98 protein-coding genes and 3 pseudogenes (1 of these 101 running past the window's edge) are annotated in these 115,343 nt (G+C 56.2%); 53 read left to right on the forward strand and 48 right to left on the reverse strand.

Features of this window, described 5'->3' with window-relative positions; all coding sequences use genetic code 11:
* Nucleotides 1-1,064: 1,064 nt before the first annotated feature.
* The 4 genes from IG617_RS10280 (at nt 1,065) to IG617_RS10295 (ending at nt 5,835) form a co-directional block, all read left to right on the forward strand.
* A complete protein-coding gene (locus IG617_RS10280; RefSeq protein ID WP_192109161.1) occupies nt 1,065-2,102 on the forward strand; it encodes a substrate-binding domain-containing protein in 1,038 nt (345 codons plus the stop codon).
* Nucleotides 2,103-2,189: 87 nt separating this feature from the next.
* Entirely contained in the window at nt 2,190-3,566 is a 1,377-nt protein-coding gene (gene pstC / locus IG617_RS10285; RefSeq protein WP_192109162.1) for a phosphate ABC transporter permease subunit PstC, read from the forward strand.
* 8 nt (nt 3,567-3,574) lie between these two features.
* Nucleotides 3,575-4,873, forward strand: coding sequence for a phosphate ABC transporter permease PstA (gene pstA, locus IG617_RS10290; RefSeq protein WP_192109163.1), 1,299 nt, complete (start codon nt 3,575-3,577; stop codon nt 4,871-4,873).
* A gap of 110 nt (nt 4,874-4,983) precedes the next feature.
* On the forward strand, nt 4,984-5,835 hold the full coding sequence (locus IG617_RS10295) for an arsenate reductase/protein-tyrosine-phosphatase family protein (RefSeq protein ID WP_192109164.1): 852 nt from the start codon (nt 4,984-4,986) through the stop codon (nt 5,833-5,835).
* A 101-nt stretch (nt 5,836-5,936) separates the two neighbouring features.
* On the opposite strand, the gene phnE (IG617_RS10300) is transcribed toward IG617_RS10295, so the two are convergent.
* From phnE (IG617_RS10300) to IG617_RS10370, 15 genes are all read right to left on the reverse strand, one after another.
* A complete protein-coding gene (gene phnE / locus IG617_RS10300; RefSeq protein ID WP_192109165.1) occupies nt 5,937-6,746 on the reverse strand; it encodes a phosphonate ABC transporter, permease protein PhnE in 810 nt (269 codons plus the stop codon).
* Entirely contained in the window at nt 6,743-7,543 is an 801-nt protein-coding gene (gene phnE, locus IG617_RS10305; protein ID WP_192109166.1) for a phosphonate ABC transporter, permease protein PhnE, read from the reverse strand. Before phnE (IG617_RS10305) ends, phnE (IG617_RS10300) begins: the two co-directional genes overlap by 4 nt.
* Nucleotides 7,540-8,361 (reverse strand): phosphonate ABC transporter ATP-binding protein, encoded by an 822-nt coding sequence (gene phnC / locus IG617_RS10310; protein ID WP_192109167.1) that lies wholly within the window; start codon nt 8,359-8,361, stop codon nt 7,540-7,542. Before phnC ends, phnE (IG617_RS10305) begins: the two co-directional genes overlap by 4 nt.
* Before the next feature lie 66 nt (nt 8,362-8,427).
* On the reverse strand, nt 8,428-9,375 hold the full coding sequence (phnD, locus tag IG617_RS10315) for a phosphate/phosphite/phosphonate ABC transporter substrate-binding protein (RefSeq protein WP_192109168.1): 948 nt from the start codon (nt 9,373-9,375) through the stop codon (nt 8,428-8,430).
* Between the two features lie 363 nt (nt 9,376-9,738).
* A complete protein-coding gene (locus IG617_RS10320; protein ID WP_192109169.1) occupies nt 9,739-12,207 on the reverse strand; it encodes an arsenate reductase (azurin) large subunit in 2,469 nt (822 codons plus the stop codon).
* 11 nt (nt 12,208-12,218) lie between these two features.
* Nucleotides 12,219-12,740, reverse strand: coding sequence for an arsenate reductase (azurin) small subunit (locus tag IG617_RS10325; protein WP_192109170.1), 522 nt, complete (start codon nt 12,738-12,740; stop codon nt 12,219-12,221).
* Nucleotides 12,741-12,892: 152 nt separating this feature from the next.
* Nucleotides 12,893-14,233: a sigma-54-dependent transcriptional regulator gene (locus IG617_RS10330; RefSeq protein ID WP_192109171.1), complete on the reverse strand. Its 1,341-nt coding sequence runs from the start codon at nt 14,231-14,233 to the stop codon at nt 12,893-12,895.
* Complete coding sequence (locus IG617_RS10335; RefSeq protein ID WP_192109172.1) at nt 14,223-15,674, reverse strand: ATP-binding protein; 1,452 nt, start codon at nt 15,672-15,674, stop codon at nt 14,223-14,225. Before IG617_RS10335 ends, IG617_RS10330 begins: the two co-directional genes overlap by 11 nt.
* Nucleotides 15,671-16,561: a substrate-binding domain-containing protein gene (locus IG617_RS10340; RefSeq protein WP_192109173.1), complete on the reverse strand. Its 891-nt coding sequence runs from the start codon at nt 16,559-16,561 to the stop codon at nt 15,671-15,673. Before IG617_RS10340 ends, IG617_RS10335 begins: the two co-directional genes overlap by 4 nt.
* 587 nt (nt 16,562-17,148) lie before the next feature.
* Complete coding sequence (locus tag IG617_RS10345) at nt 17,149-17,466, reverse strand: hypothetical protein (RefSeq protein WP_192109174.1); 318 nt, start codon at nt 17,464-17,466, stop codon at nt 17,149-17,151.
* A 174-nt stretch (nt 17,467-17,640) separates the two neighbouring features.
* Nucleotides 17,641-17,979, reverse strand: coding sequence for a slr1659 superfamily regulator (locus IG617_RS10350; RefSeq protein ID WP_192109175.1), 339 nt, complete (start codon nt 17,977-17,979; stop codon nt 17,641-17,643).
* A gap of 33 nt (nt 17,980-18,012) precedes the next feature.
* A complete protein-coding gene (locus IG617_RS10355; protein WP_192109176.1) occupies nt 18,013-18,552 on the reverse strand; it encodes a DUF6272 family protein in 540 nt (179 codons plus the stop codon).
* 9 nt (nt 18,553-18,561) lie between these two features.
* Nucleotides 18,562-20,955: a SpoIIE family protein phosphatase gene (locus IG617_RS10360; protein ID WP_192109177.1), complete on the reverse strand. Its 2,394-nt coding sequence runs from the start codon at nt 20,953-20,955 to the stop codon at nt 18,562-18,564.
* Nucleotides 20,952-22,130 (reverse strand): class I SAM-dependent methyltransferase, encoded by a 1,179-nt coding sequence (locus tag IG617_RS10365; protein WP_192109178.1) that lies wholly within the window; start codon nt 22,128-22,130, stop codon nt 20,952-20,954. Before IG617_RS10365 ends, IG617_RS10360 begins: the two co-directional genes overlap by 4 nt.
* Nucleotides 22,127-22,648, reverse strand: a complete 522-nt coding sequence (locus IG617_RS10370) for a ubiquinone biosynthesis methyltransferase UbiE (protein ID WP_192109179.1) — start codon at nt 22,646-22,648, stop codon at nt 22,127-22,129. Before IG617_RS10370 ends, IG617_RS10365 begins: the two co-directional genes overlap by 4 nt.
* A gap of 288 nt (nt 22,649-22,936) precedes the next feature.
* Here IG617_RS10370 and IG617_RS10375 point away from each other — a divergent pair, with 288 nt between their 5' ends.
* Nucleotides 22,937-23,875 carry a PP2C family protein-serine/threonine phosphatase gene (locus IG617_RS10375; RefSeq protein WP_192109180.1) on the forward strand — a complete coding sequence of 313 codons (939 nt, stop codon included), beginning with the start codon at nt 22,937-22,939 and terminating at the stop codon, nt 23,873-23,875.
* A 25-nt stretch (nt 23,876-23,900) separates the two neighbouring features.
* On the opposite strand, the gene IG617_RS10380 is transcribed toward IG617_RS10375, so the two are convergent.
* Both IG617_RS10380 and IG617_RS10385 read right to left on the reverse strand, forming a co-directional pair.
* On the reverse strand, nt 23,901-24,335 hold the full coding sequence (locus tag IG617_RS10380) for an ATP-binding protein (protein WP_192109181.1): 435 nt from the start codon (nt 24,333-24,335) through the stop codon (nt 23,901-23,903).
* 50 nt (nt 24,336-24,385) lie between these two features.
* Nucleotides 24,386-24,751 carry an STAS domain-containing protein gene (locus IG617_RS10385; protein WP_192109182.1) on the reverse strand — a complete coding sequence of 122 codons (366 nt, stop codon included), beginning with the start codon at nt 24,749-24,751 and terminating at the stop codon, nt 24,386-24,388.
* Nucleotides 24,752-25,012: 261 nt separating this feature from the next.
* On the opposite strand from IG617_RS10385, the gene tssA reads away from it, so the two are divergent.
* The 15 genes and pseudogenes from tssA to IG617_RS10455 all read left to right on the forward strand — a co-directional run bounded on the left by tssA (nt 25,013) and on the right by IG617_RS10455 (nt 43,366).
* Nucleotides 25,013-26,692, forward strand: a complete 1,680-nt coding sequence (gene tssA / locus IG617_RS10390; protein WP_192109183.1) for a type VI secretion system protein TssA — start codon at nt 25,013-25,015, stop codon at nt 26,690-26,692.
* A 167-nt stretch (nt 26,693-26,859) separates the two neighbouring features.
* Nucleotides 26,860-27,381: a type VI secretion system contractile sheath small subunit gene (gene tssB / locus IG617_RS10395; RefSeq protein ID WP_192109184.1), complete on the forward strand. Its 522-nt coding sequence runs from the start codon at nt 26,860-26,862 to the stop codon at nt 27,379-27,381.
* A 104-nt stretch (nt 27,382-27,485) separates the two neighbouring features.
* A complete protein-coding gene (tssC, locus tag IG617_RS10400; protein ID WP_192109185.1) occupies nt 27,486-28,970 on the forward strand; it encodes a type VI secretion system contractile sheath large subunit in 1,485 nt (494 codons plus the stop codon).
* Between the two features lie 80 nt (nt 28,971-29,050).
* Nucleotides 29,051-29,467 carry a type VI secretion system baseplate subunit TssE gene (gene tssE, locus IG617_RS10405; RefSeq protein WP_213217939.1) on the forward strand — a complete coding sequence of 139 codons (417 nt, stop codon included), beginning with the start codon at nt 29,051-29,053 and terminating at the stop codon, nt 29,465-29,467.
* A gap of 20 nt (nt 29,468-29,487) precedes the next feature.
* Entirely contained in the window at nt 29,488-31,239 is a 1,752-nt protein-coding gene (gene tssF / locus IG617_RS10410; protein ID WP_192109187.1) for a type VI secretion system baseplate subunit TssF, read from the forward strand.
* Nucleotides 31,203-32,306 carry a type VI secretion system baseplate subunit TssG gene (gene tssG, locus IG617_RS10415; RefSeq protein WP_192109188.1) on the forward strand — a complete coding sequence of 368 codons (1,104 nt, stop codon included), beginning with the start codon at nt 31,203-31,205 and terminating at the stop codon, nt 32,304-32,306. Before tssF ends, tssG begins: the two co-directional genes overlap by 37 nt.
* 86 nt (nt 32,307-32,392) lie before the next feature.
* A pseudogene (locus IG617_RS21940) lies at nt 32,393-32,650 on the forward strand (FHA domain-containing protein); the annotation flags it as partial.
* 447 nt (nt 32,651-33,097) lie between these two features.
* Nucleotides 33,098-34,336 carry a type VI secretion system-associated FHA domain protein TagH gene (gene tagH / locus IG617_RS21640; protein ID WP_254170514.1) on the forward strand — a complete coding sequence of 413 codons (1,239 nt, stop codon included), beginning with the start codon at nt 33,098-33,100 and terminating at the stop codon, nt 34,334-34,336.
* On the forward strand, nt 34,336-34,827 hold the full coding sequence (gene tssJ / locus IG617_RS10425) for a type VI secretion system lipoprotein TssJ (protein WP_192109190.1): 492 nt from the start codon (nt 34,336-34,338) through the stop codon (nt 34,825-34,827). Before tagH ends, tssJ begins: the two co-directional genes overlap by 1 nt.
* A 135-nt stretch (nt 34,828-34,962) precedes the next feature.
* The gene (gene tssK, locus IG617_RS10430) at nt 34,963-36,294 is read left to right on the forward strand and encodes a type VI secretion system baseplate subunit TssK (protein ID WP_209008408.1); all 1,332 of its coding nucleotides are present in this window, start codon (nt 34,963-34,965) and stop codon (nt 36,292-36,294) included.
* Nucleotides 36,295-36,309: 15 nt separating this feature from the next.
* Entirely contained in the window at nt 36,310-37,224 is a 915-nt protein-coding gene (gene icmH, locus IG617_RS10435) for a type IVB secretion system protein IcmH/DotU (protein ID WP_192109192.1), read from the forward strand.
* Between the two features lie 15 nt (nt 37,225-37,239).
* On the forward strand, nt 37,240-40,809 hold the full coding sequence (tssM, locus tag IG617_RS10440) for a type VI secretion system membrane subunit TssM (RefSeq protein ID WP_192109193.1): 3,570 nt from the start codon (nt 37,240-37,242) through the stop codon (nt 40,807-40,809).
* Between the two features lie 127 nt (nt 40,810-40,936).
* Nucleotides 40,937-41,701 carry a type VI secretion system-associated protein TagF gene (gene tagF / locus IG617_RS10445; RefSeq protein WP_192109194.1) on the forward strand — a complete coding sequence of 255 codons (765 nt, stop codon included), beginning with the start codon at nt 40,937-40,939 and terminating at the stop codon, nt 41,699-41,701.
* A complete protein-coding gene (locus IG617_RS10450) occupies nt 41,701-42,417 on the forward strand; it encodes a PP2C family protein-serine/threonine phosphatase (protein ID WP_192109195.1) in 717 nt (238 codons plus the stop codon). The genes tagF and IG617_RS10450 overlap by 1 nt, the downstream gene beginning before the upstream one ends.
* A complete protein-coding gene (locus tag IG617_RS10455) occupies nt 42,407-43,366 on the forward strand; it encodes a serine/threonine-protein kinase (RefSeq protein ID WP_192109196.1) in 960 nt (319 codons plus the stop codon). The genes IG617_RS10450 and IG617_RS10455 overlap by 11 nt, the downstream gene beginning before the upstream one ends.
* Nucleotides 43,367-43,395: 29 nt before the next feature.
* Here IG617_RS10455 and IG617_RS10460 read toward each other — a convergent pair whose 3' ends face one another.
* The 9 genes from IG617_RS10460 to IG617_RS10500 all read right to left on the reverse strand — a co-directional run bounded on the left by IG617_RS10460 (nt 43,396) and on the right by IG617_RS10500 (nt 55,632).
* Nucleotides 43,396-45,105: a hypothetical protein gene (locus tag IG617_RS10460; RefSeq protein ID WP_192109197.1), complete on the reverse strand. Its 1,710-nt coding sequence runs from the start codon at nt 45,103-45,105 to the stop codon at nt 43,396-43,398.
* 6 nt (nt 45,106-45,111) lie between these two features.
* A complete protein-coding gene (locus IG617_RS10465; RefSeq protein WP_192109198.1) occupies nt 45,112-45,465 on the reverse strand; it encodes a hypothetical protein in 354 nt (117 codons plus the stop codon).
* 12 nt (nt 45,466-45,477) lie between these two features.
* A complete protein-coding gene (locus IG617_RS10470; RefSeq protein WP_192109199.1) occupies nt 45,478-47,394 on the reverse strand; it encodes a tetratricopeptide repeat protein in 1,917 nt (638 codons plus the stop codon).
* 76 nt (nt 47,395-47,470) lie between these two features.
* Nucleotides 47,471-48,124 carry a DUF3540 domain-containing protein gene (locus IG617_RS10475; protein WP_192109200.1) on the reverse strand — a complete coding sequence of 218 codons (654 nt, stop codon included), beginning with the start codon at nt 48,122-48,124 and terminating at the stop codon, nt 47,471-47,473.
* A gap of 51 nt (nt 48,125-48,175) precedes the next feature.
* Nucleotides 48,176-49,285: a hypothetical protein gene (locus IG617_RS10480; protein ID WP_192109201.1), complete on the reverse strand. Its 1,110-nt coding sequence runs from the start codon at nt 49,283-49,285 to the stop codon at nt 48,176-48,178.
* Nucleotides 49,286-49,320: 35 nt separating this feature from the next.
* Nucleotides 49,321-50,850, reverse strand: a complete 1,530-nt coding sequence (locus tag IG617_RS10485; protein ID WP_192109202.1) for a type VI secretion system Vgr family protein — start codon at nt 50,848-50,850, stop codon at nt 49,321-49,323.
* Nucleotides 50,851-50,880: 30 nt separating this feature from the next.
* Nucleotides 50,881-51,285: a PAAR-like domain-containing protein gene (locus IG617_RS21945; protein WP_420826147.1), complete on the reverse strand. Its 405-nt coding sequence runs from the start codon at nt 51,283-51,285 to the stop codon at nt 50,881-50,883.
* Nucleotides 51,285-52,406, reverse strand: a complete 1,122-nt coding sequence (locus IG617_RS10495; RefSeq protein ID WP_192109204.1) for a pentapeptide repeat-containing protein — start codon at nt 52,404-52,406, stop codon at nt 51,285-51,287. Before IG617_RS10495 ends, IG617_RS21945 begins: the two co-directional genes overlap by 1 nt.
* Entirely contained in the window at nt 52,399-55,632 is a 3,234-nt protein-coding gene (locus IG617_RS10500) for a DUF2169 domain-containing protein (protein ID WP_192109205.1), read from the reverse strand. Before IG617_RS10500 ends, IG617_RS10495 begins: the two co-directional genes overlap by 8 nt.
* A gap of 516 nt (nt 55,633-56,148) precedes the next feature.
* On the opposite strand from IG617_RS10500, the gene IG617_RS10505 reads away from it, so the two are divergent.
* From IG617_RS10505 to IG617_RS10520, 4 genes are all read left to right on the forward strand, one after another.
* Nucleotides 56,149-56,661: an Hcp family type VI secretion system effector gene (locus IG617_RS10505; protein ID WP_153770237.1), complete on the forward strand. Its 513-nt coding sequence runs from the start codon at nt 56,149-56,151 to the stop codon at nt 56,659-56,661.
* Nucleotides 56,662-56,906: 245 nt separating this feature from the next.
* On the forward strand, nt 56,907-59,609 hold the full coding sequence (gene tssH, locus IG617_RS10510; protein WP_338109963.1) for a type VI secretion system ATPase TssH: 2,703 nt from the start codon (nt 56,907-56,909) through the stop codon (nt 59,607-59,609).
* Between the two features lie 96 nt (nt 59,610-59,705).
* On the forward strand, nt 59,706-61,361 hold the full coding sequence (locus IG617_RS10515; RefSeq protein ID WP_192109207.1) for a sigma-54-dependent Fis family transcriptional regulator: 1,656 nt from the start codon (nt 59,706-59,708) through the stop codon (nt 61,359-61,361).
* Nucleotides 61,362-61,396: 35 nt separating this feature from the next.
* The gene (locus tag IG617_RS10520) at nt 61,397-63,043 is read left to right on the forward strand and encodes a serine/threonine-protein kinase (protein ID WP_192109208.1); all 1,647 of its coding nucleotides are present in this window, start codon (nt 61,397-61,399) and stop codon (nt 63,041-63,043) included.
* A 19-nt stretch (nt 63,044-63,062) separates the two neighbouring features.
* Here IG617_RS10520 and IG617_RS10525 read toward each other — a convergent pair whose 3' ends face one another.
* Together IG617_RS10525 and IG617_RS10530 are read right to left on the reverse strand one after the other, a co-directional pair.
* Nucleotides 63,063-63,836 carry a MinD/ParA family ATP-binding protein gene (locus IG617_RS10525; protein ID WP_192109209.1) on the reverse strand — a complete coding sequence of 258 codons (774 nt, stop codon included), beginning with the start codon at nt 63,834-63,836 and terminating at the stop codon, nt 63,063-63,065.
* A gap of 24 nt (nt 63,837-63,860) precedes the next feature.
* On the reverse strand, nt 63,861-64,286 hold the full coding sequence (locus IG617_RS10530; protein WP_192109210.1) for a hypothetical protein: 426 nt from the start codon (nt 64,284-64,286) through the stop codon (nt 63,861-63,863).
* Nucleotides 64,287-64,544: 258 nt separating this feature from the next.
* Here IG617_RS10530 and IG617_RS10535 point away from each other — a divergent pair, with 258 nt between their 5' ends.
* The 3 genes and pseudogenes from IG617_RS10535 to IG617_RS21655 form a co-directional block, all read left to right on the forward strand.
* Nucleotides 64,545-65,588 (forward strand): hypothetical protein, encoded by a 1,044-nt coding sequence (locus IG617_RS10535; protein WP_192109211.1) that lies wholly within the window; start codon nt 64,545-64,547, stop codon nt 65,586-65,588.
* Between the two features lie 214 nt (nt 65,589-65,802).
* Nucleotides 65,803-66,390, forward strand: a pseudogene (locus IG617_RS21650) (Tll0287-like domain-containing protein); the annotation flags it as partial.
* A gap of 75 nt (nt 66,391-66,465) precedes the next feature.
* Nucleotides 66,466-67,341: pseudogene (locus IG617_RS21655) on the forward strand (PP2C family protein-serine/threonine phosphatase); the annotation flags it as partial.
* 386 nt (nt 67,342-67,727) lie between these two features.
* On the opposite strand, the gene IG617_RS10545 reads toward IG617_RS21655, so the two are convergent.
* From IG617_RS10545 to IG617_RS10560, 4 genes are read right to left on the reverse strand one after another with little or no spacing between them, the layout of a single operon-like run.
* Nucleotides 67,728-69,002: a TRAP transporter large permease gene (locus tag IG617_RS10545; protein ID WP_192109213.1), complete on the reverse strand. Its 1,275-nt coding sequence runs from the start codon at nt 69,000-69,002 to the stop codon at nt 67,728-67,730.
* A 9-nt stretch (nt 69,003-69,011) separates the two neighbouring features.
* On the reverse strand, nt 69,012-69,521 hold the full coding sequence (locus IG617_RS10550; RefSeq protein WP_192109214.1) for a TRAP transporter small permease: 510 nt from the start codon (nt 69,519-69,521) through the stop codon (nt 69,012-69,014).
* Between the two features lie 22 nt (nt 69,522-69,543).
* Nucleotides 69,544-70,536 (reverse strand): TRAP transporter substrate-binding protein, encoded by a 993-nt coding sequence (locus IG617_RS10555; RefSeq protein WP_209008409.1) that lies wholly within the window; start codon nt 70,534-70,536, stop codon nt 69,544-69,546.
* A 34-nt stretch (nt 70,537-70,570) separates the two neighbouring features.
* The gene (locus IG617_RS10560; protein WP_209008410.1) at nt 70,571-71,944 is read right to left on the reverse strand and encodes an amidase; all 1,374 of its coding nucleotides are present in this window, start codon (nt 71,942-71,944) and stop codon (nt 70,571-70,573) included.
* A 283-nt stretch (nt 71,945-72,227) separates the two neighbouring features.
* Here IG617_RS10560 and IG617_RS10565 point away from each other — a divergent pair, with 283 nt between their 5' ends.
* The gene (locus IG617_RS10565; protein WP_254170517.1) at nt 72,228-72,713 is read left to right on the forward strand and encodes a RidA family protein; all 486 of its coding nucleotides are present in this window, start codon (nt 72,228-72,230) and stop codon (nt 72,711-72,713) included.
* On the opposite strand, the gene IG617_RS10570 is transcribed toward IG617_RS10565, so the two are convergent.
* From IG617_RS10570 to IG617_RS10590, 5 genes are all read right to left on the reverse strand, one after another.
* Nucleotides 72,704-73,648 carry a LysR family transcriptional regulator gene (locus IG617_RS10570; RefSeq protein ID WP_192109216.1) on the reverse strand — a complete coding sequence of 315 codons (945 nt, stop codon included), beginning with the start codon at nt 73,646-73,648 and terminating at the stop codon, nt 72,704-72,706. The two genes, IG617_RS10565 and IG617_RS10570, sit on opposite strands and share 10 nt — an antisense overlap.
* Nucleotides 73,649-73,849: 201 nt before the next feature.
* On the reverse strand, nt 73,850-74,734 hold the full coding sequence (gene purU, locus IG617_RS10575; protein ID WP_192109217.1) for a formyltetrahydrofolate deformylase: 885 nt from the start codon (nt 74,732-74,734) through the stop codon (nt 73,850-73,852).
* 53 nt (nt 74,735-74,787) lie between these two features.
* Entirely contained in the window at nt 74,788-77,232 is a 2,445-nt protein-coding gene (locus tag IG617_RS10580) for a GcvT family protein (protein ID WP_192109218.1), read from the reverse strand.
* Nucleotides 77,233-77,255: 23 nt separating this feature from the next.
* Nucleotides 77,256-79,697: a GcvT family protein gene (locus IG617_RS10585; RefSeq protein ID WP_192109219.1), complete on the reverse strand. Its 2,442-nt coding sequence runs from the start codon at nt 79,695-79,697 to the stop codon at nt 77,256-77,258.
* A 9-nt stretch (nt 79,698-79,706) separates the two neighbouring features.
* Nucleotides 79,707-80,264, reverse strand: a complete 558-nt coding sequence (locus IG617_RS10590) for a helix-turn-helix domain-containing protein (RefSeq protein WP_192109220.1) — start codon at nt 80,262-80,264, stop codon at nt 79,707-79,709.
* A 249-nt stretch (nt 80,265-80,513) separates the two neighbouring features.
* Between IG617_RS10590 and IG617_RS10595 the strand changes: the two genes are divergently transcribed.
* The 3 genes from IG617_RS10595 (at nt 80,514) to IG617_RS10605 (ending at nt 83,402) form a co-directional block, all read left to right on the forward strand.
* Nucleotides 80,514-80,933 (forward strand): universal stress protein, encoded by a 420-nt coding sequence (locus IG617_RS10595; RefSeq protein ID WP_192109221.1) that lies wholly within the window; start codon nt 80,514-80,516, stop codon nt 80,931-80,933.
* 43 nt (nt 80,934-80,976) lie between these two features.
* Entirely contained in the window at nt 80,977-82,611 is a 1,635-nt protein-coding gene (locus IG617_RS10600; protein WP_216859570.1) for a BCCT family transporter, read from the forward strand.
* Nucleotides 82,612-82,709: 98 nt separating this feature from the next.
* Nucleotides 82,710-83,402: an SDR family NAD(P)-dependent oxidoreductase gene (locus IG617_RS10605; protein ID WP_209008411.1), complete on the forward strand. Its 693-nt coding sequence runs from the start codon at nt 82,710-82,712 to the stop codon at nt 83,400-83,402.
* 35 nt (nt 83,403-83,437) lie between these two features.
* On the opposite strand, the gene IG617_RS10610 is transcribed toward IG617_RS10605, so the two are convergent.
* Nucleotides 83,438-84,244 (reverse strand): creatininase family protein, encoded by an 807-nt coding sequence (locus IG617_RS10610; RefSeq protein ID WP_192109222.1) that lies wholly within the window; start codon nt 84,242-84,244, stop codon nt 83,438-83,440.
* A 512-nt stretch (nt 84,245-84,756) separates the two neighbouring features.
* On the opposite strand from IG617_RS10610, the gene IG617_RS10615 reads away from it, so the two are divergent.
* Together IG617_RS10615 and IG617_RS10620 are read left to right on the forward strand one after the other, a co-directional pair.
* A complete protein-coding gene (locus tag IG617_RS10615; RefSeq protein WP_209008412.1) occupies nt 84,757-85,560 on the forward strand; it encodes a putative metalloprotease CJM1_0395 family protein in 804 nt (267 codons plus the stop codon).
* A 113-nt stretch (nt 85,561-85,673) separates the two neighbouring features.
* Complete coding sequence (locus tag IG617_RS10620) at nt 85,674-86,813, forward strand: MFS transporter (protein WP_192109224.1); 1,140 nt, start codon at nt 85,674-85,676, stop codon at nt 86,811-86,813.
* Between the two features lie 45 nt (nt 86,814-86,858).
* Here the strand turns inward: IG617_RS10620 and IG617_RS10625 are convergent, their stop codons facing one another.
* Both IG617_RS10625 and IG617_RS10630 read right to left on the reverse strand, forming a co-directional pair.
* A complete protein-coding gene (locus IG617_RS10625; RefSeq protein ID WP_192109225.1) occupies nt 86,859-88,202 on the reverse strand; it encodes an 8-oxoguanine deaminase in 1,344 nt (447 codons plus the stop codon).
* A 239-nt stretch (nt 88,203-88,441) separates the two neighbouring features.
* Nucleotides 88,442-88,828 carry a RidA family protein gene (locus IG617_RS10630; RefSeq protein WP_192109621.1) on the reverse strand — a complete coding sequence of 129 codons (387 nt, stop codon included), beginning with the start codon at nt 88,826-88,828 and terminating at the stop codon, nt 88,442-88,444.
* Between the two features lie 368 nt (nt 88,829-89,196).
* Here IG617_RS10630 and IG617_RS10635 point away from each other — a divergent pair, with 368 nt between their 5' ends.
* From IG617_RS10635 to IG617_RS10670, 8 genes are all read left to right on the forward strand, one after another.
* Nucleotides 89,197-90,207, forward strand: coding sequence for an ABC transporter substrate-binding protein (locus tag IG617_RS10635; protein WP_192109226.1), 1,011 nt, complete (start codon nt 89,197-89,199; stop codon nt 90,205-90,207).
* A 59-nt stretch (nt 90,208-90,266) separates the two neighbouring features.
* A complete protein-coding gene (locus tag IG617_RS10640; RefSeq protein ID WP_192109227.1) occupies nt 90,267-91,082 on the forward strand; it encodes an ABC transporter ATP-binding protein in 816 nt (271 codons plus the stop codon).
* Nucleotides 91,083-91,118: 36 nt separating this feature from the next.
* Nucleotides 91,119-92,000 (forward strand): ABC transporter permease, encoded by an 882-nt coding sequence (locus IG617_RS10645; protein ID WP_192109228.1) that lies wholly within the window; start codon nt 91,119-91,121, stop codon nt 91,998-92,000.
* A 1-nt stretch (nt 92,001) separates the two neighbouring features.
* Nucleotides 92,002-93,330 carry a cytosine deaminase gene (locus IG617_RS10650; protein WP_192109229.1) on the forward strand — a complete coding sequence of 443 codons (1,329 nt, stop codon included), beginning with the start codon at nt 92,002-92,004 and terminating at the stop codon, nt 93,328-93,330.
* Nucleotides 93,330-94,736 carry an FAD-binding oxidoreductase gene (locus tag IG617_RS10655; RefSeq protein WP_192109622.1) on the forward strand — a complete coding sequence of 469 codons (1,407 nt, stop codon included), beginning with the start codon at nt 93,330-93,332 and terminating at the stop codon, nt 94,734-94,736. Before IG617_RS10650 ends, IG617_RS10655 begins: the two co-directional genes overlap by 1 nt.
* Nucleotides 94,737-94,835: 99 nt before the next feature.
* Nucleotides 94,836-95,417, forward strand: a complete 582-nt coding sequence (locus IG617_RS10660) for an NAD(P)H-dependent oxidoreductase (protein ID WP_192109230.1) — start codon at nt 94,836-94,838, stop codon at nt 95,415-95,417.
* The gene (locus IG617_RS10665) at nt 95,417-96,004 is read left to right on the forward strand and encodes an NAD(P)H-dependent oxidoreductase (protein ID WP_192109231.1); all 588 of its coding nucleotides are present in this window, start codon (nt 95,417-95,419) and stop codon (nt 96,002-96,004) included. Before IG617_RS10660 ends, IG617_RS10665 begins: the two co-directional genes overlap by 1 nt.
* A 117-nt stretch (nt 96,005-96,121) precedes the next feature.
* Nucleotides 96,122-96,637, forward strand: a complete 516-nt coding sequence (locus IG617_RS10670; protein WP_192109232.1) for a MarR family winged helix-turn-helix transcriptional regulator — start codon at nt 96,122-96,124, stop codon at nt 96,635-96,637.
* A 68-nt stretch (nt 96,638-96,705) separates the two neighbouring features.
* Here IG617_RS10670 and IG617_RS10675 read toward each other — a convergent pair whose 3' ends face one another.
* On the reverse strand, nt 96,706-97,158 hold the full coding sequence (locus IG617_RS10675) for a methylated-DNA--[protein]-cysteine S-methyltransferase (protein ID WP_192109233.1): 453 nt from the start codon (nt 97,156-97,158) through the stop codon (nt 96,706-96,708).
* Between the two features lie 157 nt (nt 97,159-97,315).
* Here IG617_RS10675 and IG617_RS10680 point away from each other — a divergent pair, with 157 nt between their 5' ends.
* The 4 genes from IG617_RS10680 (at nt 97,316) to IG617_RS10695 (ending at nt 100,847) form a co-directional block, all read left to right on the forward strand.
* Nucleotides 97,316-98,251, forward strand: a complete 936-nt coding sequence (locus IG617_RS10680; protein WP_192109234.1) for a DMT family transporter — start codon at nt 97,316-97,318, stop codon at nt 98,249-98,251.
* A gap of 121 nt (nt 98,252-98,372) precedes the next feature.
* Nucleotides 98,373-99,017: a L,D-transpeptidase family protein gene (locus tag IG617_RS10685; RefSeq protein WP_192109235.1), complete on the forward strand. Its 645-nt coding sequence runs from the start codon at nt 98,373-98,375 to the stop codon at nt 99,015-99,017.
* Between the two features lie 236 nt (nt 99,018-99,253).
* Nucleotides 99,254-99,619, forward strand: a complete 366-nt coding sequence (locus tag IG617_RS10690; RefSeq protein ID WP_254170518.1) for an OmpA family protein — start codon at nt 99,254-99,256, stop codon at nt 99,617-99,619.
* A gap of 82 nt (nt 99,620-99,701) precedes the next feature.
* Nucleotides 99,702-100,847: a LacI family DNA-binding transcriptional regulator gene (locus IG617_RS10695; protein ID WP_192109236.1), complete on the forward strand. Its 1,146-nt coding sequence runs from the start codon at nt 99,702-99,704 to the stop codon at nt 100,845-100,847.
* Between the two features lie 18 nt (nt 100,848-100,865).
* Here the strand turns inward: IG617_RS10695 and IG617_RS10700 are convergent, their stop codons facing one another.
* The 5 genes from IG617_RS10700 to IG617_RS10720 form a co-directional block, all read right to left on the reverse strand.
* A complete protein-coding gene (locus tag IG617_RS10700; protein WP_209008413.1) occupies nt 100,866-103,073 on the reverse strand; it encodes a diguanylate cyclase in 2,208 nt (735 codons plus the stop codon).
* A 135-nt stretch (nt 103,074-103,208) separates the two neighbouring features.
* Nucleotides 103,209-104,075, reverse strand: a complete 867-nt coding sequence (locus IG617_RS10705; RefSeq protein WP_192109237.1) for an isocitrate lyase/PEP mutase family protein — start codon at nt 104,073-104,075, stop codon at nt 103,209-103,211.
* A gap of 9 nt (nt 104,076-104,084) precedes the next feature.
* Entirely contained in the window at nt 104,085-105,359 is a 1,275-nt protein-coding gene (locus IG617_RS10710; protein WP_192109238.1) for a TRAP transporter large permease, read from the reverse strand.
* Nucleotides 105,356-105,916: a TRAP transporter small permease gene (locus IG617_RS10715; protein WP_209008414.1), complete on the reverse strand. Its 561-nt coding sequence runs from the start codon at nt 105,914-105,916 to the stop codon at nt 105,356-105,358. Before IG617_RS10715 ends, IG617_RS10710 begins: the two co-directional genes overlap by 4 nt.
* An 11-nt stretch (nt 105,917-105,927) precedes the next feature.
* Nucleotides 105,928-106,932: a TRAP transporter substrate-binding protein gene (locus IG617_RS10720; protein WP_192109239.1), complete on the reverse strand. Its 1,005-nt coding sequence runs from the start codon at nt 106,930-106,932 to the stop codon at nt 105,928-105,930.
* A 265-nt stretch (nt 106,933-107,197) separates the two neighbouring features.
* Between IG617_RS10720 and IG617_RS10725 the strand changes: the two genes are divergently transcribed.
* The 3 genes from IG617_RS10725 (at nt 107,198) to IG617_RS10735 (ending at nt 109,222) form a co-directional block, all read left to right on the forward strand.
* Entirely contained in the window at nt 107,198-108,160 is a 963-nt protein-coding gene (locus IG617_RS10725; protein ID WP_192109240.1) for a 2-hydroxyacid dehydrogenase, read from the forward strand.
* Between the two features lie 132 nt (nt 108,161-108,292).
* On the forward strand, nt 108,293-108,604 hold the full coding sequence (locus IG617_RS10730) for a hypothetical protein (RefSeq protein ID WP_192109241.1): 312 nt from the start codon (nt 108,293-108,295) through the stop codon (nt 108,602-108,604).
* 51 nt (nt 108,605-108,655) lie between these two features.
* The gene (locus IG617_RS10735) at nt 108,656-109,222 is read left to right on the forward strand and encodes a hypothetical protein (protein WP_192109242.1); all 567 of its coding nucleotides are present in this window, start codon (nt 108,656-108,658) and stop codon (nt 109,220-109,222) included.
* A gap of 28 nt (nt 109,223-109,250) precedes the next feature.
* On the opposite strand, the gene IG617_RS10740 is transcribed toward IG617_RS10735, so the two are convergent.
* Both IG617_RS10740 and IG617_RS10745 read right to left on the reverse strand, forming a co-directional pair.
* Entirely contained in the window at nt 109,251-110,432 is a 1,182-nt protein-coding gene (locus IG617_RS10740) for a pyridoxal phosphate-dependent aminotransferase (protein WP_192109243.1), read from the reverse strand.
* 123 nt (nt 110,433-110,555) lie between these two features.
* Nucleotides 110,556-111,260: a polyamine aminopropyltransferase gene (locus IG617_RS10745; protein ID WP_209008442.1), complete on the reverse strand. Its 705-nt coding sequence runs from the start codon at nt 111,258-111,260 to the stop codon at nt 110,556-110,558.
* A gap of 235 nt (nt 111,261-111,495) precedes the next feature.
* On the opposite strand from IG617_RS10745, the gene IG617_RS10750 reads away from it, so the two are divergent.
* The 5 genes from IG617_RS10750 to IG617_RS10770 form a co-directional block, all read left to right on the forward strand.
* The gene (locus tag IG617_RS10750) at nt 111,496-112,497 is read left to right on the forward strand and encodes a fatty acid desaturase (protein ID WP_192109245.1); all 1,002 of its coding nucleotides are present in this window, start codon (nt 111,496-111,498) and stop codon (nt 112,495-112,497) included.
* Nucleotides 112,498-112,647: 150 nt separating this feature from the next.
* The gene (locus IG617_RS10755) at nt 112,648-113,745 is read left to right on the forward strand and encodes a CobW family GTP-binding protein (RefSeq protein ID WP_192109246.1); all 1,098 of its coding nucleotides are present in this window, start codon (nt 112,648-112,650) and stop codon (nt 113,743-113,745) included.
* Between the two features lie 9 nt (nt 113,746-113,754).
* Nucleotides 113,755-114,729, forward strand: coding sequence for a WD40 repeat domain-containing protein (locus IG617_RS10760; protein ID WP_192109247.1), 975 nt, complete (start codon nt 113,755-113,757; stop codon nt 114,727-114,729).
* A 42-nt stretch (nt 114,730-114,771) separates the two neighbouring features.
* Complete coding sequence (locus IG617_RS10765) at nt 114,772-115,254, forward strand: DUF2937 family protein (protein WP_209008415.1); 483 nt, start codon at nt 114,772-114,774, stop codon at nt 115,252-115,254.
* 29 nt (nt 115,255-115,283) lie between these two features.
* Nucleotides 115,284-115,343: the 5' end (the start) of a gamma-glutamyltransferase family protein gene (locus tag IG617_RS10770; RefSeq protein WP_192109249.1), read on the forward strand. Its footprint extends 1,533 nt past the window's final position; only the first 60 of its 1,593 coding nucleotides appear in the window; it begins with the start codon at nt 115,284-115,286; its stop codon lies off the right edge, out of view.

The following is a 115,343-nucleotide window of genomic DNA, read 5'->3' on the forward strand; positions in this document are numbered from 1 at the left end:
CGTGCCCGGTCGCGGATTTTGACATGACCGGGCCCCATCAAGGAGGGCAAATCCTGACCACGCAACCAAATCAGCAAAAAACCCCCGATCGGAAATCCGACGGGGGTTTTCTTGCGTTGGGGAGAGGGGAGAGAAGGGGAGGGGGGCTTTGACGCTGGCAGAAGCAGCGTGGCTCGAACCTTAACAAGAGCTCTTCTATCGACTGAACTCTCAAAAACGTCCGCTAGATGAAGCATGAAGAGCTGTGATCAGACAGATTTTGGATTCGCTCGGAGCCTGCAGGATCCTTTCGATCAGTGATCCAGCCTCTTCGGCCGCTTCAGAATTCGCATGTCCCAAGCTCAGAGCCTCGATGAAGGGGAAACGAATAGCCAAGTCTCCTCTCGTTGTTTGGAGAGTTGATCAGTCTGTCTGTTGTATACGAAGCGTCCGGCGGCCGAAGCTTTAGCTTTCTGTCGTCCTTCTCGATGGGGCTGGTTGCGTACCTATGGCTATTGAACCCGATTAAACAGTTCTGGCGGATCGTCCTGTGTCTCCAATCTTCGAAGAAGAAGGCGAGCAGGCCGTGCATTCGGTTTATGTTTGAATAGTGCCGGGGTTACGTCCGTCGCGTGGGCTCTGCACGAGCGCGGCCTGATGAAGGATCGTCAGGTCCTCAGACTGGGTGTCTTGCCGCGCATCCCGTCGGCAGCGCTTCGGGGCCAACGCGGCATGGGTTTGAAACGCGCTTTTATTCCAATACTTCATCATCAGATACATCATCGGTTTGACCAACAAATGGTGACCGGAAATCTGTCTAACCCCAATTAGTGGTTTATGAATTTTTGATGAAACTATGCCCAGGCGAGTGTTCTGCCGTTGCAAAAATCAAATATTTAAATATCCATGAATTCTCGTTTTAATAGTTCAATCGTTGAAAACGGCAGCAGTTAATGCCGCTCAGGTTGAAGCTGGACGAAGCGGAAAACCGCTTTCCGCCTCGTGTCATCCTTCAAGACTGACGACCGTGTCTTGCCGAGCGATCAGGTTCGTGCGGCAGATCTAGAAATCATCCAGGAGCTCTCATGGTTTATGGAAAACTTGCCATTACCGCGCTGATGATCGCCACGGCGACATCCGCTTTGGCGCAATCTCGTGACCAGATCCGAATTGTCGGATCGTCGACCGTATTCCCCTACACGCAGGCTGTCGCCGAGCAGTTCGCCAACGCGACAGGAGCCCCGTCCCCGATCGTCGAATCCACGGGCACCGGCGGCGGCATGCAGATCTTTTGCGCCGGCATCGGCGAGCAGCACCCAGATCTCACCGGTGCTTCCCGCGCAATGAAGCCTTCGGAATATGAGCTCTGCAAGGACAATGGGGTCGACGACGTTTCTGAAGCTCTCATTGGCTACGACGGTCTTTCTCTCGCGATTTCGCGGGCAAACGACAACGACTGGGACCTGACGTCGGCGGAAGTCTACCTGGCGCTGGCCGCCGCAGTGCCCGTAGACGGCGAGTGGTCCGCAAACCCCTACACAAAGTGGAACCAGATCAACTCCGATCTTCCGGCTGTCGACATCCTCGCCTATGGCCCGCCACCGACCTCCGGAACCCGCGATGCCTTCGTTGAACTGGCGATGCATGCCGGCTGCGAGGAGCTGGACTTTGTCAAGGACGGCGGCTTCGACGGCGACTGGGTTGAGGAAAACTGCTCGCGCATGCGCACCGACGGTCCCTTCGTCGAGGCAGGCGAGAACGACAACCTGATCGTTCAGCGCCTGAACGCAGACGCCAACGCCGTCGGAATCTTCGGCTATTCGTTCCTCTATGAAAATCTTGATACCCTCAAGGCTGTTAAGGTCGGTGGCGTCGAGCCGAGCGAAACCACGATCGGTGACTTTTCCTATCCGGTTTCTCGTCCGCTCTACTTCTATACGAAGAATGCACATCGCGGCGTGATCCCGAACTTCAACGAGTTTATCGAAGAGTACATGTCCGAAGATGCTCTTGCGCCGGGCGGTTACCTTTCCGAACGCGGACTTGTTCCGCTTTCAGAAGAAAAGCGTGCTGAACTTCAGAAAACGGTTCTCGACGGAGAACCCATGAGCGCGCCGGAATAAGCCTAAACTCCGGCCGTTCGGGCTGTCCGGGCGGCCACTCCCTTTCACCTGTTGGTCGCAGGTGATCAATGACGCCCGGACAGCTCCATGACAACTCTCACATTTGCGATCCTCCTGATTGTATCGTGCTCAGGATATCTCCTGAACAGACGCGCTGCGCGCTCGCTCCTCGACGGTGGACAGAGGCTGCATTCAATACCGCAGTTTCACGGTCTTTATTCCGGACTGACCATTCTGGTCCCGGTGCTGACACTGGTTCTCTTGTGGCTGGTCCTCCAGGGTCCGCTTACCGACTGGATCGTAATGGCCGCATTGCCGACTATCGACGTCGGCGAGTTGAGTTCAGGGGCGCGCCAACTGCTGCTTGCCGAGATCAAGTCGATCGCTGGTGGACGCATGTTCGGCACGCCCGCCGATTGGAAGATCGCAGCCGCCGACCGGCTGGTTTTCTACCGGAACGCAGCGTCACTTCTGCTGCTTCTTGCGACGCTCTTATCGACGCTGATCCTACTGATGCGTGCGCGCGGCAAGGTTACTTCCGAGTTTCGCGCACGGCAGGGTTCGGAAAAGATCATTCACGGCCTGCTCGTCTTTTGTTCGACGGTCGCGATCTTCACCACGATTGGTATCATTTTCGCCCTGCTGTTTGAAACGATCAAATTCTTTCGGCTCGTTCCTGTGACAGATTTCCTGTTCGGCCTGAACTGGGAACCCCAGATACCGATCAGAGAAGACCAGATCGCGGCAGCCGGGGCTTTCGGTTGGTTGCCGGTCCTGCTGGGAACGTTGGTGATCACGGTCCTGGCGCTCTTCATTGCGGTTCCTGTCGGCCTTGTCTCTGCCGTATACCTGAACGAATTCGCACCACGCAATTTGCGCAAGATTGCCAAGCCACTTCTTGAAATCCTCGCTGGAGTACCAACCGTCGTCTACGGCTTCTTTGCCGTTCTTGTCGTGGCTCCAGCCATCCGGGGCGCCGGTCAGGCAATTGGCCTGCCCGTATCACCAAACACGGCGATGGCAGCCGGGGGCGTCATGGGCATCATGCTGATTCCGTTCATTTCCTCCTTCGCGGACGACGCGATGTCGGCGGTACCACGCGCCTTGCGGGACGGAGCTCTTGCACTTGGGGCCACGCGGGCGGAAATGATGATGAATATCGTATTTCCCGCCGCCATTCCGGGGATCGCGGGTGGAGTTCTGCTCGCTGTCAGCCGAGCTATTGGCGAAACCATGATCGTCGTCATGGCGGCAGGACTTATCGCCTCTCTTACAATCAATCCGCTCGACAGCGTCACGACAATCACGGTGCAAATCGTCACGCTGCTGATTGGCGACACGTCCTTCGACAATCCTAAAACGCTGGCTGCTTTCGCATTGGGCATGATGCTGTTCCTGGTCACGCTCGGGATCAACATCTTTGCAATCAGGATCGTTCGCAAATACCGCGAAGCCTACGACTGAGGTAAGACATGGATGCTTCCGCAATAAAGTCCGAAACCGTGATCACGAGCAGCTCTGTCAAGATTACGAGCTCACTCAAGAAGCGACACGGCAAGCAGCTTCGCCTGCAGATCTATGGCATCGCCGCACTAGGCTTCGCCGGAATGATGCTCTCCATTCTCGTGGGGTCCATTGCGAGCAGCGGATATCAGGCTTTCGTACAGACCCACCTTGAACTGGAGGTCTATGTCGATCCGGCCGAGATTCCGGCCGAGAAGCTTCCGCGAGGAGGGTTCGATGACGTCCTGGTAAAGAGCCTCGCATCGCACTTTCCGAATGTGGATGTCTCGAACAGGGCGGAGATGCGCAAGCTCGGCAGCATTCTGTCGAACGGAGCCCAATTCGACCTCAGGGACCGCATTGTCGCCAATCCCGATCTGATCGGCGCCACGATTTCGATGACCGTGCCGGTGGCTGATCCGTATGACCAGCTTGCCAAGGGGGAAATCAGGAGAGACACGCCGGAGAACCAGCGCAAGATCAGCGACGTACAGATCGCCTGGTTCGACAAGCTTGAGCAGGATGGACTCATAAGCACGCCGTTCAATTGGGCTTTGTTCACCAGTGCCGACAGCCGCTTTCCCGAGCTCGCGGGTCTAAGAGGTGCGATCGTGGGATCATTCTGGGCGCTGTTGGTCTGTTTTGTCATCTCCTTTCCCCTCGGTATCGGAGCTGCCATCTACCTCGAGGAGTTTGCTCCGAAAAACCGGACGAGCGACCTGATCGAGATCAACATCAATAATCTGGCGGCTGTGCCGTCGGTCGTGTTCGGTCTGCTGGCGCTTGCGGTGTTTATCGGCTGGTTTGGCCTTCCCCGGTCCGCGCCACTTGTCGGCGGCATGACGCTTGCCCTGATGACAATGCCGACGATCATCATCGCCACCCGTGCAGCGCTGAAAGCTGTTCCTCCATCGATCCGGGAGGCAGCGCTCGGCATAGGCGCCTCTCGCCAGCAGGTTGTGTTCGATCATGTGTTGCCGCTGGCGTTGCCCGGGATCCTAACCGGCACGATCATCGGTCTCGCTCAGGCTTTGGGTGAAACGGCGCCTTTGCTGCTCATCGGCATGAACGCTTTCATCACCTCCGCTGCTGGATCTCCGCTGGAAAGTGCAACGGCGCTGCCGACACAGATCTTTATATGGGCAGACAGTCCCGAACGTGGCTTCGTAAGCCGCACCTCGGCCGCAATCCTGGTGCTGCTCGGTTTTCTTATTCTGATGAACGGGATAGCGATTTTTCTGAGAAACAGGTTCGAACGCGATTGGTAGTACGGGTGCAGATGCGGCGTTTCGCCATTCAGGCACTGGCACGGGCCAGCTAGATCGTGTATCGGTTTGCTCTGTCTGTGCCAGCTGATGCCATAATGATGAAAACACCCATGAATGACGGTTACGTCGCTGCCCTCGTTGCGCTTGGTCACCAAGGCCGTCTTTCGGTTTTTCGACTGTTGGTGCGGCGGGTTCCCGATTGGGTGCCGGCCGGGGAACTTGCTGAAGCCCTTTCACTAAAGCCGAGTACGCTGTCGGTCTACGTGTCGATTCTCGTGCGCTGCGGGCTTATCCAGTCCCGCCGCGAAGGCCGTTCGATCCTCTATGCCGTTGATCTGGACAGTGTCGGCGATCTTTTGGGTTTCCTGGTGGACGATTGTTGCCGGGGCCGGCCTGAAGTGCTCGCGCCGGTCAAAGCCTCCCGGGAAACCGAGATGCAAACCGGTCAGGCTGGCGGCAAGGTGTTCAACGTCCTGTTTGTCTGCTCCGGCAACTCGGCACGTTCGATTTTTGCAGAGGCGATCCTTGAAAAGGAGGGCAAGGGCCACTTCAATGCCTTCTCCGCAGGAACGCTGCCGGCCTCGGAAGTGAACCCAATGGCAATCTCCACGCTGCAATCCCAAGGCTACGACACATCGGCACTGAGGCCAAAGAACGTTGACGAATTCGTGCACCGCAAGTCGCTCGAACTGGATTTCGTCTTCACGGTTTGCGACCATGCCGCGAATGTCGACTGTCCTCCGCTGCCGGGACAACCGGTGACGGCACATTGGGGAATGCCCGATCCCGTTCGTGTTGAAGGAACGGTTGCCGAAAAGGCGCTTGCGTTTCAGCAGGCTTTCGGATCCCTGCGCAAACGGCTTGCCACCTTCATATCGTTGCCTTTTGCCACGCTGGACCGCATTTCCCTGCAATCGCGGTTGGACGACATCGGCCGCGAAGCGGCAGAGGTCGCGGTCTGAGGCTGTACCAAAGTGACTGTTGGCAACGGCGGCGTTCGTCGACGGGGTGCCATCGATAGGGAATCCAATGCGCGTGAGTTGGCTCACACGCACGGAGGGTTTCAAATGATGGCCTTGCGCACCTTGGCCGAAATCCATTCCGAGACGACCACCGTCGCCAGGATCACCAGCAGGATCATGGTGACCTGCGGCCACGCCAGGACATTGAGGGAGGATTGCAGTTTCAGTCCGAGACCGCCTGCGCCCACCAATCCCAGAATTGCGCTTTCGCGAATGTTGATATCCCAACGGAAGACCGAAATGCCCCAGAAGGCCGGCAGCACCTGCGGAACGATGGCGTAGTCGAGCACCTGCGCCCGGCCGGCTCCGGTGGCCGTGACGGCCTCGACAGGCCCCCTGTCGACCTCCTCGATGGCTTCGTAGAGCAGTTTTCCGATGAAGCCGACCGAGCGCAGGCCGATGGCGATCACGCCTGCCAGCAGCCCCGGTCCCATGATAGCCACCAGCAGAAGCGCCCAGATCAGCGAGTTGATCGACCGGCTGGCCACGATCAGGAACAGTGCTGCGGGCCTAAGCATCAGGGTCGAGGGTGTGGTGTTGCGCGCGGCCAGGAAAGCCACCGGCACAGCCAGCACGACACCGAGCATCGTTCCGAGGGTTGCCATGTTGAGCGTGTCCCAAAGCGGCCAGAGCAATTCGGGCAGATAGGACAAACGCGGCGGCCACATCCGGCTGCCGATATCGGCGGCCTGCCTGGGAGCGTCGGTGACGAAGAAGCAGATCGTGTCACGGGTCATGATCTGCCAGCACCAGACGGTGAGTGCCACCAGCCCCAGCCAGGCGAGCCAGATCGTCAGTCCCTGGCGCTGTGTGTGGCGGCGCCAGGTGTCACGATAAACTGCGTCGGTCATTGAAGAAACTTCCGGATGTAGCTGGAGCCGTATTCTGTCACCATCACGAGGGCGATGATGAGCAGCAGGATGGCACCGGCGCTGTCGTACTCGTAGCGGTCGATCGCGGTGTTGAGCGTGGCTCCGATGCCGCCGGCACCGACGATGCCGATGACCGCGCTTTCCCTGAAATTGATATCGAGCCGGTAGAGCGAAAGGCCGATCAGCCGCGGCATGACTTGCGGCTGGATGGCGTAGTTGATCATTTGCAGCCAGGAGGCACCTGTCGCCCGGATGGCCTCGGCCTGAGCTTCGTCGATGTCCTCGATGTCCTCGGCAAGCAGCTTGGACAGAAATCCTATGGTGGCGAAGCTCAGGGTCAGAAAACCGGCGAAGGGGCCGAAACCAAACATGGCGACAAAGAAGATCGCGATGATGATCTCCTGAAGCGCGCGGCTTACGGCGATGATCGACCGGCAAATAAGATAAACTGCACGTGGCGCGATGTTGCGCGCCGCGCCAATCCCGATCGGGACCGACAAGAGAAACCCGGCAACGGTCGAGGTCAGCGTCATCGTCAGGCTTTCGACAAGACCTTTCGAGATATCAGTCCATCTGCTCGTGAAGTCGGGTTGCAGAAAGCCTCCGATGAAGCGCAGACCACGTTCCCAGCCATCAACCATCCTTGCCCAGTTGGGGTCGAGCGTGGCCAGTGCCAGGACCAGCCAGACGGCGAAGCCGGCCTGAAGCCCGATCCGCCAGCCGCGATGGGTAAAAATCTGTGGCGGGCGTTTCCAGGTCGTTGGATAGGGCCTCATGCGCCGATCCGCTCAAGTTGCGCGATACCATCCGCTTCGGCGGCCATGTCCTCTTCCACGCCACGGCGCATGGCGTGCCAGTCCTCGGCGCCGTAAATCTCTGAAAGCGCGTCTTCCGTCAGATCGGAGGGCGCTCCGTCGAACACGACCTGTCCCGCCCGCAAGCCGACAATGCGCTGCATGAACTGCTGGGCCAGGGGCACATCATGAATATTGACGATCGCCGGCAGGTCTCGTTCCGCGCAGATCCCGGTCAGCAGCCGCATGATCTGTCGGCTGGTCTTCGGGTCGAGGCTCGCTGTGGGTTCGTCTACCAGCAGCAGTTCGGGCTCCTGCGCGAGTGCGCGGGCGATGCCCACTCTTTGCCGCTGCCCGCCCGACAGGGCGTCGGCGCGCTTGTCAGCGTGATCCAGTAGCCCGACCCGGTCCAGCAAATGATAGGCCCGGCTGACATCGTCCGAGCTGTAGTGGCGTGTGAAACTCGTCCAGAAACCGACATACCCGAGCCGTCCCGAGAGGACATTTTCCATCACGGTCAGCCGTTCAACCAGGGCATATTCCTGAAAGATCATGCCAATCCGCCGGCGCATGGCGCGCAGATCCCGGTGTCCGAGCCCCGTGACCGCCCGCCCGGACAGGCTGATCGATCCGGATGTCGGCTCGACCAGGCGGTTGATGCAGCGAATCAAGGTTGACTTACCGGCGCCGGAAGGTCCGATGAGACCTACGATCTGCCCTTTTGGAACAGAGATGGTGACATTGTCGAGCGCCTTGTCCCCGGTCTTGTAAGTCTTTTTGAGGGAAATCAGTTCGAGCATGGTGGCTCCAGGAAAATGAAGGCACGGGCAGGGATGGCCGCCCGTGCACAGGAGAGTGGGGAACGATTACTGGCAGGCGTAGGAAACGCCATTGGCCTCATCGATCTGCCGGATTACGGACCAGTTGTCCTTGAAGGTGATCGGAATGAACTTCGCTTCTCCCGACTTGGAGAATTCGGCTTCGAGAGTGGAGCCTTCCCACTTGAAGGTTGCAAACGCTTCCTTGATCTTGTCCTGAAGCTCCGGCGTGAGGTCATGAGCGACGCCATATCCGGTGGTCGGGAAGGTCTGCGAGGTGTAGATGATCTTCACCTGATCGTCGGAAATCACTTCGCGGGCGATCATCCGCTTGCGAACGGAGTTTGCGATGGCTCCAGCCGGGTAATCCTTGTTGGCAACACCAAGGATGGTGTTGTCGTGCTTGCCGGAGAATGCTGCCTCGAAATCCTCACCGGCTTCCATGCCGTATTCAGCTTTCAGGATCGCCGACGGTGCCTTGAAACCTGAATTCGAAGTTTCGGACGAGAATGCTAGCGTCTTGCCCTTGATGTCCTCGACCTTTTCGATGCCGGCGCCCGGATAGGTGATGATCTCCATTTCGTAACCGAACGAACCGTCTTCCTTGGCCATCATGGTGAAAGGACGGAAACCGGCACAGGCGACGGCCAGAGGATTCGAACCGGTGTTGAAACCGGCAACGTGGAGACGTCCGGCGCGCATGGCCTCGATCTGGGCTGCGTTGGAATCGACGGGGAAGAACTGAACTTTCTTTCCGGTGACGGTTTCCATATGAACCAGGAAGTCCTTCCATGCCTCTGCATAGACGGCTGGGTCTTCAACCGGTGTATAGGCGAAGATCAAGACTGACGGATCCTTCAGCTCGCTCGCATCGGTCGGAATGTCTGCGATCAGGTCGCCATCGGCATCGGTGTATCGGCTATCCAGTTGGAAATCGGCAAGGGCTGGCGTTGCCAGGGCGAGCAGGGCGGTCGCCGCGAGTAGATTGCGAAGCATCAAATAGTTCTCCTGGTGAATATTCAGCTTTGTCCAGTCACCTCTGCCAATCGATCGATTGGCGCCCGAATGATGGCTGGCATTTGGATGACCACGCGAAATGGTCTCTAGTCGGTCGCATTTCCTTGCTCATCCAACCTGCATGACAACGCGGCCGCGGTTCATTCCGCCCGGCTGTCAGATTTATTAATCAATAATTCATGAATAATTAAAATATATAGCTTTTGCAATCGCCTTGAGCCCGCGAAGACCTTGTTTCATAAAAGTTTCATAAACTTACCTGGACGAACGCCGGTTCTGGTGAAGCGAAGGGCAGGGAGCCGGGCCGTGGCCCGACTCCCCTGATCGTTTTCATGTTTCAATTCAAACCGAGGTGAATTCCTTCGACTTGAAAGACAAGTGCCTGACTGAGGCGGGCGCGTCGGAGATTTTCCGAATGTTCGCCCACGTCTGCTTGTAGTTGGGCAGGATCAGTTCATTCACACCGGCGTTGATGACATTGCCCTGGGTGCCGCTCGGGGCACCGAATAGCATGAAGGTTTCCTTCCTGCGCGCAGTCGGGGTTGGATAGGCCATCGCCTGTGTGGCGCCGACGTCGTTATAGACCTCGACCAGGTCACCCGAACTGAGCCCGAGCTCGGCCATGTCGTCGGGATTGATCTCGATGAACGGGAATGGAAAACGGTCCGACACGAAGTCGTTGTCCTTGTCGAGGAACCAGTTCTGCCAATTGATGTTGGCACGGCCATTGTTGATGAGGAAGGTAAAGCTGTCGCGTTGTGATGCCTTTCCTGCAGCCTCCAGGCCCCGCCAGGCACCGGCGCAGAACAGTGCCTTTTTGTCCTCACGGCCATGGCGATCGAAGTTGCCGTCGGCATAAAGCCGCTTTGTTCCGATCAGCTTGCCATCCTCGTAGCCGACGACGGGTTCCTGAACACCGTCATTGCCCATGGCGCGCAGACGCTCATAGGTGACTTCCGGGTTGCCTGCGTTGAAGCCGTCCATGAAGGCATCTTCTTCGCTGGCCCAGTCGTACCCCTGGAACTGATCGGCATAGTCATCACGGCCGTCTTCACGCAATATCCTTTCCAGGTGCTGTGCCAGGCCGGCAGCAATCAGACAGTCCGGCATCGCCGAACCTGGACCGTCCATGTACTTTTCGACGAGCCGCAGACGGCGTTCGCCGTTCATGGAGGTCAGGTTCATCTCACCCGATTCGACCGCTGGCAGGATCACATGTGCTGCCTGCCCGATCTGGCTCTGGATGATGTCGACATTGACGGAGAAGATACCACCGGCTTCGATCGCACCGACGATCGCGTCGACAAGCCCCTCTCGGGTCGCGCCGGCCCTGGCGTCCATGGCTTCCTTCACCATGTTGGTGCGCCTGTTGTAGACCTTTTTGAACTCCGAGGCGTTCAGCGTGGTCTTGTAGTGATCATTCGCCCAGATGTGGTGGACCTTACCGTGCCCCGCGATGATCAACTGATCAATATAGGGAGCGGGGCGGCCGACATGGGCGTCTGACGGGCGGTAGTAGCCTTCCTGGTGTCCGCCAAGACGGCACACACCACCACCTTCGCGGCCGATATTACCGGTCGCCAGCGCAATGTTTACCAGCGCCCCGACGGTTCGGTAATTATCATTGCCCCAGATGATTCCCTTTTCGTAGGCCGTCACGCATTTGCGGCGCGATCCATCATCATGGGGCTTGGCAATCCATTCAGCAGCCTTGACGATATCGGCTTCCGGCACGCCGCAAATCTGCGCGCCTTCGGCGAGCGACATCTGGCACTCCTGGCGAGCAAACTCGAAACTGCCAAGTGCTGCCGGAAAGGCCTCGTTCTGCTCCACCGCAACATCGCCCTGGAAGGTTGAGGCGGAGATGAAATCGCTATCGACCCAACCTTGGTCGGCGATGTAGGTGAAGAGCGTGTTGAACAGCGCCAGGTCAGTACCGGACTTGATCGGCAGTTGAAGCACATTGTCCGTGCCGGCCTCAACCTCGCAGGCGTTCACCGTCACCGTGCGTCTCGGATCGACAATGATTACCCTGGCGCCGGACCGCATTCCTGGAACCATGTGGTTCAGGAACAGGTTCGACTGGGTTTCCAGCGGATTGGCGCCGATCAGGAACATCGTGTCGGTGAGACCGTAGTCCTCATAGGCGTAATTCAATTCGCCGATGCCCATGTCGCGGGTGGAATGGACCTCCGAATTATACGCCGGACGATTGTGGATGCGGCAGTTCTTCACCTTCATCGACTGGAAATAGAGCTTTCCGGTCCCCCAGGTGTTCTCGTAGCCCCCAGCTGAACCGCCATGATCGAACATGGAAACGAACAGGTCGTCCTCGTTCTCCTTGTCGATCACTCTCGCGGTGACGCGGGCGACCAGATCCAACGCGTCGTCCCAGCTTGTCGGTTGCCATGTGCCGTAACGCCAGACCATGGGCTGCTCGAGGCGCTGTTGCTGCGTTCCGGTCTTGTCGGAACGGCGGTTCTCCGCCATGCGCGCGCCGCGCACCGAACCGAGACCGGAATTTACCACGCAATCTGCGTCCGGCTTGATAACGAGGTGTACATCCTTGCCGTCCTGTTTGACGACATTGTACATCGACGGCGCGTACCAAGCCTCGGATTCGGCATATTGCTGCTCCGAAAGATCAACGCCGAAGGCGTTCTGATCGGGATCGGTGCCGCCCTGCTTGTTCATCGGCCAAGTGTAGGCATGGTAGCCGCAGCCGACGATGCAGTAGTGACACGTGACATTATGTTTCTTCGCATCCGCCGGAATGATCGGCAGGCGGTCAATCTGTCTCTTGTAAGCCATGTGATCCCCCCTCAAAGCACGTTGGACAGGCGTCCGTACAGCAGCTCATCCACGCCGTCCGCGTAGATATCGCCGTTGTCATCGACGCGGAGCGTGTATTGCGGCAGGTTCTGGGTTGCATGACCCCAAGTCTGCTGGCCACCCGCTTCGCAATCGAAGACCGAGTAATGACCCGGGCAATTCAACGTCCGGCGGTCGGCGTTGTAAGACATCGGATAGCCCTTGTGCGGGCAGATCGTGGAGAACCCGACGATGTCTCCATCTGGTCCGGCGCCTCCCTCGACAGCCCTGCCGAGCTTCAGCAGGACGCCCGGGGCGTCTTCATCCGGATAGGAAACATCGAATGGAACATTTTCTGATAGGTCCGACAGGTTCGCCAGTCGATTGGCCGGGTATTCGACCCGTGCGAGGCCCGCGGCTTTCGCCTGCTGTGCTGGAAATGCGGCTGCGGTCGCGGCACCGGCTGCGGCAAGACCGCCGCCTTTCAAAAACTGGCGCCGGCCGACATCGGCCATCTTTGTACACCGTGACATGGTTTCTCCTCCCTGGGTTTCAAGTTCACCGAGCAAGGAGCAAACCTCGTGCCACGACGTTTAGCTAAACGATTTCAATATCCAAGGCCGATTCACCCGGGAAGCCACTGGCGAAATGTTCGGGTTTCCGAACATGGTGCAACGCCGAAGGTTCAGTTTTCCGAACGCTCGGTCTTGATGCCGAGACGCGTCATTTTTTCCCAAAGCGTCGTTCGGGAAATCCCGAGAAGACGCGCCGCTTCCTGGATATGCCCGGAGGTCTCGGCCAGCGCGCGCACGATCTGGCGGCGTTCAGCGTCATCTCTGATCTCGGAAAGTGGAGCGAAGCCGATGCCGGGGCCGATACTGCCAGGCCTGTCTGGAAACAGGTCCGCGGGCATCAGCCATTCGCCAGCGGCCAGGGCCACACCGCGTTCCACGCGATTGCGGAGTTCTCGAACATTGCCGGGCCAGTCATAGCCAAGCGCGGTCTCTTCTGTGAGTGAGGAAACTCCACGCACAATCTTGTCGTGCCTTTCAACTGCCTCGGCCAAAAAGATTGCCATCAACCGAATGATATCCTCCGGTCGCTCCGAGAGCGGCGGTATGTCGACCGGCAGGACGGCTATGCGGAAATAAAGATCACTGCGGAAACCGGCGTTGCCGGAGCCGTCGGTGAGCTTCCGGTGGGTTGCCGTTACGATCCTCGCGTTGAAGGGCACAATTTCTTCGCCACCGACACGATGAAAGCAGCGGTCCTCGATCAGTCGTAGGATCTTTGCCTGAAGAGGAAGCGGCATGTCACCAATCTCATCGAGAAATAGCGTGCCGGAACCTGCTCTTTCCGCATAGCCGAGATGTCGTTTTGTCGCTCCGGTGAATGCACCTTTCTCGTGGCCAAAAATCTCGCTTTCCAGCAGGTCCGGGGGGATCGCAGCACAATTGACGGCCATGAACCTAGCATCCTCGCCGTTTCTCAGGTTGTGCAGATAGCGCGCTGCGATCTCCTTGCCGGCCCCTGTTTCTCCGGTGATCAGGACCGGCAGGTCGGAGCGCGCAAATTGCCTCAACAGGGCAGCGATCTTTCGCATCGCAGGCGAAACGCCAAGCACGGTATCGCCGTCAGGCGCCGGAGTGCGATTGCGCGCGTTGTCCCGGATGCGCGAGAGAAAGTCATCGAAACCGAACGGCTTGGTAACGTAGTCGGCCGCTCCGAGGCGCATCAGGCGCACGGCCTGGCCGATTTCGCCATAACCGGTGATGAAAATGACCGGCGGGGTGGACCTTTCACCAAGCAGGTTGCGGTAAATCTCCTCACCGTCCATGTCGGGTAGCCGGATATCGCACAGCACAAGATCCAGGTCCGCAAGCTTACCGGAGGAGGCAAACAGAGCTTCCTGACCGGTCTGCCACCAGCGAACGGCACAGCCTTCCAGCTCAAGACGCTGGACGAGCGAGCCGCCCATCACGGGGTCATCCTCAATGAGACCAATAGTCAGACCGTCAGGCCGCATCGCTTACCTCGTATTTCGTCCGGGGGATGGAAAGGCATATGGCCGTATTCGCGTTCGCACTGCCCGAGACAGTCACGCCAGCACCAAGTTCATCGGCTATCTCGCGGACAATCCAGAGGCCGAGACCCTTGCCTTCCCGTAGTGTCATCTTTGTGCCCGCTGTAAGGACGGTTGCTTCAGCTTCCGGAAGCCCGCTGCCTTGATCGGAAACGGTGATTGCCAAGGCGTTTGGGTTCACTTCGACACGCAGTCCGATGCGGCCACAGTCCGGTGTTGCGGCGGCCGCGTTCAAAAGAAGGTTCAAGATGGCCTGGCGGATGGGACCAGCCGGCCATGCAGGCTCTGGAGAAAGCGCTCCCTCCATATGGAAGTCGAGTAACTGCCGCCTACGGCGCAATTCCGGGCGGACCAGCAGCCGTAGGTCGGCAATGTCGGACTCTTCAAGCGGGCGCGCGAGGCGCTCAGGCCGGTAGGTCGCCAGCGCCGCCTCGACAACGTCCCGAATACCGTGCAGGCCCCGTTGAATCAGGTCGATCGAGGTTTGCCGCACGTTGCTCCGCTCACCATGAAGGCGCAGCGTATCAACAGCATTGATCAGGCCGCCAAGTGGGTTGTTGATCTCGTGCGCCATACCGGAAGCGAGCCGCCCGAGGCTCGCGAGTTTTTCCTCCTCCGCCAGCTGGCTCGCAAGGGCCTGCCTTTCGGTCTCCGAGTTCACAAGTTCGTTGTAGGCACGATAGAGGCTTGCCGCCTCTGTATTGGTTGCAAGGAACTCGCTCTCCCCGATGACGGTCGCGGATCCGGCTGCGGCCTGGATCATATGGGTTTCAAGAACCTGCATCGGCCGGATCATGCGTCGGACTGCAACAAACCCGACGCAGCCGAGCAACGCAGTGATCAGTGAATTCGTCGCCAGCAGGGTTACGAGTATCTGTTGGCGCTCTTCCAGCAGGGAGGTGACATCAAAAATCGCGTAGACCGTCCCGACCACGGTATTCTGGTACGCGATCGAGCGGCGGATGTAGCCGCTGCGTGTCTGCGGATCGATCACGACATTGGGTCCGTCAAATTTCGCCGCAAATTTTCCGTCCAGCGGTCGCAGGGTCTCGCGGGTCATCGGATTGCTGGATGCCAGCACCAGCCCGGCCTTGCCGGTGACCACAGTCTCGATTGGCAGGATGTTCTCCGCCGACGGTTTCATCCGCTCGATGCTGTCGAAAATCTCCCAGCTGTCCTCGCGCAAGACCGACGGCGTGATCGAGGCGACAATCCCGTCGAGATAGGCGGACGCGAGCCCCTGTAGATAGACCTCTTGGGTCTTGGAAAGACGATCCAGCACGCGTTCGGAAATCACCGCGGATATTGCCACCATCAGCATCACGACCATCACCGGAACGCGGATCGTCAGCGGAACACGGCGGAAGCGCGTCAAGAGACTCACAAGACCCCTCGCAACATGTTGTATTTTGCAGCGATGCCGCTGAACACAAGTGGATCCGGAGCTTCGAAACCGGACAGCCGCAGCATGGACAAAACACTCTGTCCGTCGGGTGATTTAGACATCGAGACAAGCGCGTTCCGCAACTCAAGAATTCTCGGGGAATATGCAAGGCTCTTGCTCGTGGCTATCGGCGGAAAGCCGAGCCATTCGGACTTTCGCAGCGGCCGTGTCCGTGCGACCAGTTCGGGCTCGATCTCGCGCAACACCTCCCAGACGTAGCCGTCCACGCTTCCCGACTGGGCAAGTCCCGAAGCGACGGCCCGGATAACGTTTCGATGGCCGTAGGTGAACAGCGTCTTTCGGAAGAAGCTGTCCGGGTCCAGCTGCCGCTCGAACAGCAGCGTTCTGGTCACCAGAAAGCCGGAATTCGAATCCGGATCGGAGAAGGCGTGAATATCGCCTTCAAGCTCCGGCAAGTCCTCGGCTTTCCGGTCCTGAGAGACAATCAGGTAGGAACGGTAATAAGGTTGGCCGTTCCAGTCCGGAACAGCCACGAGTTCCAGCTTGTCACGATAGTGGACATAAGGGTAACCGCAGATCCAGGCCGCATCCAGCCGACCGGACAGAAGCAGGGCCGTGATTTCCTGATAGGTCCGGCGGGTGATCAGCTCGACATCATAGCCCGTCACCCGTTCAAGGAACGCCTGAAGTGCATGCAGAAGTTCAAGATCGTTGGTCAGGAAAACCGGTGTCAGCCCGAACCGGATCCTGTCGGACTGAGCTCTGAGCGCCGGCGCGGCAAGCGTTGTCGCACAGCCGGTGGCCCAGCCAAGAAACGATCGGCGCGTAACTTTATTGTTTACGCCGCGCAATGATGCTGCACACAAAGCCTCTCCTCCCGTTTCTCCCGCTTCGACCTTAGCGGAAACGGTGATTGCTTGCCATCAGGAAGGATTGTGCGGTGCATGACGGATGGCCTTTTCAAACAGGGCCGCCCACGTTGTCGTTTCCACAGATGTAGCCAGTTGCCGATCGCGATCGTGGAACAGATGCGCGCCAGCGGCTCGTCATCGGCACGCCCCTGTGCCTGCCAACCCTGTGTAGTTCGATGCTGGCCCGGATCACGCAGAGCCGGCGTTCAGAGACTTTCGTTCAATTGCAGACAAAACCGATGCAACCGCGGCGATGCGAAGGTCTCAGAAGTTGGGCTTCGCCGGTGCTTCGCAGTTTCCGATAGGATAAACACCACTTGGTGTTGAGCGACCGTGTTTAAAGTCTCGGTGTGATCATGCCCCCGGCAGCCAAATCATAAAAACCCCCGCTCGGAAATCCGACGGGTTTTTTGCGTTTGTGGGGAGGTGAGGGCAGAAAACCTTCACAGCGAGAGCCAGATGCTCGCGGGTATAGGATCTGAATAGTGCGCGAATGGTGCATTGGCACCTGGCAACCCCCAGTTCGGCGCCAAAAAAATCCCTTATCGAACGACGCTCGAACAATAGGCAAGGGACGCTTCTGCCTGGTCTTTTTCGGCGAGAACCTCAATCCAGCGTATGTCGCCCTCGGCCGTGGTTCTGAGGGCCAATTGGCATTCGCGATCGCTTGCCTTGCGTTTCTGGCGCGCCGTCTTTTTGTTGATGGAAGACCAGTAGTAGTAGAGTTCTTTGTTATCGACCGTGGTCGTGCTGCCAGGTCTGTCGCCGAAGGTTTCAGGCTCAACCGGAATTACCTGGCTCGGCGGCCCGAATTCATGAAAGAAATTCGCGGAGGGTTGACCTTCAAAGCTGCTTTTCAAGATTGGATTCTTGTCTGACGTATTGCAGCCTGCCACTATCAGACAGGCGAAAAGACTGCATGTTGCCCGCAATGTCTTCGCCTCGCCTGTTCATCCAAATCCAGCTACAGATTGATCCTAGCGATCCAAACGAGCAGAAGCGAGGCTACTTCCTGCGCAGGCGCTCAGGGCTCGTCAGGAAATGGTCAACTCGAGTGCCGGATGCAGCCGCTGCAAGTTCTTCAGGGATTTGGACTGCCAAGGAACCGCCTTCGATCCGTTCACCCGGATCGAAATATCAGGCTGCTTCCGCACCTCGATTGTAAACTTGGCGAGAAGGTTGATTCCCGAGCTGTTGAGAAACTCAAGCTCGGTCAGGTCCAGCGTGATTTCGTCAGGCTTGGACTGAAGGACGTCATTCATGAGGGACAGGATGGGTGCGTAGGCGTCGGTACCCGAAAGCCGCATGGTGCCCTCGTAGTGGATTTTCGTACCCTCAATCCAAACACGGTACTCTTTCGTGCTGATTTCCATGTTTGACCAAAGCCTCTGAAGTATGGGGTTGAACTACGAAAGTGTGAGCGCTGCGACGGTGGCAAGACGAACCTGGGATTGTTCGGGCACCTTGTCAAAAGCCCATCCCAAACGAGCGTCATAGTCGTTCATCAAAGTCAGCAGCCCAAGACCAGATCCGCCCGACGACATGTCCATCGCATTTTGTTCGATCTTCTCCAGAAGCAGCTCACCGGGGTCCCGGGAGAGAAGCTCTGAAAGAACCTCCTGAAAACGCTCAGCAGTGTCAGAGTTTACCGTGTTCGTGATGCAGATTTCAAAACTGTTCATTTCAAGTGAACCGGTAATGACGATGTCGTCCGTGTAGCGAAATTTGATAGCGTTTTCAAGAATTTCATTGATCAGGTAGTTGATGCTGTGGTGGGCGTCATTGGCATCAATATCGGAATCGCAAGCTTTGCTGAAAAATTCGCTAATGAAATCAGACGTCGTGCCGCAATGGTGCCAACTCAAATCAATTGCATCGGAAGAAATAACAATGCGGATGCTCTTCGCATCGGCACTGTTGGAGAGCGTCGGGGTTCCAAACTGCATCGGCCTAAATCACCTGTGCTTTAGGACTACGAGAGTGATGTCGTCGTAGACCTTGTGGGCGCCAATATGGCTCCTGAGGTCGCTAATGATGCCCTCTGTGATCTGCTTTGCCGTCTCCCCGCGGTACTTCTGGGCGCTTTCGCAAAGCCGTTCGAGGCCAAAGTAGTCGCCAGCATCATTTTCAGCTTCAGTGACGCCGTCGGTATGAAGAATAAGAACGTCATCGCGCTCAAAGGCGAGGTCTCGGGTCGACACGAAGTCAGCGATATCGGATTCCAGCCCCACGGGGAACCCGAGGTCCATGGTGTCGATCTGTTCGATCTCGCCGTTGCCCCTGATGATCAAAACATCCTCGTGCTGCCCGGAAAGGGTGACCTTGTCATCTGCGTAATCAACGAAGGCAAGCGTCAGGTGCTTGTCGGACTTGGTGCGCTCGATGTTCTTGAAGATCGTCCGATTCAGAACGTTGAGGAAGGCGATTGGATCCGTGTCGCCCTTTTCCTGCAGGGCGCGGGCGACGGATTGGACCATGAGCATCAATACGCCGCTTTCCAACCCATGCCCGGTGACATCGCCGATGCCGATCTTGATGCGGTTTCCATCGGCAAGAACGTCATAGTAGTCGCCGCCGACTTCATCAGCAGGTTCCATGTAGCCGACGATTTCGATCTGCGATATCTGCTCCAGTTCGCCGCGCCTGGGCAGAACCATTTCCTGGATGCGTTTGGCGACATTGAGTTCTGCGCCCATGCGCAGGTTCTCGGTCTGGAGCTTGCGGTTCAGTTCCACGATTTCGTAGTTGGCAGATTCCAGTTTCTTGGTCCGCTCCTCCACCAGATTTTCCAGGTTTTCCGTATGGAAACTGATTTCCTCAGCCATTCGGTTGAACGCGAGACCCACCGCGGCGACTTCATCGCGTGAGGGAATGCTGACGCGGACCGAATAGTCTTTATTTTGCAGGCTTCTCGCCGCTCCCGCAAGCGAACTTAAGCCCGCGGTAATCCGTCCGGAAATTGCATAGACCGCAATGAAGACGATGATCAAGCTGATAAGAAGTGCGGTTATCTGCCAATAGACGATCCGTGTTGTTGCCTCGGAAATCTGCTGCTGCACAGCGGTCAGAGATTCATAGATCTCCTGGCTTGAGACAACGAAACCCAGGGTCAGTGTCTCGCTGACGATTTTCTCGCCGTCCCAGAGGTTCGTGGGTTCCAGTCGTTTCAGGAGGATCAGATACGACTTTTCGATATCGCCCTCGGTCACCGTGAAATGATCTATGACGGTTCGATTGTCCGTCGGCAACTCCATCGACGCGACAGCTGGGTGGCGACTCTGATTGAGAAACCTGTTGATGCCGGTCACGCCCTGACCCTCAGAATCCATCGAAACGAGACCGAGAATTGCACCGCCTGCCTGGCTGGCTGCGATGACATTGCCATTGGATCCGGCAAGGAAGCCGAAACCCGTATCGGCGATCCGGACATTTTCAACCAGGTTGTTGAGCTGGTTCAATGTAATGTCAACGGCGGCCATGCCGGCGACATCAGACCTGTCCTGGGTCCATAGAGGCTGAAAGAAGCTGACGATCAATGCGCCCGTAATCGCATCCACATAGGGTGCGGTGGCGACAACATCGCGATCTACCGGCCGACTTGCAGGATCAACCAGCCACTGTTGCCAGCCTTCATAAACGCCCGGGAAAAAGAAGTCCCAAAAGTTTGACTCGTTGTGGCCAGGGTAAAGCTTGTCGAAGGTCTGCGCCTGTTCCGTGTAGGGGGTGGTCCGCATGATCGGACGATCCTTAGGACCCACATAGTACATCTGCAGCTTGGCCGCTCCCGAGGACATCAACTCAGGCGCAATCACATTGAAAGCGGAGCTGTCTTCGATTTGTTTTTGCACATCGGGGGTGGGCTGCCCGTCTTCGTCCAGGAGATAGCCCCAGACACTGACGACGGAACGACCGGGAAGGTTCTGCGTCCAATTCCCTTCTGGATTGTATTGAAGTCGATCGCCAAGCCTTGGATGGTTCTCGAGGGTGCTTCCGATCTTACTCTCTGCATCGGGATTGTCGATCAGGACCTGAAGTGAATTGCCCAGAACTTCCACCTCGGAATAAACCCGGTCGAGCATCAGGTTCGCGCGCAGGGCGGTGGTCTCGATATAGGTCTCAAGGTAGCCTTCCGTGGCCTCGGTCAAGCCCTGACTAACCTGCTCCGTCGCGTCCTTAGAAAGGCGCTGAACATTCCAGATCGAAATCCCGCCCCCGAGAAGCAGATCAAATGCCACCGCAGCGCCGACCACCAGAAGGAATTTTGCTCGGAAACTGTGACGGGAGAAGCTCCCGATCGCGATTGGATCAGAGACTGGCTCCGCGGGTATCGTTTGTTTGGAAGACGTCATTGGGGTTTTTGTCCAGATGCGGCCCAAATCGGCCATCCCGCGTAACCCTTGGGGTGTAAGGCTGCGAAAATATGATCCTGAAATCCTTGTTTCAAAATCCTGATGTCTTCAACGCTGTCGCCACGTTCGACGGCCATCTGGCCAGCATAGACATCTTCCCAGGATTGAATGATGTCCGCAAAGTCTTGCGGGTTGCCGTCGAGATTGGTGACCATGAAGGACTCGATCGAGATGTCAGAAAATCCGGCTTCAAGCAGGTATCGGCGGCTCTTGGGGCCCAGCTCAATGTCCATGTTGAAGTGGTCCCACAATCTGGCGACCTCGTTATAGGTTCTCTGAATTGTCTCTGACCGCGGTTCGCCAAGGCAATGAGAGTTCTTTTCGTTGGTGATGTAGACTCGACCACCAGGTTTGCAGATGCGGTAAAGTTCCTTGAGGATCAAATCGGGCCGGTCAAAAACCTGCAACGAATGCCGGCAGGTGACAAAATCGAACTGATTGTCCTCCAGAAGCATCTCAGATGCATCGCCATAGACATATTCAATGCCGCGGACGCCGAAGTCCTCAGCGACCTTCCTTGCATAGTTCAGACTGGATTTTGAGTGATCGAGTGCGATCAAACGACCCGGCTGGAATTCCTTCTGCATCAAGACCGCAAAATCCCCGATCCCGCAGCAGATGTCGGCCACATGCATGCCGGGCTTGAGGCCATGGCGTGGCAGAATGCTCTTCTCGTGACGCCATGTCAGTTTGGTTTGGGTCCTGAGAATTGGAATGAACCCGCCGTCCTCGAGAAACGACTGACCGGGGTAGAACTCATTGTCGTATTCATTGATCGTTATGTTCGGCGCGATCTTCGCCAGCGTCGAGAACTTTCGGGTCGACCAGCCCAAGACACTTGATGTGGTGACGTGAATTTTCAGATCAGGCCGGTCGCCACTGGTTTTGACTATCCGCTTGGCAATCGCGTGGAAGGCCACATTGTTCATGCGCACCAAACGTTTGACATTCAGGTAGAAGTTTCCGGTGACGTTTGAGATCGAAGCTTCAAGGCTGTTAATACAGTCGGCCAGTTCGTCGATCTTCTGAGGACGGAAAGACCCGAAGAGCGAGAACTCCTGATCGTTCTCGTTAAATTGATAGTTAAAGGCTGGGCTTCTAGCTTCAGTATTCAATTTTCAGGTTCCTCAAGCGCGAGATCAACCGTGAGACAAACGCTCTCGTTACCAAGCTTTTTTAAAGAAATACTTGCATTATAGTCGATTGCGAGTTCGAGCAGTCCAAGATTTTTGTCCGGGGCGCTCTCGGAAAATAGCTCCGCCATATATGCCTCTTCCGCATTGTCCGCATGCGCCAGGTCGATTGCCGATTGGAAAAAACTGGCGGCGCTGCCATCGCACGGGAGCGTAAGTTCGATACGGTCAATTTCGTCACATCGATGAAGTGCACAGAGCAGAGTGCCTTTTTCAGCTCGCGCGTGGAATGCTGTCTCCATAATTTCATTCATCGCGGATGAAAACAGATTGGCAAATCGCAAGGAGTCCTTGCGGTTGTGACTGATCATGCGCGAGGCATAACTCGATATCTGGTCACAATGAGCCCAATCGGACCCAAACTGTTGTACATCCATGTCGATTTCCAGCAGCTGTTTAAAATCACGCTGACTGGGAACTGATTTCAGGGAACTTGTCATTGTAATAGTCCCGTAAGACACATCCGGTGAGGTAACTCTATGCGTGGGATGATTGCAGATTGCTTAAAATGAAGGGGCTAATAACTCCATGGAATCAGAAGTATATTGCGTCACGCACCGCAGCAATGAATTATATTGATTTAACAGCATTATGTCACATGAGCGGATCTTTTATATCGTATCCCTCACAAGGTAGGCGGTTTTCCAGAACGCAGTGAAATAAGGTAGGAATCATATTGTCTCAAACGTATGTAAATTCGTGCCTTCAGCCAGAGTTGTTTTATTGAGATGAGTGACAAAAGCACTGAAGCTGCCGCACTTGAAAGCGATCCTAAGCATGGCGCGGACTCATCGGAGTCGGCCATCAGGGCCGAGCTGGAAGATCTGAAAGCGGAGCACGCGGACCTGAAATTGCTCTATGAGGCGATGATCGAACATGGCGAGGCCGTTGAAGACCAGCTTGCCGAAAATAATATCTTGCTGCAAGAGACGCAGAAGAGGCTGGAAGCCGAGCTGGCAGATGCCGCAAACTACGTGATGTCGATCCTGCCTGATCCGCGTGAGGAAGCCCCGCGAGCGACCTGGTCGCTTGTTCCCTCCACGGAGTTGGGAGGCGATTCTTTCGGCTATCACGATATCGATGACGATCACTTCGCAATCTATCTCATCGATGTGTGTGGCCACGGCGTTGGAGCAGCGCTGCTCTCTGTGACGATCATCAATGTGCTGCGCGCCGGCGCCTTACCGACCACTGACTTCAAGAATCCCAGCGAGGTCTTGTTTCGCCTCAACAATGCGTTCCCGATGGAACGTCAGAACAATATGTTTTTCACGATCTGGTATGGCATCTATCAGAGATCAAGCCGCAAATTGACGTTTGCCTCAGGGGGGCACCCAGCCGCGATTCACCTCAGGCCGGCAAGTGACGGCAAAGTTCAAAACCATCTCCTTGGCAGCGAGCAAGGCATGGTCATCGGCGCAATTCCGGACATGGATTTCGACGCAGACGAATTTGTTCTGCAGCCCGGTGACCGGCTACTGGTTCTCAGTGACGGGACCTATGAAGTTGAGAGCCCGGAAGGCGATGTTGTTTCTCTTGCAGATCTTGCTGAATACGCCTCAGGCCTCAGCGGGCATTTGCCGGATGAGCTTTATAATTGGATCAGGGGCCTCAACAGCGACAGCCCGCTGCCAGATGACTATTCTATGGTTCAGCTGACGTTCTAAGGCCGAACTTCGCTTCTCATTTCGACTATTCGTCGTCGGTGTTCAGGTCCACTGTAACAGTGGTGATGTTTGCGAGGCCTTGCCTCCGACTTTCAACTTTCTTGGCAAGTTGATGAACCAGAAACAGTCCGAGCCCGCCAATCCGATGATCTTCTATCGCATTCTCTTGGTCAGGACCGTCTGGTGAGGCTGCGCTGTCGAATTCGACAGCGTGATTTCGAAAGACGAGGCTTATCTCTCCCTCAGCCAAGGAAATATCCAGCGCGATTTCGTCAGATCCCTCATCGGGGTAGCCGTACATGACCGTGTTGGAGAAAAGCTCTTCTGAAATTAAGAGGATTGATCGGCGTGTATAGTCGGGGACCGCGAAACTCGAACAAAAACCTTCAAGAGCCTGGTAGATTTGAGGCAGCTCTTCGAGCGTATTTCCCACAATGACCTGAGTGAATGCAGTCGCCATAGGTTTTCATCCAGCCATGTGCAGGGTTTCTTGGAAACGAATGGGCGTTCTCAGGGGTCAGAGCTTGCTGTTTGACTCAAGCCGGCCATATCGAAAGCGGCATCTTGGTTTTCCGCGACCGTGACAATCTTCAGGAAGCCGGAAACACGCAAAACGTCCATAACCGAAGGGTTCGTCGCGAAAAGAATGAATTTGCGGCCGAATGGGGCGAGCTTCTTTGCGACGATCAAAATCGACCGCAGCCCGAAACTTGTCACGTAGTCGACACCTGACATGTCCACAAGAAGTGGCCCATTCCCGTCTTCGACGCAGGACTGCAAATGGGCTTCGAAGGTTTTCGCCGTCAAAGTATCTAGTTTACCCGTAGGACAAATGATTTTTACATCGCCTTCAAGAGTGTCTTCAATGGTCAACATTTCCTGGCCCGTTATGCTTATGTCATCGAAATCTCACCAATCTGTTGGATTGATGAAGATATAATTTCTCTACCTTGAATTCTAAACATTACGCCAGCGCGAAGGTCTGGGCACGTTGAGCGAAGCCAATCTATTCAACATATGTGAAACATAAAAGCGCAAGCATCGAAACAACTGACTTTCATGAACACAGCGAATCCGGCAGCATGGCAACAGTTATGATTGAATTTTTGCGTTATCTGATTTTCTAGGAACTTGAGTATGCCCGAGGTAGATACCACAAGCCTGCTGAATGACCCGCGCGCCGACTACGGGACCGTTGCGATCGATGCAAGCACCTCGGTCGAAGACTTTCGGGACAGTGCGGAATTTGAGGCTCTGGAGGCAGATTTCCGTAAGACCGAAACGGAAGGGCCTTCCGCGGTCGACTGGAAATCGTACAACGCCCGCTCGCTTGATGTCATCAAGACCCAGTCCAAAGACCTGGTTCTCGGGACGCGCCTCGCCTATGGCCTTTACCTTGACGAGGGCTATACTGGCCTAGGCGTTGGTCTGTCGATTTTGCGCGGCATGGTTTCGGAGCATTGGGAGGAACTCTTCCCGCCGGTCAAACGAGAGCGTGGACGCGTTGGTGCCTTTGATTGGCTCGCCGAAAAGCTCGCGCCGGCCGTCGAAGCCAAGCCTCCAAGCGACGACGCGCTGGTCTATGCACTGGTGTCGCACGAGATGCTGACGCAGCTTGACGATCTTCTCGAGCAGAAGCTGAGCAAATACTCCGTCGCGATGGGCCCCCTGGTGCGTGCTCTGCGGCCGCATGCCAAAGCGGCTCAGCAAGTTCTGGACGCAGCGGCGGAAGCTGAGAAGCAGGCGGAGGCTCCTCAGAGCACTACAGCTCCCGAGGTGGATGTGCAGAAAGAGCCGTTGGCCGCGCGAGAAGCTGAGGCGCCAGCACCGCAGCCTGCTCAAGTTGCCCAGCCCGCGCCGCAACCGGCGCCCCCGCCGGCACCTGTAGAGGTTCCAGCCATATCGGCAGATGGCAATGCCGATGCTTCTGCGCAGGCAATTTTTAACGCTGCAAGCAAGGTCGCCACTTCGATACGCCAGCAATCACCGGCAGATTCCCGGGCTTATCTGTGCGCGCGTTTTGCCATATGGGGCCGCATTCAAGCTGCACCACCAAGTTCCGCTGGCAAAACATCGTTGCCGCCGCCGCAGAAAGCAAAAATAGCCGAGATAGAGGCGCTTTTGTCGGCCGGGAACAATGAAGCGCTCGTCAAAGCGGCAGAATCTGGCTTTGTCGCATCACCCTTCTGGCTAGACGCGCAATACCACGTTGCAAAGGCAATGCAGTCGCTTGGTGCTGACTATGACGCGGCGAACAGGACCGTGACTGCGGAGTTGGCGAGTTTTCTAAAACGGGTTCCTGGCCTGGTTGAATTGTCTTTCAACAGTGGGATGAGTTTTGCCAGCCCGGAAACGCGTTCCTGGATCCAGGAACTTACCAAGGCCCCGGATGATGCCGGCGGTGGGGGAGTGTCCGAGCTCGACATGATTGCAGCCGCCGCAAATGCCGAGGGGCAATCCGGTCGTGTTCAGGGAGGCCTCCAGATCCTGAGCGACCACGCGAACAGCCGCGCCAGCGAGCGAGAGCGTTTTCTGTCTCAAATCAAGATGGGCGAGTACTGCTTGCGCTTTGAACTTCTTGCTCCGGTGTTTGCTCTTATTTCCCGCCTTCGGGAGACGTCTGAAAAACGCGCTCTTGATATGTGGGAGCCGGAACTGGCTGTGGAACTGGCCAAATTATCCTGGAGAGGCCTGTCGCACAAAAATGCGCGTCAGTTCATTAACGAGGGACACGGTATTGAAATGAAAGCTGAGATAATGGGGACGCTCGCGGCGTTAAATCTGCCGGTCGCAGCTGAATTGAGCGGCAAGAAGTAGACTGCGAAGAGCAAGTGCTCGAATTTATTTCGCCAACTTAGAAACGGCAAGATGACCTTGTTGTTTCAGCTTTTGGAATGGGTGTTTTGGGTTGCCGACGGGATGCGATAGTCTATGCTCTTATCTGCATTTCTGCGGAGGCACTGTTTGATACGTAAGGGATTGTGATGTCAAAAGAATCGTCAGTTGCTCCGAAGGAGCGCGTCAATATCAAATACAAGCCTGCGACCGGTGACGGCAAGGAAGAGGTCGAACTTCCGCTGAAAATGGTTGTTCTGGGTGATTACACCCTGAAAGACGATGATACCCCCGTCGAGGACCGGGCGCTTATCAACGTCAACAAAGATAATTTTGACGAAGTCATGAAGAGCCATGACCTGTCTCTCGATCTGGCCACAGAGAACAAGCTTGTTGAGACCGCCGAAGGCGAAGAGCCGGAAAACCTGTCCGTTTCATTGAAGTTTGAAAACCTCAAGGATTTCACCCCTGAGGCGATTGTTCGACAAACACCTGAATTGAACAAGTTGCTCGAGCTTCGCGAAGCGCTGGTTGCCATGAAAGGCCCACTCGGAAACGTTCCTGCTTTTCGCAAGGCAATCCAGGGCGTGCTTGGCGATGAGCAGTCTCGGGACAAGTTGATGGCGGAACTGACGGGCGCTATCGGCAAGCCTGAGGGCTCCGAAGATTAATTTTGAATTGCTGCATATTGGGGCGGCTCGTGCTTTTGTGCGATGGATCTGGTTCAGACATGTCCCAATTATCTGTATGTATATTAAAGACGAGACCGTGAATCATGGCTGAATCCGAATTAGACCAACAAGTTTCCGGACAGACGCAGGAAGAAGAAGCTTCGCTTCTTGATCAAATACTGCATGAAACCAAACTGGCGCCAAGTGATGATGGCTATGATGTAGCCAAAAAAGGCGTTGCAGCCTTCATCTCAGAGTTGCTGAAGCCGACCCGGGGCGACAGTCAGGTCAACAGCGCTGCGATCGATCAGATGATTACTGAGATCGACAGCAAGCTGTCTGCGCAGGTCGACCAGATCCTGCACCATGAAGAGTTCAAGACGCTTGAATCTTCCTGGCGCAGCCTGAAGTTTGTCATCGACAGAACCGACTTCCGCCAGAACATCAAAGTCGAGATGATGAGCGTGTCGAAAGATGACTTGCTCGAGGACTTTGAAGACAGCCCGGAAGTTGTGAAGTCTGGTCTCTATCAGCACATTTATACCGCTGAGTATGGTCAGTTTGGTGGTCAGCCAGTTGGCGCTGTCGTTGCAAACTACGACTTCGGCCCTGGCTCACAGGACGTAAAACTTGCGCAATATTGTGCAAGCGTCGGCTCCATGGCCCATGCGCCCTTCATCGCTGCCGCCGCGCCTTCCATGTTTGGGGTCGACAGCTTCGAAGAGATTCCAAACCTCAAGGATATGGAATCCATCTTCGAGGGGCCGAAGCACGCGAAATGGAATTCCTTCCGGGAATCCGAAGACGCCAGGTATTTTGCGTTGGCAATGCCGCGGTTCATGCTGCGGACACCCTATGGTCCCGAAACAACTCCGGTGAAGGCCTTCAACTACGAGGAGAAGGCCGAGGGCGGCAGCGAGAACTATCTCTGGGGCAATGCCTCATTTGCGCTGGCGACGAAAATCACGGACAGCTTCGCCAAATACCGGTGGTGCCCGAACATCATTGGCCCGCAGTCTGGTGGTGCGGTCGAGGATCTTCCGCTTCATACATTCGAGGCGATGGGACAGCAGCAAAGCAAGATCCCGACTGAGGTTCTTGTCTCAGACCGCAAAGAGTTCGAACTGGCAGAGCAGGGTTTCATCTCTCTGACCATGCGGAAGGGCAGTGACAACGCTGCGTTCTTCTCTGCGAATTCCGTCCAGAAGCCGAAATTCTTTGGGAACACCCCAGAGGGCAAGGATGCCGAGCTGAACTACAAGCTTGGAACACAGCTGCCGTACATGATGATCATAAACCGCCTTGCTCACTATATTAAGGTGCTGCAGCGTGAGAACATTGGAAGCTGGAAGGACAAGGGCGAGCTGCAGTCCGAGCTGAACAACTGGATCAGGCAGTACGTCTCCGATCAGGACAACCCTTCTGCCGACGTGCGCTCCCGCCGTCCGCTAAGAAAGGCGTCCATTACAGTCTCTGATGTTGCCGGTGAGCCAGGCTGGTACAGCGTTGGCATGTCTGTTCAGCCTCACTTCAAGTATATGGGCGCTGACTTCACGCTGTCTCTCAAAGGCAAACTCGACAAGGCTTGATCGCTTCACGATCATGATGCGGGAACTGCTTTCCGGGATGGCGCTGCTGCGCCATCCCGGAACAATCACAAAGAGTGGCGATGATATCGGTCAGTCTTTTGCAACGCCTGGAAGAAGACCTGCCGAATTATGCGGGATCAACGACCAGCCAGGCTGAAAATGCATTGATGGACAGCATCTTGTTCAATCTGCGCATGTTGTTGAACAGCAACGCGGGGTGCTGTGAGACGCGTGCAGATTATGGGCTGGCGGACTTCAATGCGCGTGGGCAAAGCCACCGCGATACAGCCGATGCATTGTGCCGGGATATCGAACGTCAAATAAGAATGTTCGAGCCACGCCTGCGCAATGCGATGGTGCGGGTCGTCGAAGACGCAGCGCGGCCTCTGGAGTTTATCTTCAGCGTTGAAGCAGATCTGGCTTACCCTGACAGGTCCGTACGCGTCAGATTTGATTCCGTGCTCGGAAGCGATGGGCAAGTCCGCCTCAACGTATAGTTTTAGAGTTGTTTTTGAACATGTCTGTCAACTCGTACTACCGGGATGAGCTGAATTACCTTCGCGAGATGGGAAAGCACTTCGCCAAGGCCAATCCCAGACTTACAAAGTATCTGGGTGAAGACGCTTCAGACCCTGATGTTGAGCGATTGCTCGAGGGATTTGCCTTTCTGGTCGGGCGGCTGCGCCAGCGCCTGGACGCGGAAATGCCAGAGGTGTCCCAAAGCCTGCTTAAGCTGATCTGGCCACACTATCTGCGTCCCGTGGCACCTATCACAACCATGCAATTTCGGTACGCGCCCGGTGCTGGCGAGCCGTCAATCAATGTACCGGCAGGGACGAGCGTTCAAACTGCAGCTCTGGACGGTCGTGCCGTTCAATTCTGCACGAGCTTCGATCTCAAGGTGTTGCCGCTTGAGATCTCTTCTGTCGAATTGGAAAATAGAAAAGACAGTTGCAAGCTCAGCGTGACGATCAAACGGCTGGCTGGCAGTAATTTCCAGATATTCAGAGACAACGATTCTCTGCAATTGTTTCTAAACGGCCATGGCGACGACAATGTCGCGCGAAATCTCTACATGTATTTTTTGCGTAAGCTCCGAAAGGTCGAGTTTTCGGCAAAAGGCGGTGTCGCACAAGCGGCGGGCATGGAGATTGAGCCCGTTGGTTTCGCCGACAACGAAGCAACACTGCCTTATCCGCAGGGCGCATTTCAGGGTTTCCGGATCATGCAGGAGTATTTCTCCTGCCCTGAAAAGTTCATGTACGTCCGCTTGAAGGGGCTGGCGGCACTGGCGGACGTCCAAACAGAGAGCGTCACTCTCGTCTTCCACTTCGGGCAGCGCTTTTCCGATGTCTCGCGCCTGAACAAAGATCATATTGTTTTGAACGCGACGCCTGCAATCAATCTGTTTGATACAGAAGGGCAGGCGCTTCTCGTGTCGCACGATCGATCCGAATATCCAGTCCGGCCCGTCGGAGGCAATGATGCGGAGAGTGTTCACGCAGTCACGTCGGTTACCGGCTGGGTGCAGGGTAGCGGCGAGAAGGTGGACTATGAAGAGTTCGAGTCCTTCGCACACGATGGCCGTGCGACCGATGACCAGAAGTTCTACTATCGAACGCAAATAAGGCCGTCTGTTATCGGTGATGGCGTCGATCACTACATCTCATTCGTGACGCGCCTGAACGAGGTTGGCTTGCCGTCCACCGAAACGGTTTCGCTCAGGCTGTTGTGCTCGAACGGAAAGCTGGCCGGCAGGTTTGGTCTTGGATCCGTGGTAAAATCGACATCCTCAACCCCTGCCAAGCTGGAATTCGGCAACGTCACGCCCATTCTGACCGAAGTTCCGCCGCCGCTGGATGATCGTGTCTTGTGGACGCTGATCGCGAACCTTTCTCGGAACTACGCATCGCTCATTGATGTGGAGGCTCTCAGAACGGTCATTTCCGCCTATGATTTCCGCGCCAACATCGACAAGCAGGGCGCGCAGCAGCGGGACCTTCTATTGCAAAGCCTGCAGCGTTTTGAACGACGCGGCGTCGACATCTTCCGCCAGGGTCGCCCGGTGCGGGCCTTTGAGCTCGCGCTTACGGTTTCAGAAAGCTTGATTGGCGGCGAGGCTGAGATGTTTCTGTTCGGAAGCGTCCTGGACCAATTCCTGAAGTCGTACTCGAGCATCAACAGCCTGCATCGGTTCTCGATCACTGGCTCGGATTCGAATGCCGCCCATCATTGGACTCCGAAGTGGGGGGGAGCCGCTTCACTATGACTCTTGGAGACAATCCCGGTTCCCTCGCATCCGTTCAAAAAGTTGGCGACGAAGGGCGGTCAGCCCGCGCTGATTTGGTGCCGCACCTCAAGCACAGCCAGTTCTATCAACTTGTGACCCTGATCGGGATGCTGCACGAGGGTCTGCAGGGATTGGGGCCTGGTGGAGATCCGACCGCTGAGCCGATCCGTTTCCGATCAACCCGATCATTGAGCTTCGGTGCCGGCGATGTCTCCGAAATTTCTTACGATGAAGATGCGGACCGATTTGACATTCGGGTGAATTTTTTTGGCTTGTACGGTCCGGCCTCTCCGCTTCAACCTTTTTTGACTGAGCGGATCATTGAGAGTGACGAAACACCGTCGCCGATTGAAGACTTGCTGGACCTGTTTAATCACCGGCTCATCACTCTTCTGTTCGGTATATGGCAGAAATCAAGGTATTTTACCCGTTTTGAATCTGGCGGGGTTGACGCCACTTCCAAGTGTTTTCTCGCCCTTTGCGGCTTTCCGATTGAGGATCGAAACACCATCGGCAGCGTCCCTCGTTCAGCGCTTTTGCCGCTCGTCGGATTGATGTCGCTCTATTCCAATTCGGCTGACGTTACGTCGGCAATGCTGACAAATTTTTTCAAGGTTCCGTGCTCTGTCATCGAATATATTTCGCGCCAGATTAGGGTGCCTGAGGAGGCACAACTTCAGCTGGGAGTTATGAACACGTCCTTGGGTGAAAATGCGATTGTCGGCAACGAAATTAATGATGATCTCGGCAAGTTCAGGGTTCGAATGGGAGTTGCCGATTTCGAGGCACTTCTTCCCTTTCTTCCATTCGGGGAAAGACATCACGAGATTGCAGAATTACTGTCGATGGTCATCCGGGATCCCTTGGACTGGGATCTGGAATTTGATTTTGAGCCGGACAGCATGCCGATGGGGCGGTTGGGCGAAAGCCGTTTGAACCAATCGTTCTGGCTGCATGCGGACGCTGACGTGCCGCTCGAGACGCCGGTTCAACTATCTGTGGTTTCCGCAGATTCACCCAATCGCTTAGCCGACGCAGGCTTCTAGTTTCGCCCGAGATCAGGCTAGAATACGAACTGGACCAAATTCTATCGAGTCACGACATTTTTGATGCGAAAGACAACGTGATCTAGATGACTTTTTGCCTATCGCTCACTTGCTCCGCAATCGCGAGCAATCACCTTTTTGGGCCGGACGGCGGAACATTTGGCCGTTCGAACAAGTGTGACTGGACGCTGCCCGATCCCGAGCGAATTTTGTCCTCCATTCACGCAAGGATCATGTGCCAAGGAGGGACGTTCTTCCTGCTGGATGAAAGCACCAACGGGACGTTTCTGGCGGGCGAAGCAAATCCGATAGGGCGGGGTCGATCCATCGCGATCTCCCATGGCATGATGATCGTCGCGGGGCGCTATGAGATCGAAACTCAATTGGTCCGGATCGACGAGCCTGCGCAGACGCCGATCGAAGCCTCACCATCAGCTTATCCGGCAGCACAGCCACACGTTGGCGCAGCAGGACAATCATTGAACCCGCTTACAGAGCCCCGTCTGGGCGCCAACCGAGACACAATTGGCGTCCCGCTTCCCGGTAGACAGTCCCTTGATCCTCTGGATTATCTCGGAGGCGATCCGGTGTCTCATCATACAGCGACAAGCGCACCAGGTCGGCCGCTCCATCCGCAGCAGGTGCCCGGTGAATTCGGACCTGGCCCAACCGCACAAAGCCCTTTGCCACAAGCAATGAACCCGATGCCAGATAGTTCTGGAGTTCCGACCAGTCTTCAGGCGCGCGCCAATCCGGCCGCTCCTTTGGGGCAAGGGGTGGGACCGATGCCTATGTCTGATTTGGGGTCGTCTGGTGGACCCGTAATTCCTGAAGTGTCAGATTTTGCCGCGTCGTCCCCGCAGGCTGCAGACAACCGAAGCGTTCCCACCCCGTCTCCCGCCGCAACAAAGGCCTCTTCAGGCACTGGAGATGTGATTCCTGAGGACTTTTTATCGGGTTTGATGAAACGCCCGTCCGAAAACGGGCAATCCGCGCCGAAGATCGCGGGTCCAATAATTCCGAATGAGTTTGAGCCGACAGGAACGCAAAAGGCAGCGACCCGCGCGCCAATGTCAGCCGATTTAAGCGGTCGTTCATCTGCCGCAAATGTTGGGAAAGCAAATGGCTCAAGTCAGGCTCCGGCGGGCCTGAGTCCTGCATTGAAGGCCGATGAAGTCGTAATTCGCCCACCTTTGCCTGCTGCTAGCGGCGCTGTTCATGTCCCGAAGCCTCCCTCAGGCCTGGATCATATGGAGGCTTTGAAAGCGCGCCGCGAAAAACGCGTGGCCGCCCTTGAGCAGAAAGCGAAGATAGCGCAACGGCCGCCCTCGTCTGAGCTGGCTGGCCGTCCGAAGACCCCGGATCCGCTCGAACCGTCCTCTCGTTCCGCAGCTCGGCCGACTTCGCCGTCACCGGATGCGAAAAACACACAGCTCGTCGCCGCGCTGCTGAAGGGCTTGGGCTTTCCAGATGCAAGTGTTCCAGCTGACAAGCAGGAAGATCTGATGTCGGACGTCGGCGCCATGGCACGGGAACTGGCCGGGGGAATGGTGACGTTGTTATCCGCCCGTAAAATGGTGAAGTCAGAATTTCGGATGGATGAGACCCAGATCCAGCCGGAAGAAAATAACCCCTACAAACTTTTCAAAGTCGGAGAGCTTGCTCTCGATGAAATGTTGCTCACTCGCACCGGAGGTTTCCTGTCGCCCGAAGACGCAACAAAAGCAGCTTTTCAGGATATTCAAGGCCATACCATCGTCATGATGACCGCCATGCAGCGGGCGTTGAAAATACTCTTTGAGCGCGTGTCGCCGGAAGCACTCGCAGACGAAGGTGAGGCCGACGGGGGATTGCGGATTCGCGGGCTCGGCGCGCGCAAGGGAAAATGGGAAGCCGCAACGCAGAATTATCAGAAAATGAGCGGGAATTTTGAGCCTGTCATTCGTCAAATTATTATGGAAGCCTTCGCGCAGGTTCAGGAAGAACAAGCCAGACGGACTTCGAAGGAGTTCTGGGAGAAAAGAAAGTAATGTTCCTGACCAGAAGAGAGCTATTTCAGGGGCTTTCCGTCTCTACGTTTGCCACGGTTCTCGGTTGTTCCCGTTTGCCGGATCCGACGCCTATTGCTGTTGAGTTGAATGCGGATGCCAACGTTAATCCAAACGAGGATGGTGAGCCGTCGCCAATTGTGGTTCGTATCTACGAACTCAAGGGGACAAAAGCCTTCAACAATGCCGATTTTTTCGACTTTGTAGACGACGACAACAAACTCTTGGGCGCGGACCTTATCGGCAGCGCCGAATACGAGCTGACGCCGGGGAAATCGCAGAAATATGACCGCGATATATCGAGCGAAGCCACGCATTTAGGTGTCATCGCAGGCTTTCGTGATATTCAATCGGCCCAATGGCGTGATTCGATTGAGCTTCAAAAAGAAAAAAAGAATGAATTTGTTATCTATCTGACAAGTTTAGCCGTACGTATTCAGAAATTGCGTAAGCGCCGGCTCGGTGTATTTTGACAACGGACTTAGGGGCGAAATCAGAATACAGTCTTCGGCCTGAAGCTCCTGTGAATTATTGAACTTGCGGGGCGATCAGACTGATTTTCTCGTTCCATTGCGCGACAGTGCGAACTGGATACCCAGGGGGTAAGCTTGAACGTAACCGGTAAACCGCTTTGGCTGGAGGGAATGTTCCTCAGGCCCCAGCATTTGCAGCAGTATGATCGGTGGATCGAAAGCGGCCTGGAACAGCGGATCAAGGGGCTGTTGCCTTACTCCTGGGGTGTTCGGCAGATCAGTTTTCACGCGGACGCACTCGGCAATGGACAGCTTCAGATCAGCGAAGTCGATTTGATCTTTCCGGATGGGACAGTGTTTGCGTCCCCTGCAGGCCAGCCAGCTCCCTCAGCGCGACAAATCACCCAAGAACACCAGGGCAAGAAGATATTTTTGACTCTGCCCTTGAAGGCTTCGGGTGGCCTCGATGTCAGCGAAGACGGGCACAGCGAGCACAGATACCTCAGGCAGTCGACCGACGCCCCGAACAATACGGAGGGTGACCGTCCCCCCGCGAGTATCGTCATCGGGGCGTTGAATGCGAAGCTTGTGATCGAAGGTGAGAGCCTCGACGAAACAACGTCTATTCCGATTGCCGAAGTTGAATCCGTTGACGCGCAAGGCGCCATAACGCTCTCGAAGGACTATATCTCTCCGGTGATGTTTGCCGGTGCGAGCAGCATTTTGATCTCGCAGATGGAGCAAATTCGCGGCTTGCTGAGAAAGCGTGGTGAGGTTTTGGCCTCCGGAGCGGCGGGCCAGGGCGGAAACACAAGGGCGGGCATTATCGACCTGATGATGCTCGGGGTCACAAATCGGTACGAATTGCTCTTTGGTCACCTCATCAAAACCGGCCTGAACTCTCCGGAAGAGATCTATCGCGAGTGCCTGTCGCTGATTGGCGAGTTTTCGGCTTATGGTGCAGATAGCCGCCGTCCGCCGGCGGTGCCCCGATACGACCACCTTGACCTTCGCGAAACGTTCCGGCAGGTGCTCGAAATCCTGCGGAACCTGTTGAGCTTTGTCGTCGAGCAAACAGCGATTAGCATTCCGCTGTCAAAACGCGAATATGGCATCTGGCTGGGGGAAATCACGGATCGTATCGTGTTCCAGGGGCGGCAATTTGTGCTTATTGCGCAAGCAAATGTCGGCTTGGAAGTACTTCGAACTCAAATGCCGATCCAGATCAAGATCGGCCCGGTTGAAAAAATTCGCGAGCTTGTAAATCTTCAGCTGCCGGGTATCGGGATTTCGCCGCTTTCAGTGGCGCCCCGCCAGATCCCTTATATTCAGAATGCGGTATACTTTGCTCTTGATGTGGACAATGACCTTTGGCCGCAGTTCCAGGATTCGGCAGCTTTCGCGTTGCATATGAGTGGCGACTACCCAGGGCTTGATCTCGAACTTTGGGCGATTCAGAAAGGCTAGCAAGCGACACCTGCGATGAGCGATGATCTGGACCAACCAACGGTGGCACGACGTCTTAGCCCGAGAGCTCGCACCTCTCTTGCGGACATGAATGCGCCTGCGTCGGGCGCCCGGCCGGATCTTGGGGATGAGCCAACGGTTGCGATCCTCGGAGAGGATCAATTCGGGCAAAAAAAGCCTTCCGCGAACAATGGCTCGCCTGGGGGGACTGTTCCGACAGCCTCTACGATTGTGCGTTTGCTGGAGCCAGAGCCGGAGCGGCGGATTGTCCGTGCAGCGTCACCGCTGCTCTTGCTGATTTCCCAGCTGAGAAACTCGGTTGAACAGGCGGATGTCCGGGGACTTCGCCAACAGGTCGTGGAAGAGATCGACCGTTTTGAACAGGCAACCCAGAAAGATGGTGTCGAGGCGGGTGATATAATCGCGGCGAGGTACATCCTTTGTGCAACTGTTGATGAAACGGTGTTGATGACTCCTTGGGGCAGCCGCAGTGAGTGGAGCTCAAACAGCCTCTTGAACCAGTTTCACAATGAGACCTGGGGCGGGGAAAAAGTTTTCAGCATCCTCGACAGGATCAGTGCCGAGCCGGCCAAGAAACTTTCTCTCCTCTTGCTGATACATTCCTGCCTGATGTTGGGCTTTGAGGGCCGTTTTCGGGTTCTGGAAGGTGGCAAGGATCAGCTGGAGGATTTGCGAAGTGAACTCTCCAGGACGATCCGGCGATACAGCAATGTGAAGCCCGACCAGCCACTGTCCAAAGTTGTCAAAGGCTTCCAGCGGGGACGCCGCCTGAGCACCTTGCCGCCTTTGTGGATCCTCGGGACAATCGGTTTGTTCCTCTTGGTTGTTGTCCGTGGCTATGCCGAATTCACTCTCGATGGTGAGCTCATTCCAGTCTTAAGCGATATCAAATCGCTGTCAGAGAAATAGAAGGCTGCCGCGAAGATGCTCAGGACCTACTTTGCAAGCCTGTTCCGCGCGCTTAGCCTAATCATCCTATTTGTTCTGATTGCTTGCTCGCTGCTGATCTGGTTCTTCGGCGGATATGTGACGATTGGCGGTGTGACACCGTTTCAGGAGACACCACCACGGCTCATTGCGATCATCGGGCTTTTTACGGCCTTCTTCGCGATCACTTTTATCCGGCATGTGCTGGCGCGCAGATCGAATGCCAAGCTGATCAATTCCATGCTGGCCAACGACGAACTTGTTTCCATGGGTAACGATCTGTCGTCGGATGAAGTGGAGTTGATACGCGAGCGTTTTGAAGCTGCCCTGAAGAAATTGAAGGACAACCCACTCGACGGTCGCAAACAGAGAAATTATCTCTCTGAACTGCCTTGGTACATCATCATTGGTCCACCTGGCACCGGCAAGACGACAATCCTTCGAAACTCCGGTCTTGAATTTCCCCTGGCCGATAGCGGCCAGGAAGCCTTGCAGGGCATCGGGGGGACCCGAAACTGTGACTGGTGGATTTCCAATGAAGCCGTCCTGATCGATACAGCTGGCCGTTACACCACCCAAGACGTCAATAAGGGCATCGACGCGGCCGCGTGGAGCGGTTTTCTCGATCTTCTGGTCAAGTTCAGGCGGCGCCGTCCGATCAATGGGGTGATGCTTGCGATCAGCATTGAGGATGTGGCTCTTGCCGGGGAAGAGGAGCGAGCGAGGCAAGCCGAGACCCTTCGGCAGCGACTGAGGGAGCTCCATCGCGTTTTCGGTATGCGGTTGCCGGTCTATGTCATGTTTACGAAATGCGATCTGATCGCAGGTTTCGATGAATATTTTGACGCCGTAAAGGAAGATGAGCGGGAACAGGTGTGGGGCGTCACCTTCCCCTATGATGATGAGCAGGTCACAGTTGGCCCGGCATTCGAGACCAACTTTATCGATCTCGTCTCCCGGTTGGAGCGGCAAATCCCGGCCAAGCTTTCCGAAGAACGGAACAACAGCCGCCGCTGTCGGATCTACGGCTTTCCCTATGAGTTCGGCAGCCTGTCGCAAGTTCTGCGCGGTTTCCTGACCGATGTGTTCCGCTCGAGCCGCTATGAAGCGCAACCCCTGCTGCGCGGTGTTTACTTCACATCCGGCACGCAGGAAGGAACCCCGTTCGATCGCTTGCTCGGTGCAATGGGGCGCAGTTTTTCGCTCTCGGCCAGCCAGCAGTTGCCTTTGAACGGTCAGGGAAAAGCTTATTTTATCAAGAATCTGCTGACGGACATCATCTTTCCGGAACAAAACCTGGTTGGAAAGAACACGAAGGTCGAAAGGCGTTTGGCGGCGCTCTATGCAGCTTCGCTTGCCGGTCTCGCTGCGTGTGTCGTCGGGCTTTCTCTCTACTGGCTTTCTGGTTTGTACTACAGCCAAGAGGTTGTTGAGCGGGCCGAGGAGAACACGGAGCTTGTGAGCGTCCGGCTGGACGAGGCCAAACAGAATCGCTCCCTGGTCAACATCTTGCCGACCCTAAATGCGGCGGAGAAACTGCGTGATGACGTTGCCAACTCTTCGAATTGGCTGACTGGTGCGTTCTTCAGCGTTGAGGGGGAGAGCAGCCTCTATCCGGCGGCTGATGAAATCTATCATTCCATTCTGCTGGAATACCTTCTGCCCTCCATCTCGTCGCGTTTGGCAACGCAGATCCAGCTGGTTTCCAGCGCGACAGACGGCAACAGCGTTTTGCTGCGCGATCAGTTGGAAACCTATCTGATGCTCACCACCGGTCAGAATTTTGACCCGAGTAAGGTCGGCAAGACGTTCAAGGAGCAGAACGAGGCAGCGTTTGTCCTCAATCCGCAGAACCGGGCAGCCATGCAGGAGCACATGGATACGCTGGTTACGCTATTGCCGGCGGTTGCGCCCGCCGATGTCCCGATCGTAGAAGCTGCTCGTACGCGCATTCAAAAAGTCCCGCAAGCGTCTGATATCTACAATCGTATGGTCGCAGATGCCGTGCAGAGATATCGACTGGCTCCCATCGATATCGTCCGCGTTTTGGGATCGGGCTCGCTTTATGTCGATACCGCCGTCAGCAGCGGTCAGAGCATCATACAAGGGCTCTACACCAAAAACGGCTTCTACAATTTCTTCCTGCCGCGCTTGCCGCAATACATCAGGGAATCCATCGGGACAGATTGGGTTCTGGGCAATGACGGCCTCAATGATCAGGCCTACAACAAATTGGCCAACCAGATCGTCAAACTCTATACGGATGATTACGTCTCTGCCTGGCGTGGCGGTGTGACATTTGTAAGAGTTATTGAGCTGGGTTCCCTCGGGCGTGCGCAGATTGTTCTCCAAGACCTTTCGAGCCCACAGTCTCCGCTTACCAATCTTCTCTCCGTATTGCGTGAGAACACACAGCTGCCGTTGCCCGGTGACGATACGGATCCTGCGGCGGCAGCGGTCGCCGGAGCCGCGCCGCCTGCAGCCGGCGGGTTGGTCACCTCGGCAACAGATGCGCTGAAAAAAAATGCGATCGAGACGGCCTTTGGCGATGCCCCTTGGCCAGGCCTGAAGATCGAGGAGGCTTTTCGCCCGTTGATCAACCTGGCTGACCCGTCAAGTGGGCAGGCCGCGCTTGATCGGGTCCAACAGCTGTTCGGCGACCTTTACGGCAACGTCTCCGGGATCGTCACCGCGCCGGACCCCAATCAGGCCGCTTTCGATTTCGTGTCCAAACGCGTGAAGTCACCGACAAGCGACGCATTTACCACCCTGCGATCTGAGGCGGCCATCAAACCTGAGCCTGTTCGCTCCCTGGTCTTGTCGATTGTCAATCGCACCTGGCAGCTGATGATGAAATCCAGCTATCTCCACGTGAATGGAAAGTGGCAGGACGAGGTGGTTCCAGTCTGCAATTCGATCATGACCGGCCGGTATCCATTCACGCCAAGCGCCGAAGAAGATGTCGCCCTTCAGGATTTCACTGAGCTGTTTGGCCCTGCGGGTATCATCGACACGTTCTTCAAGGAGAACATGTCACCTTTCGTGACAGTTCGCGGGCGGCAATACGCGGAAATTACGTCACAAGGCATAGGCCTGGGCCTTTCGAACGGGTCCCTGGCCCAGATGTCGACTGCACAGACCATTCGGGAAGCATTCTTCGGCAAGACGGGAACAACCCCAGAAGCAAAATTCACGATTCAGCCGACGTTTTTGGACCCGAACGCTCTGCGGTCGGTTCTCAAAATCGACGATGAGCAGATTGTTTATCGCCATGGACCGGAACGCGCGCAGGACTTCGCCTGGCCGAGCAAGCTTGACGCAAGTGTTGCAGAGCTGTCGATCACGCTTCTGGACAATTCCAAAGAGACATTGGAGCGCAATGGCACCTGGGCAATCTTCCGAATGCTGACAGCCTCGGGTTTGTCGAAAGCCCGGGGACGGGATCAGTTCGTGTTTTCGATCGAAACCGAAGGAGCCAAGGCCAGTTACCGGCTTAATGCGGGAAGCGTGACAAACCCGTTCAACCTGGGCCTCTATTCTTCCTTCCGCTGTCCCCCTGCGCTTTAATAGATATGATCTTGAGCGGAATTGCTTTTACGGTTGCGTTGATCGTCGGGCCTGCGTCTCGTTGAAGACGGTCTCGGGCCCCGAACCTAAATTGCCGCTGTGAGTTTCATCAAATCTGGATTGCGCAATGTCTGTCTGCGGCTATTTCGGCAAGATCCCCCTTGAAAGGGATTTCATATTTCATGGCCTTCCGACCCGGACAATGGACGCTTGGGCGGATGTCATGGCAGCGTGGATGGCTGCGAGCCGGGCGGTTGAACGCAGTCGGTGGAGTGAGCGTTACTATTCTGCGCCTATTTGGCGGTTTGTCGTTGGAAGAGGGCAGATTGACGGTGAGTGCTGGCTCGGGATCGTTGCAGCTTCAGTTGACGCCGTTGGACGCGAATTCCCATTCGCAGTTTTGATCTCGGCCGATCTGGATTTGATGAAATCGCAGCCCATACCCTTTCTGGACAGGCTTTTGGACACTCTGGAAAGGCCCATGCTGTCCTTTATCGAGGGAGACCTTGGTCAAGACGAATTTCGGAATTTGATCCAGGCCGCCGCGCACCAGATGCAACGGGGAGCCGATGGTCCAGGCAGCAGTGACGCTTCCAGCATTATTCTCCCCCGGTCGCGCGATGACGGGATATGCCTATCCTATGAAAAACCGGAGGGGGGAGGCTTGGCGATTCAGTCCCTGCACAGCCTGCCGTCCCAAAACAAGGACGATCCTGCTGGCAGTCCCTGCCTTTGGTGGCATGATCGTGACGCAGGGCGTCCCGGTGAATACTGCGTGACCAAAAGCTTGCCAAAGGTAAGCAATGCAGCGCCCTATTTTCTTGGCAACTGGGGAGCTCATGGTTGGTCTCCCGAGCGCCTGGAAGACTATTTCAGTGAGACCTCCGACTGATGAGTGAGCAGAGCAGAATGGAAAGCGCATCGCCATCGCAGCTGAAACTGACGTTGGAAGCGGAAGTGGCGACCCGGAGAGGGCCTTCTCACGAATGCAATGAGGATGCGTATTTCATTGACCTCGCCCAGGGCGTTTTTGTCGTAGCCGACGGCATGGGCGGCCATCGGGATGGTCATCTGGCCAGCAATGCAATCATTTCCGAAATCTCTGCGGTGCAGAGTTCAGATGTCGAGCTTGAAGATCGGGTTCGTCTTCTGACGTCCGCCCTCGAAGAGGTCAATGGAACCCTTTATTCCCAATCTTTGGCTCTCCCTGGTGGTGACATCTCCGGTTCGACGGCACTCTGCCTGCTGATCAACAGCGGCTATGCCTGCTGCCTTTGGGCCGGAGATTCGAGGCTTTATCTTTTGCGCGACAATCACCTGTTCCTGGTGTCCGAGGATCACACGGAAGAAAGCGGAATGCTGACCCGGGCGATAGGATCTGCCCAAGACGTGGAGATCGATCGCCGGGTATTGAGCATTAAAGAGGATGACGTCTTCGTCTTATGCAGCGACGGGCTTCTCAAGGGCGCCAGCGAAGACGAGCTTGCAGAAATGCTCAGCCAAGACGAGGTAGGGCTCGCTGACCGACTGCTGGCCAAATCGATCGTCGGTGGCTCGAAAGACGATATCACGCTTATTCTGGTCTGGGTCAGAAGTCATGACATCTGATACTGGCGTCCGGAAGACCCCTCCAACAAAAACCAAGAAGGCCGGAAAGCCGAAGTCCCCGGTTCGCCCAGGCGTCGTCCTGAGGGGCCGCTTTGAATTGCTGGAGGAAATTGGCCGCGGTGGGCTGTCCGTTGTTTTCAAGGCCCGTGACAAAGTCGCGGCCGACGCCGGTCTTGCAGATCCCCATGTTGCATTGAAAATCATCCTTGCGGGTGATGCCGTTGAACCGGATATTGTCTCATTGATGCACCGGGAAGCCCGACGGCTTAGGGATCTGGTTCACCCTAATATCGTCCGTGTCTACGACATGGATGTCGAGGGTCAACTGCACTTCATGGTGATGGAGCATCTGAACGGAAAGACGCTATCCCAGGCCTTTAGGGAAACGCCGGCGCACATTCTCGACGCCAGAAAGGTCAATCGTCTCGTTCAGGATGTGGCCGCTGCACTGTCCTTTTCCCACGGACGCGGGATCGTTCACGCAGACCTGAAACCCGGCAATATCTTCATCGAACGCAATGGCGCCGTTAAGCTGATCGACTTCAATATTGCCTTCCCGGTTGCCCGCCCGATGAAGGTCACAGAGGAAGACACGATACAGATACTGGGCCGATTGGGTGCTGTTACGCCTGCTTATGCGTCACCGCAAAGGCTGAATGATGCGGAGCCTTGCGAGGCAGACGACGTCTTTTCACTCGCGGTGCTGACCTATATGGCCCTGTCCGGTCGGCGCCCGTTTGGCGGCAAAACGTCGCTTGAAGCGTTGAAAGAAGAGGTTGCTCCAGAGCCCATTCGAGGTCTGCATCGGCGGAGCTGGAAGGCAATCGAAAACGGCCTGGCGTTAGACGATGCCAGTAGAACGCCATCGGCGGCGCAATTTGCATTGGAATTTACGCGTCAAAACGTGTTCTCGGTCGCCAATCGCCTGATGGCACCCCTGCAAAGATAGTCAGGTATTCGACTCTGGAGCCCACATTTCTAAACAGGGATCTTGAATTCGAATTCCTGCTGAGGCGCGATATCAGGTGTCGAACGTGCTGCAATCTCGATGACTGAGCCGCCATCATCATCGTCACCCAGATTGACGTCAAACACCATCTTGCCCGAGTAGATGTCATTAAGCTGGGCAAGGCGAAGACGCAGCGTCTGCAGCATTTCGTCGACGGGTTGATCAGCGGAGAAGGTTTCCATGAGAACGGACTGTAGCAGCGTGTTGAGGCGCGCCAGAACCAGTGCGTTTGTGAGAGACTGATCTCCCTTTCCGTTGGCAATAGTGGCTGGCTGGCCGAAGAAGACACTGGCCCGGTTTTCCTGACCCGAAAGCACGGTGATTCCAGTTTGGGCGAGTGCTTCCGAGCTGTCCCTGGAGATCGTTGCGCGAACGGCGTCACCAACCTCGCGTCCGCCAATGTGCTTTGATTGCACCTCCAGCGCATCGAATTCGGCCCTAAGCCCTGGTGTCAGCATTGGCCAGCCGGTCCTGGCCACCTGCTGCGAGATCATGGTGGCAGCGATCCAGCATGACGGGATGAAATAGGCGGGACTGTCTTGGCTCATGGTGCGTGCACAGCCATCATTCCACAATAGGCCTAGATGATGCGCTGCATCGTTGTCTCGAAGCGAAAAGAAGCCCTCATGTCCGGTAGATCCGATGACCTCCTGGGGCGCGTCTCTCATGGCAAGCTCGCTTGCTGCAACGCCTGAAAAGTCGGGAGTGAGAGTGGCCAACGAAAGCGTGTCGAATGTATGAGCTGTGCTCGCCAAAGCTTTCAATTCGGCAACACCGGCGTTTTTGAGATCGCACCGATTTGTAAAAACGACAAGATCGAAGAGTTCCGCCGACAGTGCTTCTTCAAGGCGCTGGGAGATATCACCAGCGTCAGCATCGAGTGGTATTTGAAGAAGTGAGGCATCCGGCGTCTGGTCTTTTGGGGTGCTGCTGAGTAGGAGCCGGAGACCAACCCAATTCTCAAGGATTTGCTGGCATCTTGGGACTGACAGAAAAGCCTTGGTCTGCAGCGCCAAGAGCCGCTCGACACCTGGAATCGGGGCTTCCTCTGGTGCACTCCTGGACGTTTCTGGCGGGATGTTTTGTTCGATAAAGGAGTCCAGCAGACCCCTGGCTGCTGTCGCCGGGGCCTCAGGGATCTCGACCATTGACAGTAGTCTGTCGAGGTCATCCAAGATGTCCGGATTCATATCTTGCTTGGTCGTTTCTTCCGCCACACCGGTCTTTTGATGTTTGGTAGGCCGCGACGTCTTTTCCGGCTGTGATGCGCTTTCAGCCAGCTTGTCATACCGTTGACCGAACCGCTCAAGAGACTGGAAGTCCCCGGCCTTGAGTGCGGGGCCAATCTCGCTCTTGTAAGAAAACTGGGTCGCAAGCTTTTCTGGACGCAAGTGAGAGAGCTTCGCAAGGCGGAGCGTTTCAGACAGGACGGGGGGATAGGACCCGAGAAGGTTCTCCGCCTCAATCGTGAACTGTGGAGCCAGGTCCGAGAGAAGCTCAGCGAGATCCCGACTGGCCAGGTCGTGGCAATCGCCGTTTTCCTCTATTCCGAAATCCCCAACAAGAAGCATCCGGTAAGCGGGCGTGGGCGGAACTTCTTGCAGCCCATTGTCCGAACCAAGTCCGAAGGTCGTCGTAAAAGATCTGATTCCCGCTTGATGCTCGTTGTCGTCAGCCATGAGGTTTCAGCCCCTGCGGTTTAGGAGGGTCGGTGAGGCATCGATCGATAAGAACGCAAGTGTCTGTCTATCGAGAACGACCTTGCCCTGAACTTCGTAGCCCGCCGTTGTGTCTGCGACATGTCCCGATATGCCGAACACGATGGCGGTTCTGGTGCCTACCATGGAAGTGTCGAGAGGCGTCAGGGTCAGATCGAGGTTCAGTGGACCACCGTCACTCATGACAACGGATGTCCGTCCGAGGGCACGCGCCGCGCCACCGCCCTCAAGATAAACCTGAGGAGAGCGGTTGCGGATGTAGTCATAAATCGCGGCGCGCATTGGGTCGGGTTCGCGCAGGGCCGGCCGCCATGAAGCCATCAGATGTCCTTGTCACTCAGATGCATGATGTTTCTTCGTCAAAGGCGATGACTGCGCCTGCAGGTCGAGGAGTTGCGAGACCTGTTCCAGAACCTCTTGCGCAATCTGTGGGAAAAGCTCTGCCCAATTGCCGAATTGCGGCGAGCTCACCACGAGCGCAGAAGGGTACCACAGCGCTTTGCCAGCGTCTGCATGCCAATACCAGGGTCTGGCAGGGCGTGTAAGGACGATCGCTGCCTTGCCCAAGGCTCCTGCCACATGCAATGGAATCCCGTCCGGTCCAATGACCAGGTCCATCTCCGAAAGGACACAGGACAGATCGACAAGGTCCTTGAAGTGAACGCCCGTATCAACGATGTCCGGAAACGCTTTCAGCTGATGTCGCGTGTCGTCCCAGGCAACGCTGAAAACGGTTCCCGGGAACTCTCTGAGCGCAGGGCCGTAGTCCTCAAGCAGCAGTCCGGGTCGAGAGGCATCCCATGCCAAGGCGATCCAGGGCCTTGGAAATTCTGATAAGGCCAGGCGCCAATGTTCGGTTCTGGCTTCCGGAGGGCTTATGTAGGGCAGGGAGGTCGTCACATCGCCGCGTATCGCCTCCGGTATCGCAAGCAGAAGCGAAATGGGAAAGGAAACCACATCTTCCGTTTGAGGCGGGGCCTCTCGGGCTAAATCGATCCCGGTATAGGCAATGGCATCGAACAATTCGGCCAACTGCGAGAGCGTTTGCGATCCCGACAGGGTTGCCCCTGATCCCTTGCTCATCTGCAGGACGAAGCGCAAAAGGACGATCAGTTCCAGATTTGTAATGCCTGTATCAACGACATAATTTGCGGTCGAGAGTGCCTCAGCTAAAGACTGGTCATTTGCAATCAGATCGGCTGGTAACCCCAGGGTTTCACCAAGAGGCACCTGATCGAAAGTGCCAACCGCTTTGTCGATCTCGCCGGTGGACAGATAGCAGTCGCGGGCCAAGTTCCACAATCGTTGGGATTTGTCAGCTGGAAGCTTCGCATGATTTGCAATCAGCGGCTCAAGCAGGCGCAGCGCCTGCTCCGAAAGGCCAGCCATGCGATAGGCAAGAGCAAGCGCAAGGCTGGCGTCGATGCGATCCGGGTTTCGCTTAACAACGGGCAGGAATTCCGCAAGGGCAGCACGTGGTTCCCCACGCTCGATCATCACACGCACATGACAAAGCCAGGCAGGAAGCAGGTCCGGAAAGAGCGTCGTCGCACGTTTTGTGACCCGTTGAGCCTCGCTCAGGTAGCCCAGGGCTGCCAGGTTCGATGCAATGGCAATCATGAAACCTGGATTTTCAGGCGCCTTCAGATGGGCCTTTTGCAAGTAGTGGGAGGCTTTTTCATTGTCCCCCAGGCCCGAGAGAATTTCGCCGATGAGGCCGTTGAGGTCTGCATTTTCAGGGTCCCGTTGAAGGGCGTCCTGAGCAAGTTCCAAAGCCGGAGGATAAATGCCATGCGCGGCATAGAGCTGGGACATTGCCCGCACAATGCCTATGTCTTCCGGATGGGCGGCGCGCACATCTGACAGGAGCACTTCAGCTTCGGAAACCTGACCGTCCTTGATAAAGAACTGGGCCTTCAAGATCGCCGCATCAGCGTGCATTGGATCACTTGAAAGGGCTTGGTCGACGAACGCTTGCGCCTTGTCTTCTTGCTGGGCCAAAACAAACAGCTGAGCGCAGAGTGACAGGATATCCGCGTTGTTCCCGGCGAGCGTCAAGGCTTTCTGTGCGAGGGACTGTGCAGCCTCCAGATCACCGAGCTCCATGCGGATCTTCAGAAGCGCTTTAAATGCATCGATAGAACTGGGCGAGAAGTCCAGAACGCTTTCATAAATCAAAGCAGCACTCTCGCGTCGGCCCGCGTCATGATGCTCTTGGGCAGCCTTCAGACGATCTTCAATCAAGAGCATTGAAACATCCGGTTTCGATCATGAATTAATGCTGGTTCAATCAGCGGCAACAGTTAGGAGGGGCTTGCGATCGACATCACCCTACGCTCACCCGCGTTGCGTCCAGGCGAACGTCTTCCTTCGCGGTGATCAAGGAAATCTCGCTGGTTTGGGTTGCAACGTGATCAATGTTTTGCACCAGTGTGCCGGCATTCAACGTCTCGGTTTCCCGAACAGCGCTTGTGCGCGTGTCGACCGTTGTGGTGATCGTGCGCGCAGAAACCATCTTGTCGATGATGTTCTCAAATGTCCGGGTGAAGCTGGAAACACACCGCTTACCCGTTTGAGTCAGGCTCTCTGCGAAAACAGTCAGTTTTTTAGCGGTCAAATGAAGATCCGGCGCGGCGATGTCGATTTGTTGGCCGGACTTGATCTGAAGATGGTCGGCCCCCGGCACGGAAAGCTGAGCTACGAGGGATTCCCGCCGCTCCAGAACGGAAAGGATGTGTGCTTCTTCACCCTGAACAAAAACAAGAACACGATCGCCAATGGCGGGAGCGAGCAGGCAACCAGCGGCTTGCGTGGCATGAACCGGATCGCTTCCTGCCACATCCACCAGCGCCTCGTGTTCGGTGATTAGAGCAGTCACCGAACCGGTCAATAGAGAGCCTTGATCGCCTTCCTTTGCCCGTAGCTCTTCTCCGTTTCGAGCGGTGGCGGGCGTAGAGTGCGACTTGCGCGGGGTAACCATTCGTGGTCTCCAAACTCGTGTGAAGGCGGCCTGTATAGGTTTGCCCAAGCGTTACATAAATGTTTGCATGCCGACGATTGCTCCCAGCGGGTTCATCGTGGCACTTAAATTGGTGTTCTTTGCAACGACAGCACCAGCTTCGGCGACCGTGCTGACAGCCTTGACGGCCGTAGTTCCCATGTCGGCACCGACGTTTTTCAGCATCGCCCCAACATTGGATGCCGTGACTTCATTTGCCGTAATTTCTACTTTGTCTTTTTTTATCTCGGCCTTGATCTGGCAAATATCGAATTTGTAGTGACCGACGTCAAACTTCCAGCCGTAGAGGTTTAGCTTGGTAAGGACCGAAATGCTCACGACGGCCGCCAATGACATGTGAAATTCGGCGGCGAGCTTGAGGCTGACCTTCCCGCCCATAAAGAGCTTCGAACTTCCGCCATGATGAGTGCTTGAGGTGTTCGCGTAAATTTCTTTAAAAGAGTCTGCTTTGTATATTTCGTATTTATTGTGCTCATAATACTTTCTGGAGACGCTTGTGGTCTTTGTGTATTCTTCACCATTGATCGTTATTTTTGATTTATAATAAGATTGCTCAATATCACCCAGGCCATCTGCTGCCGCTATATATATGTTTTGGGCGACGCCGTCAGTATTCGTGCCTGATTCGATGGTCACCGTGCCTTCTGTACTTTCCAGATGAATGTCGCTGGTCGCGTTGATCGACATTTTTTCGCCGGCCTTTACCAGGATACGCCCATCGCAAGCCAGTAGTATGCCATTTCCGCCGCCCGCCGCGTTGGTGTAGATCCCTGCGTCCGTCTCGGTTTCTATCTGGTGCGCTGGAAAGTAACCGGCGTAGGCGGCCTCACCCGCGTTGTAGGCGCTTTGTTCCATATCTGAATACTGGCCAAGGCGCAGGATCGCGCCCAGTCCTGCGTCATCGGACGTCGTCGAGCCATCGCCCACGGTCGCGGGAACGTAAAAGTAGGTATAGGTGTTCTGGTAATGGGTTCCCGTATCGGATTGCATCAAAGCCTGATCATCTGTCCGATTGGACAGTGCCTGGTTTAGCGCAGCGATTTGGTTGCTCTGGGCGTTATTGGTTGTCTCCAGCGCATCAATATCATTTTGAAGTTGCGTAATGCGAGGCGTCCTGGCCATCGAATGCTTCCTCTAAAAACATGAATCTCGAAAATTTAAACGGCACCATCGCTCATTTGCATGACAATGCCCGAGCTTGTTCTCGTGCGATGGGCCACATTTTGGTTTGTCGATGTGATCGGATTGGTCTGTTCACCGTTGGAGACTGCGCCAAGGATAATCGGCCGATCAGGATCACCGTGGATAAAGCCAAGGATCACTTCGGTTCCGATCAGCAAAGTTGAATGGGCGCCATAGCCGTCTCCGCCGCCGTAAGGCTCCATTTTCCGGATCTGAGCACTGGCCTTGCCTTTTGATAGACCGCTTTCTTCATCCAGGATTCGAACCTTGTAGCGCCCGTAATCGTCAAGTTCAGCGCGTTTGCCCTCTGTTTCGCCATCGATCACAGCGCTCAGGTAACCATGCACGGTCGGCTTGGGCGTTACGCAGGGCGTTCGATAGCCGGCGTCAAACGGGACACACCTGAAGGAGTTGTTATAGGGAGCCGCTGTCTTGTCAGGCGAACTGAAACCGAATGGCGTGGTCATCGTGATGCTATGATCAACCTCAACCACGATATAGAGCCCGTCCAGATCAGAGATCGGATGATCGGTCAGTTTGAAAAACAGGCCGGGTCGCAACAGCGGGATGTTACTTTGACCGCGAAACGAAAGATATTCCGACTGCAGCTGTTCCACACGCCGCTTCGCGAGAAAATTTCCCTCAGAAACAGTGCTGTAATTCTCGCCATAAAGAGTGCTCACGCCCTGGCCTTTGTGGGACGCATTTTCGGAAACAGACAGTGAGACCTTTGGCGTTTCCTCGTTGTATTCGCGCAGTGCGAGCGTGCCGCTGGAGGCTGCATATTCGGCATTGAACGACCAGATTGCAAAATCACCTTGGCTGAGAATTTGTTGTTTGCTGCGGTAGGGAAGCTCCTCGGTCAATTGCCGACCGGAGAGTTTCTTGAAGTGCTCCTTCCGGTCCCCAAAAACGATCTTCTCCTGATCGCCGTCATGCTGGAAGGTGAAGAAAATCCCGAATTTCTCACAAAGCCGGCATATGAAATCGAAATCCGTTTCGCGGTACTGCATCACGAAATCGAGCTTCGGGTAGCTCGATTTTTCAGCGAGCATCTGATGCTGAAGCGTTCGAGCAATGCGATTGGAGGATGTGCTCGACCCGGCTTTGTTGGCATCGGAGAGCTCACCCTCAACAATGTCGACGACGGTCACGTCCTTGTCGGACCCGTAGACCTGGTTCTGGGCGCTATAGCGCAACATGGCAAAACCCGGCTCGATCGAAAAGCCGTAACAGAACTCACGATTGGGGGTCGGGTCGAGGGTTCTGGCCTTGGACACAACACCATGCACGACCGCCGTTTCATCGACGATCGTCAGTTCAAGTTTTACGGCTTTGCCAATCAGGGGATCCAGCGAAATGGGATCTTTGGACAAGACATCGACATTGAATTCATAGGCGGAGCCGATCGCCTCATGCCCCGAAACGCTTTCGACGTGAACGTCGTCGGAGGCCATTCCCGGAAGGGTCAGTTTCATTTTCTGGACGATATCGCCATTACTCATGACCTTATTTCCTCGCTGCTATGAATTTTGTCAGGGGCTCGGATTCAGCAATCGAATCTGGGAAGGAACGAGCGTTGTGCCGACTGAATTAGGTGATAAACCGTTTTGAAGTGTGGGATCTAAAAGGGCTCGTGTCGCAGGCATGGCCTGTATGAAGAACTTGACCGAGCCTTTCACATTGCGGCTGTTGGAACAGACCATTCCGGAGGCAACTCCGGGCCCGGGCCCACTGATCGTGGCTGGAGCCAGGTTCGTCATGTTGTGGCTCGGCATGCACATCAGCAGGCATCTGAAACAGGTTGGTATCTCGGTTGCCCTGAACCCCATGCTAAACAATGGGATGGGCACAGGCCCGACCGGTGTCGGTTGCAAATAAACGTCAGGAACCGAGAAATCCATGCCAGGGATCGGGCCCTGTGAATTTACAAAAGGCATTAGAGTGCTCCTCCGTTCGGGGCATTTTCTCCATCCAGAGCGACCATCTTCGGAGAATACAATTCGCCAATCGCCCGGTCCTGATCCGTGTCGATCCGGCTTCCTGAGGCGCCGAGCATGACCGTGCCGTCGGTTTTGGCGGCATGCAGTTTGGTATTGAAAAAGGTTGTTGCGGCCAAATTGGCACCCGAGATGTCGGCGTGAGAGAATTCCGCCTGCCTGAGATCGCATCTTTCGAACAACGTCGCCCTGCAGTCAGCCTCCTGAAAAACAGCCGAGAAGAGCGTGGATCCGGTGAAATTGGCTGCACTCAGACTTGCGCCCGCGAAATTCGACATCGGCAAAGTACTTCCGGAAAGGTCAATGCCGTCGAGTTGGCACTTGGTGAAGCCTGTTGAATTTCCAGAGATCCCGGTTAGGCGCGCATCCTGAAAATCGCATTCTGCAAACACCGAGGCATCGAGTTGGGCTCCGGTGAAATCAGTTCCGATAAATGTCGCCTGATAAAAAGTGCAGCGTTGCCATGACTGATTTGAGAGGTCTTTCCCGGAAAGATCCGCATCTGCAAACACGGCCGTGTCGATATAGGCGTTTGAAATGTCGACACCGCGCAAGTCAGCGTCTGTCAGCATGAAGTTCGACAGTGCTGCACCCGACAGGGAAATATTCTGAAGGCCGCAGGCCAGAAGAGCGCATCTGTAGATGGCGGCGTCTTGAAGGCTTGAATTTTCAAGGTCGACCTTTGCAAGCGACACCTGATCAAGCTCCGCCGTCAGGAAGTTCGCGGCTTTGGCGGAACCGGCCACCAACTGCGCCCTCTCAAGAGAGCAACCCGCCAGATTTGCGCCGTCCATATTGCATTCAACGAACTGGGTGCCCTTGATGATGGCACCGGAAAACCGGCAGCCTTGCAGTTCACAGGAGACAAATTGGGCCTCTGTCAGATCAGCATCTTCGAAATCACATCCGCTCAGGTCGCATTGAATGAAGCGTGCCTTGCTCAGATTTGACTTGTTGAACTTGAGGCCTGGGCCACTTCGCAAAAGCACAGGCTGCTCGTGCTCGACGAATGCAAAAATATCCTCGATCGTAATCGGCTTTAGGTCGGGCATCTTAGGCATGGGTCGGCTGCTCCAGCGAAGTCATGCCAAGATTTGCGCCCGAAAGGTCGCAGCTGGCGAGATTGGCCTCCAGCAAGTTGGCCGCATAGAGGTTTGCCGCTCGCATGGAACAGCGTCTCAAGTCTGTCTGGTTCAATGCTGCAGAAAACAGATTGGCACCGAAGAAGTCGCTGTCGGCGAGCTTCGATTTGCCAAACAGGCAACTCTTGAAGGAGCCGAGTCTCAGGTCGGTTGCCTCCATATCGCAGGCGTTGAAGAAGCAGGAATGGCAAGACGCTCTCACAAAACAGGATTCCTGCAACTTCGCTGTGTTCCAGGAGGTCTCTCGCGCTTGCAACGCATCGAACCGGCTGCTGCTCAGGTCGGAGTTGCCCATGAAGCCAACGGAAAACAGGGAGGCGCGTCTGAAGTCTACGTTCGGAGCCTGGATCTCCATAAACGCAACGCGTTCCATCGATGTGTCTGAAAAGTCTGCATTGGCGAGTGGCAAGGACATGAACACCGCGCGCTCGAGCCTGCTGCCTGCGGCCGAAAAGCCGTTTGCGCTGCCAAGTAGCATCTGTAAATCCGAGACCTTGCATCCTCGGAGGCTCACGTTGTCCAGGGTGCACTCAATCAACTGACTCTCGGACAGGACAGCTCCGTCAGCGGTGAGGTCTGAAAGATCAGACCGAATGACCGTCAGGCCGTTCAGAGTGGCGTTGGTCAATGTCGCGCCACGCAGGGAGGCCTGGCTGATGTTTGCCTTGGTTAGATCGGTTCCACTCAGATCCGCGCCGTCGAGCGTGGCGCCAGCAAAAACGGCCTTTCCAAGTTTCGCTCCGGCAAAGTTCGCACCCGTCAGGTCCGTGTTTTCAAAGAAAGTTCCGCTCAGGTCCAGACCGCTGAAGTCGGCATTGCGCAAATCTGCTCCTGCGAGGTCGGCGCCTTTGAAGTCTTGCCCGGATGCGAGGCTTTCGACGACGAAAGTGCCAAGCCGCTCGGCCACACCAGGTAGAAGTGGCTCAAATGGACAAAGCGGGGCAGGTGACATTTGCCTGCCCGTTGCCAGGGCCTCTGCCACACTGGTCTCCGCCTCGTCTATTTTTTGCAGCGAGTCGGTCTTGGCCTTTTGGGCCTTTTCCGGCGGTGTAAGTCCGTCCATGGCTTCGCTGTCAGGCGGCGCTATGTCCTGAACACGAGACATGAGTCCGCTGATCGGGTCGTCCTCAGTGCCTTCGGGAACAAGATGCGAGGCCATCGAAAGGAGCTTGCCTTCCGCCGCCGCCAATGCCTGCTCCATGGCTTCTGTGCTTAGTCCATCTTTGTATTCGGGAAGTTCGGGGATGAGTGCATCCCGTTTAAAGGATGTCTCACGCGGGGCGATCTCTGGAAGAGGCAGTGAGTCGCCGATCATGTCCAGAAACTCATCATCAAGACCCTGCTGCAGCGTGGAGGGGTCGCTGATCTGGTCCACCATCCCCAGATCCACGTCATTCAAGCTCGTGCGTGCCTCATGCAGCAGGGACCCTTCTGGCAATCCCAGGGCACGCGCGCGGGCCGTTTGAAACTGTTTCTCTACGGCCTCGGTATCGGATCCGCTTGGCTCATCGAAAATCTGGAACGCTTCATTGATCGCGGCCTCGATTTCGTCGGCGCGCTCGGTCTCATTCGGGTCGATGATTGACAGCATCTGATCCTGGGCGGAGCCCAGCTGTGTTTCCAGCTCCTTCAGTCCAACCGCCACGTCCTTGTCGAGCTCAAGATCCTGATACTTCGCCAGTTTCTCATCGCTTACAATCGGCGTTCGAGCGATGTCCGGCAAGACGGCGTTCGGCGCTGCCGTCACGATGGCCCGGCGCTGTATCTCGGCTTTCGCCATCTCCTCGTCCATCCGCGCCATCAAGGCATCTTCGAGGGACTTCATGTCATCCATCAAGGCGGCGAGATCCAGGTCACCATTTTCGATTTCTTCAGATGTCGGTTGCGCAACGAGGGGGAGGTCGCCAAATGCATTTTCATCGACCGGAGGTATGAGCTCCGGTGGCATTTCCTCGTCTTCCATGAATTTTCTGGCGGCCCAGTTTTGGTTTTCCAGAAACCGGATCCGGTCTGCCTGAGCCTTTTCAAGTTTTTCCTGACGCCGCGCGCTTACTTTGCCTTGAGCGACCTCGGGCATCAGCTGAAAATCCGAGAGAGCATGTTTGTGAGCCTCTTCCGGATCAGTGCGTTTGTTGAAGACATCTAGATAGTAGTCCGCAGGACGTGGTTCGGCATCGACATGCTCAACCGCAATCATGATCGTACCGATATCTTCGGCGAACCGGTCGGCGCCCCTGATAAGTCCCCGAAATGTAAGAACAGCCTTCTCGACGTTCGGAAAGAGGGTGACGGTGTCACAAACCATCGTCGTTTCGGTGAAGCTTTCGTCGTGGGGTTGGTGAAAGAACCCACGCGTTCTCAGTCGTGGCAGCTGCCCGCCTACCGTCGACGTGCCCCTGGACATGCCCGAGATGGCAAATGTTTCACCACCCTCGAAATAGCCCTCGAACCTTTGATCGTCCGGCGCATCGCAGTGAAATAGCGGATTGAAATCCTCCGGCTTGAGCGGAGAGACCTTTTTGATCCAGTGTTGGTCGTAGGTTCCCGCATAGCGCATGCGCTGGGCATCATCCGGTGCCAAGGGACCAAAATGGGCAGGCTGCGGTACATCGTCAATCGATCGGATCGGCGAATTGAGATCTTCGACGTTCGGCAGAGGAGCATCATAACCCGCATTCACGATCCTTCGGGAGTCATGCCCCTTTCCATGCGGGTTCAATTTGAAGTTTTGGCCGCCGAACGCTTGGACATTGCCGACGGGCATTTTGTGAAATGGCTGTGCCGGTAGCATCTCTATGCCCTGATCGGTCAGCCTCCAGTAACGATCTCCGAATACAGCGAGCCGTTTCTCCCAGCCACCAAGTCGAGCAATGACTTTTTGACCTTGGACAGGTTCATCCGTTGGCGCCAGCGCATGACCGGCAATGATAACCTCGGAACGGGGTTTCAGCTGGCCCTTGTCGAACATGGCGCCGTTCGGCATTTGCTCGGTAACCATCGGCCACAGAGCCTGTTCCGTTAGCAGACGTTCGGGTTCAGAAAAATCAACAAGCAGGAATGCGCTGACCGTTGTCAGCCCGCCATCACGAACGGCCTCAGTTTGGGATGCGACCGAAACACGGCTTGGTTTGATTATCGCTGGCACGTCTCGGGTCTCCGCCTGCATGCTGACTTATCGAGTTCCACGCTCATTTTCTGAGGTCTTGCCCCACTATTGGAAATGGATGAAAACACGGTCTGAAGACACTCCTGCAACAGCTTGATCAAAAAGCTGGAAGTTATCGAGTGTCAAACCTGCTTTAGTATCGTGAGAGGGTCAACTAGCATTTATTTTCACACGCCCAATTCAGATCAAGAAAGCTCTGAGAAAAAATCAATGATTTCAAGTGCAGAAGAATATGTGCTGATCGAATAGAAGCTGTCTAAGAATTATTTTCTGTATTTTACTCCCGAAATTGTGGGCGATAATTCACACTATCATTGGAGAATTGTGAGGTAATCTGCACACTGACATAATTGACGATGCAATTCAAAATTCGCTAAGATATTGATTCTAAAAATATAAAAAATATTCTCCTGTTTGGCACAGCGTTTGCGAATGATGGTTGGTCGGCGCCGGGTTGCTCCGGCGAATTGAAATAAATCAGTTCAGGAGGCCGAAATGGCTAACATCGGATACATCACGATCAGTGGCTCTACCCAGGGCGAAATCACCAAGGACGCTTCAACCGCAGATTCCATCGGCAACGTCTGGCAGGAAGGCCATGAGGGCGAGTCCCTGGTCTACAAGTTCGAGAGCAACGCAATCGTACCGCGTGATCCGAACTCCGGCACAGCCATCGGCACTCGCCGTCACCAGCCGACCGTCTTTGTTAAGCCGCTCGACAAAGCATCCCCAATGCTGTGGCAGGCGCTCGCTACAGGTGAAAACCTGGAAGTCGAGATGAAATTCTGGCGCACCTCCGTCAGCGGTGTGCAAGAGCATTACTACACAATCAAATACACCGACGCCGTTCTCGTTGAAGGCAAGACCATTCTGCCGGACGTCAACGATGAAGCAAACACATCTCGTGGTGACCTCGAGCAGTGGGCTCTGACCTACCGCAAAGCTGAATGGACCCACGAAATCGCCGGCACTTCAGCTTCTGATGATTGGCGCGCTCCAGTTACCTGATGATCGTCCTTTACCGGATATCAGGGTAACAACGATTACAAGCTAAGCCTCCAGGGTGCCGTTTCGCAAATCGGAACGGCACCCGTGGCCATTTCCGGTCATTGATAACGCGTCCTCTTTCGGCGTAGTAATAAATTCTATTTTTCAAGGGGCTGTTTTCAATGCTCCTGTCATGAAAGCAAAATACTTGGTTAGATTATAGCATTGGCAGGCTAGCCGATGCTTTTTCAGGGAGCGGAATTTTGGTGGATCTTGATCTTCGTCGCCTTATTAGTCGCCTGAATACCTATTCTCGCCGCGCGCTGGAATCTGCGGCTGGACTTGCGGTGACCCGTGGGCATTTCGAGGTGACGATAGAGCATCTGCTTTATGTGTTTGTCGAGGACAGCCAACACGACGTCCAGACTGCCTGTCGGCACTTCGAAGTTGATCCGACAAATTTCAAAAAGAGCCTGCATTCGACACTTGAGGACATGAAGCGCGGCAACGAAGGCCGGCCAGTGTTCTCACGCTTGCTGATTGAGTGGATTTCAGATGCCTGGCTGGTCAGCTCCGTCGAGTTAAACCTTGATCAAGTGCGTTCGGGCAGCCTGTTCGCAACGGTTTTTGCCCAACCCAACCGTTTCGGCGATGACCGGTGGCTTTCTGAGCTGCAGTCGGTCTCCTACGAGCAGTTCAAGAAAGACTTCGGCGCGGCGGTCGAGGGATCAGAAGAGACAACCACCGAGCAGACCTCCGGGACCAGCAACGAAAGCAAGGCAACGCCTGGTGCGAGCCCTGACAGCGCGCTGGCGAAGTTCTGCACCAATTTCACCGAGCAGGCGCGGCAGGGCAAGATCGACCAGGTGTTCTGCCGTGACCGCGAAATCCAGCAGATGATCGATGTGCTGGGCCGTCGACGCAAGAACAACCCAATCTGCGTTGGAGATCCAGGGGTCGGCAAGACTGCCGTTGTTGAGGGCTTGGCGCGCAAGATCTCTGAGGGCGACGTTCCCGACATGCTCAAGAATGTCGAGTTGATCGGTCTTGACCTTGGAATGTTGCAGGCCGGTGCTGGTGTTAAGGGTGAGTTCGAAAACCGCCTTAAGGGCATCATCGAAGAGGTTAAATCCTCGCCGAAGCCCGTCATCCTGTTCATCGATGAAGCGCATATGCTCATTGGTGCGGGTGGTTCAGCGGGCGGCGCTGACGCGGCCAACCTATTGAAACCGGCGCTGGCACGCGGTGAGCTTCGGACCATCGCGGCGACGACCTGGAGCGAATACAAGAAATACATCGAAAAAGACCCGGCCCTTGAACGCCGGTTCCAGCTTGTAAAGCTGGATGAACCCAGCCCTGCTCAAGCAATCACGATCATGCGCGGGCTGCGCACCGCCTATGAAAAGAACCATGGCGTCTACATTCGGGACAACGCCGTTTCAGCGGCCGCTAAATTGTCGGCTCGGTATATTTCAGGCCGTCAGCTGCCTGATAAGGCGGTCGATGTCCTCGATACCGCCTGTGCCCGTGTGAAGCTGTCACTATCCTCAAAACCATTCGCGATCGAGTTGAGAGAGAAGAACCTCGGCGAACTTCGCCGGGAGCTTGATTCCATTCGTCGCGACCAGCAGTCGGACTTCGGTGACGAAGCTCTTCAAGTATCTGAAATTGAAGAAAAAATTTCCGATCTCGAAAACGAAATCGCCGAGTTGACGTCAAAGTGGCAAGAAGAACTTTCCCTCGTTGACGAAATTCTGCGCATGCGCCTTGAGCTTGGCTTGACGCTCGATGAGGATGCTGCTGAGCCTGACAGTGAAGCCAATGACGGTGATACTGACAGTGATACTGGCGGTGATGAAGCGCCAGCCGCACCGGATCTGGATGAACTGCGTGTGAAATATCGTGAGGTGGCCGAACAGTTGACCGCCATACAGGCCGGGGACCCTTTGGTCTCCTTCGAGGTCACTGAAGAATCCGTCGGGCAGGTCATTGCTGATTGGACGGGCGTTCCGCTCGGGCGAATGGTTGAGGATGATGCTCAATCCATCCTGTCGCTTTCAGAGAACCTGAAGGCCAGGGTGGTTGGCCAGGACCATGCCATTCAGGCAATCGATGAAGCATTGCGCACAGCCAAGGCCGGGGTGCAAAACCCGGACGCGCCGATGGGTGTTTTCTTGTTCGTTGGCCCGTCCGGCGTCGGTAAGACCGAGCTGGCAACGGCCATCGCCGATCAACTGTTTGGCGGCGAGCGCTTCCTTATTTCGATCAACATGTCCGAATTCCAGGAAAAGCATACCGTATCGAAGCTGGTTGGCTCTCCCCCGGGTTATGTTGGTTATGGCGAAGGTGGTCTCCTGACCGAAGCTGTGCGCCAACGACCCTATTCCGTCGTCCTGCTCGACGAGGTCGAAAAGGCAGACCTGGAGGTCATGAATCTCTTCTACCAGGTCTTCGACAAGGGCATGTTGGCAGATGGCGAAGGCCGGCAGATTGATTTCAAGAATACAATCATCGTTCTGACCAGCAACCTCGCAACGGATGTGCTTACCGAGATGGGCACATTGCCCACACAGCCGAGCTCCGATGAGCTGGTTGCTGCAATCCGGCCGATCCTGAGTGCGCATTTCAAACCGGCACTGCTGGCACGCATGCAGATAGTGCCCTTCTACCCGCTAGTTGGCGCGCCGCTTGAGAAAATCGTCCGTCTGAAACTCAACAAGGTCGGCAAGCGGCTGTTGGAAAATCAGAAGATGACACTCCATTATTCTGACGAGGTGGTCGCCGCAATCTCCGCCCGCTGCACGGAAGTGGAGACAGGCGCCCGCAACATCGACCATATCGTGAACCGTACGATCCTTCCTGAACTGTCGACTGAGCTTTTGACCCAAATGGGGTCAGGTGATGCATTCTCATCGGTCTCGATTGATGTCCAGGGAGATGGTCGTTTTGGATATACGCTGTCAGTCTAGGATTGTTCGACGCGCCTATTGTGCCACGACGACGTTGAAGCCGCCCTGTCGACATTGTGTCGCCGGACATTTGTTTGGTCTTGGAGGCATTGTTGAATGATGCCTAAAAACGCTGTTTTTCAGGATTTGATAGACCTTTCGATTGCTCTGGCAAGTGAGCAAAAGATCGAGTCCGTCATGAACCTGGTGCTTGAGGCGTCCATTCGCCTGTCCGGTGCCGAGGGCGCGTCGATTTATGCCCTGGACACGCTCGCTCATTACCTTCATCGCGTGAGTTCCAAATATCGCGGGCTCATCGAGGTGATGGCCGAAGGTGAGCGGATCCCGATCTATAGCGGTGAGAAGACTCCCAACTTGAATGAACCGGCGTCGCTTGTCGTTTCGACCGGGACGCCCGTCAATATCGGAAACATCGACAGCGCCATCGGCTATGACTTTTCCCGAATTCGGGAAGACGACAAGCTCGGTGGGACACGAACACGCTCGCTTGTGATCGTGCCCCTGACGATTCAGGAAAATCGTTCCATCGGCATCCTGCAACTGATCAACGTTCGCAACGGCGCGGATGAGATTGGAGCGCTGGAGGACGCTGCGTTGCGTCCATTGATGAGTTTCGCCAGCCAGGCAGCCGTTTGCATGTGGAATAGCCGTCTCGTGGAGGAGAACTCCCGCTTGAATCGGCAGTTCAACCGCCAGCTTGCGGAACTGCCAAGGCAGCGAAAGGCCAAGAAAGAAAGCCAGACGCGCAAATTTGCCAAGCCGGGCGGCCTCGTCGGTGATAGCCCGCCGATTGAGCACGCGATTTCCTTGATTTGCAAAGCCGCGGTTTCCGATGTGCCAATTCTTCTGCGAGGAGAAACCGGTACGGGCAAGGAAATGATGGCCAGTTTCATTCATCAATCGAGCGATCGCAGCGGCAATCCGTTTGTGGTGCAGAACTGCGCCGCGCTGCCTGAAGCTTTGCTGGAAAGCGAACTCTTTGGTCATGTCAAAGGCGCGTTCACCGGTGCGGCGACCACGAAACAGGGGCTCGCCCACGAAGCGCACAAGGGGACGTTGTTCCTGGATGAAATCGGCGACATGCCGCTTAGCCTCCAGGCCAAGTTGCTCCGCCTCTTGCAGGAAGGCGAAGTCCGCCGTGTTGGATCCACGAAGACCGAAACAGTCGACGTGCGTATTGTAGGTGCCACGAACGTCAATCTTGAGAAAAAGATTGCCGAAGCCGAATTCAGAAAAGACCTGTTTTATCGGTTGAACGTTTTTCCGATCCAGATGCCCCCTCTTCGGGAGCGTCCCTCTGACATTCCCAAGCTGATAGATCATTTCTTGAAGACATCATCCGAGAAATTCGGACGTCCGATGCCAGAAGTCAGCTCGGATGCCTTGGACGCTCTGCTGTGCTGGAGCTATCCGGGCAATGTTCGCGAGCTGAAGAATATTCTGGACCGGGCTCAGCTGATGGCAGACGCCGATCAGCCGATCCAGATCACGCATTTGCCCGGAGAACTGGTTGGCTATTCCGACAAGGAATCCTCGCGAATGCCGGCCGTTATCCCGGATGGGGACCTCAAAACGATTGTCGGTCAATACGAGGCTCTGGTTTTGGAAGCGAAAATGCGCGAAGCTAATTGGAACAAAAGCTTGGCAGCTCGGATCTTGAAAGTCAGCCGGCGGACGATTATCGAAAAGCTCAATCGATATAATATTAGTCGGCCGAAAGGTTACGAGATCCCAGATTCAGAAAGTCTCTAAAACTGAAATTCTTGCGACCGAAAAAACCACCTCAGATGCCAGCGACGGGTTCGGACGAGGATCCCACCGGCGCAGTCAGCGCATTTGTCACGGGGCGGTCCAACTACGATCTTCTGGTGCGTCGGCTCAAGACTTACGCAATGAAGTCTGAACACCAATTTGAGCAGGTTGTTGGCGTTATCCGGCAATCGATTGAGGAAGGGCGCCTTCCGAACGATCTTGGTACCATTGTCTTGCAGCAGTTGCCTGGCGCAACGAAAACAAGCGATGCGTTCAGCGTTGCAGATCTGGGCTTGCCGGGAACGTATCCGCCCACCACGCCCATGGCTGCGGCCTCGACGGCTGGCACACCAAATGCTCTTTTGAATGACGATTTCGACGAACCGACAATTCCCCGAGTGTTGCATTTGCAGGGCATGGGGCAAACGCCGGCCGCAGCGCCGGTTCCAAGCCCAACAATTTCTCCCCTGCAGGTGGCTGGAGAGCTCGGCTTGTCAAAAGGGGAAGCAGCGCTCACGCTGACCGGACACCGCGATCAGACGACGGGCAAGCCCTACCTGCCGCCGCTGCCGTTTCTGGCAACCCCGAAGAGCACTTCAGGGGATGAAACGCGTCAGAAGGTGGACGATGTCGTGCTGTCTTCAATTGTCGACGATTACCGCGGGTTCCGCAAAGGTCGCGACGGCGACGCGCCGGAAACGAAAGCTCCAGAAGAGCAGCCAGAACAACTCGACAAGTTTCTGACCAACTACAGAAGCGCTCGCTTTCGGTCAGATGCCCGCCGCTCTGGCAGCGATCGCTCACGTGAGGCTCAAAACCTTGAAAAATTCGGTGCTGCAGGCGCGCCGCGTGCCGGCGTTGGGAGCATTTTGCGGGATCGGTTTATTCTCGACGTAGAGATCGGTCGAGGCGGCATGGGAGTGGTCTATTCGGCCGTCGATCGCCGAAGGCTGGAGGCGGGAAATGCCCAGCCCTATGTCGCCGTGAAACTGTTGAACGACGAATTCCGCACCAATCCGGACGCCCTGCGCATTCTGGAAGCCGAGGCCCGCAAATCACAAATGCTGGCGCACCCCAATATTGCCTCGGTTTATGATTTTGATCGGGATCGTTCCGAGGTCTTCATCGTGATGGAGCTCTTGAAAGGGGTGCCGCTGAACCGCCGGTTGGCGCAATCCGTCGGGCTGGCGCTCCCGGGAAATGAGGCAAGTGCGATCTTGACCGGGATTTGTTCGGCGCTAACTCACGCGCATTCCCAAGGCGTGATTCATTCGGACCTCAAGCCTGGGAACGTTTTTCTGGTCGAGGACGGTCCAGTCAAACTGCTCGACTTCGGTCTGGCCGCTGCGGCAACCGCTGACGGCGCAGACGAAACGCTCGCAGACGCCATGACCACCGCCTACGCCAGCCCGGAAATGTTCGACCGGGCGCCGCGCGATCCGCGAGACGATATCTTTGCGCTTGGCTGTATCGCCTATCAATTGATTTCCGGAACGCATCCGTTTGCCATGCGACCGTCAAATGAAGCCGCTGCGGAAAACCTGGAACCGGAGGTCCTGAGCGATCTGGATGTCGCGGCCTGGACCGCGATCCGCAACGCGCTTCAATTCGACAGAAATAAACGGACAGCGAGTGTCGAGGACTTCATGACAGCGTTGTTTGATGCGCCGAGCGAAGACTGAAAGCCTTCGAGACAGGCTCCTACTCGATCGCGTCAACGATCGATTCAATTGCTCTCGTAAAGGCATGGTCAGGCTGCAATGTCCGGAGCAAGCCGGTGCTGCCAATCTGAATCAGGTCTGTCGAGAGCGGGAGGACCGCTGCGACCGGCGTGCGATAGTTGGAAAACACCCGTTGTGCCAGATCGTTGAAGTCGAATGCCTCGAGCGCCTTGTTGACGATCAGGAACAACTGAGGAACCTCAAGCTTGCGCGCCAGATCGAGTGTGACAGCTGTGCCTTGGTAATCCTGGACATCGGGCCTGAGGATCAGCAGCAAGGTGTCGGAAATCGCGATCGAGAGCAACGTTTCCTCATTGACCCCTGGGTGCGTGTCAATCAGCAAATAATCGAGCTCGAGCTCCTGGCAAAGAGTGATGAACCCGCGATTGAGGTCTTCGACATCGTATTTCTCTTTCAGAATACGGGCGATTTCACCGGTCTTGATAGACGAAGGCACCAGGAAGACCTTGGCTCCTTCCGGGGGAACAACATCGCCATTTGCGTCGACCACCCCACCAGTCACGTCAATCGCGCAATCGGTGACACCACAGTGCCCCCACAGGAAGTTGTTCAAGGTATATTGGACTGAATTGAGGTCGACCTTGAAAAGCGTGTGGATGCCGGGCGACTGAATGTCGGTATCGACGATCCCGACCCTGTGTCCGCGAATGGCCAGCGTCGCCGCAAGGTTCGCGGTGACATTGGATTTGCCCGTGCCGCCCCGGTAGGAATGCGTGGAAATGATCTTGGTCAAGCGAAGCTCTCTGAAATGATTGGTCTAGGGATCGGTCTTGAATTTCGACCTCAGGGATTTGGCGCGTGATTGCAGCGACTTGAAATAGTCGCTGTCGGTGACCTGCTGGATTTCAAGTTCTGCCTGCTTTTCGTCGTAGGTCACGTCCAATTTGTCGAGACGTGTCCGAAGAACGGCGTTTTCTTTTTTCAACTTCGCTTCGGCAGCCTCCAGAAGGCGCCTTGTTTCCGTCAGATCCGCGATCAGCTGACTGGCGTGAAATTCCCGTGCTTCGACCTGCACCACCATGCCAGCGAAGGTTTCCGCAAGAGCGCGTATATCCTCTGGAACGCCTTCGTTGGTCACAACGTCGTAGAGTTCATCAACATCGTCAAATCGGCCATGGGCAATCGCCTCGCAGGTTGTTGCCAGGCTCTTGATCGCTGTTTGCGTCTTGTCCGGTGTATCCAATGAGTTCCCCTGCACGTCACCAAATTCCAAGTTTCCCGAAAGCCTGGTTTGGAACGACGTTCCTCTCCTCTAGCGATACACGATCGCGGCCTTCAGCGTCAAAAGTCTATCGACATTCACTGGCGATTTGCGGTCATTCGTATCGAAGGACGATAGCCCTTGTTTTTAAGGTTTATTGGTCCAATATGTGACAGAATTCTTACATGCTTTTCTTAATAGGTTATCCGGCCTATTTTTGCTTTTTTGGGAGCTGGTGCAATGAACTCCTCTGTCGATACAAGTGTTTCCGACAATACTGGCACCCATTACAAAAACAGATATACGTATCTTTATCTTCCGCGGACGAAAGCAACACCTGCAGTTCCCGAGGTGAAGGACGCTCAGGGCAACATCACGACGCCCGGCGTGCCGGCGAAGGCTGATTCAGGCGTTGGCGCATTCTTTCGCCTTGGTGGCTATTCTGACGAAGAGCAAACGCAAACCACCAATCAGTCCGGTTTCTATCCCGCAAAGCACATCTCCGATGAGGGAGGCGATGGAGCTGCGAGCGTCTATGAAAAGGCAGCGGGCCCCGACGCGTCGACCAGCCACGGGATTTTGCTAGCCTGCGATGGACGGATCCTGGTTAAGGCAGCCGAGAGGATGTACGTCGAGTCCGGGGCATTCCATCAAAAGACGAATGGCACTCACAATCTGCATTCGACTGAAGAGCTGAAGATCGCTTCAGATAAGCAAATGACCTTTGAGACTGCCGTTGGTCAGGAAATTCACCTGAATGCTGGAGGGGCAGGCGGTACAGCCAAGTTCGTCAAAAATTCTTCAGATGATACCGAAACGATCAACGGCAATAAATTCACGCTTACTACGGGAACAACCAGATTGCTTCATCGTGGGGCCAAGGAGTTGTACTTGTTTGGTGGCTCTCTTTCCGTGAATCTTGCGGGCAGTTTTGGATTTACGCTCGGTGTCGACCTTACGATCAAAGTTGGACTGTTCTTTGCGATAAATGCGTCCGGAAGCTTCACCGTTTCCGCGTTCTCTCTTTCATTTACCCAATGGTCTTTTGCGGCGACGTATTACTCAGTCAACATGTATACAGGAAAAGTTGAAGTCAAAGGGGTGGATCAATCCGTTACTGCGGCAGAAACCGAGACGGTTGCTGCCAGAGCGAGTTCGACAGCGGTTGAGGCAGATACCGTTGCCACTCGGGCGCGCTCAAATGCGGTTACGGCTGAAACAGGAGGCGTGAAATCAATGATCGCGTTCTGGGAAAACAAAATTGCCAACGCAAATACGATGTGATTGCTTAAACGGACAGAGTTTCACGCGAAACGCTCACTGAGGTACTGCCAATTATTAACGCCGTTGAAGCATCGGCCTTCCCATTGAAATCGCCGGCCAGGAGCAGCTCCCGTTATGATTTAGCTCTGTGCGATTTCTTCTACAAATGTTTTGATTTCATCATATTGACAATGACCCGCCTCATGCTCAACATTTATGCATTGAGAGGCTTTTTATGACTTCATTTTGGCGGCAACTGGCGAGCAAGCCGATTTTGTTCGCTGTTATTGTAGTGCTCAGCCTCGCGTTTTTGCCGTTGGCGGTGTGGCTCGACCTTAGAAATCTGTCTGAGGAAAGCCTCAGGTCCCAGGCAACAGATCTGAACCAGGTCATCACGGACATCCGAGGCTATTATTCGCGCAATGTGATCGGCAGAGTGCTGGAAAACGATGGCACTGCAGTCCCCTCCCATGAGTACGCTGAAATCCCCGGTGGTATTCCGATTCCGGCGACGCTTTCGCTTGAACTGGGGGATGTGATCGGCAATCGGGCGCGTAACCTGCAGTATCGATTTGTCTCAGATTTTCCTTTTGCCAAGCGCGACCCGCATAATCTTGATGCTTTCGAAACACGCGCGTTGTCCAAGTTTCGAGCCTCACGCAATGCAGAGGACCTGTTGTACGAGCTGGACGGGTCCGTCTTGGATCGCCGGATAAGGATTGCGGCACCGGTGGTGATGGGCGAGACATGCGTTGCCTGTCACAACAGTCATCCTGAAAGTCCCAAAAAAGACTGGGCCGTCGGTGATATCCGCGGGATCCAGGCCGTGATGATTGCGCAGCCCATCGCCCAGAATCTTTTGTCCTTCAAATATCTTCTGATTTATTTTGCAATTGCCGGTGTCTTTGGCGCTGCCTTTTCAGGCATGCAATGGCGTCAGGCCATGCGGTTCGATCGGATGAACCGGCAGCTGGAAACTGCGAATGCAGAAATTTCAGGCCTCAATCAAAAGTTGACCAGCGAAAACATGCGGCTCGGTGCTGAAATTGATATTGCCCGCCGCATTCAGATGATGGTCCTGCCCACGCTTGACGAACTGGGTGGCATCCAGAAGGTCGAGATCGCGGCCTATATGGAGCCTGCAGATGAAGTTGGCGGTGACTATTACGACGTGCTTCAGGTCGGCGGTCGTATCAAGGTCGGCATTGGCGACGTCACCGGCCACGGCTTGGAAAGTGGTGTGCTCATGCTGATGGTACAATCGGTGACCGTTGCGCTTCAAGAGCGTGGCGTGGTGGATCCTTGCGAGTTTCTCGACACGCTGAACCGCGCAATCTGCCACAATATTGAACGCACGGGGACCGACAAGCATCTAACCCTTTGCTTCCTCGACTATGAAGACCACAAGATCACTTTGTCCGGCCAGCATGAGGATGTTCTCGTCTTGCCGAGAGTGGGCGATATGGAGACGGTTGATACAGGGGATCTCGGATTTCCGATCGGTCTGGACAAGGACATTTCGACTTTTGTCGCGACGCACGAAATTCCCTTCACCAGCGGCGACATCATTGTTCTGCACACGGACGGTGTGACTGAAGCGGAAAGCCCGACAGGAGAGTTGTTCGGAATGGACCGTTTGCGCGAGAGCCTGCGGCGCCACCGGACCGGCGATGCAAAAGAAATCGCCCAGGGCATCATCGACGACCTGAAGCACCATATCGGAACCCAAAAAGTTCACGACGACATCACCCTGGTCGTCATGCGGCACAACTAGATTTCAGGATTGAATTGGGTGAGAGATAAGGGCGTATCTCTTTAAATTTGACTAGAGAAATCCGTGATCTGGAGTGCCGTGAATCTGGCTTGCTGACTCTGAATATCAATCTGATTTAATGATGACCTTTGGACTCTCCGAGAGCGTCAAACTCCCCGCTTCCACCTGCTCTAAGAGGAATAAGCTGTTTCAGGCCTCGGCGTGATCAGGCCCTCGCGACCGAATCAATGAAACCTCGTCAGTCAGACTGGCGTAATTATTTAACCGACAGCGAAACCGCGAAGGCCTCCCCCGAGCAAAACGTGACGATCGAAACCCTGCACACTTCGCGCGGCGACGCAATTCACCTCCTTTATCCCTCACCGCAGTCTGGCAGTATGTACCCCCTAAAAAAGCGTCTCGGGCAACAGCATGCTGATGGCGGGAATGTAGGAGAGCAGGATCAGGGCGACGAGCATCAGCAGGATCGTCGGAAGGCTGGCCAGAAAAACCTCGCCGAGCTTCATCTTGGCAACGCCCATGGCGACGAAGAGATTGAGGCCAACGGGAGGCGTCAACATGCCCACCGACAGATTGACCAGCATGACCACGCCGAAGTGAACCGGATCGACGCCGATTTGCTGTGCAATCGGCATCATGAGAGGTCCGAGGATGATGATCGCCGACGCGCTGTCGAGAAAGCAGCCGGCAATCAGCAGGAGAATATTGAAAAAGGCAATGATCACGATCGGGTTTGTCGAATCCTCAAGCACAAGACCGGCAAGCTCCGCCGGCGTTCCGGTGCTGGCCAGAAGCCAGGAGAATGCGGAAGCGCCGGCCGTGATCAACAGCAGAGGGCCGGAAATCAGGCCGGTGTTGCGCAGCACGAAAAGCGTATCTCTCCATGAGATGCTGCGGTAGATGACGGCTCCGACAAACCATCCGTAGAAACAAGCGGCAGCCGCTGATTCCGTCGGGGTAAAAACGCCGGAATAGATGCCGCCCAGGAGGATAAACGGCAGGCCAAGCCCCCATGAAGCGGCCCTTAAGGCTGTCATGAACCTTGACATTGTTGGCTTTGCATCGCGCGGATACCCCTTTCGCGCGGAATACCAAGTGGCATAGGCGATGAGCAGCCCGCCGATCAGGACCGCGGGCAACAAGCCGGCGGCAAACAGCTTGCCGACTGAGGTGCCTGTCACTGACCCGTAGATGATGAGCGCAATGGAGGGCGGCACGATAGGGCCGAGCGTGCCGGCGGTTGTGATCAACCCGATTGAGAAGTACCGGTCGTATCCGGCCTGAACCATCGCCGGGTAGAGGATCGAGCCGATGGCGATCACTGTCGCGGGGCTGGAGCCTGATATGGAGCCGAACATGAGGCACGCAACAACGGCTGCAGCGGCGAGGCCGCCTGGCAGCCACCCAATGACGGCACGCGCCAAGTTGATCAACCGATCCGACAAGCCGCCGATCCGCATCAGTTCGGCCGCCAAAATGAAGAAGGGGATCGACATCAAGGAGAAGTTGTTGATGCCCGAAAACATGCGCATCGGCACCAGGACGGGATCGATCCCACCCCAGAAGTAGAAAACCAGCGCTACCGACAAGGCCAGCGCGGCGAAGATGGGGAGGCCGAACAGAAGCAGGCCGAAGAATACGGGAACCAGAGCGCCAACCATGTCCTGTCCTCAGTTCATCTTGATGTCGACCTGGGGCGGGACGTATTCACGCCCGGCAAAAAGGTCTTTTAAAATCAGCAAATACCGCAGCACCATGAGACCGCCGGAGACCGGGATCACGGTGTAGATGTAGCCCACCGGGATGCGCATGGCCGGAGACAGCTGGCCCATCTTGTTAGTGTTCAGGGCAAGTCGTGTCCCGTACCAAATCAGAACGCAGGCAAAACCCAGACCGAGGCACGCTGCCCCGATCTGGAGAACTCTGGCCATCCGGGGGCTTGCGAAGGCATAAACCGCTTCAACGCTGATATGTGAGGCGTAGCGCACTCCCATGCCCATGGTCAGGAAGCTCATGGTGATGAGCGCGTAGAGGATGAATTCCTCTGACCAATAGAGGGAGTTGTTGAACACATATCTCGCAATGACCTGAATGATCGCAACCAATGTCGCTGACAGGATCAGTGTGGTAACAAGAACATTCTCGATCAGATCGACGATGCGATTGAGCCGGTTGATCATGCGCGTTGCCCCCGGAAAACCCTTATTCGCCGTTGGCGGCCGCGAGGGCCTTGTCCATCAGCGCTGGTGTCACCTTTTCACGGAACTCATAATAGATGGGCTGCGAGGCTTCGATGAATGCCGCCCGGCCCTCTTCTGACAGATCGCTTATTTCGATCTGGCCCTTGATGTTTTCGATGATCTTCGTCTCGTCCTCATCGGTGAACTGGCGCGCGGCATCACGTCCAACGATCATCGCCTCTTCAACGACGGTCTTTAGATCATCGGGAAGGCTGTTCCATGCATCCTTGTTCATGACCGCCGCATAGGTGTGGTAAGCGTGGCGGCTGAGGGTCATGTACTTTTGCACTTCATAGAACTTCATCGAGGCGATGTTGGCCAGCGGGTTTTCCTGGCCCTCGACGACGCCCTGCTGAAGGCCATTGTAGACCTCGACATAGGCCATGGCTGTTGGGTTCGCACCATAGGCGCGATAGGTGGCCAGGATAGTCGGTGCCTGAAGGGTGCGCATCTTGATGCCGTCAAGGTCCTTCGGTCCGTCGATGGGGCGGATGTTGTTGGTCATGTTGCGGAAGCCTGCGCCCCACATTGCAATTCCGTGCAGATTGTTTGACTCAAGCGTCGTTAGAAGTTCATCGCCGACTTCTCCATCGAGCACACGCTTCATCGACGCGTCGTCATTCATCAGGAACGGGAGATCGAACAGGTACATCTGCTCGTTGAAGTTGGCGAGATTGCCGGTTGGCGGGATGGCGATGTGCACCAATCCCATCTGGGTCTGCTCGATGATCTCAACGTCGCCGCCCAGTTGGGCCGCAGGACGGATGTTGATCTCGATACGTCCGCTGGAATTCTTCTCCACTTCTTCCTTGAATACGACTGCCGCGCGGGCATTCGGAGTATCTTCAGTCAGAACATGGGCGAAGGTGAAGGTGAAGTCGGCGGCGCTGGCCGGAACTGCGAGCGCGGTTCCAACCGCAAATAGCATGGCTTTGCCGAGTGATTGCAGTTTCATGATGTACCTCTGGTCTGGTTGGTTTTTCTGTAGGTTATAGTTGGGGCGAGCCCAGAACTTCGGGGCCCTGCCCGAGAATGGCCTCGACCGTCAGGCCTGCGGCCAAGAGTCGTTCTTCTTGTCCGGGCGCTGCGATGATCTGCAGCCCGGAGGGGATGCCATTGCTGTCGAGGCCAGTCGGCAGTGTGAGCGCGCACCACCCGAGCAGGTTGACAAGCGCCGTGTTGCGAAGCGCCATCATGTTGGCCGTGCGATAGGCATCCGGATCAGAAAGATCAGACAGGAGCGGCGCACTGACCGGGATGGTTGCAGAGACCAGGACATCAACGTGGTCGAACACGCGTGCGGCGCTCACACCGCTTTCAGCAAGAATTGCCCGTCGCTGCAGATATTCCGTGGCGCTGATTTCGTCTGCGGCCTGAACACGGGCCATCACGGTGGGGTCCAGGCGCTCGATGCGTTCAGGGAAATTCAGGTCGAGGAACGTGCGTAGCTCAGGAGCAGCGAGGCCACCGGCCCGGAAGATCTCCAGGAGATCTGTCGCTGAGGGCAACTCAACATCCTGTAGACGCTGACCTGCCTTCTCGAGTTGGCGTAGCGCTCCGGTCGTGTTGTCTGCGATCGACGCGTCGATGTTCTCCCAAACGACATTGCGAATGACCCCGAAGCGCAAGGGGCTTTCCGAAGGAGCAGGCGGACATGTGCAATTTGGATCGAGTGCCGCAAAGGCAAAAGCGAGGTCCGATACCGTGCGCGCCAAAAGTCCGGGTGTGTCCAACGAAGGTGAAAGCGGGAGGATGCCTTCTAGGGACCAGCGTCCGTGGGTGACTTTCAGGCCTGCCTGCCCTGTGAAGGACGCCGGGACCCGCACTGATCCGGCCGTATCTGTGCCGAGTGCGAGAAGCGCGGAACCCTGAGCAAGCGACACGCCCGCTCCGGCGCTGGAGCCGCCGGGAACACGTGGTGCGTCAGGCGATGACCACGGATTGAGCGGTGTTCCCGCATGTGGGTTGGTGCCCAGCCCGCCGAAAGCAAATTCCACGGTGTGTGTTTTGCCGGTGACGATACCCAGTTGCGACAGCACCGCCTTTGCCACTGGGCCGGGCTGTTCATAAGCGGTTGGAAAAGTTGCGTCTGTGCCGCCGAAGACCGGGAGGCCTGGGATTCCGTACAGGTCCTTGACGGACACAGGCAGGCCCATCAACGGACCGAGATCGATGCCATCTGCGATTAGATTGTCCGCCGCGCTCGCTTGCGCGATTGCCCGCTCGCCAGCGAATGTGCGGTAGGCGTTCAGGCGCGCCTCGGTCGCCGCATGTCTCTCCACGGCTGCCTCGACGAGTTCGCGAGAGCTAACGGTCCCATTGCGGAGGTCTCGGGCTAGCTGGGGCAGGGATTTGACTGGCACCGGCGCATCCTTGTGGCTCGACTGATCTGCCTTGAGCATAGGCAAAAGTGGCGTACGCGCTACTGCCACGATCTGCGGCAGCTGAAGGGAAAGGAAGGCGATTTCGACGTGTAATTTAAAATAAGATTTTGAAATTATTTATTTATTTTAGTTTTCTTGATGATCAGACGATTTAGTAGATTGCTGTTTAGGCAAATGTGTGTTGCGTTATTCGCACTCCCTTATCGGAACAAATATGCCTAATTTGCATACAACTTTAGCGCTGAACAAAGGGGATGGAACCTTGCCACATGAAACCGAACGCCGCTTGATCGAGATGGGGATCACGTTGCCCAGGAGGCCCAAGCCGATCGGTAACTATCTTCCGGGCGTTGTTGTCGGAAACATCCTCTACACTTCAGGGACGCTTGGCACCCAGCCGGACGAGAATGACAACGATGTTCTGCCTCATGTGGGCAAGGTCGGGTCAGACCTGAGCATTGAGGAAGGATACGCGTCCGCGCGCCTCATGGCGATCAATCACCTTGCAATGATGAAAGCCGTGCTTGGTGATCTGGACCGGGTCAAACGTATCGTGAAGATGATCGGATACATTTCCTGTGCCCCGGGCTTCACGGAGCCGCATTTGGTTCTGAACGGCGCGTCAGATCTGTTCGTCGCGCTTTGGGGCGAGGAAAACGGCAAGCATGCACGGGCTGCCCTGACACAGCATGAGCTTGGCCTCAATGCGCCGGTCGAAGCAGATATCACGATCGAGCTTCACGCCTGAGCGGCCCGAATTCGCGCCAGCATCTCGTTGTCAGCTTTCTCGTGACCCGGGAAAGCCATCGACAGGGTCTCGATAAATGCCTGGCTGGCAGGTGACCGCCGCTGATCGCGCCGAACAATGGCGTAGATAAAGCGGTGGTCAAATTCGGAGCAGTCCAGATCGAGTGGCACAAGTGCTCCGGCTTCAACTTCGCGAAGAGCTGCCTGGAGCGGCACAAAGACAATTGCATTGCTATGTATCGCGTGACGGATCAGAAAATGCAGCTGATCGGCCACGAGCATCGCGTTCGGCGTCGCCTCGATCCTTCGGTAGGCACGATGGATCAAGTGGTGGATGCCGAAGCTGTCATCCGGCAGAACACACGGCATCGGCGCGATGTCGGTCAGGTCTAACTGCTTGCTTTTCGCGAGTGGATGCGAGGGCGGAGCTAGGGCCAGCAGAGGTTGGCGCCATTGGCCGGCAATCTCGATCGTCGGATGGGTAAAATGGTCGTAGACAAATCCGATCTGACAAAGATGCTGTTCCAGAGCTTCGAGCACTCTCTCTCTGCCCCGGATACGGACCCGGAATTCGACCGCCGGAAATCGCTTGTGAAAGGCTCTTATCTGATCTGACAAAAAGGGGTCAGAGATGCCTTCGACGGTCGCGATGGAGACGCTCCCGGATTTTAGTTTCCGAAGGTCCGATATCTCGTCCTTGATTTGATCCATCTGGTCGATGATCGCGGCAAAGTTTTTTGCGATGACGTGTCCGGCGTCTGTCAGCCGGACACCATCGGCCCGCCGCTCCACGAGTTGTTCCTCGAATTCGCGCTCAAGCTTGGCAATCTGACGGCTGATGGCTGACGGCGAGACATGCAGGCGGTCTGCAGCAAGTCTGATTGAACCGTGACGGGCGACTTCGAGAAAATATCGACATGCGGTGCGGTTTAACATTGGTACTGCTGCCTGGCTCCAATGATCGTCCGGCTGTTTCGGGAGCGCGCGTGAGCATGCTGCTCCCTGGAACCGATCGAGGTATCGACCCAGGGAAACTAGTGCATCATGAGCGCTGGTTCCATCGCCGCAGTTTAGCGCAAGGCAGCCTTTGGAGCGTTGGCTTCAAGCGTGCAACGGACCAGGCACAAGGCGTTTATCTCACCCCATTCGTTCGCTTGAATAGCTTCCAGGGGAGGCTGGAAAGACGACTGTCTTGTTGCCATTGAGAAAAACGCGATGATTGGCATGTGCGTGGATGGCGCGCGCCAGAACCTGGCTTTCCACGTCGCGTCCGAGCGAGACATAATCTGCGGCGCTTTGAGCGTGGGTGATGCGGACGATATCCTGTTCGATGATCGGACCCTCATCCAGATCTGCAGTCACGTAGTGCGAGGTGGCACCAATCAGTTTCACCCCGCGTTCGCGGGCCTGCTTATAGGGGTTCGCGCCCTTGAAAGACGGCAGAAAGGAATGGTGAATGTTGATGATCCGGCCACTCATCTTCTGGCACATCGCATCGGAGAGGATCTGCATGTAGCGGGCAAGAACGACAAGCTCTGCGCTGGTATCCTCGACGACTTTCATGATTGCCGCTTCCGCATCAGGCTTGTTTTCCTTGGTGACCTTGATGCAATGAAAAGGGATGTCCGCGTTCACCACGACCTTCTGATAGTCCATGTGGTTGGAAATCACGGCGACGATTTCCACCGGCAAGGCACCAATCCGTGCCCGGTAAAGCAGGTCGTTCAAGCAGTGCCCAAAACGCGAAACCATGATCAAAACCTTCATTTTCCGGTTTTCGTCGTGGAACTCGAATGTCATGCCGAAGTTGCTTGCGATTTCGGCAAAAGCTTGTGAAAGCGCCTCCAGTTCTGAGCCTTGTTCGGACACGAAACCGATCCGCATGAAGAACTGATCGGTGTCCAGATCGTCGAACTGCGAACTGTCCGTGATGTTGCAGCCGTTGTCGGCCAAAAAAGTCGAAACGGCAGCGACGATGCCGCGGCGGGACGGGCATGTGACGGTCAGGCAATAGCGGGTCATGTCAGTTTCCTGGGCGATTAAGCTCTTCGTTGGCGGTATGACGTGTCGGTCGGTCAGACTTTCACGCGCTCGGATTTGGGGTCGTAGAAGGGCTTCAAGGATGGTGTTGCCGACACGCGTTGGCCGGCAATCTCAATCTCGTAGCTGGAGGCCAGAACGTCCTGCGCTGTCTGACCTTCGCAGGGCACATAGCCCATACCAACGGCCGCGCCAAGCGTGTGGCCGTAGTTGCCTGATGTGAGATAGCCGACAATCGCACCCTCACGGATGACTGGCTCGGCGTGATATAGCAGCGGTTCCGGGTCGCTCAGGAGAAACTGCACCATGCGTTTTTGCAGTCCTTCTTCGTGTTTGCGCATGACCGCATCGCGGCCGATATAGGCAACATCGGTCTTCTTGAGGGCGAACCCAAGACCTGCTTCGAGGATGTGGTCCTCGCTCGAGATGTCATGACCGAAGTGGCGAAAGCCCTTTTCGATGCGGCAGCTGTCCATCATATGCAGCCCGCAGAGCTTGGCATCCATGTCCCGTCCGGCGGCGCGGAGGGTTTCGAAGACATGCACCGCCATGTCAGATGAAACGTAAAGCTCCCAACCGAGTTCGCCGACATAGGTCACCCTGTGAGCGCGTGCGAGACCCATCCCGATTTCGATTTCCTGGAAAGTGCCAAATGGATTGGTCCCGTTCGAAAAATCGTTGGGTGAAACGCGCTCCAGCAACGTGCGTGCATTCGGTCCCATCACGCAGATGACCGCCTCAGCCGCGGTCATGTCAGTCAGTGTGACGCGATAGTCGCCGATGTGCCGACGCATCCACTCCTGGTCCGCCAGGCGGGTGGCAGCCGGTGTCACGACCAGATAGGCGGTTTCCGACAGGCGCGTCACGGTCACATCCGCTTCGATCCCGCCTCGTGTGTTGAGAAATTGACTGTAGACAATCTTGCCTGTGGGGACTGACAGGTTGCTGGCGGAAATATGGTTCAAATAGGCCTCGGCATCAGGTCCATCGACCCGGATCTTGCCGAAGGAACTCATGTCGTAGATGCCGACATTTTCCCGGATAGCCTTGTGTTCGCGCGCCGCGTTGCCAAACCAGTTCTGCCGCTTCCAGGAATATTGGTACTCGGCGGTTTGCCCCTCATCGGCAAACCAGTTGGCGCGCTCCCAGCCCGCCAGTTCTCCCATCACCGCACCTTCTGCCTTCAGGGCATCGTGCAAGGGAGAGCGGCGGATGCCGCGCGCGGTCGCCTTCTGGCGGTAGGGAAAGTGGTCGGCATAGAGGAGGCCAAGCGTTTCTTTCGACCGCTCGAAGAGATAGGTCTTGTTGCCCTGGAAAGGCTGCATGCGTGCGATGTCGACGTCACCGAGGTCGAACGGTTTTTCGCCCGTGTCCATCCAAGCTGCAAGGGCCATTCCGGCACCACCGGCCGACTGGATGCCGATGGAGTTAAAGCCGGCGGCAACCCAGACGTTGTCCATCTGCGGCGCCAGGCCCAGGTGATAGGCGTCGTCAGGCGTGAAGCTCTCGGGGCCGTTGAAGAAGGTGTGAATGCCGGTTTCGGCGAGCAGGGGCATCCTGTTGACCGCCATTTCGAGGATGGGCTCGAAATGATCGAAGTCTTCCGGCAACTGGTCGAACTCGAAGTCTTCCGAGATGCCATTCATGCCCCACGGCTTTGCCAAAGGTTCAAAAGCGCCCAGCAACATCTTGCCTGCGTCTTCCTTGTAGTAGGCACATTCCTCGGGAACGCGCAGCGTCGGCAATTGGGTCAGACCCGGCACCGTTTCCGTGACGATGTAAAAATGTTCGCAGGCGTGCAGAGGAACGTTGACGCCCATCTGGCGGCCAACGTCGTGGCCCCACATGCCCGCACAATTGACCACGTGATCGCATTCGATGGTGCCGCTTTCGTCGTTCGCCTCCCAGCTTACGCTGGTGATGCGGCGGCCCTCTTTGCCGAAACCCGTCACCTTGGTGCGCTCAAGGATCTTTGCGCCGCGCATCTTCGCGCCCTTCGCCAGCGCAAGTGCGATGTTGGCGGGGTCACCTTGCCCATCCTTGTCCAGATAGACGGCTGCCTTCACATCGGACGCGTTCACATGGGGATAGCGATTCAACAGCTCGGAGGGACTGATTTCCTCGACCTCGACACCGAAAGCACGTGCCATGGAGGCCTGGCGCAGGATTTCCTCCCGGCGCTCGTCTGACAGCGCAACGGTGATCGACCCGTTGCGGCGAAAGCCGGTCGCGACTTCGGTTTCTTCCTCGAGTTTGCCGTAGAGTTCCTGGCTGTATTTTGCCAGGCGGGTCATGTTTTGTGTCGCGCGCAGCTGGGCGATAAGACCCGCGGCGTGCCACGTTGTGCCTGACGTCAGTTGCTTGCGCTCGAGCAGGACAACATCTTTCCAGCCGAGTTGCGTCAGATGATAGGCAACTGAGCAGCCGATTACGCCGCCGCCGACAATAACAACACGTGCTTTTTCAGGAGGAAAAGCCATTTCTACAATCCCTTAAGTGTGGCTCAGGCGCGGATGCGGATGTTGCCCGGATCCCATAGGCAGGAGGTCTCCTGCACGGTGGCGCTCAACTGCTTTCCAAAAACTTCGACGGCGAGCTGGGTCCCGGGCTTGGCAGCATCGGTTTCGATCATGGCAATCGCGATGGCCGCGTCGAGGCGATAGCCATAGGCCGATGAGGTGACTTCGCCGACGCGTTTGCCGTTTGCAAAAACCGCTGCCATGTAGGGAGCGTCTTGCTCACCCGGTTCAACGACAAGCGTGACCCGTTGCTTGAGCGGCCCTTTTTCTGCCTCTGCAGCGAGCGCTTCCTTGCCAGGGAAATCCTGTTCCTTGTCGAGCCGGACAAAGCGGTTCAGGCCGGTCTCCAGGAGGCTGTAGTCAGTGGACAGATCCCCCTTCCAGGTCAGATAGCCTTTTTCGATCCGCATCGAGTTCAGGGCATACATGCCGAAAGGCGTCGCCCCGGCGCCACGAATTGCATCGTAGATTGCGGGGGTGTCTTCCGGCGACACATGGACTTCCCAGCCCAATTCCCCGGCAAAAGACACCCGTAGCAGGAGTGCGGGACGGCCCGCGACCGTTGCGTTCTGATGGGTCAACCAACCGAGCGACAAGTCTGCGTCCGAAAGACCGGCGAGCAGGTCGCGGGATTTGGGCCCTGTGACCAGCAACGAGTTTGCTTCCCTCGTGCGGTCGACAAGTGTCAGCTCCTCAGGCAAATGCCGCCAGAGAACCTCAAAATCGTGCCATTGAGCCGCAGCGGCTGTGATCAAGCTGAAGTGATCTTCCCCGTGGCGGATGCAGGACATCTCGGTCAGGACGTGGCCGCGCGTGTCCGGAAAATAAAGCAGGTTCATTCGGCCGACCTTCGGAAGAGCCCCGGAAACCCTTCCGCGTAGCCACTCCGCGGCACCTTCGCCGCTCAGTTCAAAGCGGGAAAACCCGCAAATGTCTATGATGCCGACGCCATCGCGTAAGGCTTCGACTTCTTCGCGCACGCGCGGTTCCCACGGGCCGCTCCGGTTCCAAATCTGCGTGGCTTCTTCTGATGTGTCATCGCCCGGCTTGGCGAACCAGTTGGCACGCTCCCAGCCGCCGTAGACGCCCATCTGTGCGCCGTCGGCAAGCAGGCGGTCGTGGACTGGTGACAGCTTTTTGTCTCGCCCGACGGGCCACTCGTGGTGGGGGAAGTGCATCGCATACTCGTGACCATAGGTCTCGAGTGCCTTGCCGAGGTTATATTGAGGGTCTGTGTAGTCGGTGAACCGGCGTGGATCGATAGACCACATGTCCCATTCGGTGTGGCCATGCATGATCCACTCGGAAAGGACTTTGCCAGCTCCGCCCCCCTGAGCGATGCCGAAGGTGAAGCTGTGGGCCTCGAACGCGTTGGGGACGCCCGGCATGGGCCCAACCATTGGCAAGCCGTCAGGCGCGTAGGGAATGGGGCCGTTGATGTTGCGCTGGACGCCCTGCGATCCAAGGAGGGGGACGCGTTCCATGGCGTCCATGATGTACCACTCCAGGCGATCCAGATCGTCCGGATAGAGCTGGAAGCTGAAGTCATCGGGCATCGGATCATCGGCGTTCACCCAGGCCGCCTGACAATTGCGCTCATAGGGGCCGAGGTTCAGCGAATAAGTGTCCTGCCGCAGGTAGTAGGAACTGTCGACATCGCGCAGCAGAGGCAGCTTGCGGCCATGTTCCTTGGTCCATGCCTCAACCTCGGGAATGGCCTCCGTCAGAAAGTACTGATGGCTCATCACCGTCATGGGAACCTTGCGCCCGCCATTGGGCAGGAACCAGTCACCGACACGTGCCGCATAATAGCCGGCGGCGTTGACCACATAGTCGCAGCGAATGTCGCCCTTCTCGGTGTGCACGATCCATTCGCTGTTCGAGCGGGTAACCCCGGTGGCCGGTGTGAAACGCAAAATCGTTGCACCGTGCGCTCGTGCGCCGTTCGCCAGCGCTTGCGTGACCTGGCTTGGATCAATGTCGCCGTCGAGCGGATCCCATAGACCGCCTTCAAGATCATGCGTTTCTAGGAAAGGAAAATGCTGCTGCAGTTCATCCGGCGTGCACATGTCCATGGTCAGGCCCATGTGGGCTGCCATGCCGCGAACGCGCTCAAATTCCATCATGCGCTCGTGGGAATGCGCCAGCCGGATGGCGCCCGTCACATTGTAATTGATCGGATAATCGACTTCATCGCCAAGCCCGCGGTAGAGCTCCAGCGAGTAGCGCTGCATGTTCAAGATGCCGTAATTGGCGGCAAAATTCGGACAATTGCCCGCTGCGTGCCAGGTCGATCCTGCCGTGAGTTCGTTTTTTTCAAGCAGGACGCACTCTGACCATCCGGCTTTCGCCAGGTGGTAGAGCGCGGACACGCCGACAATTCCACCACCGATGATCACGACACGAGCTGTAGAGGGAAAGGTCATGGTCAAACCTCAATAAACAGGGGGAGAGATGACCCAAATGGCCAAAGCCGGGTCGTCATAAGGATTGGCCCAGCGGTATTTCGAGCCCTTGATGCGGAAGCTATCGCCGGCCTGAATGGTGAACATCTGATCTGCGATCCAGATGTCCAGCGTGCCGGAAATGAGATAGACGACCTCGGAGGTCGCGCGTTGGCGGCTCTTCTCAAGCGATGCGCCAGGCAGGAAGGTCGAATGAATGACCTCGAAATCATCGGTGAGATCCGGCGATACAAGCGCTTCGAAAAGACCGTTGTCACGTTCGCCGATTTCCCGGCGTGCGGACGCGCGCACCACCACACCGCGTTCCTGCTCAGGCGCCTCTGCGATGCCGAAGAACATGGAAATCGGCACATCGAGTATCCGGGCAAAGTTGTGCAGGTCATCAACGGTTGGCGTCGAGAGATTGCGCTCCACCTGAGAGACCCAACCAACCGACTTGCCGACTGCCTTGGAAAGGTCCTCAAGCGTCATCTTGCGCGTAAGGCGCAGCGCGCGAATGTCCTGTCCGATGCCACTGTCTTCCGACATTTTTCCCTCGTGCGAAAATTGCTCGTGAAAATTACGTCTGTTTTTTCATTTCGTGAAGTGAAAAAATGCCCTATTTTTTCATATGCTCAAAATATGATCGCGCTGAGCAGCTTTTCATCAAGGCGAGAGGGCAAGTCAGCAAAAGATTTTTGCATGGAACCAATGCGCGGGATCTGCGTTAATGAAAGTTAACCTTTGCGCATTCTTGAATGCGACTGGTTGGCGAACGAACAAGGAAGGGGATGGGCTTTGTTTCAGCGCGCGGTCGTACCGATAGACCTTAAACACGCGGAAAACCTCAAGAAGGCACGAGCGGCGGCGATTGATCTCGCTGCGCATTATGGCGCGGAGGTTCGGTATGTCGGGGTGACCTCTGCTTTGCCCGGTGCGCTGGCGCACACCCCTGACGAATTTGAGGCCAAGCTGAAGCAGCTCGCAGAGGATGATGCGGCTGGAAAGGGCGTTGCGGTGTCTGCCCAGGTGATTGTGAGCCATGATCCGACCGCGGATCTGGAGAAAAGCCTTCTCGATGCGATCAGGGCAGCAGATGCAGACCTCGTCGTCATGGGAACACATGTCCCCAATTTGGGCGATGGTTTCTGGTCGTCCAATGGTGCGTTGATTGCCCGCCACGCTCCGGTTTCGGTCTTTTTGATCCGTGCCGTTTGACCTGCGTTGAACAGTATTTTCCGCATTCTGAGGAAATTTGAACATGAGTATGGAACCAGACGCTCAAGGTATTCCCGAGCCGGAGGGGGCGGCAAACCTCATCGAAACCGAATATGAGATCGGTCAGGACAATATTGAATCCAGCCTCGGGCCGTTTGGCTTCGACGTTCACAATCCTGTTTTTCTCGTATCGGGTCTTTCCATTGTCGGCTTCGTCATTCTGACGTTGGCGCTTCAAGATCAGGCGGGCGCGGTTTTCAATGGTCTGCGAGGTTGGTTGACCGCCAGTCTGGACTGGTTCTTCCTCGGAGCCGCCAATATCTTCGTTCTTTTCTGCTTTTTCCTGATTTTATCGCCGTTCGGAAAGGTACGGATCGGCGGGCGGGATGCGACCCCTGACTACAGCTATGCCGGTTGGTTTGCCATGCTCTTCGCAGCTGGCATGGGCATTGGCCTGATGTTCTTTGGTGTCAGTGAACCAATTTCGCACTTCAACAGTTCTTTGGGCGGCACGACTTTCGAGGGAGGCGTCCGGACCGATTGGGCGCCGCTCGGCGCTGCTGCGAACGACCCAAAAGCGGCGGCAGAACTGGGCATGGCTGCGACCATCTTCCATTGGGGTCTGCACCCTTGGGCGATCTATGCCGTCGTTGCTCTGGCGCTTGCGCTGTTCTCCTACAACAAGGGGCTGCCGCTTACGATGCGGTCGGTTTTTTATCCGATCTTCGGTGAGAAGATCTGGGGTTGGCCGGGCCATGTCATCGACATTCTGGCGGTTTTCGCGACCCTTTTCGGCTTGGCGACCTCTTTGGGGTTTGGCGCAGAGCAGGCAAACGCGGGTCTGGAGCTGCTGTTTGGCATTCCGAACAATGATGTCTCCAAGGTCGTGCTCATTCTGGCAATTACCGGTGTCGCCCTCATATCGGTCTATCGCGGCCTTGATGGCGGGGTGAAAATTCTGAGTGAAATCAACATGGGTCTCGCGGCCGCATTGTTGCTGTTTGTGATTGTGGTCGGCCCGACGCTGGCGATTGTAACGGGTTTTCTGGACAATCTGATTGCCTATGTGACGCTGCTTCCGGCACTTTCCAATCCGATCGGGCGTGCGGACACGAACTTCTCGCAAGGCTGGACAAGTTTCTATTGGGCCTGGTGGATTTCTTGGTCGCCCTTCGTCGGCATGTTCATCGCACGCGTCAGCCGTGGCAGGAGTGTCCGGGAGTTTGTTGTCTGTGTCCTCCTGATCCCCTCTCTTGTCTGCGTGTTCTGGATGACTGCCTTCGGCGGCACCGCCATCACCCAGATCGTCCAAGACGGTGTCACAAGCGTTGCCGATGCGCCTCTTGAGTTGAAGCTGTTCAAGATGCTGGCTGAAATGCCATTTGCAGGTCTGACGTCACTTCTGGGCATCGTCCTTGTGATTGTCTTTTTCGTGACGTCCTCTGACTCTGGATCTCTTGTCATCGATACCATCACCGCTGGCGGCAAGGTCGATGCGCCCATGCCTCAACGTGTCTTCTGGTGTACATTCGAGGGATTGGTCGCCATCGCGCTTCTGCTGGGTGGAGGACTCGGTGCGCTTCAGGCCATGGCCGTATCAACAGGCTTTCCCTTTGCCGTCGTGCTGCTTCTTGCCTGTTACGCGACTTACAAGGGGCTCGCCGACGAGCCGCGGTAGTCGGTGAAAGGAGGCGGTTCGGTTTCTGCGCCGCCTCTTGCCTTTCAGGTCGTTCGCCACAACTGAAGTCGGACGTTCTGTTTATGTGAGGGTTCGATTTGACTGATCGTTTGGCCGTCGTGATTGGAAGCTCTGGCGGCATCGGCAACGCCTTGTTGCAGACGTTGACCCGGGAGGGGGGCTATGACCGGGTGATCGGCTTGAGCCGGTCTTCAGATCCGTCCATAGAGCTGACAAAAGCCGAGACGATTGAAGCTGCCGCTGGCTGGCTTGGCCGGCAAGCGGGCGAACCCTGCCTCGTGATTGACGCGACAGGTGCCCTGACACTGGACGGACATCGTCCTGAGAAGAGCTGGCGAGATCTGGATCCGGCGGCGATGGCGCGTTCCTACGCGATCAATGCGATCGGTCCGGCTTTGATCATGAAGTCTTTTCTGCCGCTGCTCGCTAGAGATCAGCGCAGCGTGTTTGCGACCTTGTCGGCGCGGGTCGGCTCGATTTCTGACAATCACCTGGGTGGTTGGTACAGCTACAGGGCTGCCAAGGCAGGGCTCAATCAGATCGTGCGCTCTGCATCGATCGAGTTGGTACGCAAGAACAATGCGGCAGTTTGCGTGGCGCTTCACCCCGGCACCGTTCGCACGCCATTGACCGAGAGCTTCGCAAAATCGGGCCTGGAGGTCCAATCACCTGAAGTCGCAGCAGAGCGTCTGCTTCAGGTGATTGATGGTTTGAAGCCGGAGCAGTCAGGCGGCTTTTTTGATCATCAAGGCGTTTCCATCCCGTTCTGATCTTTGGCCTCGTACCGTCTAAACGGCGCTGAGCTTCACTTCTGCTGATAAAGCCTCGATAGATCAAAGGCATGAATGTCCTTCAATAGATCGACAAATCCCTGTGCCGCATGATCGAGGGACTTTTTCCCTTTTTCTGCGGCTGCATTGGCGGCGTTTCCGAGGGCTCCCTTCGGAGACAGGTCCTGTGCTTTCCATCCGAACTGCTGGGCACCGTGTCCGCGCAGATATTTGAACTCCTTGATGAAGTCCTGCTGCGCAGATGTGAAATCCTCGGCGAGATCCATCCGCACCAGGTCAGGATGCAGGTGGAGCATGATTGACGTTTCGACGTCGCCGCCGTGAATGCCATAGGTAAATTCTTCGGCCGGAAACACCCCTTCAGGCTGGCCAAATCTTGCCCAGGCGGTTGCCGTGACGAGCATGTCGTGGCTGACCCGAAGCTCGCGCGCAATCGTGTCGATGACAGGAACATTGCCGCCGTGGGAGTTGATGAGGACAAGCTTTTTGATGCCTGCACGTGCGACGCTTTCGCCGATCTCAAGCCATGCCCTCGTGACCGTGTCCCAGGAGAGGGTCAAGGTGCCCGGCGATGAGATGTGCTCATTCGATTTGCCAACTGCTTGGGTTGGAAGAAAAGTCGCGGGGATGTTGTCCGGAAGAAGCTCCAGGACGCGGCGGACCTGTCCCTCGGCGATGGCCGTATCAGTGAATACGGGCAAGTGTGGGCCATGCTGTTCGATCGCGGCGACCGGCAAGACAGCGATCCAATCCTTCGTGTCCGGGCTCGCAAAGTCGAGCGTCGTCATTTCGTGCCAATACCGTTTGGGAAGATTTGTCATGGAAGGATCCGCTGCGAAGTGAATTGGGCAACCGCCAACATACTGCCGAAGGGCAAAGTTGCCAGCGCCTTGTCAGAAAGAACATGCCTTTCTAAGCGACTGTGGCGGTCGTGAGAAAGCTCGTTGAACACTTCAGCGCAAAATTTTGCGGTGTGCGGTGCGTTTCTCTTCAAATCTGCGTGTGAATTGACACTTGCTAACGTTTCTTAATGTTTCTGAAAGACGCGAGGGCAACGCTTACCCTCATGCTCAGCGTCAATTCGACATTTCCAGCCCAAACCGGTCTGAGAGGAACCGGTGCGGTGCGCGGCCAGGATGAAAACCAGGAGAGGCAACAGGCTTCTCAGGTGGTTCAGGAGGAGGCGCGTTCTTCTGTTGGCCGGTCGCAGGCGGCGGCTCGAGCTGGTGCTGTTTCTCCCTTGAGTCCCGAAGCTGTCCTTGCGCTGCAGTTGGTCGATGATACGCAAAGTGACGATAAACAAGGTCGCGGGCCGCAGGATTCTGCTCAGCGCTTGGCAAGTCCATCTGAGGGAACGGAAGGCACCGCTGGCGATCCTGCCGACGTAGATGCCGGTTCGGTATCCGATCAGGAAAACGCAGAAGGAGCTTCTGGCGCCGTACAAAATGCAGGTGCTTCGCCCGGCGTTGCCCAGTCTTCCTCCATCGGAGAAACGGAAGAAGATCCGGACGGGGATGGATTGACCGAGGCGGAAGAAAAGCAGGTCGAAGAGCTGAAGCAGCGGGACCGTGAGGTTCGTGCGCATGAACAAGCGCATGCGCGTGTCGGGGGACCTTATGCCGGGGCTCCAACCTATACCTTCCAACAGGGGCCAGATGGCGGTCGCTATGCCATTGGCGGTGAGGTCCAGATCGACACTTCTGTCGAAAGAACGGCCGAGGCGACTATCCGAAAGATGCAAATCGTCATTCGTGCGGCGACTGCGCCGGCGGAGCCTTCATCGCAGGATCTCAAGGTTGCTCAGCAGGCCCGCTCGCAGTTGGCAGCCGCACAGGCGGAAGCAAGAGCCGAGGCGGCGGAAGAGCTTTCCGGTGACGATGAAGCTTCCGGGCCAGGCAATCAGGATGCCGCAAGCACTGATGCCGCGCAGCCGGCGGCGCTGAGCGGCGGTGAGCAAGCTGATACTGGGGCCGGGCGCGATGGTTCCGATCAGCAAGGCGAAGCGGATGATGAGCGCAGTGCTGATGCGCGTAAAGATGCTGAAAGAGCATCACGTCTTTATCAGGCCGCCAGCGACAGTCTTTTCGGCCTGGCTGGCAATTCCTCGAGCGGTGTAGGGCTCGCTGCGATCGCTTAGGCTGGCGGCGTATTAAACTCGAGGTAAGCTGCTTGCCAGGTTGTTTGATTGAAGCGTAGTGTGGCCGCGCCTCGTCGAACAGGCGTTTCGCGCTCCTTCCTTATGAGATTTTCATGCATATCAAACGTGCCCGGCACGCCGTCGGGATGGTCTTTCTGTTGCTGGGAACCCTTATTGGCGTCTGGGCGACGCGCATCCCCGACTTCAAGCTGATGCTTGACGTCGACGAGAGCGGATTTGGCCTGGTTCTTCTGGCCATGGCTCTCGGCGCTGTGCTTGGTTTTCCGATTGCCGGCTATCTGATTGATCGGTTCGGCGCTGCCTCAATGTCGAAGGTCTTCGCAGTCGGCATTCTGATCGGCTTCGCGATCTTGCCATTTGGCACATCTGTGGCGGTGATTTTGCCGCTGATGCTGGTGGTCGGATTTTGCATCGGGACACTGGATGTTGCGATGAATGGCTGGGGCGCTGAAGTCGAAAAGGAATTGGGCCGGCCAGTGATGTCGTCCTATCACGGGCTTTACAGTCTGGGAGCGGGATTTGGCGCGGGAGCAGGAGCGCTTGCGCTCTGGTATGACCTGGATCTTCTGCCACACTTTGCCGGTTGGTCGCTTCTGATGGCGATCCCACTTGTGTTCGCACTAAGGACGCCCTGGGCGTCAGAGAAGACAGGGCCGGGCGGAAAAAGACCTCCATTTGTCGCGATTCCGAAGGGTGGCTTGTTTTTCGTCGGGATCATGGCCCTGATCGCAGCGCTGGGCGAGGGGGCCATTACGGATTGGGCCGCGCTCTATCAGATCCAGGAGCTTGGCTTTGACAGCTCCGAGGCCGCGGTCGGATTTGCCGTGTTCTCGGTTGCCATGGTGATCATGAGATTTTGCGGCGACCAGGTGATTGCGCGCTTTGGGGCCGTTCCAGTTGCGCGCGCCAGCGGCATTGCAGCAGCGCTGGGCTGCGCGCTCTTGGTCTGGGGTGAAAGCATCTGGATGATCTGGGCGGGCTGTGCTGTCATGGGCCTAGGAAATGCGGTCATCTTTCCGCTGGCGATGTCGCGAGCCGCTGCTGATCCGACTATGTCCAAAGGGGCGGCACTGGCGTCCGTTGCAACGCTCGGCTACGGAGCGTTCCTGTTCGGGCCGCCCATACTGGGCTTCATTGGTGACGCGTTTTCGCTGAGAGCGTCTTTTGCGCTGGTTGCCATACTGGCGCTTTTGATCGCAGGTCTTGCAGGCGCATTGAAGGTTCGATCCTGAAGCCTGTTCTGCGCCGCACTGTTCAGAGCGCGGCGCGAGTGACAATCAGAGGCTTTCGAGAAACCGCTTTGCGGCAGAGCCATGTTCGTGGCGAAGTTCCGCGATGTCGATGCTTGTTGGGATGCAGTCAACGACGGTCCAGTTACCACCAATCATGACACGGTCAGCGGTATGCGCACCGCAGAGAACGAGCGCGGCGAGCGGATCACCTGCGCCTGAGAACCGAAGTTCATCCAAAGTGTAGAAGGCCATATCGGCCATCATGCCAAGCTTGATGGCGCCGATATCTTCGCGTCCCAGGCATCGCGCCGAGCCTTCGGTGGCCCAGCGGAACGCGTCGAAGTGCGTCACAGAAGCTGCGTCATAGGTCAGGCGATTGATCATGAGGGCGTGGCGGACGCTTTCGATCAAATTGGAATTGTCATTGGACGCAGAGCCATCCACGCCAAGGCCTACAGGGCAGCCGGCAGCTTCAAGCTCCTTGGTCCGGCACTGACCGGAGGCAAGGACCATGTTCGACGTTGGGCAGTGGCATACACCAACGCAGGCATGGCCCAGACGCTTGATCTCGTCGTCGTTGAAGTGAATGCCATGGGCGAGCCAGACACGCTCGTTCAGCCAGCCGCACTCCTCAAGATAGTCGACGGGCCGGCAATTGAACTTCTCGAGACAATAATCGTCTTCGTCGATGGTCTCGCCCAGATGGGTATGAAGACGACAATCGTATTTCTCGGCGAGGGTCACGCTTTCCTGCATCAGGCGTTTGGTGACCGTGAAAGGCGCACATGGAGCAAGGGCAACCTGTAGCTTCGCCCCCTTGGAGGTGTCGTGGTATTTGGAAAGGACCCTTTCGCAGTCCGCCAGGATCGTGTCTTCGTCCTGAACAACCGTGTCAGGTGGCAGTCCGCCGTCCTTCTGGCTTAGGTTCATGGAGCCGCGGGTGAGGGTCATGCGAAGGCCGACGCGCTCAGCTTCCTCAGCCTGGATATCCATGGCGGATTCCAGCCCGTCAGGAAAGAGATAGTGATGATCCGATGCGGCCGTGCAACCGGACATCATGAGCTCCGTCAGTGCGAGGCGCGTGCCAAGGCGGAAGTTCTCGGGCGTAACGTTCTTGGCCCAGATTGGGTAGAGCGAATGTAGCCAGGGAAAGAGTTCCTTGTTGATCGCGTCCGGGTGAGCTCGGGTCAACGTTTGAAAGAAATGATGATGCGTGTTCACCAGACCTGGTGTGATGACATGCCGGGAAGCGTCGAAGGTCTGGTCAACGGGCAGCATCGGCTCTTTGCCTGTGCCGATCAATTCAACGATGACGCCGTCTTCGATGACAATGCCGCGCTCGGCGCCTTCGGCTAGGATTGAAATGGGGTCTTTGATCCACAAACGCATGGGACTGGTCCTTGTTGTCGGACCTGTCGGCTTTGATAGCAGCCAGAAATAACCGGCTTGCCCGAGTTCCGCACAGGAGTGGTTTTGGCAGAGATCAGCGCAGCAAATGCGCAGCTTCGGCCATTAAAGGCGGGGGCATTTTTTAAGGCGTTTGGCCTCAGGTGCAAGCGCTGGATGTGTAAAAAAAATGCCCCAGCCCGGAAGATCGGTCACTCAGACCGAATGGCGAATTAGTTTCGTCAGGGCTTCGCCGCTATGACTTCAACTTCGACGACGAACTCTTCGCGGGCGAAGCCCGAGACGATCATCAAAGTCGATGCTGGTGGTGGGTCTGCGGTGAATTCATCCCGTGTCTTCATGTAGCCAGGGAGATGCTCACGACCGGTGACATAGGCGTTGATACGGACCAGATCGGAGAGGTCCATCTCTGCCTCTGCGAGGATCGCCGAGATGTTCTCAAAGCACAAACGCGTCTGACTTTCGACATCTGCCGGGATGTTGTCGTCGCTTGAGATTCCGAGTTGGCCAGAAGCGAAGATGATGCGATGGTTGGCGGGCACTTCAACGCCGTGGCTATAACGAGCGAATGGTCTTCGAATTGTTTCAGGTGTCAGCGGTTTGGGCATGGATGTGACCTTGGTGTCATGTGTTTGCGCTCGAAAACTGCCCTGCTCTGCATTCAGGAGCAAGTCGGTGTCTGATGAAGCTGATGGCAATTTCCGCCAGCATGTGCACAATAAAAGTGCAGCGACGTTTGAGGGCTTCCAAAGGCGTCGTCGTCGTAGATGGGTGTGTTAAATGAACATGGCAGAATCTTGCGGTGGAAGGGCCTTGTTGCACTGATCGTGCGGTGATTGGCACAGGCCTTGCTATTTAAACATTGCATGATTGCCTGATCCGCTCTCAGGGCCTGAGGAGGCACAGCGGCAGAGCACAACGTTGGCGCGTGCAAAGCACCGCGCCGGCTTAGAGCGATTAGGAGACGGAAGACAACATGCGTATTCTCAAGTCCTTTGGCGTGGCTTTTGCCGCCCTGTCAGTTTCAACCAGCGCCTTTGCGCTCGAGAAAGTTTCTTTCGGCACCAACTGGGTCGCCCAGGCCGAGCACGGCGGCTACTACCAGGCTGTTGCCGATGGCACCTATGAAGCTTGTGGTCTCGAAGTCGAGATCAAGCCGGGTGGGCCTCAAGCAAACAACCGTATTCTGCTTCCTGTCGGAAAGATCGACTTCCTCATGGGCGGCAACATGCTGCAGGCGTTTTCCGCTGTCGAGCAAGGCATTCCGACAACAGTGGTTGCCGCACATTTCCAGAAGGAACCGCAGGTTCTTCTGACGCATCCGGACGCTGGGCATGATACCTGGGAGAGCTTGAAAGACATCAATCTGCTGATCGGCAAGGGCGGTTTGAACTCCTACTATCAGTGGATGATTGCCGAGTTTGGTTTTTCGGCAGATCAGGTTCGTCCCTACACTTATAATTCCGCGCCTTTCCTTGCTGACAAGGACCTAGGCCAGCAGGGTTATATTACGTCAGAGCCCTTCGCGATTGAAAAAGAGGGTGGCTTCAAGCCGAACATCTTCCTGATCGCTGACTATGGCTATGACAGCTATGGTACGACCGTTGAGACGCGCACCGACCTGATCGAGAACAAGCCGGAAGTGGTGAAGTGCTTCGTTGAAGGTTCCGCGATAGGCTGGGTTAATTTCCTTTATGGGGATAACGCCGCGGCTCTTGAGTTGATCAAGAAAGACAACCCTGGCATGTCTGATGAGCAGCTCGCGTTTTCAATCGAGAAAATGAAGGAATACGGCATCGTCGATTCTGGTGACAGCCTCACCATGGGAATTGGTGCGATGACCGACGAGCGCAACAAATCGTTCTTTGACAAGATGGTTGCAGCTGGTGTTGTGAGCGCCGATGTTGATGTCAGCAAGGCCTACACGCTGGCATTTGTGAACGCAGGCGTTGGCGTCGATCTCAAAAAGAAGCTGACCGGTAACTGATCGCAGGAAACCCGGACAGTGATTATTTCAGGCGCGAGCCTTGGCTGTGAGGCGTACGCATGACAGCCAAGGTATCGGAGTCGGGGCAGGGCGCTAGGGCGTCCTCTCCCGCCATCGTTTCTCTCAACCAGATCTCCAAGACCTTTTCCAACGGCACCATTGCCCTGCGGGAAATGTCACTGGATATCCGACAGGGTGAATTCATTACATTGCTGGGCCCCTCGGGGTGCGGGAAGTCGACGGTGCTCAGGATATTGACCAGTCTGACCAGCCCGACAACCGGGCGGGTTGAGTGGCCGATGGAGCAGAGCGGCCAAGACGAGCACGAAATGAGCTTCGTCTTCCAGGAGCCGACCTTGATGCCCTGGGCGACCGTGTTCGGCAACGTCTGGCTTCCGCTTCGGTTGAAGGGCATTTCCAAGAAGCTGGCCCATGATCGTGTCATGGAAGCACTCGAAATGGTGGGGCTCGCCGGTTTTTCGGAAAGCTATCCGCGTGAGCTTTCGGGTGGCATGAAAATGCGTGTCTCCATCGCGCGGGCGCTGGTGACCAAGCCAAAGGTCCTTCTGATGGATGAGCCTTTCGCGGCGTTGGACGAGATCACTCGCTTCAAGCTGAACAACGACATCCTGCATCTTTGGGAAACCTTCGGCTGGACCGTTGTCTTTGTCACCCACTCGGTATTCGAGTCTGTGTATCTGTCCAACCGGATCGTGGTTATGGCCGCTCGGCCAGGACGTGTGGTCAACGACATGACCCTTGATGCACCCTATCCTCGCGGCGATGAATTCCGGACGTCTGCGGAATACGGAGACTATTGCCGGACCGTGTCCGATGCGCTCCATGCCGCCATGGATGCCAACGACCACCTGTAATCAGTTCCCGCAGGTGGGAATGGAAAGATCGAAGCAATGACTGTTCTAACTGAACATGCTGTCGCTGTGCCCGAGCATTCCGGGCAGGCCGTGCCGCTCGACCCGTTGGAGGTCTCCAAAGCGCGCGCAGCGAAAATCGAACGCCAGGGCCGCTGGATACTTCCGGTCGTGATCCTTCTGATCTCCATCGTTCTTTGGGATCGGATTTGCGTCTGGAACGAGATACCGCACTATATTCTGCCACGACCGATCCTGGTCTATGAGGCGTTGATCGCCGACTGGCCTATCCTTTCGATTGCGCTTTTGAACACGCTCAAGATTACGCTTGGCGCGATGCTCATCGCCACATTTGGTGGGCTGGCGCTCGCGGTGCTTTTCACGCAATCCAAGTGGATCGAGATCTCCTTCTTCCCCTTTGCCGTGATCCTGCAGGTGACGCCAATCATCGCAATCGCGCCGTTGATCTTCATCTATGTGGATTCCGTTGAGGCCGGTCTTTTGATCTGTGCCTGGATCGTCGCGTTCTTTCCCGTCCTGTCGAACACGACGCTGGGCCTGAATTCGGCGGATCATAACCTGCGCAACCTTTTCCAGATGTATGGGGCGACGCGCTGGCAAACGCTCCGCTACCTGCGGCTTCCAGCGGCGATGCCTTACTTTCTGGGTGGACTGCGTATTGCTGGTGGACTGTCGCTTATCGGCGCGATTGTCGCCGAGTTCGTCGCGGGATCGGCAGGGTCCGGTTCCGGTCTTGCGAACCAGATCCTCGAATCCAGCTATCGCTTGAACATACCGCGTATGTTTGCGGCGCTGATCCTCATCTCGGGGACCGGCATCGTGATCTTTCTGCTGATGAATTTCCTCTCGCATGTTTTTCTGCACAAGTGGCATGAGAGCGCCTTGAAGCGGGAGAACTGAGATGGCTGCCGTTTTGGGAATGGACGCGCAGGAAGATGTTCTCCTGCGCAACGCGACTTTGCCTGCCTGCTTGTTGCCGCCGGACCTGGCGGGAACTGATGCAGCGGCCTTGTTGTTACTGGATATCGGCGTTGTTGCAGGGCGCATTGCGAGTATCTCCCCCGCCGGAGAGTTGGAAGGTTCAGATGGGCGAAGCTTCGATCTTGATGGCGGCATGGTGTTGCCGACCCTGGTCGATATGCACACGCATCTGGACAAGGGGCATATCTGGCCACGACGCCCAAATCCAGATGGAACGTTTATCAGCGCCTTGAACGCCGTTGGTGAGGATCGCCTAGCTTCCTGGACGGCAAGCGATGTCCGTGCCCGCATGGAGTTCGGCCTTCGCAGCGCTTATGTCCATGGCACTTCAGTCATCCGGACACACATTGATAGTCTTCCGCCGCAGGACGAAATCTCCTGGCCGGTTTTCGTGGATCTTCGGGATGAATGGAAAGACCGGATCCTCTTGCAGGGTTCTTGCCTTTTTGGCATTGACCGCCTGATTGATCACCCGGGCTACCTGGACAGCATTGCCGACAGGGTTCGGGCCGCAGAAGGCGTGCTTGGTGCTGTCACCTATATGGTGCCGGGGCTCGATGATCATTTGGATACCATCTTTAAGGCTGCGATCGAGCGGGGGCTCTCGCTGGATTTCCATGTCGATGAGACCAAGGATCCTGACTCGCGAACCTTGAAACACATTGCCGAGGCAGCCATCCGCTCTGGATATGATCGCAAGATCGTGTGCGGTCATTGTTGTTCGCTGGCACGCCAGCAGCCCGATGAAATCGATGCAACACTTGATCTGGTCGCCAAGGCGGGCATCGGCGTGGTGTCCTTGCCTATGTGCAATATGTATCTGCAGGATCGAGAGCAGGGCAGGACTCCCCGCTGGCGGGGCGTTACGCTGTTGCATGAAATGAAGGCCAGAGGCATTCCGGTCGCCGTCGCCTCCGACAACACGCGTGATCCTTTTTATGCCTATGGTGACCTCGATTTGATCGAAGTCTATGCGCAAGCGACCCGGATCCTGCAACTTGATCATCCGATCTCTGACTGGATATCAACGGTGTCCTATGGCGCTGCCGAGATGCTGAACGTGGATGCAGGGCGTTTGACCATTGGCGCGGCAGCGGACCTGATCCTGTTCAGAGCGCGCGATTGGAGTGAATTGCTGTCACGCCCGACTGGCGCACGCGAGGTGCTGCGCAGTGGGCGGACAGTCGCCGATGCCCTGCCAGATTATCGGGAACTGGACCATTTGATGACGAAGAGCGGAGCCGCATGATGAGTACTCTTGAGACACTCAAAGCCGAGCTTGACGGCTTGCAGATTGAAGACAACCCACAGATCGTCAAACAGAAGAGCCGTGACTTTTTCTGGTACTCGCCGGTGCTAAAGCATCAGCTTGAAAACGTCTCCGCCGAGCTCGTGGTCACGCCGAAAACCGAGGACGAGATCGTTCAGGTGCTGAAGGCGTGTTACGCCCACGACGTTGCGGTCACAACGCGCGGTGCCGGCACTGGAAACTACGGCCAGGCGATGCCCCTGGCGGGCGGTGTCATCCTCAATCTCGCCGAGATGAACAAGGTCAAGGAAATTCGCCCGGGCGTCGTTGTCGCCGAGGCCGGAGCGATCATTTCCACGATCGATGACGAATGCCGGGCTCATTCAGGTCAGGAACTCCGCCTGCATCCGTCGACCTACCGAACTGCGACCATTGGTGGTTTCATCGCCGGCGGGTCCGGCGGCGTCGGGTCGATCAATTGGGGTGGCTTGCGCGATGCCGGCAACGTCATCCGGCTCCGTGTTCTGACCATGGAAGCCGAGCCCCGGGTTCTGGAGATGAAGGGCGAAGATCTGCAGAAGGTCATGCACGCCTATGGCACGAATGGCGTGATCACCGAGGTCGAGATGCCATTGACGGCGTCTTATGATTGGGTGGACGTGCTCGTCGGATTCGACGCGTTTATGGACAGTGTTCATTTCGCAGATGCGCTTGGAAACCAGGATGGTCTGCTGCTGAAGGAGATCGCGCCGATTGCAGCGCCGGTTCCGCATGACTATTTCCTGCGGCACCAAAAGTTCATACGAAAGGATCAGTCCGTCGTTGTCTGTATGGTCGCGCCGTTCGCGATGGATGCTTTTGCGGCCTTTGTCGGGCGCAATAGTGAGGCTTCTATTCTTTATCGCTCGGACACCGCCGATGAAGGTGTCAAGAAGGGGTTGCCGCCCGCCTATGAATTGGCGTGGAACCACACCACCCTGCGCGGTCTGCGCGTCGACCCGAATGTGACCTACCTTCAGGTTCTGTATCCCTATCCGAACCAGGTGGAAAAAGTTCGGACAATGGTCGAGCTGCTTGGTGATGAGGTGCCGGCGCATCTCGAGTATGTTCGGTTCGATGGCAAAGTGACCTGCTTCGGCCTGCCGATCGTCCGTTACAGCAGTGAAGACCGGCTGAACGAGATCATCAAGCTTCACGAGGACAACGGGTGCCCGATCTTTAACCCGCATCGATACACCCTCGAAGAGGGCGGGATGAAGCAGACGGATGCTGTCCAGCTTGCCTTCAAGAAAGAGGCTGATCCAAAGGGCCTGCTCAACCCGGGCAAGATGATTGCGTGGGAGGATCCCTCCTACGACTATTCGTCTGAAAAGCTCTTTCTTTTTCCCGGCTTGCAGACCGGATAGCAGAGCGCCTTCTTTTTCGGCGAGGTTTGGCCGCCCTGCTCTCGCGCGGGCCGTCCCTTTGCCATGTCCAGATTTTGATTCAAGGGTTTGAGGTTTTCCATGCGGGTTCTGGTGTTATTCGCGCATCCGGTCGAAACTAGCTTTGGCGCAGCTCTCCATCAACAAGTGCTTAGCTCGCTTCGGGACGCAGGGCATGAGGTTGATGATCTCGATCTCTACGGCGATGATTTCGACCCGCGTCTGACGCGCGAGGAACGGCTCGGCTATCATGAGCTCGATACCAATACGAGTTCGGTTGCCGATTATGTTGAGCGATTGCAGAAGGCCGAGGCGCTGGTGATCGTGACGCCGGTTTGGAACTTTGGTTATCCGGCAATCCTCAAAGGATTTTTTGATCGGGTGTTCCTGCCTGGCGTGTCGTTCGAGATGAAAGATGGCAAGGTTGCGCCATGTTTGCACAACATCAAGAAGCTGGCGGTGGTCACCACCTATGGCGGCTCGAGGTTGAGGGCTTTTCTGGTCGGCGACCCGCCGCGCAAGATTGCGACGCGGGTTCTTCGTGCGACCATCAAGCCGGCAGCGCCCATTTCCTATCATGCTCTTTATGACATGAACCGTCGGACGCAGGCTGAGCGTGAAGCGTTCCTGGCTCTGGTGGCAGCCAAAATGGAGGCATTTTGATGCGCGCGCTCGTCGTCTATTGTCATCCTTGCCCCGAGAGCTTCAACGGCTCAGTGCTCGCAACAACTGTCGAGACCTTGAAATCAGCGGGACATGAAGTGAGGGTCAGCGACCTCTATGCAGAAGGGTTCGACCCGGTGATGAGCGCTGAGGAACGACGCGGTTATCACACTCCAGAGAGCAACGTGACGCCGGTGGCAAAACACGTCGATGACATTCGCTGGTGCGAAATGATTGTGTTTGTCTACCCGACCTGGTGGTTTGGCCTGCCCGCGATGCTGAAGGGGTGGTTTGACCGGGTCTGGGTGCCGCATGTGACCTTCGAGATGCCGACGGCGGAACAGGGCATGAAACCGAAGATGCAACACATTGGGCGTATCGCGATCGTGACCACTTGCGGTGCGACCTGGTGGATCTCCAAGCTGATTGGTGAACCCGGGCGCAAGACGATCCTGCGCGGTATGCGCGCCCTGTGCGCTCCGCGTTGCAAGACGCTCTATCTGGCGCATTACAAGATGGATTCATCTACCGAGCAGACACGATCCAATTACCTGGCTAAAATTCGCCAACGCTTGGCGGCATTTTGATTTTTCATGCTCGAGTATCCAGTGTCATTTGACGGTTAAATATCGAGGTTAGGGTCCGATCGAATCCGGGGGCGTTGGCCGCCGATTGTCATTCGAAAGACAAACGGAAACCTGACGATGGCATTTAACTACAAGAAGAGCGTGACTTTTCGCTTGGTTCAAGCAGCAAAGGCTCAGCGGGCGAGATCCGGCAGCCACCTGATGCGCATTGGGTTGCATCCAGGTCAGGAGCTGGTGCTAAAGGTTCTTGCAGACAGCGATGGCCGGACCATGAGCCAGCTTGCGTTGGCTCTTGGCGTTCAGCCTCCGACGGTTACGAAGATGGTGACCCGCCTGTCCGCACAGGGCTATGTTCGCCGACAGGTTTCCGACACGGATGGACGGCTCGCTCGCGTTTACCTCACAGATGAGGGCAGGGGTCTCGTGGACAATGTCGACCGAGCCTGGAAGCGTCTTGAACGTGAGGCAATGTCTGGTCTCGATGACAAGGATCGCAAGAAGCTTAGGAAGCTCCTGCGGCAGATCGAGAAGAACCTTTCCCTGTCTTTGGACAACGACCCAGAGCATGAAAGTGAGCCGGAAACGGACACGGACAACGAACCGGAAACCAAGCCAAAGTTGGCTGCTGTCTGAGGTTCCGGGAAAGTGTAAGGCCTATGCCTTCCTTGACGCATTCGCGCTGAGCAGATGCCCTACCCATTTCAGAGGAGGAAGGGGTATCCGCCTTCGAGTTTCAAAAGCGCGATCTTTGTGTCCAACCCGCCAGAACCCGAATACCCGCCCAAGCCTGTGGCCGACAGAACCCGGTGGCAAGGTATGATCAGGGGTATTGGGTTTGCGCCGCAGGCCTGTCCGACGGGTTGGCCATAAGTGTCGAGCTCCTTGGCGATCTCGCCGTAGGTGCGTGTTTGGCCAAATGGAATGTCGAGCATTGCCTGAAAGACCGCTTGATGAAGGTCGCCTCCCTTTGGATTGAGCGGAAGGTCAAAGCGGTCAAGCTTCCGGTCAAAGTAGGCTATGAGCTGCGTCCTGGTTTCTTCCAAGAGAGGTGTTGTTTCGTCCGGCCGCTGACCCCAGTCGAGCCTTGTGAGATGCCCGTCCTGCTCAGTCACATAGATCCAACCAACCGGGGTTGGTAAAGAAGCGGTGGGCATCGTCGGGTCCAATGCGTGTTTGTGGGCGGGCGTCACTTCGAGCGGAGAGCCGTACCGTTCGACGTTGATGCGACCTTTCCACGAAGAGTATCTCGCGATAGCATTCAAAAGTTGTGTGGCAGTTTTTCGCCGCACCGATCGTGGAAGTCATCCTTACATGTCCGGTCAGAAAAAGATCAAGGTTCCCGGTGGCTCCGCCACTGGGCCGGTGGAGACAGCCGCTTCGCCGGCCTCTCAGGCGTCCCTTGCCGCAATAGGCCTGATCCTGTTGGCTTGCCTTTGTTTTTCCGGGCTTGATGCGACGGCGAAATACCTCAGCCAGTCCCTTCCGCCGCTTCAGATCGTGTGGATGCGCTTTGTTGTTCACGTTGTCCTAGCGCTCATCATATTCCAGGCTTGCAAGACACCAAGCCTGTTCAAGACTAAGCGTCTATTGCTGCAGATCGTTCGCGCCTTTTGCCTGCTTGCCACAACCACAGGCAATTTTTTGGCGGTTCAGCATCTTCAGCTAGCCGAGACAATGTCGATCATGTTTGCGGCGCCCTTTGTTGTAACTGCGCTTGCCGGACCGATGTTGGGTGAGTGGGCAGGCATAAGGCGCTGGGCGGCCATCCTCGTCGGTTTCATTGGTGTTCTTATCGTGACGCAGCCGGGCAGCGGGGAAATGCACTGGGCCGCCATCTATGCGGTCGCGGCTCTTTTCTTCTATGCGCTTTATGCGCTGTTGACCCGCAAACTGGCGGCAACGGATTCTTCGGCCAGCATGCTGCTGATTTCCGCGGCCGTCGCCGCGATTGCAATGACACCGGCTGGCTTTTCAGTCTGGGTTACACCATCCAATTGGTTCGACTGGGGCTTGCTGCTGTCCACCGGCGTCTATGGTTGCGTGGGACATTTGATTTTCATTCAGGCGCATCGACTTGCGCCGGCGCCCGTTCTTGCGCCGTTCATCTATGTTCAGATCGTCTGGATGGTGACCCTCGGCTATTTCGTCTTCAATGATGTTCCGACGGTCAGCACGATTATCGGGGCCTCCATTGTTGTGGCGTCGGGCCTCTATATTCTCTACCGAGAACAATTAAAGGCGTCCTGATGTAATGAGTGCTCGTGCGGCAGTTGACGCTCGCCCTGCAATTCAGGCTTAATGCATCCGGGCTTGAGGGGCGTAGATTTCCGAAAGTCTTGATCGTTGACTTGCAATGCGGGAGGCAGCAATGTCCTTGACGCGACGAGATTTTCTTGCTGGCAGTGCCGTGATGAGCGCGTCCATGCTGGTAAGCAGTCCAGCTTTTTCGAATGCTGCGGCGAATGCATATTTTGACGGCTACCGTGACGACAATGGTTTTCGGTACCGTTCGACCAACTTTAACAAGATCGACCCTGTCTGGCACCGTCAGATGGTCAAGTATTTCAGTCCCGAGTCTCCGGGAACAGTCGTAGTCGATACGCGCAATCATTTTCTCTATGTCGTTTGGGAGAACAACACGGCATTGCGCTATGGCGTTGGCGTCGGCCGTGAAGGTTTTCAGTGGTTTGGGCGGGCGAGGATAGATCGAAAGGCCCTGTGGCCCAGATGGGTTCCGCCGCCTGAAATGCTTCAGCGGCAACCAGAGCTTCCGCGCCGTGTGGAAGGAGGAGCTGCCAACAATCCACTCGGGCCACGTGCGCTGTACCTCTACCGAGACGGCGGCGACCTTGGGTATCGACTGCATGGAACTCTCGAGCCCTGGAGCATTGGGCGAGATGTTTCCAGTGGCTGCGTTCGTATGTTCCCGGAAGACGTCATCGATCTTTATCAACGATGCCCGAAAGGAACAAAGGTGCTTGTTTTGGAGCATCTCGGCGCCAACGCGGGCTGATTAAAATCTAATACAAGACTATTTGGCAGGCGGTCATCTTGAGCCGCCTGCCTTTTTGCAAGGGGGCGAATTTGACGGGCTTTAGAATTTTTCGGTGGAGCGGGCTTTTCGTGATGCTGATTGCAGGGGGACTGCTTTCCGGATGTAACAGTGCGAGCAATCTTGCCACTCCAGACGTCACGAACGCGACCGCGGCCGGTTTTGTTGACATGAAACCAGGCTCGGAAGAGGAATTCATGCTGAACGTAGGTCGGAGGGTTTACTTCGACCAAGGCTCATCAACGATTTCCGATGAGGCCCAGATGACGATTGTGCGTCAGGCGGATTGGCTCAAGGCCAATAAAAAGTGGCTCGTCAAAATTCAAGGACATGCGGACGATCCGGGCAGTGAAGCGGCCAACAAGACACTTTCGACCAAGCGTGCCGATGCGGTCCTGAATGCGCTCGTCGCCAAGGGCGTGGATCGCAAACGGCTTTGGACGAAAGGCTATGGCATAGAGCGTCCCGTAACCGATTGCGATGATATAACCTGCAAGTCCCAGAACCGGCGCGTGGTCGTGAACCTGCGTGAAGAGTTTGACGATTCTGCACCTGGGCGCTAAGCGAGACGTGTGGGTCGGCAGGTCGCTGAGGGCGTGACCGACCCAACCATTTTGGCGCGATGCGCAGGCTTGAGACGAATGCATGACGGACGACACCGGTTCTGACAAATCGACCTCCGACAAGGAGGCAGCCGAGGTGGGCCACGATGCGGTTGGGCCGGATGCATCACCCGCTGAGTTCCACAAGCCGGGCAAGAGGCTGACACTCGGACACATTGCCGATCAGCTTGGCATTTCAACTGCGACCGTATCTCTTGCGCTGCGCGACAGCCCGCTCGTTGCTGAAGACACGCGCGCGAAGGTCAAAAAGACCGCGGAAGAGATCGGCTACATCTATAACCGCTCGGCTGCTTCCTTGCGCACAGCGCGCAGTCAGATAGTCGGAGTCGCTGTTCACGACATCCTTAATCCCTATTTCGCTGAGGTGTTCACGGCCCTAGAGGACGTGCTCGAAGAGCAGGGGCAGATGATTTTTATCTGCAACCACAGGGACGATGTGAAACGCCAACGTGCGTTCATCAACACGCTGCTGCAGCACCGGGCCGATGGGCTGATCCTGTGTCCCTCCGTCGGCACGACCGCCGAAGAAATCAATCGGCTTGTTGGCCAAGGAGTTCCCGTGACCTTGATGTGCCGTGAGGTACCTGGGGTCTGGGCGCCCTGCGTTCATGGAGATGATGTCGCCGGTGCCTATGCAGTGACCAAGCATCTCATCGACCAGGGGCACGAGAAGATCGGCATGATCGGCGGAAGGAGAGAAAGCTCTACCGGTCGCGACCGACATGCGGGCTGGCTCAGGGCGTTAGAGGAATCGGACCTTGACCCAGAAAAACAGGTCGATGTACCTGAGCTGATGACGCAGGCGGATGGGCGGCGTGTTGCACCTCAGATCGTGGCGTCGGCAGACCGGCCGTCTGCCCTGATGTGCTTCAACGATCTGGTTGCGCTAGGAATGATGCCGGTCTTCCGGCGCATGGATGTGGAGCCTGGGCCGGACATGGCGATCACCGGCTATGATGACATCGATGGCGCGGCGAGCAGGACGCCGGCTTTGACCACGGTCTGCAATCATGCTGACAAGATCGGTCGGCTCGCCGCCCTGACGCTCTTGCGTCAGGTCGCCGGTGAGCGGGTGCCCAACAAACCGATCCTGATTGAACCTGACCTGCGTATCCGGGAAAGCTCGCCACCCAAAGGTATCAGGCTGGGGCCGCGGCTGGTCGAGTGATGCTGGCAGCCGCCGAACTCAATCGCTGCTGGAAAACGCGACGTTAGACCCGGCTTCCCTGATCATGTCGTCCTGGTAAGCGCAGCAGCTGTTCCGTCCATTGTTTTTTGCCTGATAGAGCGCGACGTCAGCGCGTTGTAGAAGGGTTGAAAACTCGACGTCATCGTTTGAAATGGTCGCAATTCCCATGCTGCAGGTGACCCCGTCCGCGACGCCAGGTAACTTGCAATCAGTCGTGACAGTCTCGCGGATCCGCTCAGCAACCATCAGCGCATCCGCCGGGCCGGTTCGGTCGAGAAGGACACAAAACTCCTCTCCGCCCACTCTGCCAAAGACATCAACCGCGCGCAGTAGCTTGCCGACGACCGCCGTGAAGCGCTTCAGGACCTCGTCGCCAACGCTGTGGCCATAGGTGTCGTTGATTGACTTGAAGTGATCGATGTCGATCAGAACGGCCGAAAAAGTCTCCTGAGTGCGCCGAAAGCGCGCGACTTCTGTGTTCGCCCGCTCCAGAAACGCGCGACGGTTGAGAATGCTGGTCAGGTCGTCGACGCTGGCGATACGTTCGAGCCGAACTTTTGCTTCCATCAACTCGTCGTGATCCTGCTGCCGCGCGATTTCATTCCCGACCCAGTCTGCAAACTGTCTGATGATTTCCTTGTCAGTCTTGGTGAAAGGCCGTTGGCGCACGTCGGCACTTGTGAAATTGATCGTGCCATAGCGCTCGCCGTCCACCAGAAGCGGCACGCCAATATATGCTTCGAGCGCAAACGCCCTGTAGCAGGGGTGAAGAGCCAGTTCAGATTTTGCCGTGTGGGCGATGGCGATGGGCTGGTCCGCCTCGATCGTGTGAGAACAATAAGTATCGCCCAAGGGGAAGCTTGCGCCTGCTTCAAGCTCTCCATTGGGGCTTTGCACCCAGTTGATCGAATAGGTGTTGTCAACAATCCGGCTGATAATGCCGAACGGCAGATCGAAATGCTCGCAGCCAATTCGAAGGATCTGCTGGATCTTGGCATCGATACCCAGCTTGCGCGTTGACGTGACCGAATAGAGTTCGGCGAGCGTTCTTTCGATCTTTTTCCGATTGGTGATGTCCGTTGCGAAAATGATCAGTCCGTTTGTGCGCCCGCTGACATCCGGCTTCGGAATGTACTCGATTTGCATGTTGCGCCGGAGCCCGTCGGGGAAGATGCCCTCGACCTCCACCTTGCTGCGCTCGCCTTCCATCGCCCGGCCGTAAGGCGCTTCAAGCTGCGTTTGAAGCTCTGCGGAGAGTGATTTTCTGTAGTTTGTGCCAATGAGGTCATCGACGGTCGAGTTCAGAAATTTTGCTGCGATCTCGTTTGCGAACCTGCAATTGCCCTCTAAGTCGACCTCGGAAATCGCGCAAGAGAGACTGTCGGTGAGAATGGTTATGTTGGCGTAGGCTTCAATAAGCTCGTTCTGAGCCGTTTTGAGCTCGGTGATATCAGAGCGAATTCCGGCGGTGCCATTTGAACGCGTCTTTTTCTCTGAGATACGAAGCCATGTACCATCGCCGAGCTTTTGCTCGATCACGGCGCCATCCGCTTCCCGGTGGCGGCTCATTCTATCTTCAAGCCACTCGGCCTCCGAAAGACTGCCCGTGTCATATTGCCGATTGGCGAGCCCATGGGCGAGAATGTCCCTAAAGGAACTTCCCGGTTGCATCATGGCTGCCGATTCAGGGTAGATTTTCTTGTAGTTCTCGTTGCAGATGACGAGATGGTCGTCCTTGTCATAAAGGGCAAAGCCTTCAGAGATGGATTCAATCGCGTCTTCCAGAATTGCCGAGGCCTGTTCGGCCTTGTTTTCCAGGGCTATTCGATCGGAGATGTCACGTGCGATGAACAGGAAGCCAGCCAGACCAACCTTAGGATCGAATAGAGGCGTTGATAGAACTTCGCAGGTAACGAGGTTTTTGTTTCGTCTCTTGAAGTTTACGGCGTATTTTCTGCCTTCGCGTGTCTGCGCTATGTTGGAATTATACTCGCCGATAGCTTCATAATCTTCCAATCTCTCGTAGAGGTGTCTGCTGGTGTTTCCGATCAGTTCTTCGCGCGTGTAGCCGAAAATTTGTTCTGCTGCTCGGTTTACAAAGATAATCTTCCGGTCTGTTTGCGTAATAACGACGGCTTCGCTCATTGCCCCAAAGGTTTTTTCCAGGTCGATATGAATTCCGACCATGGATCTCATTTCAGTCATCAGGGGCGCCTTCTCGAAAGTTCCTTTGGTACTTTCGTGAAATACTAAACAGACCTGTGATGGATTGAAAACTTGTTTGTTTTCGTTTCCGGCATATCAGAACTTCAATTAATTATAGCATTGTAACAATTTACACTATCGATCCGACGTTTCGTACCGGCTAGATACCTCGTAATAATGTTCGAAGCCGATTTTCTGCCGAAGCGTTTTGAAGTCCATCAGGTGGGGAGTTCTGTCGGCATCGCTGGACAAGCTCTGAAGAACTTCGGTCATGGCCTTCATCGCTGCTGCCATGAGAGTGAGTGGATAGGCTGCGATGGAAAAGCCAATATCACGCAATTCATCGTGTGGCAGATCCGGTGTTTCTCCACCTTCAACGATGTTGGCCATCTTTGGACCGGGCAGCTCACGACACAGAAGCTGCATTTCCTCGACAGTCCTGGGGGCCTCGACAAAGAGGATGTCGGCTCCGAGTTCCTTGAATTTTCGTGCGCGGTCTATCGCTTCATTCAGGCCATGATCGTGCCGCGCATCAGTCCTTGCAAGGATCAGGATGTCGGCGCCTTCGTCGCGTGCCTCCTGAGCGGCCCGAATGCGATCGAAGGCTTCTTCCCTGGAGACGACGGCTTTGCCAGGTGTGTGGCCGCACCGCTTGGGCGCAAGCTGGTCCTCGATCATCACGGCCGCTGCGCCGGCCTTTGCAAAGCCTGAAACCGTTCGGCGGACGTTCATGGCGTTGCCATAGCCGGTGTCTCCGTCGGCAATCAGCGGAATTGAAATGGCATCGGTGATGTTCCGCGCCTGATCCAGCACCTCGCCATAGGACATCAGGCCTAGGTCGGGCTCTCCGATCCGCGATGCGGATGTCGCGAAGCCGGACATGAATGTCAGTCCAAAGCCGGCTTGCTCGATTAGCTTTGCGGAGAGGGCGTCGAAGCAGCAAGGCATGACGTGCAACTTGTCTTGGGCAAGCAGGGCACGGAGCTGGGCGGCGGGAGACATAGTGAATTCCTAGAGTTTGAACGGTATGTAAAGCGCGATGTCAGGCAGGAGATAGAGCAGAAACACACTGATCAACATAATGATCAGAAATGGCAGGACGCCCCGAGAGACATCGCCAAGACTTGCGCGCGAGACGGATTGGATGACGTAGAGGTTCAGGCCCACAGGCGGCGTTATCAGTGCGCACTCGACCAGGATGACCATGTAGACGCCGAACCAGATTGGGTCGAAACCCATCGCGAGCGCGGCAGGTAGAAGAACGGGCGTCATGATCAAGACCATGGACAAGGCCTCGAAGACGAGCCCCATGAACAGGAGCACAATCGAAACGACGATCACAAAGGCAAAGGGGCTGTCGATCGTCTGTCCAATAAACATCGAGATGTCCTGGGGAATACGGTAGAGCGTGATCGCCTTGCCGAAGACCTTTGCCCCGGCGATGATCAGCAGTATCGCCACCGTGGTTGCCATGGCCTCGAAGGCCGCGTCTCGAAAACCCTTCCAGGTCAGCGTGCGCAGGATAAGCGTCGTGATCACGAGGGCAGCCGCAAAACCAATCGCTGCTGCTTCCGTGGGTGTGGCCGCGCCGGTGTAGATTGCGCCGATCACAATGGCTGCCAGGAGCATCGAGGGTGCCGCGCGGAGTGTGGCGGCCTTGCGTTCTGTCCAGCCGGTCGCAGGTTCAGGCGTGTATCCGCCGAACCAGCGTGCATAGACCATGGAAAACATGATGAAGAAGATGACCAGCAAAATGCCTGGTCCGACACCTGCCAGAAAAAGGGCGATTACCGACTGTTCGGTGACGAAACCGTAGACGATCATCGGGATGGACGGTGGGATGAGGATCCCGAGTGTGCCTCCGGCGGCGAGAAGGCCGTAGACGAACTTGCGCTCGTACCCGCGCTGGATCATTTCCGGAATGGCGACAGTGCCAATGGTTGCAGCAGTTGCCACGGATGAGCCGGAGATGGCTGCGAAGATCGCGCATGACAGAATGGTTGCGACGGCCAATCCGCCGGGCCAATGGCCGACCCATGCGTGAACGGCGGCGAAGAGGTCCTTGCCGACGCCACCTTTCAAAAGGATGTTCGACATCAGCAGGAAGAGTGGGACGGCGAGCAGAATAAAACCGTCCAGCGTCGAGAGCACCGCCTGGGGCGCCATCAGAGGCGAGAAGCCGCCAGATACCAGCAGTGCCAGACCGAGGCCGCCAAGTGCAAAGGCGACAGGGACCCGAAGAAGCAGCAAGGCAAAGAGCGCCAGGAGGATCATCAAGGTGCTCATTCATGGGCTCCATGAGATGCGCTGGCGTCACGCCTGCCGGTTATCGCCAAATAGGCTTCAATCAACCCCTGAATGAAGAGCAGGGCAAAGCCGACCGGAACCGCGAGTTCGGAAACCCAGGTCGGCAGGTCGAGCATCGAACCAGTGGTTCGGCCGCGTTCGAAGGAATCGAAAAAGATCCCCCAGCCCTTCCAGGCAACGACGGCTGAAAATGCCGCGACTGTCAGCATGGCGAAGGCTTCGGTGAACCGCCGCTGTTGCGCAGAAAGAAGCTCGACGAGCGCATCGACCGCAATGTGCCGCCGAGCCCCCAGAAGCCAGGTCATGCCGAGCAGCGAACCCCAAATCAAGCAGAGCTGAGAAAGCTCGGCCGCCCAAATGGTTGGAGCCGTGAAGAAATGGCGCGCGACAACCTCAAAGGTCAGCATGAGCCCTGCGGCCACGAACAGGCCGGAGGCTGCCCAGGCAAGCGCTTTTGTAAGGCGTTGGAAAAAAGTCATGTGACAACGATCGCTGGAGGTCAGACCGCGGGCAAACGCATCGCCCGCGGTGGTCATTCAGTGGGAACTCAAAGGCCTTGGGCGGCTTCAAGAACCTTGCTGCCGAGGTCTCCTGCCTTGTCGCGATAGTTCGCATAGACTGATTCGGAGACGGCCTTCCAGGCCGCGATTTCGTCGGCGGTGGGCTGGTAAATCGTCATGCCATTTTCCTGCGCCGCCTCATAGGCGTTGGCTTCGATCTGGGACATGTTGTCACGAACATCCGCCTCCGCCTTGAGAGCTGCTGCCTCGATCAACGCCTTGTGCTCGTCCGGAAGTTCGTTCCAGAAATCGGTGTTTACAACGACGATGAATTCGATGTCGGCATGATTGGTGACCGTGATTGTATCCATGACCTCCCAAAGCTTGCGCGATCTGACGCCGGATACGCCTGTCATGCCGATGTCGACGGTGCCGCGCTGGTAGGCCAGGTACTGCTCAGAGCCCGAAATTAGCGTTGGCGCACCACCGGAGGCGGTTACAAAGTCGCCAAGTGTCTTGCCAAATACGCGGGCCTTTTTGCCCTTCATGTCTTCAGGCGTTTTAACCGGACCACCGTTCGAAAGCATGATCGCGCCGCCATAGGCTTGCCACCAGAGTACCGTCGAACCTGTGTCCTTGATAGCCTCATCCAGTGGGCCTCTGACCGGAGAGCCCTTGGCAACCGCAGCGCGGACCTTTTCTTCCGTATCAAAGAGGAAGGGCTGGTAGAAAATGTCGACAGCGGGAATGTCGCCGACATAGCGCGTGAGCGATGCCACGCCCATTTCGATTGCGCCAGAACCAACAGCTGCGGGAACTTCCTTGTCCTTGTAAAGCTGCGCGCTGTCATAGATTTCGACTTTGATCTCGCCGTTGGAAGTTGCTTCGACTTCTTCCTTGAACAAGCTGACATTTTGGCCGAGGTGGCTGGTGAGCGGCAACTGCAACGAAATGCGCAAAGTCGTGTCCGCCGCAAGAGCGGATGTGGACGCGATCCCGGCCATGAGTCCAGCCGCAAGGGCTGCGCCCGAGGCCCAGTTAAATGAAATCATGATTATTCCTCCCAGTTTTTATAACTGTCAGATTGACCTATGGTGAGGGGCCGGTCAACACGTTCTAGAATTTGCTGTTTTGGCCCCATACGTTGGCATTTTTCGAAAATGTGCCGTTGTGGTTGAAGGTGTTTTTCCGAATTCTGTGGAAGCAAACACGTTGATCGGGAGACGATCTTCGTCATGCTTCGATGTCTGAAAAGCATCTCCTGAAAGGCGAGATCAGCGCCCGAAATTATTCTGATACATACGATTGGGAAAGCGAATGCAGAGACCTGATATCCTGATGCCAGCCCCCTTGCGCGCGATCGTTCCTGAGGGGCTCGAGAAAATTTCGACGCTGCACAAGACCTTTGAAGCGGCCGATCCCGAGGCTGCCATCGACGCGGTTGCCGACAAGATCAGAGGTCTCGCGATCGGCGGTTTCAAGGTCGACGAGGCGCTGCTCGACCGGTTCCCCAATCTGGAAATCATTTCGAATTTTGGTGTCGGCTACGACAGCATCGACGCGGCGCTGTGTGGCCAACGCGGCATCATCGTGACCAATACGCCTGACGTCCTGAGTGATGAGGTTGCCGATACTGCCCTTGGTCTCATGATCATGACAGTGCGTGAGCTGTCCGCGGCTGAACGCTGGTTGCGCGCAGGGAATTGGAAGCCGGGCCAAAATTATCCGCTGACCAAGGCGACCTTGCAGGGCCGGACACTCGGGGTGCTCGGACTGGGGCGGATCGGAAAGGCGATTGCGACCAGAGCCGAGGCTTTCGGAATGACGGTTCACTATCACGGACGGACCAAGCAGGAGGACGTCTCCTATCCTTACCATACGACGCTCAAGGGGCTTGCGGAGGCGTGTGATACCTTGATGCTCGTTGCGCCCGGTGGTGCCTCAACGCGGCATATGGTCAATGCCGAGATCCTGGAGGCTCTCGGGCCGAACGGTATCCTGATCAATGTCGGCCGCGGAACGGTGGTTGATGAAGCGGCTCTTATCGAGGCGCTGCGCTCTGGAACGATCCTCTCGGCTGGTCTCGATGTTTTCGAGGATGAACCAAGCGTGCCCCAGGCATTGATCGAAATGGAGAACGCGGTGCTGCTGCCGCATGTGGCATCTGCCTCGGTGCATACGCGCGACGCGATGGGCCAACTGGTGGTCGACAACATGAGCAGCTGGTTCAGCTCCGGCAAGGTCCTCACGCCAGTGGCGGAGACGCCTCAGTCCTCTTGATTTGCGCGGAAGCGTCTTTGATGAGGGAGCCGGCCACATGGCCGGCTTTTCTTTTTGATCCTGGTTGATTCGGATCAACGTTGGCAGGGCTGTTCAAGGCTAGCCTGATGCAAAGATCAGGGAGCCAAAACGATGAGCGGTACTGGCAAGGCAATCGACATGGAAAAGGCACTGCTTGATCCATCGTCGGTTTTCGCATCTCCGGAAGAAGTTGCTGAGCGGGATGATTTGAGCGCCGAGCAGAGGATCGAGATCCTGCGGCGATGGTCCTACGATGCGGCGGAAGATGCGGTTGCGCTCGAGGAAGGTATGCCTGATGGCAACAGCGATCTGCAGCATCGCGTCCTTGTCGCCCTTGACCGGCTGACGGGCGGCCTTGATGTCGAAATGGTGGCATCCGGCAAGCATCATGGCTTGCGCCGTGAAGCGACCGAAAAGAAATAGCAGCCAAATCTGCGCTCAATCCAAACTGAGAAACACCCGAGGACAATGGTCATGGCAAAAAGCTCCGCCTATCAGTCAGCACGCGAAGCTGTTGGTCTCTTTCATAGCGCCGAAGAACTGCAGGCGGCAGTGGACGCATTGCTGACCCACGGTTTTGATCGTGCGGATCTCAGCGTTCTCGCCAGCGAGGATGCTATTGGCAAGGCATTCGGGGATTCGCACATTCCGGTGCGCGACCTGGAAGACCGGCCGGACGTTCCGACGATGTCGTATGTGCCGAAAGAAACGATCGGCGATGCCGAGGGGGCGGTGCTTGGCGCTTTCATCTATGTCCCAGCACTCGCCGGAGCGGCGATGGTTGTCGCATCGGGCGGTGCTCTCGCCGCAGCAATCGCGGCGGCTGCAATCGCTGGCGGTGTCGGCGCGAGCCTCGGCGCCATCGCAGCCCTGGTCATCGGCGAGACCTATGCCCTTCAGATTGAAGAGCACATCAGCGATGGCGGTTTGTTGCTCTGGGTGCGGGCGCGTGATGCCGCGCATGAAGAGCAAGCCGTTGCGCTCCTCAAGGAAAACGGCGCCGTGGATGCGCATGTCCACGACTTGCCGTCACTGTCTTGACGATTGGCAGTGCATCTGCGCTGCAGGTTCAGGCTTTGCTGTTCTGCGTCAGGAAGTCTTCCATACGCTTTAGCGCGCGCTGAATGTTCTCGGTCGAATTCGCATAGCTGAGGCGTATGTAGCCTTCGCCTAGAATTCCGAAGTCCGGACCGCCGATGACGGCAACGCCTGCGTCTTCCAGCAGGGCAGATGCGAGCTTCTTGGCTTTCCAGCCGGTCGCCTTGATGTTCGGGAAAGCATAGAAGGCGCCAAGAGGCGTGCGGCAGCTGATGTTGGGCAGCGCATTCAGGCCATCAACGACAACCTTCCTGCGCTTGTCGAATTCGGCGACCATGGCCCGGGCCTCATCCTGTGGTCCGGTCAAGGCAGCCAGGCCGGCGAATTGCGCGGGTGCATTGACGCAGGACCAGGCGTTGACCGCGAGCTTGCGGGCCTTATCGATGAGCTGGTCCGGCCAAAGAGAATATCCCATCCGCCAACCTGTCATGGCGTATGTTTTGGACCAGCCATCCAGAAGGATCAGGCGATCCCGGATCTCTTCGAAGCCAAGAAGAGACACATGCTCCATGCCATCGTAGGTCATCTGAGCGTAGATTTCGTCGGACATGATGGCGAGATCGGGAAACGCTTCCAGTCCCTTGACCAGCTTTTCGATCTCGGCGCGTGGCGTCACGCCGCCGGTTGGGTTTGCGGGCGAATTCAGGATCAGAAGCCGTGTCTTGTCGGTAAGAAGTGACAGGGTTTCCTCCGCCGAAAATGCAAAGTCATTTTCCTCGCGGATCGGCACAGGGATTGGGGTCGCGCCGGTAAATTCGATCATCGAGCGATAGATCGGGAAGCCGGGATCGGGATAAAGGATCTCTGCGCCGGGCTCGCCGAACATCAGGATCGCCATGAACATTGTGACCTTGCCGCCCGGCACGATCACGATGTTGTCGGGATTGGTGTCCACGCCGATGCGTTTGTGCAGATCCGCCGACACGGCCTCGCGCAGAGGCAGTATGCCTGTCGCTGGTGTGTAGCCATGATGTCCGTCGCGCAGCGCCTTGACTGCGGCCTCGACGATGTGTCCCGGGGTCTGAAAGTCCGGTTGGCCGATGCCTAGATTTATGATGTCCCGGCCTTCAGAGGCGAGTTGCGTGGCGCGGGCCAACACCGCAAAGGCATTTTCCTCACCGATACGGTCAAATCCGGCAATCGTCTTGAGCATGGTTCCACCCGAATGGTCTTGTTGCTTGTTCGATTGCTCACAGCTTTAGCCGAATTATCTGCCGTGTGAAAAGTGCTGCAGGCCTAAACTGTTTTTCCAAAGACCCTTTCGGGGCGTCGGCACCTAGAGCGATGCGACGTAAACCGTGTTGGATTCCTTAACGTCGTTCAAGGGGCTGTCGAAGGACACAATGTGGCTCTCGACGTGCGCGAAAACACTTTTGAGAGCTGCCTCGAAGACGGGATCTGGAGCATCGTTCGACCAGAGGGCAAAGACACCATTGGGCTCAAGATGTGCCGCCAGCTTTTCAAGACCCTCAGGCTGATAGAAGTCGAGATTCTTCGGGTCCAGAACGTTCGTCGGGGAATGATCGATGTCTAGCAGAATGGCGTCAAATTTCTTGCCTGGCTCTTTGGCGTCGAACCCGTTCGATGATGCGGCGAGATCAAAGAAGTCACCTTCAACAAAGTCGCAGCGGCCATCGGCGGTGAGGTGTTCTCCGAGCGGCAGCAGGCTCTCTTTGTGCCAGTCGATGACTGGTCCGAGCGCATCAACAACGGTCAGCGAGGCGACGCGTTGATCATCCAGCGCCGTTTTTGCCGTATATCCAAGACCCAGTCCCCCAACAGCAACCTTGAGACTTTCGCCTTTTGCTGCGGCGAGGCCCATTCGGGAGAGTTCTTCTTCGGCGACGGTGAAGCGGCTCGACATCAAATAGGCATCCCCGAGGATGATTTCGTAGATGTCCTCGCCTGTTGAGAGGTCGCGCCGGCGACGCAGGCTAAGGGCGCCAATTGGTGTCGGACGATAGTCCAATTCTTCGAACATAGCGCTCAAGGGATGTCTTTCCTGGATACGCAAATTGCGCGAAGTGGTTGATCCAGCATAGAGGAAGGGGGCAGAGGTGCCAGAAAAACCCTTGGTCTTCCTGCGACCATCATCAGAAATTATTCACTTCTACGACGCAAGGCTCGTTGACCTGAGGCCTCAGGTCTGGCACCACCTTCGCCAAGGGGAATAATCCCGAACAACAAGAACACAACAATAACTGTCGGGACACCCATTGCTACAAGATCAGATCCAAGAGCTTGCGGCGCATTGCGCACGCTACCGCACTCCGAATGCCTGGCGCGCGGCTGGTCAGATTCTGACCACCCTGTTTCCGTTTCTCGCGCTTTTCGCCGGCATGTATATCAGCCTTGATTACAGCTATTGGATCACGCTGCTGCTGGCGGTTCCGACTGCCGGGCTTTTGATCCGATTCTTCATTATTCAGCACGATTGCGGACATGGATCTTTCTTTGCGTCCAAGACCGCCAATGACATCACGGGCCGCATTGTGAGTGTTCTGACGCTGACACCCTACGCCTATTGGCGCCGGGCGCACGCGCTCCATCATGCATGTTCGGCCAATCTTGACCGCCGGGGCATCGGTGACATCAGCACCCTGACGGTTGAAGAATACCAGGCGCTGCCGCTGCTCAAACGGATCGGATACCGCATTTATCGCAACCCCTTCTTCCTGACGCTGGTCGGAGGCGTGTTGCATTTCCTCGTTATTCAGCGGCTGCCGTTTTCCGTGCAGCGACCATCGTGGCAGATGACCACCAGTGTCCTTGCCCTCAACCTCGCGATCCTGATCGTTTATGGAACGCTGATCTATGCGCTGGGCTGGGCCGACTTTTTGATGCTGTTTGCGCCGATCGTTTTCGTGTCGTCGGCGGTCGGTGTCTGGCTCTTCTTTATCCAGCATCAGTTCGAAGAGACACATTGGTCAAAGGATGGCGAGTGGGACCGCAAGACGGCAGCGATCCTCGGCTCTTCCTACTATGATCTTCCGCGCGTGCTCGACTGGTTTACGGGCAACATCGGGTTGCATCACATTCACCACCTGTGCAGCCAGATACCGAATTACCGGCTGCAGGAGTGCATGGCTGCAAAGCCCGAGCTGGCGAACATCAATCGCCTGACGGTCTGGGAAAGCCTGAAATGCGCGAACCTTGCGCTTTGGGATGAGAAGTCGAAGCGACTGGTTTCCTTCTCTGGGGCGTTTGCCGCGGCGTGATCTTTTTGAGTGAGTGGTGTGTTTGCAGCTCGCTGCTGGAATTATAGATTTCAGCACCCTCCCACTCATGGCAAAACATGCCTATATTCAGCAGGACTCGTCGCCGGGTACCTGCTCGGCCATATTTGTTTTATCCGCTAGGGATTTCCCATGTCTGCGTCTCAAGACACCACCAGCCAACAGATCCCGGTTACCGTGCTGACCGGTTATCTTGGCTCCGGCAAGACCACGCTTTTGAACCGGATCCTGACTGAAAATCACGGTCAGAAATATGCCGTCATCGTCAATGAATTCGGCGAGATTGGCATCGATAATGATCTGCTCGTCGAATCCGACGAAGAAATCTTCGAGATGAACAACGGCTGCATCTGTTGCACCGTTCGTGGCGATCTGATCCGTACCGTGCAGAATCTGATGAAGCGGAAAGGCGCGTTCGACGCCATCATCGTCGAGACGACGGGCGTTGCTGACCCGGCTCCTGTTGCCCAGACCTTCTTTATGGATGACGACGTGCGGGCGGCCTCGAAGCTGGATGCAGTGGTTGCTGTTGTCGATGCTCGCCATGTGCTGCAGCGCCTGAAGGACACCGAGGAAGCTCAGGACCAGATTGCCTTTGCCGATGTGATCCTGCTCAACAAGACCGATCTTGTGACGAAAGACGAGCTCGCCGTTGTGGAAGCGCGTATCCGTGCGATCAATCCCTACGCCGTTTGCCATCACACGGAACGTTGCGCCGTTGACCTCAAGGCTGTTCTGGATCGTGGCGCATTCGATCTGGATCGAATTCTCTCGCTTGATCCTCATTTCCTGGCGCACGGCCATCATGACCACGAGTGCGGACCAGACTGCGATCACGAGCATGACCACACGCACCATGGACACGATCATTCGCATGATCATGAGTGCGGTCCCGACTGCGACCACGAACACCACCACCACGATGACGATCTGCATTCAGTGAAGAGTATTTCGCTGAAGGCTGGCGATCTGGATCCGGAACTGTTTTTCCCCTGGATCAACCAGGTGACACAGATCCAGGGGCCAAATATCTTGCGCCTCAAGGGCATTATGGCGCTCAAGGGCGACCCGCAACGTTACGTGATTCAGGGCGTTCACATGATCGTTGAAGGCGACCATCAGCGGGATTGGAAAGACGGTGAGCCGCGTGAAAGCCGGCTTGTTTTCATCGGGCGCGATCTCGACTGGGACATGCTCAAGCAGAGCTTTGAAGCCTGCGTCGCGCAATAGGGGATCAACGTGCCGACACTTGCTCCTGTTGATGTGGACGGCTTTGTCGTCCGCGCCGGCTTTTTGAAAGATGTACCGTTTTTTGCACTGGGTGATGGCTCGCTGTGTTTCGCTGAAGGCGGTGAGCGACGGGTTCAGCCACATAAAAACGGGCTTCTTGCTGCAGAGAAGATGCTGGACGAAAAAGGCCTCGTGACGTCTGGCGATGACGGTTTGATCCAGAAGATTGACTCCGATGGAACCATCACGACCCTGGCAGAGCGACCGCGAAAGTGGATCGACCTTCTGGCATGCGGCCCGAACGGTGCAGTTGCCTTTGCTTCGGGCCGGACTGCCTGGGTGCGTCTTGACGACGGCAAGGAAAATGAATTCGCCCATGAACGCGCCGTCGGCGGCCTGGCCTTTGCGCCCAAGGGCCTGAAGCTGGCGGTGGCCCGGTATGATGGGGCGACGATCTGGTGGGCCAACGCAGGTGGAGCGCCGCAGGAGCTTTCCTGGAAAGGGGCTCACCTGGGGATCAGTTTCTCGCCTGACGGCAAATATCTTGTGACGGCGATGCAGGAAAACGCGCTCCATGGTTGGCGCCTGAGTGACAGTCAGGACATGCGGATGACGGGCTATCCGGCCAAGGTAAAGTCCTGGAGCTGGTCGCAAAAAGGCCGCTACCTTGCGACTTCGGGTGCCAATGCGGCCATCTGCTGGCCTTTCTTCGGCAAGACCGGACCAATGGGGCAGAACCCGCTGCAGCTTGGCACGCGGGGCGACAATATTGTGTCCGTCGTTGCCTGCCATCCGAAGGAAGATGTCGTCGCGGTCGGCTATCTGGATGGCATGATCATGATGTGCCGGTTCGAAGACAATGCCGAAGTGCTTCTGCGCCGGCTTGGAAAGGCGCCTGTGTCTTCCATGAGCTGGGACGACGCCGGCGACCGGCTCGTGTTTGGCTCAGAAGATGGCGAAGCCGGGATCATTTCTCTTCGCTAGGTTTCGCGAACTGGAGAGGCGGCGGGTATGGTGAGAATGCTGATGTTGATCGTTGCGGTCCTGTGCGGAACGGCGACGTCGCAATTGCCTGAGTTCGCGCAACAGTATCGACAGCGCATTGGTGGAGCGATCGACGCGCTGCAGGAAGTCATGGCAGACTTCGAGGCAGATGCGAGCCAGTTCGGGTTGACTGTAGACGAGGCGATTGCGCGCCTTAAGTCAGGCGCGGACGACTTTGCCCGCGAGCGCGGCGAAACCATGGAAGAGACGCGCGCCCGGCTTTCAAAGCTCGTTGATCAACGGGATGCCTTGGCGGCTGCCGGACCATTTGCGCGGCTGGCTGTGGTTTTGGAATCAATGGACCCGAAGCTGGCGCAATCGACGGCAGAAGACTATGAACCTGCCCTGCCGGTCACCATGGAAGGCGCGGTCAGCGCTGGCCTTGGCGGTGTTGCAGGTCTGCTTGGCGTCCGCTTCCTGGTTTCCCTTGTGAACGTCGGTCGGAGACGTCGCCGGGTTCATTAGCACTCAAGACAGCGCATAAGGATTTCATCATGGACACGACCACTTCATCGGGCGGCATGGTGGTTGCCCCGCACAAGGCGGCAGCCGAC

This window comes from Roseibium polysiphoniae, assembly GCF_014842925.1.
Taxonomy (GTDB): domain Bacteria; phylum Pseudomonadota; class Alphaproteobacteria; order Rhizobiales; family Stappiaceae; genus Roseibium; species Roseibium polysiphoniae.

What these genes read in the sequence shown, in the direction of transcription:
- IG617_RS10535 (WP_192109211.1), top strand. Translation starts at nt 64,545, where the DNA reads ATGAACTCCTCTGTCGATACAAGTGTTTCCGACAATACTGGCACCCAT.
- tssE (WP_213217939.1), top strand. Translation starts at nt 29,051, where the DNA reads ATGATATCGGTCAGTCTTTTGCAACGCCTGGAAGAAGACCTGCCGAAT.
- IG617_RS10320 (WP_192109169.1), bottom strand. Translation starts at nt 12,207, where the DNA reads ATGGCTTACAAGAGACAGATTGACCGCCTGCCGATCATTCCGGCGGAT.
- IG617_RS10645 (WP_192109228.1), top strand. Translation starts at nt 91,119, where the DNA reads ATGACTGTTCTAACTGAACATGCTGTCGCTGTGCCCGAGCATTCCGGG.
- IG617_RS10385 (WP_192109182.1), bottom strand. Translation starts at nt 24,751, where the DNA reads ATGTTGACCATTGAAGACACTCTTGAAGGCGATGTAAAAATCATTTGT.
- IG617_RS10375 (WP_192109180.1), top strand. Translation starts at nt 22,937, where the DNA reads ATGAGTGACAAAAGCACTGAAGCTGCCGCACTTGAAAGCGATCCTAAG.
- IG617_RS10355 (WP_192109176.1), bottom strand. Translation starts at nt 18,552, where the DNA reads ATGCAGTTTGGAACCCCGACGCTCTCCAACAGTGCCGATGCGAAGAGC.
- IG617_RS10325 (WP_192109170.1), bottom strand. Translation starts at nt 12,740, where the DNA reads ATGTCACGGTGTACAAAGATGGCCGATGTCGGCCGGCGCCAGTTTTTG.
- IG617_RS10545 (WP_192109213.1), bottom strand. Translation starts at nt 69,002, where the DNA reads ATGGTTGGCGCTCTGGTTCCCGTATTCTTCGGCCTGCTTCTGTTCGGC.
- IG617_RS10380 (WP_192109181.1), bottom strand. Translation starts at nt 24,335, where the DNA reads ATGGCGACTGCATTCACTCAGGTCATTGTGGGAAATACGCTCGAAGAG.
- IG617_RS10680 (WP_192109234.1), top strand. Translation starts at nt 97,316, where the DNA reads ATGTCCGGTCAGAAAAAGATCAAGGTTCCCGGTGGCTCCGCCACTGGG.
- IG617_RS10505 (WP_153770237.1), top strand. Translation starts at nt 56,149, where the DNA reads ATGGCTAACATCGGATACATCACGATCAGTGGCTCTACCCAGGGCGAA.
- IG617_RS10455 (WP_192109196.1), top strand. Translation starts at nt 42,407, where the DNA reads ATGACATCTGATACTGGCGTCCGGAAGACCCCTCCAACAAAAACCAAG.
- phnD (WP_192109168.1), bottom strand. Translation starts at nt 9,375, where the DNA reads ATGCTTCGCAATCTACTCGCGGCGACCGCCCTGCTCGCCCTGGCAACG.
- phnC (WP_192109167.1), bottom strand. Translation starts at nt 8,361, where the DNA reads ATGCTCGAACTGATTTCCCTCAAAAAGACTTACAAGACCGGGGACAAG.
- IG617_RS10475 (WP_192109200.1), bottom strand. Translation starts at nt 48,124, where the DNA reads ATGGTTACCCCGCGCAAGTCGCACTCTACGCCCGCCACCGCTCGAAAC.
- IG617_RS10665 (WP_192109231.1), top strand. Translation starts at nt 95,417, where the DNA reads ATGCGCGCGCTCGTCGTCTATTGTCATCCTTGCCCCGAGAGCTTCAAC.
- tssC (WP_192109185.1), top strand. Translation starts at nt 27,486, where the DNA reads ATGGCTGAATCCGAATTAGACCAACAAGTTTCCGGACAGACGCAGGAA.
- phnE (WP_192109166.1), bottom strand. Translation starts at nt 7,543, where the DNA reads ATGAGGCCCTATCCAACGACCTGGAAACGCCCGCCACAGATTTTTACC.
- tssJ (WP_192109190.1), top strand. Translation starts at nt 34,336, where the DNA reads ATGTTCCTGACCAGAAGAGAGCTATTTCAGGGGCTTTCCGTCTCTACG.
- IG617_RS10735 (WP_192109242.1), top strand. Translation starts at nt 108,656, where the DNA reads ATGGCAAAAAGCTCCGCCTATCAGTCAGCACGCGAAGCTGTTGGTCTC.
- IG617_RS21945 (WP_420826147.1), bottom strand. Translation starts at nt 51,285, where the DNA reads ATGCCTTTTGTAAATTCACAGGGCCCGATCCCTGGCATGGATTTCTCG.
- IG617_RS10660 (WP_192109230.1), top strand. Translation starts at nt 94,836, where the DNA reads ATGCGGGTTCTGGTGTTATTCGCGCATCCGGTCGAAACTAGCTTTGGC.
- IG617_RS10630 (WP_192109621.1), bottom strand. Translation starts at nt 88,828, where the DNA reads ATGCCCAAACCGCTGACACCTGAAACAATTCGAAGACCATTCGCTCGT.
- tssF (WP_192109187.1), top strand. Translation starts at nt 29,488, where the DNA reads ATGTCTGTCAACTCGTACTACCGGGATGAGCTGAATTACCTTCGCGAG.
- tssA (WP_192109183.1), top strand. Translation starts at nt 25,013, where the DNA reads ATGCCCGAGGTAGATACCACAAGCCTGCTGAATGACCCGCGCGCCGAC.
- IG617_RS10730 (WP_192109241.1), top strand. Translation starts at nt 108,293, where the DNA reads ATGAGCGGTACTGGCAAGGCAATCGACATGGAAAAGGCACTGCTTGAT.
- IG617_RS10280 (WP_192109161.1), top strand. Translation starts at nt 1,065, where the DNA reads ATGGTTTATGGAAAACTTGCCATTACCGCGCTGATGATCGCCACGGCG.
- IG617_RS10740 (WP_192109243.1), bottom strand. Translation starts at nt 110,432, where the DNA reads ATGCTCAAGACGATTGCCGGATTTGACCGTATCGGTGAGGAAAATGCC.
- IG617_RS10600 (WP_216859570.1), top strand. Translation starts at nt 80,977, where the DNA reads ATGAGTATGGAACCAGACGCTCAAGGTATTCCCGAGCCGGAGGGGGCG.
- IG617_RS10520 (WP_192109208.1), top strand. Translation starts at nt 61,397, where the DNA reads ATGCCAGCGACGGGTTCGGACGAGGATCCCACCGGCGCAGTCAGCGCA.
- IG617_RS10590 (WP_192109220.1), bottom strand. Translation starts at nt 80,264, where the DNA reads ATGTCGGAAGACAGTGGCATCGGACAGGACATTCGCGCGCTGCGCCTT.
- IG617_RS10330 (WP_192109171.1), bottom strand. Translation starts at nt 14,233, where the DNA reads ATGCGGCCTGACGGTCTGACTATTGGTCTCATTGAGGATGACCCCGTG.
- IG617_RS10670 (WP_192109232.1), top strand. Translation starts at nt 96,122, where the DNA reads ATGGCATTTAACTACAAGAAGAGCGTGACTTTTCGCTTGGTTCAAGCA.
- IG617_RS10480 (WP_192109201.1), bottom strand. Translation starts at nt 49,285, where the DNA reads ATGGCCAGGACGCCTCGCATTACGCAACTTCAAAATGATATTGATGCG.
- IG617_RS10450 (WP_192109195.1), top strand. Translation starts at nt 41,701, where the DNA reads ATGAGTGAGCAGAGCAGAATGGAAAGCGCATCGCCATCGCAGCTGAAA.
- IG617_RS10350 (WP_192109175.1), bottom strand. Translation starts at nt 17,979, where the DNA reads ATGGAAATCAGCACGAAAGAGTACCGTGTTTGGATTGAGGGTACGAAA.
- IG617_RS10655 (WP_192109622.1), top strand. Translation starts at nt 93,330, where the DNA reads ATGAGTACTCTTGAGACACTCAAAGCCGAGCTTGACGGCTTGCAGATT.
- IG617_RS10690 (WP_254170518.1), top strand. Translation starts at nt 99,254, where the DNA reads ATGCTGAACGTAGGTCGGAGGGTTTACTTCGACCAAGGCTCATCAACG.
- tagF (WP_192109194.1), top strand. Translation starts at nt 40,937, where the DNA reads ATGTCTGTCTGCGGCTATTTCGGCAAGATCCCCCTTGAAAGGGATTTC.
- IG617_RS10295 (WP_192109164.1), top strand. Translation starts at nt 4,984, where the DNA reads ATGAATGACGGTTACGTCGCTGCCCTCGTTGCGCTTGGTCACCAAGGC.
- IG617_RS10755 (WP_192109246.1), top strand. Translation starts at nt 112,648, where the DNA reads ATGTCTGCGTCTCAAGACACCACCAGCCAACAGATCCCGGTTACCGTG.
- IG617_RS10695 (WP_192109236.1), top strand. Translation starts at nt 99,702, where the DNA reads ATGACGGACGACACCGGTTCTGACAAATCGACCTCCGACAAGGAGGCA.
- tagH (WP_254170514.1), top strand. Translation starts at nt 33,098, where the DNA reads ATGTCTGATTTGGGGTCGTCTGGTGGACCCGTAATTCCTGAAGTGTCA.
- IG617_RS10515 (WP_192109207.1), top strand. Translation starts at nt 59,706, where the DNA reads ATGATGCCTAAAAACGCTGTTTTTCAGGATTTGATAGACCTTTCGATT.
- IG617_RS10485 (WP_192109202.1), bottom strand. Translation starts at nt 50,850, where the DNA reads ATGAGTAATGGCGATATCGTCCAGAAAATGAAACTGACCCTTCCGGGA.
- IG617_RS10710 (WP_192109238.1), bottom strand. Translation starts at nt 105,359, where the DNA reads ATGAGCACCTTGATGATCCTCCTGGCGCTCTTTGCCTTGCTGCTTCTT.
- pstA (WP_192109163.1), top strand. Translation starts at nt 3,575, where the DNA reads ATGGATGCTTCCGCAATAAAGTCCGAAACCGTGATCACGAGCAGCTCT.
- IG617_RS10675 (WP_192109233.1), bottom strand. Translation starts at nt 97,158, where the DNA reads ATGCCCACCGCTTCTTTACCAACCCCGGTTGGTTGGATCTATGTGACT.
- IG617_RS10465 (WP_192109198.1), bottom strand. Translation starts at nt 45,465, where the DNA reads ATGGCTTCATGGCGGCCGGCCCTGCGCGAACCCGACCCAATGCGCGCC.
- IG617_RS10550 (WP_192109214.1), bottom strand. Translation starts at nt 69,521, where the DNA reads ATGATCAACCGGCTCAATCGCATCGTCGATCTGATCGAGAATGTTCTT.
- IG617_RS10610 (WP_192109222.1), bottom strand. Translation starts at nt 84,244, where the DNA reads ATGACAAATCTTCCCAAACGGTATTGGCACGAAATGACGACGCTCGAC.
- IG617_RS10570 (WP_192109216.1), bottom strand. Translation starts at nt 73,648, where the DNA reads ATGTTAAACCGCACCGCATGTCGATATTTTCTCGAAGTCGCCCGTCAC.
- IG617_RS10360 (WP_192109177.1), bottom strand. Translation starts at nt 20,955, where the DNA reads ATGACGTCTTCCAAACAAACGATACCCGCGGAGCCAGTCTCTGATCCA.
- IG617_RS10685 (WP_192109235.1), top strand. Translation starts at nt 98,373, where the DNA reads ATGTCCTTGACGCGACGAGATTTTCTTGCTGGCAGTGCCGTGATGAGC.
- IG617_RS10700 (WP_209008413.1), bottom strand. Translation starts at nt 103,073, where the DNA reads ATGACTGAAATGAGATCCATGGTCGGAATTCATATCGACCTGGAAAAA.
- IG617_RS10705 (WP_192109237.1), bottom strand. Translation starts at nt 104,075, where the DNA reads ATGTCTCCCGCCGCCCAGCTCCGTGCCCTGCTTGCCCAAGACAAGTTG.
- IG617_RS10470 (WP_192109199.1), bottom strand. Translation starts at nt 47,394, where the DNA reads ATGCTCTTGATTGAAGATCGTCTGAAGGCTGCCCAAGAGCATCATGAC.
- IG617_RS10580 (WP_192109218.1), bottom strand. Translation starts at nt 77,232, where the DNA reads ATGGCTTTTCCTCCTGAAAAAGCACGTGTTGTTATTGTCGGCGGCGGC.
- IG617_RS10745 (WP_209008442.1), bottom strand. Translation starts at nt 111,260, where the DNA reads ATGTTCGAAGAATTGGACTATCGTCCGACACCAATTGGCGCCCTTAGC.
- IG617_RS10625 (WP_192109225.1), bottom strand. Translation starts at nt 88,202, where the DNA reads ATGCGTTTGTGGATCAAAGACCCCATTTCAATCCTAGCCGAAGGCGCC.
- IG617_RS10495 (WP_192109204.1), bottom strand. Translation starts at nt 52,406, where the DNA reads ATGCCTAAGATGCCCGACCTAAAGCCGATTACGATCGAGGATATTTTT.
- IG617_RS10635 (WP_192109226.1), top strand. Translation starts at nt 89,197, where the DNA reads ATGCGTATTCTCAAGTCCTTTGGCGTGGCTTTTGCCGCCCTGTCAGTT.
- tssB (WP_192109184.1), top strand. Translation starts at nt 26,860, where the DNA reads ATGTCAAAAGAATCGTCAGTTGCTCCGAAGGAGCGCGTCAATATCAAA.
- IG617_RS10640 (WP_192109227.1), top strand. Translation starts at nt 90,267, where the DNA reads ATGACAGCCAAGGTATCGGAGTCGGGGCAGGGCGCTAGGGCGTCCTCT.
- icmH (WP_192109192.1), top strand. Translation starts at nt 36,310, where the DNA reads ATGAGCGATGATCTGGACCAACCAACGGTGGCACGACGTCTTAGCCCG.
- phnE (WP_192109165.1), bottom strand. Translation starts at nt 6,746, where the DNA reads ATGACCGACGCAGTTTATCGTGACACCTGGCGCCGCCACACACAGCGC.
- IG617_RS10460 (WP_192109197.1), bottom strand. Translation starts at nt 45,105, where the DNA reads ATGGCTGACGACAACGAGCATCAAGCGGGAATCAGATCTTTTACGACG.
- IG617_RS10650 (WP_192109229.1), top strand. Translation starts at nt 92,002, where the DNA reads ATGGCTGCCGTTTTGGGAATGGACGCGCAGGAAGATGTTCTCCTGCGC.
- IG617_RS10720 (WP_192109239.1), bottom strand. Translation starts at nt 106,932, where the DNA reads ATGATTTCATTTAACTGGGCCTCGGGCGCAGCCCTTGCGGCTGGACTC.
- purU (WP_192109217.1), bottom strand. Translation starts at nt 74,734, where the DNA reads ATGACCCGCTATTGCCTGACCGTCACATGCCCGTCCCGCCGCGGCATC.
- IG617_RS10765 (WP_209008415.1), top strand. Translation starts at nt 114,772, where the DNA reads ATGTTGATCGTTGCGGTCCTGTGCGGAACGGCGACGTCGCAATTGCCT.
- IG617_RS10370 (WP_192109179.1), bottom strand. Translation starts at nt 22,648, where the DNA reads ATGACAAGTTCCCTGAAATCAGTTCCCAGTCAGCGTGATTTTAAACAG.
- IG617_RS10715 (WP_209008414.1), bottom strand. Translation starts at nt 105,916, where the DNA reads ATGACCACCGCGGGCGATGCGTTTGCCCGCGGTCTGACCTCCAGCGAT.
- IG617_RS10725 (WP_192109240.1), top strand. Translation starts at nt 107,198, where the DNA reads ATGCAGAGACCTGATATCCTGATGCCAGCCCCCTTGCGCGCGATCGTT.
- IG617_RS10585 (WP_192109219.1), bottom strand. Translation starts at nt 79,697, where the DNA reads ATGACCTTTCCCTCTACAGCTCGTGTCGTGATCATCGGTGGTGGAATT.
- IG617_RS10620 (WP_192109224.1), top strand. Translation starts at nt 85,674, where the DNA reads ATGCATATCAAACGTGCCCGGCACGCCGTCGGGATGGTCTTTCTGTTG.
- pstC (WP_192109162.1), top strand. Translation starts at nt 2,190, where the DNA reads ATGACAACTCTCACATTTGCGATCCTCCTGATTGTATCGTGCTCAGGA.
- IG617_RS10555 (WP_209008409.1), bottom strand. Translation starts at nt 70,536, where the DNA reads ATGAAACTGCAATCACTCGGCAAAGCCATGCTATTTGCGGTTGGAACC.
- tssM (WP_192109193.1), top strand. Translation starts at nt 37,240, where the DNA reads ATGCTCAGGACCTACTTTGCAAGCCTGTTCCGCGCGCTTAGCCTAATC.